Genomic DNA, 112417 nt, shown 5'->3' on the forward strand with positions numbered 1-112417 from the left:
CCCGGGCGGCGGCGAGCTGTGGAACCTCTCCATCCTCGACGCCAAGAACTACGCCGACTTCAGCTCGCGCTACATGGCCGAGCTGGTGCGCCTGCGCCTGCTCAAGGACGACTGGCGCTGCGAGATGCGCGAGCTGGTCAAGAGCCCGCTGTACGGCTCCGACCTGCTGGTGCTGTCGCAGCTGCAGACCAGCGTCACGCTCAAGGAACTGGCCAACACCGGCACCCACGGCCTGCTGACCAACGCCTTCTTCGCCTGCCTGGCCGACGGCGGCGGCACCAACGCGGCCAACCCGGCCTACGCCACCGACTACGCCGCGGCCGAAGCCCGCGCCCGCGCGCTGGCCCAGGCCAACGGCATGCGCCTCGAAGACTTCAACGACTGGAAGGCGATCGACCTGGCCGGCGACTTCGTGCGCCTGGCCAATGCCGGCGACCTGGCGTTCTCCGACATCCCCGAAGCGCGCGCCCGCCAGTACAAGCTGCTGGCCCAGGCGCTGCAGTCCACCTCGGCCACGCTCGCCATGACCGGCGACCAGGTCAAGGACAGCAACACCGCCGGGGCGCTGTTCCAGGCCCGCTTCAAGCCGCTGATGGCGATCCTGCTCAAGCTCGCCAACGGCGCGCCGACCAAGCACTTCGTCATCGACCTGAAGGCCAACAAGCTCACCGACCTGAGCACCGAGCCGTCCCTGTTCTGATGCCTGGCGTGGCGCGCAGGACCGGCCCGCCCGCGCGGGCGGGCCGGCTTGCCGCGCGCCTCCGACTCCCCATTCCTATCGTTGCGACTCCATGAGCCAATCACGCGAACATGCATTGCCCGACACCACGCGCCGCCAGCTGCTGCGCGGCGGCCTGGGCGCCACCACGCTCGCCATGCTGGGCGTGTCCACCTCCCTGCTGGCCGGCTGCGGCGGCGGCGACGATGCGCCGCCGGCCGCCGGCAGCGCGCCGGTGCCGCCGGCCACCAACCCGCCCGCGGTCACGCCCGAGGCCGAAGTCAAGGCGCCCACGCTGCTCGGCCGCGCCGTGCTGCCGGCCGACAGCTTCGTGGCCGGCCCCACCAGCGGCCAGTTCATCTCGGGCGGCGACTACGACCGCGCCACCAACGTCTACCGCTACGCGCTGCCGTTCAACGCCAGGCAGCCCATGCAAGGCTTCTCGGCCATCATCCCGGGCCCCAGGGCCGGCACGTTCTACGCGTTGCAGGACAACGGCTTCGGCGGCCGCGGCGCCTCGCCCGACGCGCTGCTGCACATCTACGCGGTGTCGTTCGACTGGGCCGCCGGCAGGGTGGTCCCGGTCCACTTCCAGACCGGCGCGCCGCTGGCCGCGTTCACTCCCGAGAGCTATATCCGCCTGAGCGACCCCGACCGCCGCATCGGCTACCCGATCGTGGCCGACATGGCCAACTATCCCGGCACCTCGGTCTCGCCGGCCGGCCAGACCATCCCGGTGGACAGCGCCATCGTCAACGGCCGCCTGCTTACCGGCTACGACATCGATCCCGAATCGATGCAGCTCGACGCTAGCGGCAACCTGTGGATTGGCGATGAATTCGGCCCGTTCCTGCTCAAGTTCGACAGGCAGGGCAGGCTGCTCGCGCGCGAAGTGCAGATGCCCAACCTGCGCCGGCTCGGCGCCAACCCGCTGGTGCAGACCCCGAACAATCCCTATCTCGTCGCCAACGGTACCACCGCGCAGGCCAACCTGGGCGGCTCCGGCGGCCTCGAAAGCCTGGCCATCAACGCCAGCCGCACGCGCCTGTACGGCATGTACGAGAAGGAAGTGGCCGGCGACGACGTGCGCAGCCGCATCATCAACGTCTTCAACCTGGGCACGCTCAACTTCGAGACCAGCTACCGCTACCGCGTCGGCAGCGGCCAGCGCCTCAACGGCGACGGCAACCTCGAGACCGAGTACTACTCGGTCAACGACATGGTCGCCGTCAACGACCGCGAGTTCCTGGTGGTGGAAAAGGACAGCGGCGCCGGCGACGTGCGCACCGGCAAGTTCGCCGCGTCGAACACCTGGCGCAACGCGGCGCGCTTCAAGCGCATCTTCAAGATCAGCCTCGACCGCGTCGACGCGGACGGCTTCCTGGTCAAGGAAGAAGTGGCCGACCTGATGCAGCTGCTCGACCCGACCAGGCTCGGCGCCAGCGACACCATCGACGGCGTGTTCGCCTACCCGATGGAGTGCATCGAAGCGATCGCCATCGTGGACGCGCGCACGCTGCTGCTGGTCAACGACAACAACTACCCGGGCGGCTCGCCCTCGCGCGTGCCCTCCGGCGTCGACGCCAACGAGTTCGTCATGATCCGCCTGCCCAAGCCGCTCGCCGTGGCCTGACGGGCGCGGGCGCTGCCGTGCCGCGGTATGGGCCGGCAGCGCCTGCGTGTCATGTGTGGCATGCGCGGCATGGCGCCGCCGCCGTCACGGCGTGATCGCCACCTTCAGCACGCCGTCGCGCTGATTCGCGAACAGTTCGTAGGCCTGCTCGATCTGGCCGAGCTTGTAGCGGTGAGTGACCAGCGGCCCGAGGTCGAGCCGGTCGGATTCGATGATGCGCATCAGCCTGCGCATGCGTTCCTTGCCGCCGGGGCACAGCGACGTGATGATGCGGTTGTCGCCGAGGCCGGCATGGAAGGCGTCGAGCGGGATGCGCAGGTCGCTGGAATACACGCCCAGGCTCGACAGCGTGCCGCCGGGCTTGAGCACGCGCAGCGCGGACTCGAACGTGCCTTGCGTGCCGAGCGCTTCGATGGCCGCGTCCACGCCGCGCCCGCCGGTGATGCGCAGCACTTCGTCCACCACGTCCACCTTGCGGAAATTGACGGTGGCGTCGGCGCCCATGCGGCGCGCGATCTCCAGGCGCTCGTCGATGCCGTCGATGGCGATGATCAGGCCGGCGCCGCGCAGCCGCGCGCCCGCCGTGGCGCACAGGCCGATCGGGCCCTGCGCGAACACGGCCACCATGTCGCCGATCTTGATGTTGGCGTTCTCCGCGCCGACGAAGCCGGTCGACATGATGTCGGGGCACATCAGAACCTGCTCGTCGGTGAGCGTGTCGGGGATCGGCGCGAGGTTGGCCTGGGCGTCGGGCACCAGCACGTATTCGGCCTGGGTGCCGTCGATGGTGTTGCCGAAGCGCCAGCCGCCCATCGGCTTGTAGCCGTGCCCGTGGCCCTGGCCGTCCTGCGAGGAGCAGCCGTCCTGGCATGCGTAGGAATGGAAGCTCGGGCAGATCGCGCCGGCGATCACGCGCTGGCCTTCGTGGTAGCCGGTGACGTTCTTGCCCAGCTTCTCGATGATGCCGACCGGCTCGTGCCCGATCGTGAGCCCCTGCGCCACCGGGTATTCGCCCTTGAGGATGTGGACGTCGGTGCCGCAGATGGTGGTGGTGGTGATGCGTATCAGGGCGTCGGAGGGGCCGACGTCGGGGATCGGCTTTTCCTGGAGCACGATACGGTTGGGTCCGAGGAATACCGCTGCTTGCATGGTTGGCATGGGATCTCCTTCGCTCGCGACCGTGTCCGGCCGCATGGTTGCCGCCGCCGGCCCGCCGGGCCGGCGGCGTTCAGTCGTCGCTTACCCTGCGCGATTTCCAGCTGCCGTCGCCCTGCTTGCAGAACCAGCTGGTCCAGTTGTCCTCCAGGCCGTCGCGCTGGAGCTGGGTGCGCAGCTGGCGGCAGGACTGGCCCTGGTCGGTCTTGGTGCGCAGCGGCGTGATCGAGCCCTCGATGGCGCGGCGCCCGCGCGTGGCGGGGTAGTTCCACGGCACGGCGGCGCCGTCGGCGCCGGTGTCGAGCACCTTGCGCACGTGCTGGGCCAGCGAGGCGGATTCCTTCTGGTTCATCTTGCCGACCACGGTCGAGTTGATGAAGTTGTCGAAGTACGCGAACGCGGGCGAGGCCGGAGCCAGCGCCAGCAGCGGGGCGCATGCCAGCGAGGCGCGGAACAACTGGCGCAGTGTCATGGACGGGTCCTTGTGCAGAGGTTACGAATCGGTTGTGACTTGATTGTGAATCGGACTGGCCGCGGCCTGGCGAGAGCCTCGGCATACCTCCCGCCGCCGCGTCCCGTCACGAAAGCATGCGCGCCGCTCCGGCCGCGGCGTGCCGGCCACGCGGGCGGCATTCACGCTACCGCCGCCGTTGCGGCGGTACCCGGTAATGATAGCCGCAGAAACTGGCGTCGGACCCACCTGAAAACTTGCGGCAGATCAAGGCCGCGCGCCACCAACCGGGCGGAGCGGGGCGCCGGCGCACGCACCTTGCGCGAGCCCGTGGCGGCGCGCTTTGCAGTTTCTTCGCCATCAAGTGCCGAAAAGTGTAAAAAAGACAAATATGACGGGATATGTCACCCGATCAGGTGATGGCGCACCCCGCTTCGCGCTCTATGATCCGGCCTTGGGCGGAACCCGCGACCCGCCTCTTGCCTTGAGCCCCTGACCACCCCGGCCAGGGGCTTTCTTTTTGCGCTTTTCTTCGCGACCGGTATTTTTTCCCTCGCGGCTTGCGGGGGCTGCGGCGGAAAACTGCAATGCTCGCCACCGGCCCATTCGCGGGCAGGATAGGGCAGCAGAACAATGGAATGTTCTCCTGATCTGGCTGGATTTGTGCTGCGCGGCGTGGAAGGCGGGCGAGGGGCCATCCGAAGGCACGTTATGTGGCGATAAAGGCGCATCTGAGCGGCAGGCGCTACGGGTACTGTCCGAGGGCTGTTGTACTAGCCAGCTTCGCTTTTCGGCACGGCTTGGGCTTCTTGCGGTCGTGTTGCCATGCCTCGCCGCAGGATCAATATCGTCGAAGCCACGATCATCCCGCCTCCGATGATGACCGGAGCCGTCAGCGCCTCGCCTAGGAAGGCAATTCCCCACACGATGCCGAAGAGCGGCGTCAGGAACGCGACCATCATGGCCCGCGCGGGGCCGATGTCGCGGATCAGCCGGAAATACAGGACAAAGCCCAGCGCGCTGCTCAGCAGTCCCAGGCAGAGCATGTTGAACACGATGACCGTGTCGACGGTCGCGTTTGGCGGTGCCGCGACCCAGAACGGAAGGAGTCCAACGGCGGCAACCAGTTGCGAGCAGCCTGCCGACCCGATGGGGTTGACGTCCGAGGCGAATTTCTTGATGTAGATACCGGCGCCGGCATAGGAAGCCGAAGCCAGCAGGCACGCCAGGATCGCCCAGGCAAACGCCGGCGAGGCGGCGGCTGTCATGCCGCCGCTGGTGAGGGTGCCCACGCCGGCCATGCCGAGCAGCAGTCCTGTCGCCTTGGTTCTCGTCAGGCGATCCTTCAGCCAGATCGCGGCAAACACCGCGCCGAACAATGGCGTGGTGGCATTGATGATGGCCGAGTAGGACGCCGGGATATGTTGCGCCGCATAGGAGAAGAGCAGAAAGGGCAAGCCGACGTTGAATGCCCCAATGACGAGATACTGACGCCGGTATGTCGTCCAGTTGGGATTGAAACGGATCACCGCGAAGTAGACCAGCAATGCCATGCCGCCGATGGCAACGCGCAGATCGGCGGTCGCCACCGGGCCAAGCACGGGAGCCAGAACGCGCATGAAGATGAACGAGGCTCCCCAGACAGCGCTGAGTACAAGCAGACGGAACCAATCTATGCTGCGCATCGGGCGGGGTCTCCTTGAGTCGGGTGCGCGGGCATGCCGATGTCAGACGATCCCGGCAAAGTCCAGGCGCGGTTTTCCGGCCTGCACCTGTCCCACGAATGCCTCGATGAACTGGCGCGCGGCCGGAACATCCGCCAGGCAACGCTCGATCTGAAGACTGAACAGGCTGCCCACGATCACGCCATTTGCCCCTGCCGCCCAGAAGTCGCGGACCTGATCGACCGTGCTGATGCCGAAACCGGCCACGATGGCTTTGTCTGCAAGCTTGCTGAGGTGTTCGATTCTGGCCAATGCCTGCTGTTCGAAGCTGGCGCTCGTGCCGGTTGTCCCGAAGCGGCTGATCACGTAGGTGAATGCCGATGAGCTATCGATGAGCTTTCGCGCCCGCTCGACCGGCGTATTCGGCGCCACCATCTGGATGCAGCCGATGCGGCTGTCGGCCAGTTGCCACATGTGCGTGGCACATTCCTCGAATGGCAGGTCGGAGCAGACCACCGCGTCGACGCCGATCGCGGCCAGCTCCTTGTATGCTCGCTCGCCGCGCATGAAGAGCAGGTTGTAGTAGAGCAGCAGCCCGATGGGAAGTGCCGGGTAGCGTTCCCTGAGCCTTTGGAGCATGTCGAGGCAGGTCGCATAGGTGGTGCCCGCTGCCAGGGCGCGTCGCATCGAGCGCTGATTGACCGGGCCGTCGGTGATGGGGTCGGAGAACGGGAATCCCAGTTCCACCGCGTCGGCGCCGGCGTCGACCGCGGCGCAGATCAGATCGAAGCTTGCTATGGCATTGGGATCGCCCAGCGTGAAGAAAGGGACGAACATCCGGCGATCCCGGCGAGTGAACAATCGTGCAAAACGATTCATGATCAGATCCCCCTGATGTTCCAGTATTGATCCAGGTCTTTGTCGCCGCGGCCGGACAGGCAGACCACAAATCGGCTGCCTGGCGAAAAGTCCTTGCAGCACTTCATGGCCAGCGCGAGGGCATGGGCCGATTCGAACGCCGGGATGATGCCTTCGAGAAGGGACAACTGTTCGAAGGCATCGAGCGCTTCCGCATCGCTGATCGCCACGAACGACGCGCGTCCCGTTTCCTGCAACGCTACGAGTTCAGGGCCGACGCCCGGGTAATCGAGTCCGGCCGCCACGGAATGGGTATTCGTGATCTGTCCTTCCTGATTCTGCAAGAACAGCGAGCGCATCCCGTGGAAGACACCTACCGATCCTTTGGTGAGCGTTGCGGCGTGCCTGTCCGTGCCGTCTGCGATACCGCCGGGTTCCGCGCCAAAAAGCGCCACCTCGGTATCGTGCTCGAATCCGGAGAACAGCCCGACCGCATTGCTGCCGCCACCGATGCAGGCGAAGACCGCCGAGGGGGGCCGGGGATCCAGGCACAACAGTTGATTACGTGCTTCCTTGCCGATCACAGATTGGAAATACTTGATCATCGAGGGATAGGGGTACGGTCCGGCTGCCGTTCCAAAGCAGTGATAGGTGCTTCCCACGTTGGTAATCCAATCCCGCATGGCCTCGTTGATCGCATCCTTCAGCGTTGCGCCGCCAGCTTCGACCGGATGTACCCTGGCGCCGAAGAGTTCCATGCGCTTGACGTTTTGCTGCTGGCGCTGGATGTCGAGCGCGCCTATGTATACCTCCACCGCCATGCCGAGCTTGGCGCCAGTCATCGCCGTTGCCACGCCATGTTGCCCGGCGCCCGTTTCCGCGATGATGCGGCTCTTCCCCATCCGCTTTGCCAGAAGCAATTGCCCTAGCGTGCTGTTCGTCTTGTGGGCGCCACCGTGAAGCAGATCTTCGCGCTTCAGGTAGAAATGCTGCCCAAATTTTTCGGATAGCCTTTCCGCATAGGTCAATGGCGTCTCCCGGCCAGCGAAGGTTGTCATTAACCGCCAGAGCTCGCCGAGAAACAAGGGGTCGCGACGCGCGCCGTCGAAGGCCTCTTGCACTTCCTGCAGGACGCTCACCAGGCTCTCGGAAATGAACGAGCCGCCGAACGCTCCGGGTCCAAAGTACTTGCGCAGTTCCACGTTGACAAACATCGTTCTCTCCCTGAAGAAGGCGTCCAACGCCGGTCAGAATTGGCTTCGACTCGCGCAAGACGAGCCATAGGCCCGAAACAGCTTTCACGGTCTTTTGGGGGAGAACGGGTGCCCCTGCTGCGTGCTGAATGACGCTTTCGCAGAGGGCCACGCGCGATCAGGTCGGGACATCCAACGCACGAGCACGAGGAGCCGGGACGGCGGCAACGTGCAATGAGTTCGGCGTGCCTTCGAAGTGCCGGGTGCAAGTGTCTGAAGCGTAGGCGATGAGTCGGCGTCGCCGTTATAGGACGAGTACCAAACTTGGGTGAGGAAATTTCCGCTTTTTCTCGTGGCACGTAACGGAAGGCAGGTGCTTGTCCTTCGGGGCGATGAACTCGTTGCCTTTGATCCGGAATGCTTGCTCTTGCGGTCCGGCCGGTTGCCTCGTTTGCGGTCGATGTGTCTCCCCTGCGGTTTCTTCCTTGACTTTATTACTTACGATATATATCTTAAGATATGTTTTCAGATACCAAGGAGCCGCTGCCATGCGTCACCACTTCTCGAAGGGCCTGATGGGCCACCACATGCTTGCCCGACTGTCTTCTCATTTCGCCTCGCATGCCGAGGGTTTCTTTGGCCACCACGCCATCGGCCGCCACCGCCACGGCGGCGGGCCCGGTGGTTTCTTCGGCGGCGGCGGGGACGGCTTCGACGGCGAGGGCGATACCTGGCGCCGCGGCCGCAAGTTCAGCGCCGACGACCTGCAACTGCTGCTGCTGTCGCTGCTGGAGGAAAAGCCCAGCCACGGTTACGAGCTCATCAAGGAACTGGAGACGCGCACCAACGGTTTCTACAAGCCCAGCCCGGGCATGGTGTATCCGGCGCTGACCTTCCTCGAGGAGGTCGGCTATGCCACCGTGGACAGCGAGGGCAACAAGAAGCGCTACCAGCTTGCCGGGCCGGGCCGCGCGCACCTGGATGCCAACCGCGAGCGGCTGGCGCTGATGCTCAACAAGCTCAAGCACGTGGCGCGCAAGATGGAGTGGGTGCGGCGCGCGCTGTCGGGCTCGGGAGACAACCCCGGCGACAACCCCGCCGACGATGCCGAGGCGCGCGGCGGCTGGCTGCCGGAGTTCGTCGAGGCGCGCATGGCGCTCAAGCGCGCGCTGCTGATGCGCACGGATGCCGCGCCGGACGAGCAGCGGCGCATCGCGGCCATCCTCGCGCGGGCCGCCGCGGAGATCGAGGCCGGTCCCGGCGCGGCGGGCGCGTAATGCTGATCGCGCGCATGACGCAAGTCAGCCAGCCGGACGCCAGCCAGCCGGGCGTGAACCAGCCAGACGTCAACCAACCGGACCCCATATCGATGACCACCCGAGACCTTACCGTTCAACGTGTCCGCCATGCCCTCAAGATGCGCCTGCTGCAGGTGGTGCGCACGCGGCAGGTGTCGCCGCAGCTGCTGCGCGTGACGCTGGCCGGCGACGACTTGAAGGACTTCGTTTCCGCTTCCTTCGACGATCACGTCAAGGTGTTCTTCCCCGCGCCCGGGCAGCCCAGGCCGGCGTTGCCGGAAGTCGGCCCCAACGGCCCGGTGTTCGCCGAAGGCGCGCCGCGGCCGGCCGCGCGCGACTACACGCCGCGCCGCCATGACCCCGTGGCCGGCGAGCTCGACCTGGAGTTCGTGCTGCACGGCGACGGCCCCGCCTCGACCTGGGCGGCGCAGGCCGCGCCGGGCCAGTACCTGGGCGTGGGCGGGCCGCGCGGCTCCTTCGTGATTCCCGACGGCTTCGACTGGCACCTGCTGGTGGGCGACGAAACCGCGCTGCCCGCCATCGGCCGGCGCCTGGAAGAACTGCCGGCCGGCGCGCAGGCGCTGGTGGTGGTGGCGGTGGACAACGCCGCGGCCGAGATCCCGCTGCCGAGCCGCGCCAGCGTCGAGGTCCGCTGGCAGCACCGCGACGGCGCGCCGGCCGGCGACGCCACGCTGCTCGAGCGGGCGCTGCGCGCCATCACGCTGCCGCGCGGCGAAGGCTACGTCTGGGCCGCCGGGGAGGGCGCGGCGATCCGCGCGGTGCGCCAGTACCTGGTGAGCGAGCGCGGCATCGACAAGAGCCGCATCCGCGCGTCGAGCTACTGGAAGGCGGGCGCGGCCGCCGTGCACGAGACGATCGACGACTGACGCGGCGGGTTGTCCGGGGCGCCGCGCGGTTTTACAATGCAACCGCTTCGCCGCGGGAGCCGCCATCGTCTGAGGCGGGCCACGCCGCGCGCCGCATCCCGCGGCGCGGCACCGGCGGCGTGTGAAAGGAGTGGCGCGATGGTGCGGCGAACCAGCCTGGAAGGTGCCGAGTGTCCGGTGGCGCGTTCGCTCGACGCGATCGGCGACTGGTGGTCGCTGCTGATCGTGCGCGACGCCTTCGACGGCCTGCGCCGCTTCAGCGAATTCCAGCGCAACCTCGGGCTGGCCAGGAACATCCTGGCCGACCGGCTGCGCACGCTGCTCGCGCACGGCATCCTGGAGCAGGCGCCGGCCTCCGACGGCAGCGCCTACCAGGAATACGTGCTGACGCCGCGCGGCCGCGCGCTGTTCCCGGTGGTGGTGGGGCTGCGCCAGTGGGGCGAGGCCTTTTTCTACGCGTCCGGCGAGGCGCATTCCGTGCTGGTGGATACCGCGGACGGCCAGCCGGTGCCGCCGCTCGAGGTGCGCGCCGCCGACGGCCGCCTGCTGGGGCCGGACGACGCGGTGGTGCGCAAGGTGCGCGAGGTGCGCGAGGTGCGCAAAGTCGACGAGCTGGCCGCGCGCTAGCCGCGGCATGCGCCGCATGCGGATGCGTGCTGCCGCGTTGCGAAAATCCTTGGACGCCGCGCGGGTTCGCCGCTAAGATCTTTCCCGTTCGGCCGCAAACAACGGCCGGCAGCGTCGCTCGGACGGTTCCGGGCGCTTACGTTCAAGGAAAAACATGTCCGCCTCCGCAGGCAAGCGCCGTTTCGCGCGCATCGATCGTCTCCCCCCGTACGTCTTCAATATCACCGCCGAGCTGAAAATGGCGGCGCGCCGCCGTGGCGAAGACATCATCGACATGAGCATGGGCAACCCGGACGGCGCCACGCCGCCGCACATCGTCGCCAAGCTCACGGAGGCCGCGCAGCGGCCCGACACCCACGGCTACTCGGCTTCCAAGGGCATTCCGCGCCTGCGCCGCGCCATCTCGCACTGGTATCGCGAGCGCTACGGCGTGGAGATCGACCCGGACACCGAGGCCATCGTCACCATCGGTTCCAAGGAAGGCCTGGCGCACCTGATGCTGGCCACGCTGGACCGCGGCGACACCGTGCTGGTGCCGGACCCGAGTTATCCCATCCACATCTATGGCGCGGTGATCGCCGGCGCCGACATCCGCTCGGTGCCGCTGGTGCCGGGCGTGGACTTCTTCGCCGAGCTGGAGCGCGCCATCCGCGGCAGTTACCCGAAGCCGAAGATGATCGTGCTGGGCTTCCCGTCGAACCCCACCGCGCAATGCGTGGAGCTGGACTTCTTCGAGCGCGTGATCGCGCTGGCGCGCAAGCACGACATCTTCGTGGTGCACGACCTGGCCTACGCCGACATCGTGTTCGACGGCTGGAAAGCGCCGTCGATCATGCAGGTGCCGGGCGCCAAGGACATCGCGGTGGAGTTCTTCACGCTGTCCAAGAGCTACAACATGGCGGGCTGGCGCATCGGCTTCATGGTCGGCAACCCGGAGTTGGTGGCGGCGCTCACGCGCATCAAGAGCTATCACGACTACGGCACCTTCACGCCGCTGCAGGTGGCGGCCATCGCCGCGCTCGAAGGCGACCAGCAGTGCGTGAAAGAAATCGCCGCGCACTACCAGGCGCGCCGCGACGTGCTGGCGCGCGGGCTGATCGAGTCCGGCTGGCCGGTGGAGATTCCCAAGGCGGCGATGTACATCTGGGCGCGCATTCCCGAGCCGTACCGCGCGCTCGGCTCGCTGGAGTTCTCCAAGCAGCTGCTGGCCAAGGCCAAGGTCTGCGTGTCGCCGGGCATCGGCTTCGGCGACTATGGCGACGAGTACGTGCGCTTCGCGCTGATCGAGAACGAAGGGCGCATCCGCCAGGCCGTGCGCGGCATCAAGGCGATGTTCCGCGCCGACGGGCTGGTCAAGGTACCCGTGGACGAGCACGCGGCGCACGGCCACGCGGCCAAGGCGCGCACTTAGGCCGGAGCGGGCCGGAACGGGCCGGGTCGGCAGTTGCCGGCTCCGGGCCGGCGGCAGAGTCAGCTTGCCGCTTGTGTTCGCCCCTCTCCCATTGCATGGGCGGGGGGCGCGAACCGTCGGCGCCGCAGGCGAATTCGGACTTGCCGGCGCCGGCCTCGGCTTCACTTTCCCTTTCCTCTTTCTCTTCTTCCTCCTCTTCTTCGCGCACGCTCCGGCACCATCGCCGTGCGCGCATGCCTTCTGGCGGTGCATTCCTGCCGGTCCGTCACACGCGGCCGGCAGCGCACGGCGGCGGCCCGCCGCCCGCGCAAAGCCCCGTCCTTCCTAGGTAAAAACGCCGATAGGCGTGCGTGCGCGCCGGGTGGCATAAATGTTGCGACTGAAACTGCAATCTAATCGTATCGCAGTGCGATATGAAGAGAGTGCAAGATTCGAGTGCAAGATCACAGGCCGCGCCGCACCGGGCGCCGGCCCCCACGCCTGAGAGGCCCGCATGCAAAGAGGTTCCCCGCTGTTCACCCCGGCCCTGCCGTTCATGAATGCACCCGCGGCGCGCGAGCGCCCGGCGCTGCCGCCGCTGGCCACGGTCATCGGCATTCCGTTCGATTGCGGCTCGCATGCGTTCCGCATCGGCGCGCGGCAGGGCCCGGACGCCATCCGCGAGCAGGCGCGCCTGCTGCGCCCCTACGACGTGGCGCCCGCCGGCGAGACCGACAACGCGTTCGACTTCCTGCGCCTGACCGACCTGGGCAACGTGGCGTGCACGCCGGGCGATGTCGAAGCCTCGTTCCCGCAGATCGAGGCGGCCATCGAGCAGGTGCAGCGCACCGGCGCGATGACGGTCACGATGGGCGGCGACGGCGCGGTCAGCCTGCCGCAGATGCGCGCCGTGGCGCGCCACCATCCGGACCTCGTGGTGCTGCATTTCGATTCGCACACCGACACCTACGACATCGGCGGCTACAACACTGCCACCACCTTCACGCGCGCGGCCGAGGAGAAGCTGGTCGACCCCGCCAACAGCTTCCACGTGGGCACGCGCGGCCTCACCTTCATGCCGGGCGTGATCCCGTTCGGCCGCTCGGTGGGCTACAACGTGGTGCCGTTCGGCGAGTTCGCGCCGCGCCAGGAAGAGGTGCTGGTGCGCATCCGCGAGCAGGTGGGCGACCGCCCGGTCTACCTGTGCTTCGACATGGACCTGTTCGACCCGTCCTGCGCGCCCGGCGTGTGCACGCCCGAGTGGGGCGGCCTGACCGCGCGCGAGGGGCTGAGCCTGCTGCGCGCGCTGCGCGGGCTGAACTTCGTCGCCTTCGACGTCAACACCGTCTCGCCGCCGCACGACGTGGGCGGCATGACGGCCTTCCTCGCCGCCACCGTGATGCAGGAGTTCCTCTGCCTCGCCGCGGAGACGGTGCGCGTGTTTCCGCAGCGCTTCGCGCACCTGATGCGCTGATTTTTTGCCGCTGATTTTTGCCGATCTGTTCCGCCATCCCCCATCGCACCACCCGGAGAAACGACATGAAACTGACCGCAGCCATCACCGCCGTCGCGCTGTGCGCCGCCGCCTGGTCGGGCCTCGCGCAGGCCCGCACGCTGGACGAGATCAAGGCCAGCAAGACCATCAACATCGTCACCACCGCGGCCAGCCCGCCGCACGGCTTCATGGACCCCGCCAGCGGCACGCTCAAGGGCGTGATGGTCGAGGTCGCGCAGGGCGTGGGCAAGCGCCTGGGCGTGGAAGTCAAGCTTAGCGACGTGCCGTTCGCCGGCCTGATTCCCACGCTGACCTCGGGCCGCGCCGACCTGATGTCCGCGCCGCTGTTCATCACCGAGGAACGCGCCAAGGCGGTGTCGTTCTCCACGCCGATCTACGGCTGGGGCGAGGGCGTGGTGGTCAGCGACAAGGCCGCCAGGAAGTACACCCGCTTCGACGACCTCAAGGGCGCCAAGGTCGGCGCGCTGGTCGACAGCGTGCAGTTCGCCATGATGAAGGACCTGCCGGGCACGCAGGTCTCGACCTACCAGGACTACCCCACGCTGCTGACCGACGTGCGCGTCGGCCGCGTCGACCTGGGCATCGTCGATCCGCCCAGCATCGCGTACCAGATCAAGTCCAAGGGCATTCCCGGCGTGCGTCTCGACGACAGCTACAAGCCGGTCAAGCGCTGGCTGGTCGGCATGGCGGTGCAGAAGGACAACGCCGCGCTGCTGGCCGCGGTCAACGCCGCGCTGCAGGACATGGAAAAGAGCGGCGAGATCGAAGCCATTCTCGGCCGCTGGGGCATCGGCGGGCTGTCCGGCAACGTCGCCGCCAAGTAGCAGGCATGCCGGGGCGCCCGCGCGCGGGCCGTCCCGGGTTTTTTGAATCGACTGGAGTTCGACCGTGGACCTGGCCACCCTGAAGATGTACCTGTTCCCGCTCGCCGAGGGTGCGAGCGCGACGATCGCCCTGTTTTTCCCCACCGCTTTCCTCGCGGTGGCGCTGGGCCTTGTCGTGTGTTTCTGCCGCATGTCCTCCAACGGGCTGGTGCGCGGCGTGGCCAAGGGCTACATCGAAATCATCCGCGGCACGCCGCTGCTGGTGCAACTGTTCTTCATCTACTACGGCATGCCCGAGATCGGCATCGTGCTGCCCGGCTTCGTGGCCGGCGTGATCGGGCTGACCATCAATCTGTCCGCCTACCTGGCGGAACTGTTCCGCGGCGGCATCCAGTCCGTCGACGCGGGCCAGTACGAGGCGGCGCGCGCGCTCGGCCTGACCCGGCTGCAGCGGCTGCGCGCGGTGATCCTGCCGCAGGCCGGCCGCATGATCTTCCCGGCGCTGGGCAACTATGCGCTGGTGCTGGTCAAGGAAAGCTCGCTGGTGGCCGTGATCAGCGTCTACGAGCTGATGCGCGCGGGCGAGATGCTGGCCGGCGCGACCTTCAAGTCGCTGCTGGTGTACAGCCTCGTGGGCGCGGTCTATTTCCTGCTGTGCAGCGTGGTGTCCGGCGCGTTCCGCTGGGGCGAGCGGCGCCTTGCGGTGCCCGGCTACTGGGACGGCGCGGCCGGCCACGATCATCTGTCCAAGGCATGAGGCGAACCGACATGAACACGACGCAGGCCGGCGCGGATGCCGGCAACGAGATCATCCGCATGACCAACGTCTCCAAGTGGTACGGCGACTTCAAGGTGCTCGACGACGTGTCGCTGCAGGTGCGCGCCGGCGAGAAGGTGATCCTGTGCGGGCCGTCGGGCTCGGGCAAGTCCACCACCATCCGCCTGATCAACCGGCTGGAGGAACACCAGGAAGGCGAGATCGTGGTCGACGGCATGGCCATGAGCGCGGGCATGGGCAACATCGAGCGCATCCGCGCCGAGGTCGGCATGGTGTTCCAGCATTTCAACCTGTTCCCGCACCTGAGCGTGCTGGAGAACTGCACGCTCGCGCCGATGATGGTGAGGAAGGTGCCCCGGCGCGAGGCCGAGGCGCGCGCGATGCGCTACCTGGAGCGCGTCAAGATTCCGCAGCACGCGGCCAAGTATCCGGGCCAGTTGTCCGGCGGGCAAAAGCAGCGCGTGGCGATCGCGCGCAGCCTGTGCATGGAACCGCGGATCATGCTGTTCGACGAGCCCACGTCGGCGCTCGACCCGGAGATGGTCAAGGAAGTGCTGGACACCATGATCTCGCTGGCCGACGACGGCATGACCATGATCTGCGTCACGCACGAGATGGGTTTCGCGCGGCAGGTCGGCGACCGCGTGATCTTCATGGACAAGGGGCGCGTGGTCGAATCGGCGGCGCCGGAGGACTTCTTCCGCGCGCCCGCCACGGCGCGCGCGCGCGAATTCCTCGGCCAGATCCTGCACGGCTAGCAGTCCGCCGGCGGCGTATCCATTAACATGCGGAGTTTTCCTTGTCAGCCAAGCCTGCCATGACAGACCCAAACAGCCCGGACGAGTCGCCCGAGGCATCGCGCCTGTTCGTCACCTCGCTCGCCCGCGGCCTGAACGTGCTGACCGCCTTCTGGGAAGGCAAGCCGTCGATGAACCTGGCGGAGCTGGCCGACGCCACCGGCATGACCAAGAGCGCGATCCAGCGCTTCACGCATACGCTGCTGGCGGTCGGCTACCTCAAGAAGGACCCGCTCACCAAGGAATACGCGCTGGCGCCGCGCACGCTCGAAGTGGGGCTGCGCTACCTGCAGACCAGCGCGCTGCTGAACTCGGCCACGCCGTATCTCCACGCGCTGGTGCGCACCTGCGAGGAAACCACCACGCTGTCCGAGCGCGACGGCCTGCACATGACGTACATCTCGCGCTTTCCCACGCACAAGGAGATGTTCGTCAACATGCCGCTCGGCATGCGCATCCCCATGTACTGCACGGCCGGCGGGCGCGCCATCATGTCGCACCTGGATCCGAAGGAAGTGACCGAGATCCTCGAGCAGAGCGAGCGGGTGGCCTACACGCCCACCACGCTGACGCGCATCGCCGAGATCCGCAGCGCGGTCGCGCAGGCGCGCGAGGACGGCTTCGCCTCGACCAACGGCGAGTACTACACCGGCGACATCACGGTCAGCGCGGCTATCCTCGGGCCGAGCGGGCAGCCGCTCGGCGCGGTGAACGTGTCGGCGCCGTCGAGCCGCTGGTCGTTCGAGGACGCGTGCGCCGGGCTGGGGCCGCAGGTGGTCGCCGCCGCGCGCGCGATCGGCTCCAGCAGCGCGGTCCGGCAGTTGCGCCGCCGCGGCAAAGCCGGCGGCGCGTAGGCGGCGGGGCGCTTTACCCCAGCGCCGCCAGCGGATGGGCCGCGGGCGGCCACGGGCTGTCGAAGAAGGACTGCACCGTGGCCTCGCCGACCGCCTCCGGCGCCTGCGCGCGCCAGCGCGGCGCGTTGTCCTTGTCCACGATCAGCGCGCGCACGCCCTCGATGAAATCGCCCTGCGTGAACGCGCGCGAGACCACGCCGAGCTCCATGCGGAAGCAGCTTGCCAGGTCGAGCTCCCGGCCGCGCAGCAGCAGCGCGCGCGTGACCGCCGTCATCAGCGGCGAGCGCTTGCGCAGGATGCCGAGCGTGTCGGCGGCCCACTGCGCGTAGCGCGGATCGGTTTCCGCCGCCAGCGAGGCGAACAGGCCGGCCACGCCGGCGTCGGCATGGAAGTGCCTGCGCACGGCGGGCAGCACCGGCTGCAACGGCGCCTGCCCGGCCGTGGCTGCCGCGGCATCGGCGGGCGGCTGCAAGGCCGCGCGCAGGTCGGCCAGCGGGTCGCCGCTCCAGCGGATGGCGGCCAGGGTCTGGTCCAGGTCGTCCAGGCGCGCGGCCGGCACGGCGATATCGGCCAGCCCGCACAGCAGCGCGTCGGCCGCGCCCAGCGTCGCGCCGGTCAGCCCCACGTAGAGCGACAGCGCCAGCGGCAGCCGGCCGAGGAAGAAGCTCGCCCCCACGTCCGGCACCAGGCCGATGCCGGTCTCGGGCATGGCCACGCGCGCGCGCTCCGTGACCACGCGCAAGCGCGCGGCCTGCGCCAGGCCCATGCCGCCGCCCATCACGATGCCGTCCATCAGCGCCACCACCGGCTTGGGATAGCGGTGCAGGCGGTAGTCCAGCCGGTATTCGTCGACGAAGAACTGGCGGTGCAGCGGCGTGCCGGCGTGGAAACTGTCGTACAGCGCGCGGATGTCGCCGCCGGCGCAGAAGGCCTTGCCGCCGGCGCCGCGCAGCAGCACCGCGCGGATGTCCGGCTGCGTGGCCCAGGCCGCCAGCCGCGCGTCGAGCGCGCCGATCATGGGGTAGGACAGGGCGTTGAGCTGGCGCGGGCGGTCCAGCGTGGCCACGCCCACGCCGTTGATCTCTTCGAAGCGCACTTCGGCCGCCGCTTGCGCGGCGCTGCCGGCGTCGTCCGGGTTCAGGCGCATGGCGTGTTCCTCAGGCATTGCGCCATTGCGGCGCGCGTTTTTGCAGGAAGGCGTTGACGCCCTCGCGCTGGTCCTCGCCGTCGAACAGGTCGACGAAGCGCTCGCGCTCCAGCGCCAGCGCGGGGCCGCGCGGCACGCCCTGGCGCGCCAGGTGGACCAGCTGCTTGCTGTAGGCGGCCGCGCGCGGGCTGACGTTGCAGGCGCGCCCGGCCAGCCTGAGCGCCGCGTCGAGCGCCTGCCCGGCGGGCACCACTTCCTCGACCAGGCCGATGCGCAGCGCGGTGGCGGCATCGACGCGCTCGCCGGTGAGAATCATGCGCTTGGCCCAGCCTTCGCCGACCAGCCACGGCAGCGTCTGCGTGCCGCAGCCGCACGGCAGCAGGCCCACGCCGGCTTCGGGCAGCGCCATCTGCGCCTGCTCCTCGACGATGCGCACGTCGCACGCCAGCGCGCATTCCAGCCCGCCGCCCATCGCATAGCCGTTGATGGCGGCGATCACCAGCGCCCGCGCGTTCTGCAGCGCCCCGAAGGCGGCGCCGAAGCGCTGCGCCATCATCCGTGCATGGGCGCGGTCGCCCTCGGCGAAGCCGTTGAGGTCGGCGCCGGCGCTGAAGAACTTGCCGCCGTCGCCGGTGATGACGATGGCGCGCACGCGCGCGTCGGCATCGAGCGCGCCGACCAGCGCGCGCAGCTGTTCCAGCCCCTCGGCGGTGAAGGCGTTGGCGGGCGGGCGCTTGAGGGTGAGGCGGGCCACGTGCCCGTCGATGACGTGCTCGATCATGCCGCGCGCTCCGTGTCCAGGTAGCGGCGGATCACGCCGGAGAAGTCGAGCTGGCCGTCGCCGGCCTGGCTCATGGCCTGGTAGACCTGCTGCGCCAGCGCGCCGAGGAACAGCGGCTGGCGCACGCCGCGCGCCGCGTCGGCGGCCAGGCCGAGGTCCTTGAGCATCAGGTCCGCGCCGAAGCCGCCGGTATAACCGCGCGAGGCCGGCGCGGTCTCGATCACGCCCGGGTACGGGTTGCAGGTATCGGCCGCCCAGCAGCGCCCGGTGGAGGTGTTGACGATGCCCGCCAGCACGTTGGCGTCGATGCCCAGCCGCACGCCCAGCGCCATCGCCTCCGACACGCCGATCATCGAGATGCCGAGGATCAGGTTGTTGCAGATCTTGGCGACCTGCCCGGTGCCGGTGTCGCCGCAGCTCACCACGTTGCGGCCCATGCCGGCCAGCACCGGCCGGATGCGCTCGAACAGGTCGGGCGGCGCGCCCACCATGAAGGTCAGCGTGCCGGCCTGCGCGCCGCCGGTGCCGCCCGAGACCGGCGCGTCGGCCATCGGGTTGCCGCGCTTGCCGGCTTCCACCGCCAGCGCCCAGATGGTGGCCGGGTCGATGGTGCTCGAATCCACCAGCGGCACGCCCGGCCGCACGCCGGCCAGCACGCCGTCCTGGTCCAGGTAGGCCGCGCGCACGTGGGCCGCGGCGGGCAGCATGGTGATGACGAAGTCCGCCGTGGCGGCGGCCTCGCGCGCCGACTGCGCCACCGTTGCGCCGTCGGCCCGCAGCGAGGCGAGCGCGGTGGGGTTGAGGTCGAACACGGTCAGGCCGTGGCCCGCCTTGAGCAGGTTGCGGGCCATCGGCGCGCCCATGTTGCCGAGGCCGATGAAGGCGATATGCATGTGTGCTCCTTGGTGGTGGCGCCGTTCAGCGCAGGCTGATGGTGGTATTCACCCCGTCGTTTACCGTCGCGTCGTCGAACCAGCGCGCCGTGACGGTCTTGGTCTGGGTGTAGAACTGCACCACCTGCTTGCCGTAGGGGCCGAGGTCGCCGAGCTTGGAGCCGCGCGAGCCGGTGAAGCTGAAATAAGGCACCGGCACCGGAATCGGGATGTTGATGCCGACCTGGCCCACGTCGATCTCGCTCTGGAACTTGCGCGCCGCGGCGCCGCTCTGCGTGAACACGCCGGTGCCGTTGCCGAACGGGTTGCGGTTGACCAGCGCGATGGCTTCGTCGAGCGTGTCCACGCCGATCACCACCAGCACCGGGCCGAAGATTTCCTGCGTGTAGATCGACATCTCCGTGGTCACGTCGGCGAACACGGTCGGGCCGACGAAGTTGCCGTCGGGATAGCCCGGCACCTGCACGCCGCGCCCGTCCAGCCGCAGGGTGGCGCCTTCGCGCACGCCGGCGTCGATCAGGCCGGTCACGCGCTGCTTCGCCGCCACCGAGACCACCGGGCAGACGTCGGTGCCGGGCTCGTGGCCGGCGCCGACCTTGAGCGTGGCGGCCTTGGCCACCAGTTCGGGCAGCCAGTCGCGCGCCGCGCCGACCAGCACCGCCACCGAGGTCGCCATGCAGCGCTGCCCGGCCGCGCCGAAGGCGGCGCCGGCCAGCGCGTTGAGGGTGTGCTCGCGGTGCGCGTCGGGCAGCACCACGGCGTGGTTCTTGGCGCCCATCATCGACTGCACGCGCTTGCCGTGCGCGCCGGCCAGCTCGTACACATGGGTGCCGACCGCGGTGGAGCCGACGAACGAGACCGCCTTGACGTCCGGGTGCGTGCACAGGGCGTCGACCACCTCGCGCGCGCCGTGCACCAGGTTCAGCACGCCCGCCGGCACGCCGGCTTCCAGCGCCAGCTTGACCAGCTCCACGGTGGACAGCGGGTCCTGCTCGGACGGCTTGAGCACGAAGGTGTTGCCGCACACGATGGCCATCGGGAACATCCACAGCGGGATCATGGCCGGGAAGTTGAACGGCGTGATGCCGGCGCATACGCCGATGGGCTGCTGCAGCGTGTAGGTGTCGACCGTGGCGGCCACGTTCTCGGCGAAGCCGCCTTGCTGCAGCGTGCCGATCGAGCAGGCGTGCTCCACCACTTCGAGGCCGCGGAAGATGTCGCCCTCGGCGTCGGCCAGGGTCTTGCCCTGCTCGGCGGTGAGGATGGCGGCGATGCGCTTGCTGTGCTCGCGGATCAGCGCCTGGTAGCGCAGCATGATGCGCAGGCGCGCGCCCAGTGGCGTGTGGCGCCAGGTGGCGAAGGCGCGCTGCGCGGCGCCGACCGCGGCATCGACCTCGGCCGGCGTGGCCAGCGGCACGCGCGCCAGCACCGCCTGCGTGGCCGGGTTGACCACGGTGCGGAACTCGGTGGCGGCGGATTCCACCCACTCGCCGTTGATCAGCAGCTTGACGGCGGGCGCTGCGGCGGCCGTGTTTGCGGATTGGGCACTCATCTTGTCTCCGTCGGTTCTGGTTTCTGGTTTCTGAATGCGGGATGCGGGATGCGGGTACTGCGCGGCTCAAAGGCTGCGCGCGATCAGCATGCGCTGGATCTCGCTGGTGCCTTCGTAGATCTGGGTGATGCGCGCGTCGCGGTAGTGGCGCTCGACCGGGTAGTCTTCCAGGTAGCCGTAGCCGCCGTGGATCTGCAGCGCCTTGGAGCACACGCGCTCGGCCAGCTCGGACGCATAGAGCTTGGCCTGCGAGGCCTCGGACAGGCACGGCAGGCCGGCGGTGCGCATGCGCGCGGCGCGGTGCACCAGCAGGCGCGCGGCGTTGAGCTCGGTGGCCATGTCGGCCAGCATGTTGGCGATGGGCGGATGCTCGCGCAGCGCGCGGCCGAACTGCACGCGCTCGGCGGCGTAGCGGCAGGCCGCCTCGAAGGCCGAGCGCGCGATGCCGAGCGCCTGCGCGGCGATGCCGATGCGCCCGCCCTCCAGGTTGGACAGCGCGATGCGCAGGCCCTCGCCGGGCTCGCCGAGCAGGGCATCGCGCGGCACGCGGCAGTCTTCCAGCGTGATGGCGCAGGTGTCGGAGGCGCGGATGCCGAGCTTGCGCTCGGGCGCGTGCACGATGAAGCCGGGCGTGTCGGTGGGCACCACGAAGGCCGACAGCCCGCGCTTGCCCTGCGCCGGCTCGGTGACGGCGAACACGATGGCCACGCCGGCGCGCTGGCCGTTGGTGACGAACTGCTTGCTGCCGTCGAGCACCCAGCCGTCCTCGGTTTCGCGCGCGCGGGTGCGCAGGTTGTGCGCCTCGGAGCCGGCCTGCGGCTCGGTCAGGCAGAACGCGCCGATGATCTCGCCGGCGGCCAGCGCGGGCAGGTAGCGCGTCTTCTGCGCCTCGCTGCCGTAGTGCAGGATCGGCCCGCAGCCGACCGAGTTGTGCACGCTCATCAGCGTGGCGCAGGCCGCGCAGCCCGCGGCGATCTCCTCGATGGCCAGCGCGTAGGCCACGTAGTCGGTATAGGTGCCGCCCCATTCCTCCGGCACGATCATGCCGAGCAGGCCGAGCGCGCCCATCTCCGCCACCACCTCGGGCGGCAGGTGGCCGGCGCGGTCCCAGGCCGCCGCGCGCGGCGCGAGGCGCTCGCTGGCGAAGGCGCGCGCGGTGTCGCGGATCATGGCTTGCTGTTCGGTGAATTCGTGTTGCATGGGCGGATCGCGGTGAGGATGGCGTGGCGCCGGCGGCGGGGAGGGGCGTGCCGGCAAGGGGCGTTGGCAGCAGTGTAGGAAGACGCCCGGGGCGGCGGTATGCCAGAATCCGCCAGATTTGCTGAACTCGTTTGCCAGTCTCCTGGTCCGTCCACGCCCGTCATGCCAATGGAAAAACACAGCGTCGCCATCTGCTTCGTCCATCACGCCATCGGCGGGCTGCGCGCGCGCGGCATCGCGCCGGAGCCGGTGCTGCAGGCCGCCGGCATCGCGCCGGCGCTGCTGTCGGTGCCGCAGGCGCGCGTGTCGGCGGCCAGCTACAGCGTCCTGTGGATGGAGGTGGCGGCCGCGCTCGACGATGAATTCTTCGGCCAGGATTCGCGCCGCATGAAGCGCGGCAGCTTCGCCATGCTGTGCCACGCGGTGGCGGGCAGCAAGACGCTGGCGCAGGGGCTGGAGCGGGTGGCGCGCTATTTCGGGCTGCTGCTCGACGACATCGGCGTGCGCCTGGTGCGCGAGGGCGAGGCGGCCGGCGCCGCGCTGGCCGCGCCGCGGGACGGGCATGAGCGGGTGCAAGAACGCGGGCACGAGCGCGCGGCGCTGGTGCTGACGGCGCCCTCGGGCCGCGCGCCGGGCGTGTTCGCGCAGGAGACCATGCTTATCATGCTGCATGGCCTGATGAGCTGGCTGCTGCGCCGCCGCGTGCCGGTGCTGCTGGCCGCGTTCAGCTATGCCGAGCCGCCCTACGCGGCCGAGTACCGCCGCATGTACTCGCGCCACCTCGCGTTCGGCCAGCCCGCCACGGCACTGGTATTCGACGCGCGCTGGCTGGCGCAGCCGGTGCACCAGGACGAGCGCAGCCTCAAGGCCTTCCTGCGCGAGGCGCCGCACAACGTGGTGGTCAAGTACAGCGACCGCGCCAGCGTCATGGCGCGCGTGCGGCGCCAGCTGCGGGCCCAGCCGCCGGAGCGCTGGCCGACCTTCGAGCAGCTCGCGCAGGGGCTGCACATGTCGGCGTCGTCGCTGCGGCGGCGGCTGATGGAGGAGGGCGGCACCTACCAGCAGATCAAGGACGAGATGCGGCGCGACCTCGCCATCGAGGCGCTCAGCCATTCCAGCCGCTCGCTGGCGGAGATCGCGGCCGGGCTCGGCTTTGCCGAGCCGGGCGCGTTCCACCGCGCGTTCCGGCGCTGGACCGGGCTGCGCCCCGGTGCTTACCGCGCCACCAGCGCCGCCGGCCACGCCGGCGCGCGCGCGTAGCCGCGCGCATGCCGGCGGGCGAAGTCGGCTACAATCGCGCCATGCTTCGCGCAGAACGCCCATCCTTCTTCCGGGGAGCGCTGCTGCTGCTGCTTTTCGCACTGCAACTGCTCGCCCCGCTGCTGCATGGCCACGTCGGAACCCCCAAGCTCCACGGCCTGCACGTACACACAGCGCTGCAAGGTGAGGTTGGTTCTTATTCTCCCTCCGATTCTCATCCCGCCGCCGGGCCGTCCGGCGCGCATGCCGACGGCGCGCTGAGCGCGGTCGAGCCGCTCGAGGTCGACGTCCAGACCGCCATCGGGCCGGTTGCCTTTTCCCTCCACGTGCAGGCCGCCGACATGATCGTCGGCATGGTCTTCGCGTTCCTGCTGTGCGCCGCGCCGCCACGGCAGGCACCGCGGCGCATGCGGTGGCGCGAACGCGCGCCGCAGCGCTGGCGCGGCGGCGACAGCCGGCCGCCGCCCGCGCACGCCCCTCCCTTCGCCAACTGATTCCCCGCCGGCCACGCCGGCGGAGCATGTCCCCGCGCGCGCGGCCGAGCCCGGCCGCGCGCGGGGCGTCTTATCCTGCTTCGGAGTCAGGCATGTTTTCCCATCGTTTCCTTTGCGCCGGCGCGCTGATCGCCTCGGCGCTGCTTCCCGTCGGCATGGCGCGCGCGCAGGCGCTGGCCTTGTCGGCCTCCCAGGCGCAGTCGCTCGGCGTGCGCTTCGCCCCGGTCGCCGGCGCGGCCGAGATCGAGCTCGGCGCCAGCGGGCGCGTGGTGCTGCGGCCCGACGCGCAGTACGTGGTGGCCGCGCCCTACGCGGGCATGGTCTCGCGCGTGCTGGTCGCGATCGGCCAGCCGGTGCGCGCCGGCCAGCCGCTGGCGGCCTTCGCCAGCCCGCAACTGTTCGAGGCCGGGCGCGCGCTGGCCGAGGCGCGCTCGCAGGCCAGCCTGGCGCGGCAGGCGCTGGCGCGCGACCGCGGCCTGCACGACGACGGCATCATCGCGGGCAGCCGCTGGCAGGCCACGCAGGCGCGCGCCGGCGAGGCCGCCGCCACGGTGCGCGCGCGCGAGGCCGAGATGGCCGCCGCGGGCATCGTGTTCGCGGGCGGCGCGGGCGAGCCGCAGCTGGTGGCCGGCCGCGCCGGGCTGATCGCCGAGGTGAATGCCGTGCCGGGCCAGCGCGTGGACGGCGCGGCGCCGCTGTTCCGCATCGTCGATCCGGCCGCGCTGGAACTGGACCTGCTGGTCGGCCGCGACCTGCCGGCGCCCGCCGGCGGCGAGCGCGTGGAGGTGCGCGAGCGCGGCGCGGCCGGGCGCGTGGCCGGGGTGGTGCCGGTCGCCGACGGCACCGCCGCGGTGCGCGTGCGGGCCGTGCTCGACCGGCGCGGCAGCCTGCAGGCCGGCGAGAGCGTGAACGTGGTCGTGTACCTGCGCGGCGCGCCCGGCGGCGACGCCCGCGTGCGCGTGCCGGCCGGCGCGCTGACCTACTGGCGCGGCGCGCCCGGCGTGTTCGTGGCGACCGCGGCCGGCGTGCGCTACCAGCGCGTGGCGGTCGAGGCCGCCGACGACACCACGGCCACCGTGCGCGGCGCGCTGCCGGCCGGCGCCCGGGTGGCGGTCGCCGGCGTGGCCGCGCTCAAGGGCATGCTGGCGGGAGGCGAATGATGCTGGCCGGCCTGATCGAATTTTCCCTGCGCCAGCGGGTGCTGGTGCTGATTGCCGCGTGCGCGCTGGCCGCCGCCGGGGTATGGGCCTACCTGCAGTTGCCGATCGATGCGTTTCCCGACATCTCGCCGACCCAGGTCAAGGTCATCCTGAAGATCCCCGGCATGACGCCGGAGGAGGTCGAGCAGCGCGTCTCCACGCCGGTCGAGCAGGAACTGCTGGGCATTCCGCACAAGACCATCGTGCGCTCGGTGTCGAAGTACGGCATCAGCGACGTGACGGTCGACTTCGAGGAAGGCGTGGACAGCTACTGGGCGCGCCAGCAGGTCTCGGAGCGGCTCGCCGGCCTGGCGCGCGACCTGCCGCCCAGCGCCATCGGCGGGCTGGCGCCGATCACCACGCCGCTGGGCGAGATGTTCATGTTCACGGTGGAGGGCGACGCCTTCTCGCTGGCCGAGCGCCGCCGCGTGCTGGACTGGGTGATCCGCCCGGCCCTGCGCACGGTGCCCGGCGTGGCCGACGTCAACGCGCTCGGCGGCGAGGTGCGCAGCTACGAAGTGATTCCCGATCCGGCGCGCCTGCGCGCCCGCGCGGCCACGCTGGACCAGTTGCGCCAGGCGCTCGACGCCAACAACCGCAACGACGGCGCGGGCCGCGTGGAGCAGGGCGACGAGAACTGGGTGGTGCGCGTGGAGGGCGGCGCGCGCGGCGTGGCGGACCTGCGGCAGATCGTGGTGGCCGCGCCGGGCGGCGGCGACGCCGGCGGCGGCATGCCGCTCGTGACCGTGGGCGACGTGGCCACCGTGCAGCTCGGCGTGGCCACGCGCAACGGCGCGGTCAGCAAGGACGGCCGCGGCGAGGTGGTGGAAGGGCTGGTGCTGGCCCTGCGCGGCGCCGACGCGCGCCGGCTGGTCGCCGCCGTGCAGGCCCGGCTCGACGAGCTGGCGCCGCAATTGCCGAAGGGCATGTCGACCCGCGTGTTCTACAACCGCGGCGAGCTGGTCACGCGCGCGGCCGGCACCGTGGTGCGCGCGCTGGTCGAGGCCAGCCTGCTGGTGGTGGTGACGCTGTACCTGTTTCTCGGCGGCCTGCGCGCGGCGCTGGTGGTGGCGGTCACGCTGCCGCTGTCGATGCTGGCGACCTTCCTGCTGATGCGCTACGTCGGCCTGACCGCCAACCTGATGAGCCTGGGCGGCCTGGCGATCGCGCTGGGCATGCTGGTGGACGCGGCGGTGGTGGTGGTGGAGAACATCGAGTCGGCGCTGGCGCGCTCGCACGACCACAAGAGCGATCCCGCGCTGCGCGGCGCGGTGATCCGCCACGCCGTGGCCAGCGTGGCGGCGCCGGTGCTGGCCGGAGTGTCGATCATCGCCATCGTGTTCCTGCCGCTGCTGTCGCTGCAGGGGCTGGAGGGCAAGCTGTTCGGGCCGGTGGCGCTGACCATCGTGCTGGCGCTGGCGTCCTCGGTGGTGATCGCCTTCACGGTGGTGCCGGCGCTGGCCTCGCTGCTGCTGCGCCCGCACGCGGGCACGATGCCGTACCTGATGCGCAAGGTGGCGGCCGGCTTCGCGCGCCTGCAGGACGGCAGCGCGCGCCATCCGCGCGCGGTGTTCGCCGCGGCCGGCGTGGCGCTGGCGCTGGCCGTCGCGCTCTATGTGTCGGTGGGCAAGACCTTCATGCCGACGATGGACGAGGGCGACCTGATCGTGCAGCTGCAGAAGGCGCCGTCGGTCTCGCTGACCGCCGCGGTGGACCTGGACCTGCGCGTGCAGCGGGCGCTGCTGGCCGAGGTGCCGGAGATCCGCTCGATCGTCGCGCGCTCCGGCTCCGACGACCTGGGCCTCGACCCGATGGGGCTCAACGAGACCGACACCTTCCTCGTGCTGCGGCCCAAGAGCGAGTGGCGCGGCAGCAAGGACGACATCGCCGCAGCCATCCGCGCCGTGATGGCGCGCTTTCCGGGCGTGGTCTATGGCTTCACCCAGCCCATCGAGATGCGCGTCTCGGAGATGCTGACCGGCACGCGCGGCGACGTGGCGATCAAGGTCTTCGGCAACGAGCTCGGCGCGATCGACGCCGCCGCGCAGGCGATCGCCGCGCGCGTGCGCAAGATCCCCGGCGCCGCCGAGGTGATCGCGCCGGGCAACGAGGGCGTGCAGTACCTCACGCTGGCGCTGGACCGCGCCGCCGTGGGCCGCGCCGGGTTCTCGGGCGATGCGCTGCAGGCGCTGCTGCGCGCGCAGGTGGAGGGCGAGCGCGTCGGCATCGTGCCCGAGGGCACCATCCGCACGCCGCTGATCCTGCGCGGCGGCGAGAGCCTGCGGCAGACGCCCGAGCGCTTCACCGCCCTGCAGGTGACGGCGCCGGACGGCAAGCCCTGGCCGCTCACCTCGCTGGCGCGGGTGCGGCGGGTGGACGGGCCGGTGCGCATCAACCACGAGGACGGCGGCCGCTTCGCCGTGATCCAGGTCAGCGTGGAAGGGCGCGACCTGACCGGCTTCGTGCAGGAGGCGCGCGCCGCGGTGGCCGGCCTGCCCGCTCTGCAAGGCATGTCCAAAGGGCTGCGGGTGGTGTGGGGCGGGCAGTTCGAGAACCAGCAGCGCGCCGCCGCGCGGCTCGCGGTGGTGGTGCCGCTCGCGCTCGGCGCGATCTTCCTGCTGCTGATGCTGACCTTCCGCTCGGTGCGCCAGGCGGCGCTGGTCATCGTCAATATCCCGTTCGCGCTGGTGGGCGGCATCGCCGCGCTGCGGGCGGCGGGCGAGTACCTCTCGGTGCCGGCCTCGGTCGGCTTCATCGCGCTGCTCGGCATCGCCGTGCTCAACGGCGTGGTGCTGGTCTCGCATTTCAACACGCTGCTCGAAGCCGGGCATCCCGTGGACGAGACCGTGCGCACCGGCGTGCGCGACCGCCTGCGGCCGGTGCTGATGACCGCCTGCATCACCGCGCTGGGGATGATCCCGCTGCTGCTGGCCAGCGGCCCCGGCTCGGAGATCCAGCGCCCGCTGGCCATCGTGGTCTCGGGCGGGCTGGTCAGTTCCACGGCATTGACGCTGCTGTTGCTGCCGCTGCTGTTCAAGCGCTTTGGCGTGACGCGCCAGCGCCGCGGGCGGCATGACCCCATGACACAAGGAGAGGCGCAATGAACCGCGCAGGCAAGAGGGCCATGAGCGCGGCGCTGGCCGCCGCCGTGGCCGGCATGATCGGCGCCGCGAGGGCGCAGGCCGTGCCGCAGGCGGAGGCGGGCGTGCTGCCCGCCGAGGCGGCGGTGCGCGACACGGTGGGCCAGTCGCCCGAGGTGCGCATGGCCGAGGCCGGCCGCGATGCGGCGCAGGCGCGCGCCGCCGGCATCCGCGCTGGCACCGCCGAGGCCGTGGTGCGCGCCACCGGGCAGGGCCGGCAGGCGCGCGCGCCGTCCGAGCGGCATGCCGAGGGGCAACTGACGCTGGAGCGGCCGCTGCGGCTGTGGGGCAAGTCCGAGGCCGACGGCGCGCTGGCGGACGCCACCGTGCAGTCCGGCCAGCTCGCGCTCATGGATGCGCGCCACGAGGTCTCGCGGCAGATCCTGGCGCTGTGGTTCGGCGCGCTGCGCGCGCAGCAGGCCAGGCTGGCGGCCCAGGGCAACGACGACCTCGCCGCGGAGCTGGCCGCCGTGACCGCGCGGCGCGTGCAGGCCGGCGACGCCGCGCGCATGGACCACGAGCTCTCGCTGGCCGAGCGCGCCCGCACCGCCGCCATGCTGGCCAGCGCCCGCGCGGCGGAAGCGGTGGCGCAGGCGGCGCTGCGCGCGCGCTTTCCGGGGCTGGGCGTGCCCGGCGGCCTGCCGGCCGGCATCGGCCCGCAAGGCTTGCCGGATGAACCGGCCGAGGCGCTGCGCACGCACTACGTGGAGGACAGCCATGAGTTCCGGCTGGCCCTGTCCGAGGAAGCGCAGGCCCAGCGGCAGGCGTACCGCGCCGACCTGGAGCGCAAGCCTGATCCGACCGTGGGCGTGTTCGTCGCGGTCGAGCGCGGCGGCGCCGAGCGCATCGCCGGGGTGAGCGTGAGCATGCCGCTGGGCTCCGCGCACCGGCGCTCGGCGGCGCTGGCCGCGGCGGCGGACGCGCAGGCCGCGGCGCAGCGCCGGCTGGTGGCGGAGCGCCGCATCGGCGCCGAGTTCGACGCGCTGTACCAGGGCCTGGCCGGCAAGCGCGCCGCTGCCGTGGCGCTGGCGCAGGCGCTGGCGCTGCAGCGCAGCGCCGCCGAGCGCACCGGGCGCGCGTACAAGGCGGGCGAGTCGGGCCTGGGCGAGCTGCTGATGGTCCGGCGCACGCTGGCCGACACCACGCTGGCCGAGCGCACGGCGCTGGTCGACGCGCTCGAGGCCGACAGCCGGCTGCGGCTGGACCTGCACCGCATGTGGGATTTCGACGAGTAGCCGGCGGGCGGCGCTAGCCCGCCGCCGCGCGGCTGCGCCCGTCGCGCCCGTTGCGCCCGCCCGCGGCCATCTGCGCGCGGTGGCCGGCCGTGTACGGCAGCATGCGGTTGCGCCCGGACAGCTTGGCCATGTAGAGCGCGGTGTCGGCGCGCGCGGTCAGCTGCGCCAGCGTTTCGCCGGGCTGCCACGCCGCGTAGCCGCCGCTCACGGTATAGCGCACCACGCCGGCCTGCCCGCCGGCGTGGCCCACGCGGCTGGCCTCGGCCTGCGCGCGGATGCGCTCGGCGGCGTGGCCGGCCTCGTCCAGCGAACTGCCCGGCAGCAGCACCACAAACTCCTCGCCGCCGATGCGGCCGATGCGGTCGGTGGCGCGCAGCGATGCCGCCGCCAGCCGCGCGAAGCCGGCCAGCACGGCGTCGCCGGTGGCGTGGCCGAAGGTGTCGTTGACCAGCTTGAAGTGGTCGATGTCGACGATCAGCAGCACCGGCGGGCCGTCCCCGCGCGCGGCGCGCGCCAGCTCGCGCGCGGCTTCGTCCTCGAAGGCCTTGCGCGACAGCACGCCGGTCAGGAAGTCGGTGTTGGCGATGGCCTCCAGCCGGCGCACCATCGCGTCGTGGATCATCAGCACCGCGCCCATCGTGAGCGCCGGGCAGGCGATCGCGCCCAGCACCAGGAAGATCGCGTTGAGCCCCGGCGACACCAGCGTGGCAGGATCGTCCATCACCGACAGCGCGGACAGGATGCCGCGCAGCACGTGCGCCGCCGCCAGGAAGAAGGCGAAGCCGGCGGTGGCCAGGTGGTGGCTGGCGGCATGCGCGCGCGGGCGCCCGCGCACCAGCGCCACGCCGGTGGCGGCGCAGAACCACGCATGGAAGGCCGACACGATCACCACGCGTGTGTTGAAGTCGGGGAACACGTAGCGCCACATCACGATGCCGGCCACCACGGCCAGCGTGCAGGCCGCCAGCAGCCGCCACGGCGGCGCGCGCCCGCAAAAGCGCAGCGTGCCGGCGTAGAACAGCGCCAGCGCCCAGGCGAGGGCGCCGTTGGCCACCACGATCCCGAGCACGTCGGGAATGGTGCCGCGCAGCGTAAACAGCATCAGCGCGCCCATCGCGGTCAGGTTGCTGTACAGCCACAGCGTCACTCCCGGCTGGCCGCAGCGGCGCAGCGACCAGACGATGCCCAGCATCATGACGCTGAGCAGCGTCGTGACGGCCAGCAGGGCGATCGGGTCGGACATCGGCCGGGTTCCTCCGGGGTGGCGTGGGCGCGCCGGCCGCGGGCGCGGCGGGCAGGCGAAGCCACGGAGAATACCGCATGCCGGGCCCCCCATTTCACCCACGCAGGTGGGGTGTGGGACGGCCGGCGGCGCGTGGAGGCGGGATATTAGATGGGATGCGGCCCGGACGCGGGCGCCGGATAGGGGCGATGGCGGGCCGGCGCATGGCCCCGCCACCACCGCCGGCTAGGCGGCCTGGGCCTCGGGCCGGGCCGCCAGCCCGAGTTCCTGCGCCAGCCGCGCCGACACCGCCGCGGCCTGGTTGCGCACGTCGATGATGGTGCCGGACTCCCACAGCGCGCCGCGCAGCGGCGCGCCCAGGGCGCTCAGGCCGGGCACGGCGCGCCCGCCGCGGTCGAACACCGTGCCGCGCGCGTCGCCGTCGAGGCCGGAGCCGGCCGCGGCGGGGCGCACGATGCCGCGAGCGAGCAGGTTGCGCACCAGCGGCCGCGCGTTGCCGGCGTGCCAGCCGTATTCCGCGCCGGTGCAGTTGACCAGCGCGTCGACCGCGGGCACCGCCGGCAGCGCGCGCGACAGGCGCAGCGCCAGCCGGCCGCCGGCGTTTTCCACGCCCGTGTCTTCCACCCCCGTCACCCGCGCCGCATGGACCTGCAGCCGGCCCTGCGCGCGCACCGCGGCGAGCACGGCATGGGTGGGCGGCGCCGCGCGGTGCAGCAGGTTGTCCCAGAACGGGCGCGCGTGGCGCAGGAAGCGCTGGCGCTCCGGCACGCTGGCGGCGGCCCACAGCGGGCCGATGTGCTCGCGCAGCGCGGGCGGCACGCTCTGCCAGTCCAGCCCCTGCGCGCTCAGCGCGCGGCACTGGTCGCGCACGCGGCGCACCACGCCGCGCGCGGTGGGGCTGACCAGCGCCGGCCCGGCGGCGCCGAGGAAGTCGTCGCACGGGCCCACGCCGTGGCGCAGCCACGGCAGCAGCGCGCGCCGCGAGAACGCATGGTAGGTGCCGGTGAAGCCGAGCCGCTCCAGCGTGGCCACCACGTCGAGCATGGTCAGGCTGGTGCCGGCCAGCGCGACGGCGCGCGCGCCGGCCAGCGCGGCCAACGCCTCGGGCTGCCACGGATCGGGCACGTAGCGGCCCTCGGCTTCCAGTGCCGGGTCCTGCGCCAGCGCCGGGCGGGCCGACTGCACGCCGGTGGCCAGCACGATGTGGTCGGCCTCCCACGCGCGGCCGTCGGCGCCGCGCACGCGGTGCGGCACGCCGATGGTCAGGTCGGTGATCTCGGTGCGGATGTGTTCCAGCGTGGCGCGCCCGGCGGCGCCGGCCAGCGCGCGCGCCAGCGTGTCCTGCAGGTAGTCGCCGTAGACGCGGCGCGGCGCGAAGGTATTGCCGGCATCGGCGGCGAGGCCGTGGCGCGCCAGCCAGTGCGTGAAGTCGTCCAGCGCTTCCGGGAACAGGCTGAAGTTGAGCGCGGGGCCGTTCAGGTAGTGGGCCGGGTCGGGCGTGCTGTAGGCCAGCCCGCGGCCGACCTCGGCGCGCGGCTCGAAAAGCTGGATGGCCAGCGGCGCGCTGGTGTCGCGCAGCAGGCGGATGGCGGTCAGGGTGCCGGCCATGCCGCCGCCGACGATGGCGATGCGGCGCGGCCCGGGTTCGGTGGCGGGGCGGAATCGGGTCATGGTGGTCTCAGGCTGCGGCGGGCGCCTCGGCGGCGGCCCGCAGGGCCTGCGCGCCCGCGCCCGCCAGGATGGCGTCGTTCTGCGGGGTGTGGATGCGGCTGCACAGCACGTTGCGGTAGTGGCGCTCGAGCGGGTTGCCGCGCGACAGCGCCGGGTTGCCGGCCAGCTTGAGCGCCAGTTCCACCGCGGCGATGGCGTTGTCGGTGACGTTGAGCTTGAGCAGGTTGCTGTCGGTGACGCTGGCCGGCGTGCCCGCGTCGGCGTCGGCGCTGAAGCGGTCGAGCAGCACGCGGTTGGCCAGCAGCCAGGCGTCGATGCGGCCCACCGCTTCCTGGAAGCGCGGCAGCGTGGCCAGCGGCGCGCCCAGGCTGCCCGGCGCGCGCAGGTTGAGCCAGCCGGCGAACCAGTCGCGCGCGGCGCGTGCCACGGCGTCGTAGAGCGTGCCGAGCAGCGTCGAGGACCACGCGGCCCAGGCCGGGTCGACGCGGTCGGCCCAGGCGGCGGGCAGGCGCAGGTCCACGGCGTGGTCGGCCGGCAGCGGGGTGTTGTCGAAGATCACCTCGTGGCTGCTGGTGGCGCGCATGCCGAGATGGTCCCAGGTGGGCAGCACGGTGATGCCGGGCGCGTCGCGCGGCACCAGGAACACGCCAGTGCGCGGGCTGGGCTCGTCGGTGCGGCCCCACACCGCCAGCCAGCCCAGCGCGGGGATGCCGGTGGCGTAGATCTTGTGGCCGGACAGCGCCCAGCCGTCGCCGTGGCGGCGCGCCACCGTGCCCGGCAGGCCGCCGCGCGCGGGCGAGCCCAGCTCCGGCTCCACGCGCAGCGAGTTGATCAGCGCGCCTTGCGCCACGGCGCTGCGCTGCACGGCCTCGCGCACGGCCCGCGGCCATTGCGTGTCGTTGGCCAGGCTGCGGTGGGTGAGCGTCTGCATGACCAGCACCAGCGCGGTGGACGGATCGCCGATGGCCACGTGGTGGATCACGCGGCGCGCCTCGGCCAGCCCGGCGCCGGCGCCGCCCAGCGCGCGCGGCACGGTGAGCGCGAGCAGGCCGAGCGCGTGCAGTTCGGCGATGTTCTCGTGGGCGAAGCTGGCGTCGCGGTCGTGCGCGGCGGCGCGCGCGGCGAAGCGGGCGGACAGCGCGCGCAGGGTGTCGTCGGTGGGCAGGGGGCGCGGCGTGGCGGCGGCATCCGTCTCGGGGCCGGCGGCGGCGAAGCCGCTGGCGCGATGCCACTCGGAGATCCGCTGGCGGCTGCTGGCGCCGCTCGATGACAAACTCATTGTTGCTCCTGGATGGTGTGGTGCTGCATGTGTGTCGTGTGTGCGCCGGCGCGGTTCAGTGGCAGATCAGCCCGCTTTCGACCAGCATCATGTTGAAGGCCGCGTCGCCGGCGGCGGCGTCGCGCCAGCGCGCCAGCAGGCCGTCGCGCCGCCGGCCGGCCAGCCATTGTTCGAGCCAGCGCGCGGACTGCGCGTCGGCGCGGGGCAGCGCGAGCAGCGCCCCGGCGCCGTCCACCAGCAGCGGCGCGGCGACGAAGAAGCGCCATTCGGGCAGGCGCATGACGCGCGCGGCCAGCGCGGCGTCTTCCGCCACCGCCGCGCAATCGCCGCGGCGGAAGGCCAGCAGCGTCTGCAATGGCGACGGATAGCGCCGCAGCGTGGCGCCGGCGCGGGCCAGCGCGGCCTGGTAGGGGCTGTCCTGGCTGACGCAGGCGGTCTTGCCGGCCAGCGCGCCGAGCCGGTCCACCGGCGTGAAGCGCAGCGTCAGCAGCGTGCCGGGCGCGATGGCGGGCGCGCGGACCTGGGCCGCGCGCGGTTGTGTGTGCGGTTGTGTGCGCGGTTGCGTAAAACCGCCGTTGCCGAAGGCGAGGTCGAGGCCGGCCGGCGGCGCGCCGTTGCCGTCGGCGGGCAGGTGGCGCAGCCTGACCGGCACGCCCAGCGCGCGGCCGAGTCCGGCGGCGAGCGCGGCCTCGGCGGGATCGGGTTCGGGCACCAGCGGCCGGCCCGGCGGCGTGGCGCGCGGATAGGCGTGCACGCCGACCACCAGCTCGCCGCGGGCCTGCGCCTGTTGCAGCAGCGGGCCGGGCGCCGGCTGGCCGCGCCACGGCAGGCCGGCCAGCAGCCACCACAGCGGCACGAGAAAGAGGAGGGCAAAGCCGGCAAGCCGGAGCGCGGCGCTTGCCGGACGTGCCGCCGCGGCGCGCCCCGGCAGCACGTCCGCGCCCAGCCACCAGGCGCCGTGCAGGTGCCAGAGCTCATCCGGCATGGCGGCTCCGCGCGCTTGCCGGCAGCAGTCGCGTGGGCGCGCCTACCATCCTTCGCCCAGCCCGAGCAGGCCGAGGATCTCGCGGCGCAGGCGGATCAGTTCGGGGTCGTCGCGGTGGCGCGGGTAGGCGCGGTCGATCTTGAGTTCGGCGGTGATGCGCGCGGGGCGCTCGCTGAACACGATCACGCGCGTGGCCAGCAGCAGCGCTTCTTCCACGTCGTGCGTGACCAGCAGCGCGGTGAAGCCCGAACGCTGCCACAGCGAGACCAGCTCGCCCTGCATGCTCAGGCGCGTGAGCGAATCGAGCTTGCCGAGCGGCTCGTCCAGGATCAGCAGGCGCGGCTCGTTGACCAGCGCGCGCGCCAGCGCGGCGCGCTGCGCCATGCCGCCGGAGAGCTGGCGCGGGTAGGCGCGCGCGAAATCGCTCAGGCCCACGCGCGCGAGCGCGTCGTCCACGCGCTGGCGCTGGGTGGAGAGCAGGCCGCGCGCTTCCAGCCCGAGTGCGGCGTTGTCCCACACGGTGCGCCACGGGTACAGCGTGGGGTCCTGGAACACCACCACGCGGCTCGGGTCGGGGCCGGTGATCGGCACGCCGTCCACGGCCAGCGTGCCGCGCCGCGGCGGCTCCAGCCCGGCCACCAGCCGCAGCAGCGTGGACTTGCCGCAGCCGCTGGGGCCGAGCAGGGCCACGAACTCGCCCGGCTCGGCGGTCAGGCTGACGCGGTTGAGCACCGGCAGGACCTGGTCGCGCAGGCTGAAATGATGACTGACCTGATCGATGGTCAGGCGCACGCCATTGCTGGCGGCGGCCGGTTCGGTGACGATGGCGGGAGCGGCGGCGCTTACCATTTGACGACTCCTTTCTGCCACGCCAGCAGGCGGTCGCGCGAGCGGAACAGCAGCGTGATGAGGCCCGAGAACAGGATCGCCATGACCAGCAGCGCGCCGTACATGCTGGCGTAGGCGGCCCAGCCCTGCGCCCATTGCAGATACCAGCCCAGGCCCGACTTGACGCCCAGCATCTCGGCCACCACCAGCACCGAGAACGAGGCGCCCAGGCCCATGAACAGGCCCACGAACACGCTCGGCAGCGCGGCCGGCACGGCCACCTTGAGCACCAGGAAGCGCTCGCGGGCGCCGAGCGTGCGCGCCACGTCGTAGTAGGCCGGGTCCACCGCGGCCACGCCGGACCACGTCAGCACCGTGACCGGGAACCACGTGGCCAGCGCCACCAGGAAGGTGGCCGCGCTGGCGCTGCTGGGAAAGGCGAAGAACACGATCGGCAGCCAGGCCGTGGCCGGCAGCGGCCCGAGCAGACGCAGCACCGGGTGGACCCAGTAGCCGGCGCGGCTGGACCAGCCGATCGCCACGCCGGTGAGAAAGCCCGCCAGCGCGCCGAGCAGGTAGCCGGTGGCCAGCAGGCGCAGCGAGTGCGCCACGGCGTCGGCCAGCTTGGCGTAGTCGTCCAGGAACACTTCGAGCAGCGCCTGCGGCGGCGCGAAGAACGGCCTTGGCAGCAGGCCGAGCTTGGCGGTCACCACCTCCCACACGAAGGTCAGCAGCGCCAGCACCACCAGCCACGGCCCGGAGCGGCGCAGCGCGGCGCCGGCGCGGCCCAGGCGGTGCTGCACGAAGGCCAGCACCAGCAGCAGCCCGGCGAACGCGGCGAACAGTTGCGCGGTCTCCTGCGTGAGCGGCCAGTCCTCGGCCTCGGGCCAGAACCGGACGGTGGCGGCCACCGCCAGCCAGCCGGCCGCGGCCAGCGCGCCGCCCAGCCACACGCGCGGCACCGCCGGCGCGGGCAGGGCGAGGAAGTCGTCGTGGGCGTCGAACGCCTCCGGCGTGCCTTGCTGCCCGTCAGCTGAGTACGTTGGCATAGATGCGGTCCGCGAACTTGGTGGAATCGGTGCCGGGTCGGATCACCGACACCAGCTTGAGCTCGTCCGTGTATTGCGCCAGTTCCTTTTTCAGGTCGCCGCCGGTGGGGTGGTGGCCGTGGGTGTGGCTCTTGAGCATGGCCACCACGTCGGCCTGCGGCACCTTGGCGAACTCGGCGAAGTGGCGCGCGGTTTCCTCGGGGTGCGCCACGGTCCATTCCTGCGCCTGCAGCACCGAATGCGTGAGCGCGGCCGCGGTGGCCTTGTCCTCGCGGATCAGGCTGCCGCGAATGCCCAGCACGCAGCAGGCGCGGTTGGCGTATTCGTCGGACAGGTTGGTGGCCACCTCGATCAGGCTGCGCTCCTTGCGCAGCAGGTAGGTGCGCGGGTCGCCGTCGGCGGCGGCCTGGGCCTCGCCTTTCTCCAGCGCGATGCCGAGCAGGTCGGCCGGGTACTGGCGCCATTCCACGTCGCGCACCGGGTCGATGCCGCGCTTGGCCAACAGGATGGAGAAGAAATTCTTGGCCGGGCTGGCCATGTCGCTGACCGCCACGGTCTTGCCCTTGAGGCTCTTGAGGTCGGTCACGCCGGAGTTGCGCGTGGTCAGCAGGCGCATGCAGCCGCCGTGGGTGGCGGCGGTGAGCTTGACGTCGAAGCCCTGCTCGAGCGGCTTGAGCCAGCGCAGCGCCATGCCCACGCCGGCATCGGCCTTGCGCGTGGCGATGGCTTCGAGCAACTGGTCGGTGGAGCCGCCGAAGTTGATCAGCTCCACGTCGAGGCCGTGGTTGCGGAAGATGTCTTCCTTGATCGCCGCGGCCACCGGCGCGAAGCACACCGAGCTGGCGTTCCAGGCCAGCTTGATCGGCTTGAGCTGCCCCGCGGCGCGGGCGCGCGGCGCCCAGACGAAGGGCGCCACGCCGCCGGCCACGGCCAGCGTGCCGGCGGCTTTCAGCCAGCCGCGGCGGCTCAGGGTGCCGCCGCCCGGTGGTGTCGCGGCGGGACGGTTGATGGCGGACGGCTGCTCGGGCTGGTGATGCATGGCGCTCCTCGGTTGGGCTGCCCGCTGGCGTGGTCGCGCGGGCGGCGGAATGGGGACGGATGGCGGAAGTCGGGTGGCCAGATCGGTGGTCAAACCGGTGGCCGGACCGCGACGGCATGCACCATGCTAAGAAATGGTTCAGCGCAACAGAACGAATTTGTTGGCGCAAGCTTGCACGCGCAGCGCTTTAGGCGGTGGGCGCATAACCTTCGAAGGCGGGTGCGCGCCGGGTTAAGATCGGCGCTTTGATTGCGGACGAGGCCGATGCAAGCGCAGCCGAACACCGCCCCGCGGCGGGTGGACATCGTGGTGTACCCGGGATTCAAGGCGATGGAGGCGGTCGGCCCGATGACCGTGTTCGACTACGCCAACGTGCGGCTGGCCCAGCGCGGCCAGCCGCCGGCCTACGCCACGCGCGTGGTGGCGCTGGAGACCGGCCCGGTGCGCTCGGACACGCTGATGACGCTGGAGGCCACCGCCCGGCTCGACACCGTGCTGCTGCCGGACATCGCGCTGATCGTGGGCGCGCGCGACATCGAGCGCGCGATGGGCGAGGCGCACGGCATCGTGCCGTGGGCGCGCGCGGTGGCGCCGCGCATCGGCCGGCTGATCGCGCTGTGCTCGGGCACCTTCTTCCTGGCCGCGGCGGGCCTGCTCGACGGGCGCCGCGCCACCACGCACTGGAGCGTGGCGGCGCTGCTGCGCCAGCGCTTCCCGGCGGTGGAGGTCGATGCCGACGCCATCTTCATCCGCCAGGGCAACCTGTGGACCTCGGCCGGCGTGACGGCGGGCATCGACCTGGCGCTGGCGGTGGTGGAGGAAGACCTGGGCCGCGAGCTGGCGCTGGACCTGGCGCGCGAGCTGGTGGTCTATCTCAAGCGCCCGGGCGGGCAGTCGCAATACAGCCTGCACCTGGCCAGCCAGGCCACCAGCCACGCCGGCATCCGCGGGCTGCAGGACTGGATCCTGTCCGACCTCGCGCGCGACTTCACGCTGGCCGAGATGGCGGCGCGCGTGGCCATGAGCGAGCGCAATTTCCGGCGCGTGTTCGCGAAGGAGACGGGCGCGAGCCCGATGGCGTTCATCGAGTCGGCCCGCATCGAAGGCGCGCGCCGCCTGCTGGAGCAGGGCGACCTGCCGCTCAAGGCGATCGCCGCGCGCACCGGCTTCGGCTCGGACGAGGGGCTGCGGCGCGCGTTCCTGCGGCAGATGGGCATCACGCCGCGCGACTACCGCGAGCGCTTCGGGCCGGGCGGGCGCTAGGCCGGCCGGCGGCTAGTGCGGGCGCGTGGCGGCGCGCTGCGGGAACAGCAGCAGGCAGGCGGCCATGAAGGCCAGCAGCGCGGCCGAGGCGGAGAAGCGGCTCAGCGCGAGGCCGCCCGCGTGCAGCGGCTTGTCGAGAAAATCGCCCACCACGGCGCCGAGCGGGCGGGTCAGGATGAAGGCGGCCCAGAACAGCGCGGTGCGCGAGACCGAAGTCCGGTAGTACGCCGCCGCCAGCGCCGCCAGCAGCGCGCCGAACACCGCCATGCCGCCCAGGTAGCCCAGCCCGGCGCTGTCCGCGGTCCAGTCGCCCAGCGCCGTGCCCAGCGTCTGCGAGAACATGATGGTCACCCAGTAGTACATCTCGGCATGCGGCGATTGCACGGCATGCACGGAGACCGAGCCCAGCCGCCAGTGCCACAGCGCCAGCGAGGTGGCCAGCAGCAGCGCCAGCATGGTGGTGCCGCCGGCGTAGCCGACGCCGAGCGAGCGGTCGGCGAAATCCGCCAGCGTGGTGCCGACCGTGGTGGTGGCGATGATGGTGGTCCAGTACAGCAGTGGATGGAAGCGCCGCGCCGAGACCTGCGCCGAGACGGCCAGCAGGAACAGCCCGGCGAAGATCGCCGTGCTCAGCAGGTAGCCCAGGCCGAGCGACATCGACAGCGCGTCGCCGCCGGTCTCGCCCAGCGTGGTGGCGGCGATCTTGGTGATCCAGAAGGCCAGCGTGACGGCCGGCACCTTGCTGGCCGCCGCGTCCGGCGGCGTCGGGGATGCGTTCACGGTGTGCTCCTGCGTGCCATCGGCGCGGGCCTCAGTTGGCCGAGTCGACCAGGGTGCGGGCCTCGACGACCTTGCCGCGGTAGGCCTCGAAGATGGCGCGCAGCGCGTCTTCCATGCTGACGGCGGGTTTCCAGCCCAGTTCTTCGACGGTGTTGTCGATCTTGGGCACGCGGTTCTGCACGTCCTGGTAGCCCTTGCCGTAGAAGTCGCCCGAGGACGTCTCGACGATCTGGGTCTGGCGGGCGAGTTCGGCGTATTCCGGGTAGTCGGCGGCCATCTTGAGCATCATCTCGGCAAGTTCGCGCACCGAGTGGATGTTGGCGGGGTTGCCGATGTTGTAGATCTTGCCGGTGGCGACGCCTTGCGGGTTCTCGATGATGCGCATGAGGGCGCTGATGCCGTCGGTGATGTCGGCGAAGGCGCGCTTCTGGGCGCCGCCGTCGACCAGCTTGATCGGCTCGCCGCGCACGATGTGGCCGAGGAACTGGGTGACGACGCGGGAGGAGCCTTCCTTCGATTCGAAGATGGAGTCGAGGCCGGCGCCGATCCAGTTGAACGGGCGGAACAGGGTGTAGTTGAGGCCCTGCTCCATGCCGTAGGCGTGGATGACGCGGTCCATCAGCTGCTTGGAGCAGGCGTAGATCCAGCGGGGCTTGTTGATGGGGCCGCAGATCAGCTCGGAGGTCTCGGGGTCGAACTCGTCGTCGTGGCACATGCCGTAGACCTCGGAGGTCGAGGGGAAGACGAGGTGCTTGCCGTACTTGGCGGCGGCGCGGACGATGGGGAGGTTGGCCTCGAAGTCGAGCTCGAACACGCGCAGGGGCTGGCGCACGTAGGTGGCCGGGGTGGCGATGGCGACGAGGGGGAGGACGACATCGCACTTGCGGATGTTGTACTCGATCCACTCCTTGTTGATGGTGATGTCGCCCTCGAAGAAGTGCATGCGGGGGTGGTCGATCAGGTCGCCGAGGCGGTCGCTGGCCATGTCCATGCCGTAGACCTCCCACGGCGTGGTTTCGAGAATGCGGCGCGTCAGGTGGTGGCCGATGAAGCCGTTGACGCCGAGGATCAGGACTCGCTTCATGTGATGATTCGGATGCTGGGCGGCGCGAGCCGCGCGGTGGGCGGGCAAAGGCGGCCAGTGTAGGGGCCGCTGCCTTAAGGAAGTCTTAAGCAGGAAGTCTTAAGCGGGAAGTCCCGGGCCGGAAGCCTGGGCCGCCGGCGCCGCGAACAGCACCGACACAGTCAGCCCGCGGCCGCCGGGGCCGTCCTCCAGCACCACCGTGGCGCCGTGGCGCACGGCGATGTTGCGCACGATGGCCAGGCCCAGCCCGCTGCCGTGCGCGTCGCCGGACTCGCCGCGGTGGAAGCGCCGGAACACGTTCTCGCGCTCGGCCGGAGGGATGCCCGGGCCGGTGTCGCTCACGCCCAGCGTGGGCACGCCGTCGCGCCGCTCGATGCGCAGGTCCACGCGCCCGCCCGGGCCGGTGTAGCGCACCGCGTTGTCGGCCAGGTTGCGCAGCAGGATGAACAGGTCGGCCGCCACCGCGCGCACGCGGCAGTCCGCCTCGCGCGCGTCCAGGCCCAGGTCCACGCCCTTGGCCTCGGCCATCGGCAGCAGCTCGCGCACCACCTGCACCGCCACCTCGCGCAGCGATACGTCGGCAAGGGCGGCGGTGGCGGCCGGGGTGCCGTCCTCGCTGCGCGCCAGCGTCAGCAACTGGGCCACCAGGTGGGTGGTGCGGTCGAGGCGCTCGCCGAGCTTGACCAGCGCCTGGCGCTGCTTGTCCTCGCTGTCGGCGCGCAGCGCCAGCTGCAGTTGCAGCTTGAGCGCGGCCAGCGGCGTGCGCAGTTCGTGGGCGGCGTCGGCGACGAAGGCGCGCTGCGTGTCCATCGCCTGGCGCAGGCGCGCCAGCAGGTCGTTGAGCGCCGCCACCACCGGCACCAGCTCGGGCGGCCAGCCGTGCGCGGGCAGCGGCTCCAGGGCCTCGGCCGAGCGCTGGCTCATGGCGCGCGCGATGTCGTCGACCGGGCGCAGCGAGCGCCTGACCACCAGGTGGATCAGCAGCCCCAGCACCGGCACCAGCGCCAGCACGGGCAGCAGCGCGCCCAGCGCCAGCGAGGCCGCCAGCTTGCTGCGGAACGCCGCCGACTGCGCCGCCTGCACGTAGCGCCCGTCTTCCAGCAGCCCGTACACGCGCCATTCGTGCCCGGCCACGCGCATGTCGTGAAAGCCGGCCAGCCTGGCGCGCGGCAGCGTGAGCGGATGGGAAGCGAAGGTCAGCCGGCCGTTGTCGTCCCAGGACTGCACCACGATCTCCTCGTCGAGCTCGTGGCTGCCCAGCGGCGGCGTGGCCTGCGGCGCGATCTCGCGCGGCAGCATGCGCGCGGCCTGCTGCAGCTGGCCGTCGAAGACCTCGCTGGCTTCGTGGCGCACCTTGAAGTAAGCCGCGGCGCCGGCGACCAGCGCGCACGCCAGCATGGTGACGAGCAGGCCGGCGAGCAGCTTGGCGCGGATGGTCCTCATGCGGCGTTCCCGGCCGCGTTTCCGGCTACATTCCCGGCTACATTCCCGAGCTTGTAGCCGATGCCGCGCACGTTGCGGATGAACTCGGCGCCGAGCTTCTTGCGCAGCGCGTGGATGTGCACTTCCACGGTGTTGCTGCTGATTTCCTCGTTCATGTTGTAGACCGCCTCGCGCAGGCGCTCGTGCGTGACCACGTGGCCGGGCTGCTCCATGAGCGCCTGCAGCACCATGAACTCGCGCATCGACAGCGCCACGATGTCGCCGCCGCAGCGCACTTCGCGCGTGGCGGGGTCGAGCCGCACGCGGCCATGCGCCAGTTCCGTGCCGACCCGGCCCGCGCTGCGCCGGATCAGCGCGCGGATGCGGGCGAACAGTTCGTCGAGGTCGAACGGCTTGACGAGATAGTCGTCGGCGCCGGCGTCGAGGCCGCGCACGCGGTCGGCGGTGGCGTCGCGCGCGGTCAGGATCAGCACCGGCATCGCCATGCCGCGCCCGCGCAGCAGGCGCAGCACGTCCTCGCCCGAGCGGCCGGGCAGGCCCAGGTCGAGCAGCACGGCGTCATAGGTGTCGGGCACGTTGGCCGTGAGCGCGGCCGCGGCGAGGCGGCCGTCGTTGACCCAGTCGACGGCGTAGCCTTCGCCGCGCAGGCCTTCTTCCACGCTTTCCCCGATCATCGGGTCGTCTTCCACCAGCAGCAGGCGCATGGTCCGGGTTCCTCGGGTTGGGGCATCAGCGCCGCCGCAGCCGGTCCAGGCGCAGGCGGTGCCGCTCGTCGGTCAGGCGCCGCGCCGCCAGCGTGGCGGCCAGGACCGCGCCCAGCATGCTGCCGCCGGCGAGCAGGAACATCAGCAGGATCTGGTAGCGCGCGGCGGCGAGCGGGTCCATGCCGGCGAGTATCTGCCCGGTCATGATGCCGGGCATGGTGATGATGCCGGCCGCGGCCATCGTATTCAAGGTGGGCAGCAGGCCGCTTTTCACCGCCTGGCGCACGATGGGTCCCAGCGCGGCGCGGCGGTCGTCGCCCAGCGCCAGGCGCGCGTCGATGGCGGCGCGCTGGTGCCAGGCCGCGGTGAAGGCGCCGTCGAGCGCCAGGCTGGCCGCGTTCATCGCGTTGCCGAGCACGATGCCGGCCAGCGGGATGGCGTGGCGGGCATCGTACCAGGGCGACGGGCGCAGCGCGGTGGTCAGCGCCAGCACCGTCACCGCCAGGGTGGGCACGCTGACCGCCGCGGTGCCGATCAGCGCCTGCCACGGGCCGGCCAGGCGCCGCTCCTGGCGGCTGCCGGCCTCGCGCGCGGCGGCTGCGATCATGGCGGCCACCACCAGCGCGGTGACGAGCGGCGACGACCATGCGAACACCGCGCGCAGCGCCAGGCCGACCAGCAGCAGCTGCACGATCATGCGCGCGGCCGTCCACAGCAGCGCGCGGTGCACGCCGAGCGAGAGCGCCAGCGAGGCGCCGGCGCCGGCCAGCACCAGCAGGCTGGCGATGGCGAGGTCGTAGAGCGACAGCGGAATCGGCGTCATGCGGGCAGCGCCTCCAGGCCGGCGGCGCCCAAGAGGTAGTGGCGGTTGCCCAGGCGCGCGGCCTGCTCCGGGTTGTGCGAGACCACCAGCAGGCCGAGCCCCAGCTGCTGGCGCGTGCGCAGCAGCGCCTCCACCGCCAGCGTGCTGTCGCGGTCCAGCGCCGAGGTCGGCTCGTCGAGCAGCAGGAAGCGCGGGCGGCGCACCAGCGCGCGCACCAGCGCCAGGCGCTGGCGCTCGCCGGTGGACAACTGGCCGACCGGCGCGCGCAGGATGTCGGCCGGCAGCCGCAGCGGGGCCAGCATCGCCGTGGCGGCGGGCACGTCCTCCATGTGTTCCAGCACGTGGTCGCTCCACCAGCCGGACTCGGCCGCCACGTACATGACCTGGCGGCGCCAGGCCGGGCCGCCGAAGCGCTCGCGCGGCATGTCGCCGAGGCTCACCTGGCCCTGGCTGGGGTCGAGGTCGGCGATCATGCGCAACAACAGGCTCTTGCCCGTGCCGGAGGCGCCGGAGACGATCGCGCACGTGCCCGGCGCCACGCACAGGCTGAACGGGCCGCGGCCCGCGCCGCTCACGGCGCGCACGCGCAGGCTGGCCGGGCCGGCGAGGTCGGAGAGGCCGGCGAGCGGGGCGCGGGCGGGCATGGGCGTCAGCGTGGGAGCGGCGTCGGTGTCTGTCATCGGTAGGGCCATCCGCGCGCGGGTGGCGCGCGGTCGCGCCGCCGGCGGGCGGCCGGGATGGTGGCGGGCAACGCCGCAAGGATAGGGCATGGCGGCTTAAGGAAGAATTAAGAGGCGCCGGCGCGGTGGCGGCACCGGGTTCGGGCGCGCCGGCGGCGGTATCGGTGTTTTTAGTAGTTGACTAGATTTTTCATGGGGATAAAATTTAATTCACAAACATGAAAAACAGCATGCCGGACCCGGCCCGCCCGCCAAGCGCGCGGCGGCGGCCCGGCCGGCAAGGAGACCATCGATGGCCGCAGCACCGGCGCCCGCCTATTTCGTCCGCACCGAGGAGGTCGCGGGCTATCACCCCGCCAACCACGTCGGCACCCTGAACCGCCGCATCATCGGCCGCGAGAACGTGGGCGCCACGCAGCTGGAGGTCATCCACGGCACCATCGAGCGCGGCAAGGGCGCCTTGCCGCACGCGCACCCGGGCATCGAGCAGGTCTGCTACGTGCTGGAGGGGCGGGCGCGCGCCGAGGTCAACGGCCAGTCGCGCGAGCTGGGCCCGGGCGACTGCTGCTTCTTCCCGGCCGACGCCATGCACGTGTTCACCGTGATCAGCGACGAGCCGGTCAAGCTGCTGGTGATCTATGCCCCGCCGTACGAGGAATCGCCGCAACGCGTGATCCGTCCGGCGTGAGCCCCGGCGCACGCCGCGGGCGTGCCCTTGCGACGTTCGTAGTCCAAGCCTGGAGGAGATGCAGATGATCTTGTGTTCCCGACGCCGCTGGCTGTTGTGCGCCGCGCTCTCGGCCGGCCTGCCGGTTACCGCGTGGAGCGACGCCTATCCCAGCAAGTCGATCCGCATGGTGGTGCCCTACGCGCCCGGCGGCGCCACCGACGTGGTGGCGCGGCTGGTCTCGCAGAAGCTGTCGGAGGCCCTGAAGCAGCCGGTGGTGGTGGAAAACCGCCCGGGCGCCAACGGCATTATCGGCACCGACGCGGTGGCGCGCGCCGCACCCGACGGCTACACCATCCTGCTCAACACGGCCGGCGCGCAGACGCTCAGCCCGGTGCTCTACAAGGCGGGCTACGACCCGCTCAAGAGCTTCGCGCCGGTCAGCCTGATCAGCAGCATCGGTTTCGTGATGGTGGTGCATCCGTCGGTGCCGGCCAAGACCGTGCAGGAATTCGTGGCATTGGCGCGCAGCAAGAGCCGGCCGCTGAGCCTGTCGGCCGGCAGCAGCATGATCGAGCTGATCGGCGAGACCTTCAAGGCCACCGCCGGCACGCCGGACATGGTCAGCGTGTCCTACCGCGGCACCGGGCCGCAGATGCAGGCGGTGGTGGCCGGCGAGGTGGACATGACCATCGACCCGTTCAACGGGATGGCGATGATCCGCGCCGGCCGGCTGCGGCCGCTGGCGGTGCTGTCGCCGAAGCGCTCGCCGGCGCTGCCCGAGGTGCCGACCATGCAGGAAGCGGGCATCCAGGGGCTGAACTTCAATTCGTGGGCGGGCCTGCTGGCGCCGGCCGGTACGCCGAAGGAGATCGTGGAGCGGCTGAACCAGGAAATCGTGCGCATCGTCGCCGAGCCCGAGATCAAGGCGCGGCTGGCGGCGATCGACTACGAAGCGGTCGGCAGCACGCCCGAGCAGTTCGCCGCCGTCATCGCCGACGACGCGGCGCGCTGGGCCAGGCTGGTCAAGGACACCAACTACAAGGACAAGACCGCGCCGTGAGCGCGGCGGCCCATCATCAACAGCCGGCGCGACCAGGACAGCCGGCGGCAACAGGAGACAAGACACATGGCAATGCTTACCACGCTGCGGCGCGCGGCGCTTTCCTTCCCATCGCTGGTGCTGGCGTCGCTGGCGCTGGCCGCGCCGCTCGCCACCGCCGCGGATGCCTATCCCAGCAAGCCGATCCGGATGGTGGTGCCGTTCGCGGCCGGCAGCGGCACCGACGCGGTGGCGCGCATCACCGCCAAGGAGCTCGGCGACGCGCTCCGGCAGAACGTGGTGGTGGACAACCGCCCGGGCGCCAACGGCGCGATCGCCGCCGAGATCGTGGCGCAGGCGGCGCCGGACGGCTACACGCTGTTCATGACCACCAACACCACGCATTCGGCCAATCCGTCGCTGATGAAGAAGCTGCCGTACGACCCGATCCGCGACTTCACGCCGGTGGCGCGCATGGGCAACCTGCCGTTCATGCTGGTCATCAACCCGAAGCTGCCGGTGAAGACGGTGCCGGAGTTGATCGCCTATGCGCGCACGCACCCGGGCATGTCCTACGCCAGCGGCAACAGCACCGGCATCGTCTCGGGCGCCACCTTCGCGCGGCTGACCGGGCTGGACCTGCTGCACGTGCCGTACAAGAGCACGCCGCCGGCCATGACCGACGTGATCGCCGGGCAGGTGCCGATGATGTTCGTCGACGTGGCCGCCGGCATCGCCAACGTCAAGGCCGGCAAGCTGCGCGCGCTGGCGGTGACCACCGCGCAGCGCAGCCGCCTGCTGCCGGACCTGCCGCCGCTGGCGGACGCGCCGGAACTCAAGGGATTCGACATCACCTCGTGGAACGGCGTGTTCGCGCCCGCGCACGCGCCGGCCGAGGTGGTGGACAAGCTCAACCAGGCGCTGTCGCGCATCGCCGCGAGCAAGGAGGTGGCGCCGCGCTTCGAGGCGCTGGGCTTCGAGGCATTCGGGCAGTCGCCCAGGCAGTTCTCCGGCTTCGTCGCGGGAGAGCTGGTCAAGTGGACCAAGCTGGTCAAGGACGCCGGCATCCAGCCGGAATGAGGCAGGCATGAACTTTGAAAGAACCCCGGAGCAGCGCGCCATCGTCGAGGCGGTGACGCAATTGTGCGGCGACTTCGGCGCCGACTACTGGTCGGCGCTGGACGAGCGGGGCCGGTTTCCCGAGGCCTTCCACCAGGCGATGGCCAGGGCCGGCTGGCTCGGCATCGCCATGCCGGAGGCCTATGGCGGCGCCGGACTCGGCATCACCGAGGCGGCGCTGATCATGCAGGCGGTGTCGCGGTCGGGCGCCGGTTTCTCGGGCGCCTCGGCCATCCACATGAACGTGTTCGGGCTCAACCCGGTGGTGGTGTTCGGCAGCGCGCGCCAGCAGCAGGCCGCCTTGCCGCCGCTGATCGCCGGCGCCGAGAAGGCGTGCTTCGCCGTGACCGAGCCGGACGCCGGGCTCGACACCACGCACCTCAAGACCCAGGCCGTGCCGTCGGCCGACGGCACGCACTACCGCGTCGACGGCCGCAAGATCTGGATCTCCACCGCGCAGGTGGCCGACCGCATGCTGCTGCTGGCGCGCACCACGCCGCTGGACCAGGTGGCCAAGCCCACCCAGGGCCTGAGCCTGTTCTACACGGCGCTGGACCGCCAGCACGTCGAAGTGCGCGAGATCCACAAGATGGGCCGCGCCGCGGTGGACTCCAACATGCTGTTCATCGACGGGCTGCGGGCGCCGGTCGAAGACCGCATCGGCGAGGAAGGGCGCGGCTTCGAGTACATCCTGCACGGCCTCAACCCCGAGCGCATCCTGATCGCGGCCGAGGCCGTCGGGCTGGGCCGCGCGGCGCTGGAGGCGGCCACGCGCTACGCGAAGGAGCGCACCGTGTTCGGCCGCCCGATCGGGCAGAACCAGGGCATCCAGCATCCGCTCGCGCAGGCGTGGATGGCGCTGGAAGCGGCGGACATGATGGTGTGGAAGGCCGCGTGGCTATACGACCAGGGCAAGCCGTGCGGCGCCGAGGCCAATACCGCCAAGTACCTCGCCGCCGAAGCCGCGCACCAGGCCTGCCAGACTGCGGTGCTCACGCTGGGCGGCATGGGCTACGCGCGCGAGTACCAGGTGGAGCGCTACCTGCGCGAGTCGTATATTCCGCGTATCGCGCCGGTCAGCGCCCAACTGATCATGTGCCATATCGCCGAGCGCGTGCTGGGGCTGCCCAAGTCGTACTGACCGCGCCGGGCAGGGCGACTCTTTAGCGGTTGCCTCGCAATCCCGTCTCCGGGGCCGCCATTCTTTCAGCGATGAAAATAATGAAAAACGCGCCGCCGTCGCCGGCGGCGCGTTGCGTGTCGTGTCCTGCGTTGGGTTCCAGGTCCCGCTAGCTACAGGCGGCCCATCAGCACGAGGATCACCACGATCAGCACGACCAGGCCGAGACCGCCGCTGGGGTAATAACCCCAGCCGGTGCTGTACGGCCACGCCGGCAGCGCGCCGATCAGCAGCAGGATGAGAATGATGAGCAGGATCGTGCCGATCGCCATGATGGGCTCCTTTCCGGTTGGATGTCTGCGCCGGGCGGGCTTACTTGCCCAGCTCGTGGCCGATGACGGCGCCGCCCACGGCACCGCCGATGGTGGCCGCCGTATTGCCGTGGGAGAGTTCATGCCCCGCCACGCCGCCGGCCACCGCGCCCGTGGCGGTGCAGCCGTTCAGGCCGATCAGCAGGGCCGCGCCCGCGGCGAGCGCGCTTGCGAGTCTCAACATGGTGGTCTCCTACATGCCTGGTTGGTGCCTTCCTGGTGATGGGCGTGGCGCGCAGGACGCGCCCGCCATGCTTCGAGGATAGCCGGGCAGGGCGCCGCGCCCTGCGGGGCGGGCGCTGATATGGCTGTAGGAATCGGACGACGCCGCGGGTGCGGCGCCGCCGGCGCGGGAGGCGCGCGAAGGAGGGAGGGGGCTGAGGGGGCTTAGCGCAGCCGCTTGATCAGCGACGAGGTGTCGGCGCGGCCGCAGCCGTCCTGCTGCAGGTCGGCGTAGAACTGGTCGATCACGGCCGTGACCGGCAGGCTGGCGCCGTTGCGGCGCGCCTCGTCCAGGCACAGGCCGAGGTCCTTGCGCATCCAGTCCACCGCGAAGCCGAAATCGAACTTGTTCTCGATCATGGTCGGGCCGCGGTTTTCCAGTTGCCACGAGCCGGCGGCGCCCTTGCTGATGACGTCCAGCACCACCTTCATGTCCAGCCCGGCGCGCTCGCCGAAGGCGATGGCTTCGGACAGCCCCTGCAGCAGGCCGGCGATGCAGATCTGGTTGACCATCTTGGCCAACTGGCCGGCGCCGCTGTCGCCGATGCGGGTGACGGCGCGCGCGTAGGCACCCAGCACGGGTTCGACGCGCTCGTACACGGCTGGGTCGGCGCCGCACATGATGGTGAGGATGCCCTTCTGCGCGCCCACTTCGCCGCCGGAGACCGGCGCGTCGACGAAATGCAGGCCGCGCTGCGCGGCGGCGGTGGCGAGTTCGCGCGCCACGTTGGCGCTGGCGGTGGTGTGGTCGACGAACACGCAGCCGGCCGGCGCTTCGGTGAAGGCGCCGTCGGCGCCGGTCATCACCGCGCGCAGGTCGTCGTCATTGCCCACGCAGGCGCAGACCACTTCGGCATCGCGCGCGGCCAGCGCCGGCGTCGCGGCCGACTTTCCGCCGAACTCGGCGACCCAGCGCTCGGCCTTGCTGGCCGTGCGGTTGTAGACCGTGACCTGATGGCCCTTGGCGGCGAGATGGCCCGCCATGTGATAGCCCATGACGCCGAGGCCGATAAATGCAACACGCATGACTGGAAAGCTCCGAGACCGGCAGGCCGACGTTGCGCGCCTGCGCGTGGTGCGGTGCGGCCGTGGCGGCCCGCACGCGCATGAAGAACCGGGCGGCAAGCCCGCCGAAGCAGCGAATGCTGCCATTCTTGCACTGCAACGTCAACCGCGCCGGCGCAGGCGTGCCGCTGACGGTCCGCCCGGCTTCGCGGGGCGCCGCGCCGGTCTCGATGAACGTGCGCGCGCGCATGCCGCCGCGGCGCCGATGCCGATGGTGGGACGGCGCTCACAGGCCCGCGCGGCGAGGTTCCCCGCGCGCGGCGCCGGTGCCTATGCTTAAGGCGTAGTAAGGCAAGCCGCGCCCGCACCGACGCGGCGGCGGCATGCCGATGCCTGGCGCGGGCATTGCGCGCTGGCGGTTGTGCAGGAGGGTGTATGAGAACGCTGGGCTTGCTGTTGGCCACCTCGGTGGCGATGGCGTTGCCGCTGCGCGCGGGCGCGGCGGGTTGTCAATATGACATGCAGTGCAAGGGCGAGCGGATCTGTCAGCAGGGACAGTGCGTCGCGCCCGACGACGACACGGACGGGGACCAGGCCCGCCCGCCAGCGTCCCGATCCGCCCAGGTGCCACCCGCCACCGCGACCCCCGCCTCGGCCCGCGCTAGCCGGAGCGCGCCGCCGGCCGCCGACGATCCGCTGTTCTGCTGCACCGTGGCCGGCAAGCTCCGCCCATACGGTAGCCTGCCCGCCGACACCGCCGTGGGCGGCGCCTGCCAGGGCGCGACCAACTCGGGCAAGCCGGTGCCGGGGACCGCCTGCCATTGAGCGCCATCGGGAAGGAAGCATGTTTCGCGCGGCCGCCGGCGGTACAAGTCAGGTGGCATCTGCCGCGCCGCGCAGCGACACCGGCATCGTCCTCTCGGCAGCGCTAATCAGGCCGGCGCCGCGCCGTCGCCGGCAGGGGCCGGCAGCAGCGGCGCGGCGCCGGGCAGGCAGGCGGTGACCCATTGCGTCATCGCCTCGCCCACGGCCGGCAGCGAGGTGCCTTCGGGCAGGAAGTCGCGGCCCATCACGCAGAACTGGAAGGGGTCGCCGCCGGTCATGAAGGCGAACTGCTGCTGCACGCCTTGCGCCCATTGCTGGTGGGCCGCATGGAGGATCTCGTTGAGGCTGGTGACATAGGCGGCAATGCGCTGCCCGATCACGTCGGTCATCTCCGGCCGGAACATGCCGAACGAGAATGGCCGCGCCGCGGTTTCGGCCGCGTACTCCGCGCCTTCGGCGAACAGCGCCGCCGCCGTCTGCGCGTTCAGCGCGCCGATCTTCTCCGCCGCCTGCGCCCACATGTCCGAGAGGCCCAGCAGCGGGCCGCGGTACGACAGTTCCGCCTCGACGGCAGCGGAGCGAGAGGGTTGCGCCATGAATGTCTCCGGGAATGCGACAAGCGGCGCCCGGAAGGATTCCCGGGGCGGCATGGTGGCCTGCTGCGCCGCAGCATCGCTGCTAGTCAGCATAGGCGGATTCGACCCGGAGTCAAGACGTGAAACGCGCCGGCGCGCGCGCAGCGGCCGTCACACGGGGTGGCGCCAGCGGGACGGCTGGCGATGCCGCGGAGGTTGCCGGCGCCAGCGCTAGTAAGGCTCGCGCGTTTCCGGCACGGGCTGCTGCTGGGGCCGCGGCGACGGCGCCTGCGGCGCGCTGGTGCCCGCCGGCGCCGCCGCGGGCGCGGCGTCCCATGCGCTGCGCAGCGGCGGGCGCGCCAGGTTGGCCTGCCAGGCGCGCCGGATGACCTGCGCGATCTGGTTGTAGGCCTCCTTGGAAATCACGTTCTCCTCGCGCATGGCTTCCAGCGAGCGTTCGCCCTTGCGCAGCGCGAACAGCATCAGCAGGCGTTTTTCCAGCGCCAGCGTGTAGCCGCCGAACTGCGTGCGCATCTCGTCCAGGCCGGCCAGCACCGCCTTGTTCCGTTCGGCCAGCACGCCGTCCAGCACCGTCGCCAGGCGCACGCCGAACACCGGCGTGAGCAGCGAGCGGTTGTACTGGCGCAGGCGCTCGAGCACGGTCTGGCGGCATACCAGCAGCTCGAAGCGGTCGGCCAGCGCGCGCGCCAGCGGGCGGTCGACCGACAGGCGGCGGTGCAGGAACAACGCGATGCGGTAGCCCAGCTGGTAGTCGAGGATATGGCGGGCGGCGCGGTTGTAGCCGAGGCGGCCCTGCTCGCGCGCGGCGTCGATCATGCGCGTGGTGTTGCGCACCATCGCGTCGAGGTTGGCGACCGAGATCACGCCGTCGCCGTATTCGGGGATCAGCTCGCGCTCGCGCGTGGCCAGCGTGACCAGGCCGATGCTGAGGCGGTCGCGCTCGGACAGCGCGGTGTCGAAGTCGAACTCCACCGAGCCGAGCTCGATCTCGCGCCGGTAGTGCAGCGCCACCTCGCGCGCCGCCGCGGGCGGCAGCACGAAGGTCTCGGCGATGTGGTTGAGCGTGGTCTCCACCTCCTCGGTGGAGAGCTGGATGGCCTGGCGCTGCAGCGCCAGGTCCTGCGGCGAGAGCCGGTCGAGGCCGAGCTGGTGGATCAGCCAGCGCAGCGTGGTGCCGTTGAGCAGCAGGCTGACCAGCACGAAGCCGGTGGCCAGGATGGCGATGAAATGGCGCGATGCGTAGGGCAGCGACGCATTCTCGGCGATGTCCAGCGCCAGCACCAGCGTGACGGCGCCGCGCAGCCCGCCCCAGGCGATGGCCAGCTTGTAGGCGCCGTTGATGGGCGTGCTGAGATTGAGCCAGGACAGCAGCGGCAGCAGGCCGAACAGCGTCAGCAGGCGCGCGGCCAGCGCCGCCAGCACCAGCACGGCCAGCATCAGGCCGTGGTGCGGCGTCACGCCGGCCAGCAGCGACGGCACCCGCACCGCCGCCAGCAGGAAGACGATGGCCCCGGCGATGCCGGCGAACTGCTCCCAGATCATGCGCAGGTGGCCCCAGTTGCGCGGGCTCAGGCGGGTCGGCCCGAGCGCGCTGACCATCAGGCCGGCGCATACCACCGCCACCACGCCGGACACGCCCAGCATCTGCTCGGCCAGCAGGTAGAGCGGGTAGGGCAGCGCCAGCGTGAGCGCGCCCTCGGCCATCGCCAGCCCGGCCAGGCGCGGCAGCAGGTCGGCCACCAGCCGCCCGGCCACGGCGCCGCACAGTACGCCGCCGGCGAAGGACCAGCCGAGCTGGCGCAGGCCGGCGGCGAGCGTGGCCTCGGTGCCGTGGCCGGTCAGCATGGCCACCAGCACGCCGGCGATGGCGATGGCGGCCGCGTCGTTGAGCAGGCTCTCGCCCTCGACCAGCCGGATCAGCCGGGCCGGCGCGCCCACGTCGCGGAAGATGGCGATCACCGCGGCCGGGTCGGTGGTGGCGACCACCGCGCCGAGCAGCAGGCACACTACCAGGCTGGTGCCGCTGGCCAGCGAAGTGACCAGCCCGATCACGCCGGTGGCCACGATCACCGCGACGATGGCCAGCAGCAGCACGGGCGCGGCGTCCGGCAGCATGTTGCGCACGTCGGCCGTCAGCGCGGCGTGGAACAGCAGCGGCGGCAGGAAGATCCACAGGTAGGCCTCGGGCGGCAGCGCCGGGTCGATCAGCGGATGGAGGAAATGCTGGGCGAACTGCGGCGCGGCGGCGTCGATGGCCACGTAGCCCGCGCCGATGGCGATGCCGATGGCCGAGAGCAGCGTGGACTCCGGCAGCGTCAGCCTGGCCGCGGCGACCTGCACCACGGCCACGATGGCCAGCAGCGCGCCGGCCAGGATCAGCACGTCGACGACGATGTTCAAGCGCGCCTCCGTGCCGCGGCGGGAAGGGCGGCGAGAATGGCGGTGGAGATGGCGGCGGCAATGGAGGCAGGCATGGCGGCGGGCATGGCGACGGACATGGCCGCGCCGGCGGCACAGACAAGGGGTACGGCGGGGATTGTGGCTGGAGATGTCACTGCGGGTTCCTCGGGCGGCTGCCGGTTCAGACCATACCGCGAATTGCCGCGCACATTCAAGCGCCGCGCGGCCCCGGCGCGCGTCAGTTCGCCTCGCGCACGCCGCCGCCGGCCTGCGCCAGGTGCTCGCGCAGCACGGCCACCAGCGCGGCCGCGGCCGGCGACAGGCTGCGGTTGCGCGGCGTCACCAGGCCGATCGAGCGCTCGGTGACGGGCTCGGTCAGCAGCCGCTCGACGATGCCGGGCTGGCGCACCGTGCCCGCGGCGATCTCCGGCAGCGCGGCCACGCCGAAGCCGCACTCGACCATCGCCGCGATGGTGGCCAGGTGCTCGGCCTCGAAGCCGGGCTGGAAGCGGATGCGGTTCTGCAGGAAGGCCCACTCGGCGTACTGGCGCACGCTGCTGGGATGGGTCATCGAGACATGCTCGGCGTCGAGCGTGTCGGCCCAGCGCAGCGGCCCGGCGCCTTGCGCCAGCGCGTGGCCGGCCGGGATCAGCAGCACGAAGCGGTCGGACATCATCGGCTCGTAGTGCAGGTCGGCCTGCTGCGGGTCGGCGGCGGTCAGCGCGAAGTCCACCTCGCCCGCGCGCACCAGGTCGAAGGCGGGGCCGGACAGCGTGTCGCAGACCTTGAGCGCCACCGCCGGGTGGCCGCGCCGGAAGGCCATCAGCACGCGCGGCAGCAGGCGCGCCGCGAGCGAGGGCAGGGCCGCCACGGCAACCTGGCCGCGCTCGGCGCTGGCGATGCCGCCGACCGCGTCGATGGCATCGCGGAAAGCGGCCTGCAGCACGGCGGCCTGCTGCTGGAAGACCTCGCCCGCGGCGGTGAGCCGCACCGTGCGGGTGGTGCGGTCGAACAGTCGCACGCCGAGCGCTTCCTCGATGCGCAGGATCTGCGTGGACAGCGCCGACTGCGACAGATACAACTGGGCCGCAGCCTGGCGGAAGTTGAGGGTGCGGCCGAGCACCAGCGTGGTCTCGATGTCGCGCATCGACAGGTTGATTTTCATGCGATTGATCTCGTTTGTAGATCAGTTTATCCGTAAATACTGATTCATCAATCAAAGCGCCTTGTCTACACTTGGCGGTCCGATTCGGAACGCCGGCGGACAACCCCAGCGGATACCGCCAGCCACAAAACGCCAGCCACGACAGACAAGGATTCCCTCCCATGCCGGACACCCCCGCAACTTCCCCGCTCGCCGCACCCGGCAAGGCCCACGCCGTGGTGGCCGGCGGCGGCACGATGGGTGCCGACGTGGCCGTGGTGCTGGCGCGCGCGCATTGCCGCGTCACCGTAGTGGAGCCCGACGCCGGGCGTGCCGCGGCGGTGTCGGCCCGGGTCGGCGCCAACCTGGCCGCGATCGGGCCGCATGCCGAGGCCGGCATGGCCGGGCTGGCCGTGGCGGCGTCGCCCGAGGCCATCGACTGGCGCGCGGTGGACCTGGTGATCGAGTGCATTCCCGAGCGCCTCGACCTCAAGCGCGCGCTGTTCGCCGACCTCGTGCGGCGGGCGCGCCCGGATGCCGTGCTGGCCAGCAACAGCTCCAGCTTTCCGATCAGCGCCATCGGTGAGGGACTGGCCACGCGCGAGCGCATGTTCGGCCTGCATTTCTTCATGCCGGCGCACCTGGTGCCGCTGGTGGAAGTGGTGATGGGCGACGACAGCGACGAAGCCGGCGCCGACGCGCTGATCGCCTTCATGCGCCGCTGCGGCATGGTGCCGGTCAAGGTCAGGAAGGACCTGCCCGGCTTCCTGGCCAACCGGCTCCAGCACGCGCTGTCGCGCGAGGCCTTCGACCTGATCGACCGCGGCATTGCTTCGCCCGAGGACGTGGACGCGGCGGTGCGCTTCGGTTTCGGCTTCCGTTTCCTGGCCGCGGGCCCGGTCCTGCAGCGCGACCATGCCGGCATCGACGTGCACGCCGCCGCGGGCGCCACCATGTACCCCACGTTCTGCAACGCCGCCGAGCCGGCGCGCTGCCTGAGCGAGCGCGCCGCGGACGGTCGCCACGGCATGAAGGCCGGCGAAGGTTTCTACCCGTGGACGCCGCAGTCGATCGCGGCCGAGCGGCAGCGCTATGACCGGCTGCTGCGCGCGGGGCTGGACCTGATCGCGCCCGAACTGCCGAAGATCGAACCCTGAGCCGCAGCCACGTTCCCCACGCTCCCCACACCATCCCTACCGAAGCCACATGACCGGACAAGCCCTGCTGGCGGATTCGCCGCTGATCATCACCGTCGCGCCCAACGGCGCCTACAAGACCGCCGCCGACCACCCGGCCGTGCCGCTGACCGCCGCGGCCCTGGCGGCCGAGGCGCGCGCCTGCCTGGATGCGGGCGCCGCCATGATGCACATGCACGTGCGCCAGCCCGATGGCCGCCACTCGCTCGACGCGCAGCTTTACCGCGAGGCGCTCGCCGCGGTGAAGCAGGCGGTGGGAGACCGGTTGCTGGTGCAGGTGACGAGCGAGGCCGCCGGCATCTACCGCGCCGCCGAGCAGATCGCGATGGTGCGCGAACTGCGGCCCGAGGCGGTGTCCATCGGCCTGCGCGAGATCGCCGTGCCGGACATCCCCGAGGCCGAGCTGGCCGCCTTCCTGGCGTGGCTCGCGCGCGAGCGCGTGATGACGCAGATCATCCTGTACGACGCCGCCGACGTGGCGCGCTGGCAAGCGCTGCGCGCCCGGGGGCTGGTGCCGCCGGGCGCGTGGTCGGTGCTGTTCGTGCTGGGCCGGTACGCGGCCGGGCAGGTCTCGTCGCCGCGCGACCTGCTGCCGTTCCTGCAGGTGTTCGATGGCTCGCTGCCGTGGGCGATCTGCGCCTTCGGGCAGGAGGAGCATGCCTGCGTGACTACCGCGGCGGCGTTCGGCGGGCATGTGCGCGTGGGTTTCGAGAACAACCTGAAATTGCGCGACGGCAGCATCGCGTCGGGCAACGCGGCGCTGGTCCGGCAGGCCGCGGAAGGGGCGCGGGCGCTGGGCCGCCCGCTGGCCTCGGCCGCCGAGGCGCGCGGCCTCTACGGCGCGATCCGCTGAGCCGGGCCGCACGCCCCGCGTGGGCGCCGGCTTCAGGCGCCGTCGGTGAACGGATCGCGCGGGCCGTTGCGGGAAGCGTCGACGTAGACGTCGCGCGGGCTGATGTTGCCGCCGCCGTCGGTGTACGGGTCGCGCGGGCCGTGCCGGTTGGCGCCCTGCGAGAAAACGTCGATGCCCTGCGCGGTGGCGGCGCCGTCGAGGTAAGGGTCCGCGCTGCGCGGCGCGGCGCTGGCGAGGCCGGCGGCGCCGGCCAGCGTGGCGGCAGTGGCGGTGAGCAGAAGGGCTTGCCTGAGCTTGAGAGTACGCATCGTTGTTCTCCTTGGGATTTGCCGATCGCCATCGATCGACCACGGAAGCGAGTCTAGGAACGGCGCGCCCACGACAACATGACTCCGGCATGACAATGCTGTCATGCATCAATGGCCGCCCGCGATACGCATCGCGTTTTTCCCGCAGCTTCGCGCAACGCCCGTCTTCCGGCATTCCGGATTCGCGTACTGGCCGGCATCTTCGCTCAAGGGGGCGGCAAGGCGGCCGGGCCTCCGCGCAACTGTGTCGAAAATGTGCCAAAAATCTCGTAAGTTCTTAATGATTGGCGGAAACGCACAATCCGGCTATGCTTGGCCGATTGTCGGGCTTTGCGCACCCCCGCAAGGCGCCCCGGGAGGCAGGGCGCTGGCATGGCGGTAGCCAAACCATGCTGGTGATCGTGACGGACAGACCAAGAACCATAAGGCCCCGGCGGACGCCGGAAAGGCCCCGAACATGACGCTTTATCAGATCAAACCTAAATTCCAGGCGCTGCTGCGGCCGCTGGTGAAGCGCCTTGCCGCGCGCGGCGTGACCGCCAACCAGGTCACGCTCGCGGCCGCCGGCGGCTCGCTGGTGGCGGGCGCGCTGACGGCGGCGCTGGCGTGGCTGCCGGCGGTGTTCCTGCTGATGCCGCTGTGGCTGTTCCTGCGCATGGGCCTCAATGCCATCGACGGCATGCTGGCGCGCGAGCATGGCCAGCAAAGCGTGCTCGGCGCCTATCTCAACGAACTCGGCGACATCGTTTCCGATCTGGCGCTGATCCTGCCGTTCGCTGCCGTGGCGCCCTTCGGCGCCGGCGAGGTGGTCGGCTTCGCGCTGCTGGCGGTGGTGGTCGAATGCGCGGGGCTGATCGGGCCGCTGGCCGGCGCCAGCCGCCGCTACGACGGCCCGCTCGGCAAGAGCGACCGCGCGCTGGTGCTCGGCGCGCTCGGCCTGTGGATCGGGCTGGGCCTGGGCGTGGCGCCGGCGGCCCACTGGCTGTGGGGGCTGCTTTCGCTGCTGTCCGTCGCGACCATCGTCAACCGGGTGCGCCACGGCGTGGAGGAGGCCGGGCAGGCCCGCCGCGCCGCCACGCCGCCGCCCGCGGAACCGTCTTCGCAACCCGTGGAGTAAAGCTACGTGGACAGTCTGGATAGTCAAACCGGGCGCACCGCCGTCGAGGCGCAGTTCGAGACGCATGATGGCCAGTCGCTGTTCTACCGCCACTGGCCGGCCAGCGGCGGCGCGGCGCAGGGCGCCGTGGTGCTGTTCCACCGCGGACACGAGCATTCGGGCCGCATCGCCCATCTGGTCGACGAGCTCGACCTGCCCGGCCACGCCTTCTTCGCGTGGGACGCGCGCGGCCACGGCCGCTCGCCCGGCGAGCGCGGCTACAGCCCGGGCCTGGCCACCTCGGTGCGCGACATCCAGACCTTCGTCGACCACATCGCCGCCGCGCACGGCATCCCGGCCAGCCGCATCGCGGTGGTGGCGCAGAGCGTGGGCGCGGTGCTCGCGGCCACCTGGGTGCATGACTACGCGCCGCCGATCCGCGCGCTGGTGCTGGCCTCGCCGGCGTTCAAGGTCAAGCTCTACGTGCCGCTGGCGCGCCCGGGTCTGAAGCTGCTGCACAAGCTGCGCGGCAAGTTCTTCGTCAACAGCTACGTCAAGGCGAAATTCCTCACGCACGATCCCGCGCGCATCGCCAGCTTCGAGCAGGACCCGCTGATCACGCGCCCGATCGCCGTCAACGTGCTGCTGGACCTGTACGAGACCGCCGAGCGCATCGTGGCCGATGCCGCCGCCATCACGGTGCCCACGCAGCTGCTGATCTCGGGCGCCGACTGGGTGGTGCACCGCGCGCCGCAGGACGCCTTCTTCGAGCGGCTCGGCTCGGCCGTGAAGGAACGCATCGTGCTGGACGGCTTCTACCACGACACCCTCGGCGAGCGCGACCGCGCGCAGGCGGTGGCGGCGGCGCGGCGCTTCATCGCGCGCGAGTTCGCCTCGCCGACGGCGCCGGTCTCGCTGCTCGACGCGGACCGCCGCGGCGCGTTCAAGGAGGAGTCCGAGCGCCTGGCCCGGCCGCTGGCGGCGGCCAGCCCCGCCGGCCTGTACTGGGCGCTGACGCGGGCCGGCCTGAAGTTCGGCGGCCTGCTGTCCGAGGGCGTGCGGCTCGGCCACCGGACCGGCTTCGATTCCGGCTCCACGCTGGACTATGTGTACTGCAACCAGGCGCGGGGCCGCTTCGGCATCGGCGCGCTGGTCGACCGCGGCTACCTGGACGCCATCGGCTGGCGCGGCATCCGCCAGCGCAAGGTGCATGTCGAGGAACTGCTCGGCCAGGCCATCGGCGCGCTGCATGGCGCGGGCGTGCCGGTGCGCATCGTCGACATCGCCGCGGGCCACGGCCGCTACGTGCTGGAGGCGCTCGCCGCCCGGACGTTCAACGGCTCGGCCGCGCAGCACGTGCAGAGCATCCTGCTGCGCGACTACAGCGACATCAACGTCGCGCAGGGCCGCGCGCTGATCCGCGCCAAGGGGCTGGCGGACATCGCCCGCTTCGAGAAGGGCGACGCCTTCGACGGCGACGGCCTCGCCGCGCTGGACCCCGCGCCCACGCTGGCCATCGTCTCCGGCCTGTACGAGCTGTTCGGCGACAACGCGCTGGTGGCGCGCTCGCTGGGCGGGCTGGCGCGCGCGGTGGCGCCGGGCGGCTACCTGGTCTATACCGGGCAGCCCTGGCATCCGCAACTGGAGTTCATCGCGCGCGCGCTGACCAGCCACCGCGCGGGCTCGGCCTGGGTCATGCGGCGGCGCCCGCAGGCGGAGATGGACGAGCTGGTGCGCCAGGCCGGTTTCGAGAAGATCGCGCAGCGCATCGATCCGTGGGGCATCTTCACGGTCAGCCTGGCGCGCCGGGTCGCGTGATGCGGCAGGCAGCCGAAGGCGGCCGCGCGCGCGGAGCGAGTGCGGCATCGGCCGGCGCCGTCGCTCCGGCCGATGCCGCCGAGGGCCGTCCCTGGGCGCTGGCGCTGGTACTGCTCGCCGGCATGGGCGCGCTGTTCTTCTCGTCCTACGGGCTGGCCAACTGGCTGGCGAGCCAGCGCGCGGCGGTGCCGTACTTCCATTTCGCGTGGGAGCGCCATATTCCGTTCGTGCCGTGGAGCATCGTGCCGTACTGGTCCATCGACCTGCTCTACGGGCTGTCCTTCTTCCTGTGGCGCACGCGCGCGGCGCTCCTCACGCACGCGAAGCGGCTGCTGGCGGCGCAGCTGATCTCGGTGGCGTGCTTCATCGCGTTCCCGCTGCGCTTCGCCTTCGAGCGCCCGGCCGCCGACGGCCTGCCGGGGCAGCTGTTCACGCTGCTGGGCGGCTTCGACAAGCCGTTCAACCAGGCGCCGTCGCTGCACATCAGCCTGCTGGTGATCCTGTGGGTGGCCTATGCCATGCACGCGCGCGGCGCCTGGCGCTGGCTGCTGCATGGCTGGTTCGCGCTGATCGGCGTCTCGGTGCTGACCACCTACCAGCATCACGCCATCGACGTGCCGACCGGCTGGCTGGTGGGCTGGCTGTGCGTCTTCCTGTTTCCATTCGGCGCGCGCCACGCCGCGGCCGAACCGGCGGCGCGCACGCGCCGGCTTGCGCTGCGCTACGCCGCCGGCGCGCTGGCGGCCGCCGCGCTGGCCTGGCTGGCGCTGCCGGGCTCGGTGCCGGCGGCGCTGCTGCTGGGCTGGCTGGCGCTGGCGCTCGGCTGCGTCGCGGCGATCTACCGGCAGGGCCTGCCGGCGCTGTTCCAGAAGCAGGCGGACGGCAGCATGCCGATGGCCGCGCGCTGGGTGCTGGCGCCGTACCAGCTCGGCGCCTTCGCCAATTCGCGCTGGTGGACGCGCCGCCGGCCGCAGGCCAGCGAGATCGCGCCGGGCGTGTGGGTGGGCCGCTTCCCCAATGCGGCGGAACTGCGCCGGCTCGGCGCCGACGCCGTGCTCGACCTGACCGCGGAGCTGCCGCGGCTGGCGCCCGCCGCCGTGGCCTACCGCTGCGTGCCGGTGCTGGACCTGACCGTGCCGCCACCCGCGCAACTGGACGAAGCGGTGGCCATACTGGAGGCATGGCACGGCCAGGGCCGCAAGGTGCTGGTCTGCTGCGCGCTCGGTTATTCGCGCAGCGCGCTGGTGGCCGCCGCGTGGCTGGCCGCGCGCGCCACGGGCGAGCCGCTGGCGCTGCTGCGCGAGCGCCGCCCGCAGGTGGTGCTGGGAGCGGACAGCGTGGCGGCGCTGGCGGCATTCATCGGCCGCAGGCAGGCCGCGCAGTTTTCGGGAGAGGCAAGCGATGCCGGACGCATTGAATAACGAGGACGACGACAGCCGGCGCGACGCCGAGGCCGCGCGCTGGGTGGCGCTGGCCGCGGTGGGCGGCCTCGACGCCGCGGTCCGGCTGACCTGGGCCGGGCTGGTGCTGGCGCTGATCAACGTGCTGCTGGCCGGCACGCTGTCGCCGGCGGGCACGGTCTACCTGGCGCTGGGCATCGTCGCCGCGCTGGCCGGCGCGCTGCAACTGTGGCTGCTGGTGCGCGTCACCATCGACCGGCCTTTGTTCGCGGCGCTGGCGGCGGACCCCGCGCCCGGCGCGCCGCTGGCGGCGCTGGATCATGCGCTGCGGCAGCTGGGCTGGCTGCGGCGCGCCGCGCCGGGCGAGCCCGGCCGCAGTCTCGCGCAGCGCGCCCGCGGCGCGCTGCGCTTCCTTCCGTGGGCCGCGGCGCTGGCCGCGCTGCAATTGCTGGCGGCCCTGCTGTTGCTTCTGCTGAGATAACGAGCCATGTGGTTTTCCAAGCTGGTGGCGCGCGCCATCATCCTGTTCGCGCGCCTGCTCACGGGCATGCAGGCACGCTGGAACGGCTGCCTGCCGGCGGCCGTGCAGCGCGTCTATTTCGCCAACCACAGCAGCCACGGCGACTTCGTGCTGATCTGGGGCTGCCTGCCGCCGGACCTGCGCCGGCTGACGCGGCCGGTGGCGGGCGCGGACTACTGGAACCGGTCGGCCGTGCGCCGCTTCATCGGGCGGGACGTGTTCAACGCCCTGCTGATCGACCGCAGCGGTGGCGGTCACGAGGGCGGCGGCGCCGACCCGGTGGCGCTGATGAAGGCGGCGGTGCTGCGGGGCGACTCGCTGATCCTGTTTCCCGAGGGCACGCGCAACACCACCGACGCGCGGCTGCTGCCGTTCAAGAGCGGCATCTATCACCTGGCGCGCGTGTGCGGCAACGTGGAGTTCGTGCCGGTGTGGATCGACAACCTCAACCGCGTGATGCCCAAGGGCGAGGTGGTGCCGGTGCCGCTGCTGTGCACGGTGACGTTCGGCAAGCCGCTGACCCTCGGCGCGGAAGAAGCCAAGGACGATTTCCTGGCGCGTTGCCGCGCGGGCCTGCTGGCGCTGGCGCCGGCGCTGGAGTAAGGACCATGATGCATTCGTATCCGGCTGTGCTGCGCGAGACCTGGCTGCTGTTCGCGGCGGTGTTCGGCGTGCTGGTGCTGGCTTCCGCGGTGACGGCGCTGCTGCGCTGGCGCGTCGCCGGCGGCCGCCCGCACGCGGTGATCGACAACCTCGGCGCGCGCGTGTCGGCGTGGTGGTGGATGATCGGCGTGTTGGGCGTGGCCTTCGTGCTGGGGCGCACCGCCATCATCGTGCTGTTCTACCTGCTGTCGTTCTTCGCGCTGCGCGAGTTCGTCACCATCACCACCACGCGGCGCGGCGACCACCGCGCCATCGTGGCGGCGTTCTTCGTGTTCCTGCCGCTGCAATACGTGCTGGTCTACATCGGCTGGTACGGGCTGTTCTCGATCCTGATCCCGGTCTACGCCTTCCTGATCCTGCCGATCCTGTCGGCGCTCTCCGAGGAAACCACGCGCTTCCTGGAGCGCTGCGCGGGCGTGCAGTGGGCGGTGATGGTGTGCGTGTTCTGCGTCTCGCACGTGCCCGCGCTGCTGACGCTGCCGATTCCCGGCTTCGAGGACCGCAACCTGCTGCTGATCGCCTTCCTGGTGATCGTGGTGCAGGGCAGCGACGTGCTCCAGTACGTGTGGGGCAAGCTGTGCGGCCGGCGCAAGATCGCGCCGCTGCTGTCGCCGTCCAAGACCGTGGAAGGGTTTGTCGGCGGCGTGGCCAGCGCCACCGCGCTGGGCGCCTCGCTGTGGTGGATCACGCCCTACGGCTCGCCGTGGAAGGCCGGCCTGATCGCGCTGGTGATCGCGCTGATGGGCTTTCTCGGCGGGCTGGTGATGTCGGCCATCAAGCGCGACCGCGGCATCAAGGACTGGGGCCACATGATCCAGGGCCACGGCGGCATGCTTGACCGGCTCGACTCGGTGGTGTTCGCCGCGCCGGTGTTCTTCCACATCACGCGCTACTGGTGGGTGCCCTGAGGCGCCGCCGGGATTTTGCCGGCCTGATGTCTCGCGGGGCAATTCCCTGCCGGCGTCAGGGAAATCAAGGGCAACTGGCGCCATTGTGGTGCAACCACCGGCGCGCCTTGGCCCGGCCATGCGGGCGCGGAACCTGTCGTGAAATAATCCGTAGGAATTGTCTCTGCCAGCATTGGCGCAAGACCCTGTAAAATCTCGGGCGACAGGCGGCACGACCCGCCGGATTACCCCCCTTCCTTCGCTTTGCCGGCCCATCCTTGCCGGCAAGGTCAATTACGAAAGTCCATGTCAGAGTCTGATGAAGCCAGAATAGCCGCGGCGGCGTGGGTCCGTGAGCAGATGGATCGCCACGGCCTCACGTTCGACGATTTGGTTGAAGCCGGCTGTTTTGCCGAAGCGCAGCCGGACGAGGGCGACGAGCCCGATGCGCCGAGTGCGCCGGCGGCCGGCGCGGCGGAAGCGGCCACGCTCCCGGCAGCCCCGAAGCCGGCCAAGCCCCTCTACCGCAACGCCCTCGGGCAGAGCTGGGACGGCACCGGCGAGCGCCCGGAATGGCTGCAGCGCGCGGTAAACGCCGGCCAGTCGGTGGAGTTCTTCCGGGTCGAATAGCCGCCGGCAGCCACGCGCCGCCAGATAATCGGCGGACAATCGCCGGACAGCCGCCGGTTCGCGCGCGGCAAGGCGCGCCTATTGCGCCGGCGCCACCTCCAGCGCCGTGACCGTCAGCGCGCCGTCGACGCGCTCCACGGTGAATCTCACGCGGTCGCCTTCCTTGACCCGCCCGATCATGGCGGGGTCCCGCACGCGGAAGATCATGGTCATGGCCGGCATGTCGAGGTTGACGATGGGGCCATGCCTGATGGTCAGCTTGCCCGCCGCGGCATCCACCTTGCGGATTTCGCCTTCGGTCAGCGGGGTTTGCGCCTGCGCGGCGGCGGTGGCGTCAGCGCCGGTGTTGCCGGCTGCGACGGCGGGCAGCGCGGCGGCGGCGCCGAGCAGCGCCAGCAGGGCGATCAGGTATCGACTGGTCTTCATGTCGTGTTTTCCTTGTGTGTTGATATTCAGCAGGCGCGGCCCGATTCAGCGCACGCGCACTTCGCCGCGCATGCCGGCGTCGTAGTGGCCGGGCTGCAGGCACGCGAACGGCACGCGGCCGCCCCGCGGGAAGCGCCAGACCAGCTCGCCGCTCTGGCCGGCATCGAGCGTGACGGCGCCGGGATCGGCATGCTCCATCTCCGGCATCTTCAGCATGGCGGCGTAATGGGCCTTGAGGTCGGCCTCGTCGGCGATCACCATCTCATGGCGCAGCCGGCCGGCATTGCGCACCACGAAACGGATCGTTTCGCCGGCGCGGACCTCGACGTGCGGCGGCGAGAAACGCATGTCGTCGCCCATGTCGATGGCGATGGTGCGCGTGACCCGGGCGGCGTCGCCGGGCTGGCCGGCGGTGCCGGCATCGTCATGGCGGCCGGCATGGTTGCCGGCGGCCAGCGCAGAAGACAGCGTGGAAGACAGCGCGAGCGCGCCGGCCAGCGCCAGCAGTGCGCGGGCCGCGCGGGATTTCGGTCGGTTCATGTCGGGTCTCCTGGTCAGGGGCGTCGCGCCGGCTTGCCGGCGGACTCGGTGTATTCGAAGGCAACCGTGCCCTTGGGATGGCGGTACCAGCCCGGGTCGCGGTAGTCGTTGCGGCCCAGGCCGGCGCGCACCTTGAGCACGCTGAACATGCCGCCCATCTCGATCGGCCCGAACGGGCCTTGCCCGCTCATCATCGGCAGGGTGTTGTCGGGCAGCGGCATCTCCATGCTGCCCATGTCCGCCATGCCGGCCTCGCCCATCGACATGTAGTCCGGCACCAGCGCGCTCATGCGCTTGGTGAGCTCTTTTTGCCGGACGCCGATCATGGTGGGAACCTGGTGGCCCATCGCGTTCATGGTGTGGTGCGACTTGTGGCAGTGGAAGGCCCAGTCGCCCGGGTTGTCGGCCACGAACTCGATGGCGCGCATCTGGCCCACGGCCACGTCGGCGGTGACTTCGGGCCAGCGCGCCGACGGCGGCACCCAGCCGCCGTCGGTGCCGGCCACCTCGAAGCGGTGGCCGTGCAGGTGGATCGGGTGGTTGGTCATGGTCAGGTTGCCGAAGCGGATGCGCACGCGGTCGCCGAGCCGCGCGGGCAGGCTGTCGATGCCGGGGAACACGCGGCTGTTCCAGGTCCACATGTTGAAGTTGGTCATCTCGGCCACGCGCGGCGTGTAGGAGCCCGGATCGATGTCGTAGGCGGCGATCAGGAAGACGAAGTCGCGGTCGACCTGCATCTGCGCCGGGTCTTTCGGATGCACCACGATGAAACCCATCATGCCCATCGCCATCTGCACCATCTCGTCGGAATGCGGGTGGTACATGAAGGTGCCGGCGTGCTTCATCTCGAACTCGTAGACGAAGGTCTTGCCCGGCGGGATGTGCGGCTGCGACAGGCCGCCCACGCCGTCCATGCCGGCCGGCAGGATGACGCCGTGCCAGTGCACGGTGGTGTGCTCGGGCAGCTTGTTGGTGACGAAGATGCGGACCTTGTCGCCTTCCACGCATTCGATGGTGGGGCCCGGGCTCTGGCCGTTGTAGCCCCACAGGTGCGCCTTCATGCCGGGCGCGAACTCGCGCTCGACCGGCTCGGCCACCAGGTGGAATTCCTTCCAGCCTTGCCGCATGCGCCACGGCAGGCTCCAGCCGTTGAGCGTGACCACGGGGTTGTAGGGCCGGCCGGAGGCGGGCTGGAGCGGTGCCTGCGTGGCGGGGCTCGATTGCAGCGCGGCTTCGGGCAGCGCGGCGGCGCCGGCGCGCGACACCAGCGCCGCGCCGAGCATGGCGGCGCCGGAGCCATGCAGGAATTGTCTTCGGGTGACCATGTTCAGTTTCCTTTGGGCTGGGCGGCGGCCGGGGCGGACCCGGCGGGCGGCGGGGAGGGCGGGGGCGCATCGGCGCCGGGCAGGCGTCCGCCCAGCGTGGCCTGCAGGTCGGTCTCGGCCAGCCAATATTCGCGCAGCGCGTCGAGATAGCCGTTGACCGCGTTGACCTGCTCGCGCGCGTCGGCCAGCAGTTCGAACACGCTGACCAGCATGCCGTTGTAGCGCAGCAGGTCTTCGTCGGTGATGCGCTTGCGCAGCGGCACCACCTCGTCGCGGTAGTGCCGCGCGATGTCGTAGCGCGCCTGGTAGCCGGCATAGTTCTCGCGCACTTCCGAGCGCGCGTCGACCGCGCTTTCCGCCAGGCGCGCGGCGGCCTGCATGTAGACGGCCTCGGCCCGCGCCACGCGCGCGCCGCCCCAGTCGAACAGCGGGATCTCGATATTGATGCCGTAGCCGCTCTCGGTGGGCTTGGCCGTCTCCGAGTTGCGCAGGTAGGCCACGTCGATCACGCTGACGAAGCGCGTGGCGCGCGTGAGGCCGAGCGAGCGCGCCAGGCTTTCCAGCTGCACGCGGCCGGCCTGCAGGTCGAGCCGGTTGCCGATGGCATAACCCTCCAGGTCGGTGAGCGCGGGACGGGCCTTGGGCAGGTCCGGCAGGCGTTCGGGCAGGCGGTATTGCGCGCCGGTGCCCCACAGGCCGAGGCGGCGCGTGAGCTGCTCGCGCGCGGCCAGCGCCTGCTGGCGCGCGCGCGCCAGCTGCGCGGCGGCGTCCGCATAGAAGGCCTGCTCGCGCGCGTGGTCCAGCGCGCTGACGTTGCCGGCGCGCGCGAGGTCGCGCGCGAACAACGCGCCGGTCTCGGCGGCGTGCCTGACCTGCTCGGCGTAGCGCGCCGCCTGTTCCGCCGCGACCGCGTTGACGAAGGCGCGGCGGGTGGCGAACGCCTGCCGCAGCAGCGTATCGGCCACCGCCAGCCGGGCCTGCGCGAAGCGGTCCTGCTCGATGCGCGCCACCAGCGGCAGCGTCAGCAGGTTGACCAGGCCCACGGCGATGGCGCGGTCGATCTTGAGGTCGTCGCCCTGGCGCGTGCGGCTGAAGGAAAAGCCGGGGTTGGGCAGGCGCGTGGCCTGCACGTATTCGGCTTCCGAGATGCCGAGCTCGGCGAAGGCGGCCTGCAGGCCGGCGTTGTTGAGCAGCGCGATCTGCACCGCGCTGTCGGCATCGAGCGGCTCGGCCAGCAGCGCCTGGGTGCGGCGGTAGGCCTCGGCGCGGTCCTGGTCGGAGCGCACCCAGAGCGCGTCCTGGCCGAGCCGCTGGCGCGCGGCCTCGGCGGCGGTGCCGAAGCCGCCGTCATCGGTGAAGCTGGCGCAGCCGGCCAGCAGCAGCGCGCAGGCGGCCGCGGCCAGCCCCGCCCTGGATGCCGCCGGGCGCCCGGGAAATGGAAAAGACATGCGGCTTCCTCAGTGATGGTGGGTGTGCCCGCCGGGCGCCGGGGCAGCCGCGCCGGCATTGCCCGGCGCGGCCGGCATCGGCATGGCGCCGGTGTCGGGCGCCGCGTTCCCGGCCGCGCCGGGCGTGACCTGCGCATTGGTCTGGCGCCACGGCGCGACCGGCTGCGCCTGGAACGGCAGATAGCCGGCCAGCACGTCCGGTGACGGCAGCGGCGGCACCGCGGCGCCGGGATCGAGCGGATCGCCGGGCGTGGCGGCGGGGCTGGCGGACGGATCGACCGGCTTGTTGGCGGATTGACCGGCGGACGGACCGGCAGGCGTCGCGGCGGGCGCGCCGCCGGACTGCGCCGACGCCAGGGCCGGCCCGAGCAACAGGCAGGCCGCCGCCAGGATGCGGACGTATTGCATGACAACCTCAGTGTTCGTGGGGTGCGCCGCGGTCGGCGCGGGAAGGGCCGACCCGGAAGATCAACCCTGGAACGGACTTCGGCGAGCGTGCGATGGACGCACCTCGGGTGTCAGCAGCGTGCGGCGGGCGGACGGTCGGAGGGGGCGGGGAGGAAACCCGCGAAGGCGGCGAGCGCCGCCTGCGGCGCGGCATGGCCGTGGCTGGCCAGCGCGAGTTCGGGGAGGATGGTGGGGATCACCGCGCCGGCGGCGCAGGCCGCGCAGGCGCTGCACGTGCCGCCGGCGCCGTGACCGGCGTGGTGGTGGCCGGCGTGCGGGTCGGCGGGATGCAGCGCGAGCGGCCCGGCGGCGGCCATATCGTCGTCGTCGGCAGCGGCGGGCATCTCGTGCGCCGCCGCGTCGTCATGGCAATGCTCGCCGGCGAGCGCCGCTTCCGCCGCCGACTTCATGGCGGCGTGGCGCAGCATCATCGACTCGATGGCCGGCGAATCGACCGAGATCGCGGCCATCGCCGCCGCCGGCATGGCGTGGTGGTGCGGCGCCCGGATCGACTGCGCGGTGCTGCATACCATCATGACCGCCGCCGCGATGCTCTGTGCGGGCAGCGCGATCATGGCAAGGCACAACAGGAAGCAGCGGAGGGCGCGTTTCATCGAAACCGGGCAAAAATGGATGCGGTATTGTACCCGCATTGAAAGCCGCCTGAGCGTGACGCGAACATGACAATGTTGACATGTTCGGCCGCGGCCGTGCTTCCTCGTATAGCGTGTCGGCTTGGCGGGGCCGGGCCGATGGCGGCAAACGGCCGCACGCCGGCCCGGAGTGAACGGAAATGCGCATACTGATCGTGGAAGACGAGCCCAAGGCGGGGGACTACCTGCGCAAGGGCCTGAGTGAATCCGGTTTCGTGGCGGATCTGGCGCGCGACGGCGTGGACGGCCTCGCCCACGCGCGCGGGCAGGAATACGACCTGATCGTGCTCGACGTCATGCTGCCCGGCATGGACGGCTGGACCGTGCTGCAGGAACTGCGCCGCGAGCGCGACACGCCGGTGCTGTTCCTGACCGCGCGCGACGAATTGTCCGACCGCCTGAAGGGCCTCGGGCTCGGCGCCGACGACTACATGGTCAAGCCCTTCGCCTTCGCCGAGCTGGTCATGCGCATCCGCACCATCCTGCGGCGCGGGCCGCTGCGCGAGAGCGAGCTGATGGAGGTGGCGGACCTGCAGATCGACACCGTCAAGCGCCGCGTGACGCGCGGCGGGCAGAAGCTCGAGCTGACCTCCAAGGAATTCGCGCTGCTGCAACTGCTGGCGCGCCGCCGTGGCGAGGTGCTGTCGCGCTCGCTGATCGCCTCGCAGGTCTGGGACATGAACTTCGACAGCAACACCAACGTGGTCGACGTCTCCATCCGCCGCCTGCGCGCGAAGGTCGACGACCCGTTTCCGGCCAAGCTGATCCATACCCGCCGCGGCATGGGCTACGTGCTCGACGAAGAGGACGCCCGATGAACGGGGCGCCAGCGCAGGACGGCGGCCTGGCGCGCGCCGTGATGCGCCTGCCGGCCTCGCTGACCGCGCGCATGGCGCTGGCCTACGGCGCGGCCACCGTGGCGATCCTGGTGGCGGTCAGCACCTACCTGGCCGGCGCGCTGGCCACCCAGCTGCAGGACCGCGACGAGGGCGAGTTGGTCAGCGAGGTGCTGCTGGTGCGCCACCTGCTGCGCGAGGTCAGGTCGGAGGCCGAGATCCGCGCCGACACCCATCGCTTCGCCGACCTCGCGCTCGGGCACGAAGGCCTGATCCTGCTGGTGCGCGACAGCCTGGGCGAGCCGCTGGTCACGCTCAACCCGCGCCACGAGCCGGTGCCGGCGCTGCCGGTGCTGCCCGCGGCCACCACGCCGGACAAGTCGCGGCTGCATACCTGGTATCCCCGCAACGGCGTGGCCTCGCGCGGCATCGCCGCGCTCGGCCAGCTGGGCGACAGCGAGCGCACCGTCGAGATCGTGGTGCTGCGCGACGCCGGCTACCGCGCCGCCCTGATGAAGGCCTACCAGTCGCAGATGCTGTGGGCCACGCTGTGCGGCGCCGCGGCCGCCGCCGGCCTCGGCTGCGTGCTGGCGCGGCGCGGCCTGCGCCCGCTGCGGCGCATGGCCGAGGACGCCTCGGCCGTGACCGTGAGCCGGCTCGCCACCCGGCTCGATGCCGGGCAGGCGCCGTCCGAGCTGCGCGTGCTGGTGGACGCGCTCAACGACATGCTGGCCCGTCTCGAAGACGGCTTCCAGCGCCTGTCCGACTTCTCCGCCGACCTCGCGCACGATTTCCGCACGCCCATCAGCAACCTCATCGGCCAGACCCAGGTCACGCTCGGGCAGAACCGCACGGTGCAGGAGTACGAGAGCCTGCTCGAATCCAATCTCGAGGAATACGAGCGCCTGGCCCGCATGATCGAGAACATGCTGTTCCTGGCGCGCGCCGACCATGCCCAGGTCGCCATGAACGTGCGCGAGCTCGACGCGCGCGCCGAGCTCGACAAGGTCGCCGAATACTTCGAGGCCGTGGCCGCCGACCGCGACATCAAGCTGCGGCTGAGCGGGCAGGGCACGGTGCGCGCCGACCAGACCCTGCTGCGCCGCGCCGTGACCAACCTGGTCGACAACGCGCTGCGCCACGCGCCGGCCGGCAGCGCCGTCGACATCCGCGTGGCGGCTGGCAGCGCCGCCACCACCATCCGCGTCGGCAACGGCGGCGCCGGCATCCCGCCCGAAGCGCTGCCGCACGTGTTCGGCCGCTTCTACCGCGGCGATCCCGCGCGCAGCAATTCCTCGTCCTCCGCCGGCCTGGGGCTGGCGATCGTCGACACCATCATGCGCCTGCACGGCGGCAGCGTCAGCGTGCGCAGCCTGCCCGGCGAAACGGTGCTGGAACTGTCGTTCCCGGTCGTGAACGTGCTGGCGCAGCGCGTGGGCGGGTAGGGCGGGGTTGAAACGAAGGCGAGGCGTCGCTTTGGCTCGGCGCTGTCGACAAGACCGGCCCACCGGCTGTGTTCTCCCCTCTCCCATTGCATGGGAGAGGGGAGCAAACCTTCGGCATGCGGAGCGCTGCTGGCAGTCGGGAGCCGCCTTGCGCGGCCCCCCACGCCGTCACGCCGTCACGCTGGCAACCGCGCCGCGCCGGTTTCCGCCTCGCCGCCGCCGTCCTGCTGTCCCACATCCTGTTCTCCCTCCTGCTCCGCCTCGCGCCGGTGCGCCAGCCGGTACAGCACCGGCAGCACCAGCAGCGTGAGCGCGGTGGACGACAGGATGCCGCCGATCACCACCGTGGCCAGCGGCCGCTGCACTTCCGCGCCGGTGCCGGTGGCGATGGCCATCGGGATGAAACCGAGTGAGGCCACCAGCGCGGTCATCAGCACCGGGCGCAGCCGCGTGAGGGCGCCGGTGTGGATGGCTTCGTCGAGCGGCTTGCCTTCCTCGCGCAGGCTGCGGATGAACGACAGCATCACCAGCCCGTTGAGCACGGCCACGCCGGACAGGGCGATGAAGCCGACCGCGGCCGAGATCGACAGCGGGATGCCGCGCAGCCACAGCGCGAGGATACCGCCGGTCAGCGCGAACGGGATGCCGGTGAAGACCAGCAGGCCGTCGCGCACGTTGCCGAACATCGCGAACAGCAGCACGAACACCATCAGCAGCGCCACCGGCACCACGATCTGCAGGCGCGTGGTGGCGGACTGCAGCTGCTCGAAGGTGCCGCCCCAGGTGATCCAGTAGCCGGCCGGGACCTTGACCTGGCGGTCGAGCGCGCTCATGGCCGCGGGGACGAAGCTGCCCACGTCGCTGCCGCGCACGTTGGCGCTGACCACGATGCGGCGCTTGCCGTTCTCGCGCGAGACCTGGTTGGGGCCGGGCGCGAGCGTGAGCGTGGCGATCTCGCCGAGCGGGATGTAGCTGGCCGGCGCGGCCTCGCCGTTGCGCGCGGCGCCGCCGCGCGGCAGCGGGATGGGCAGGCGGCGCAGCGCCTCGACGTCGGCGCGGATGCCTTCGGGCAGGCGCACGCCGATGTTGAAGCGGCGGTCGCCCTGGAAGAAGATGCCCGCGTCGCGCCCGCCCACGGCGATGGCCACGGTGTCCTGCACGTCGGTCATGTTGAGGCCGTAGCGCGCCGCGCGGGCGCGGTCCACGTCCACCGTGAGCACCGGCAGGCCGCTGGTCTGCTCGACCTTGACCTCGGCCGCGCCGGGGATGCCGCGCAGCACGCCAGCGACCTTCTGCGCGGTGTCTTCCAGCACCTGGTTGTCGTCGCCGAAGATCTTGACGGCGACGTCGCTGCGCACGCCGGAGATCAGTTCGTTGAAGCGCAACTGGATCGGCTGCGAGAACTCGTACTTGTTGCCGGGGATCGTTTCCAGTTCGGCCTCCATCTGCGCCAGCAGCTGCTCGCGCGTCTTGCCCGGATCGGGCCACTGCGCGCGCGGCCTGAGCATGATGTAGCCGTCGGACGCATTGGGCGGCATCGGGTCCGAGGCGATCTCGGCGGTGCCGGTGCGGGCGAAGACGCGCTCGATCTCGGGGAATTTCTCCTTGAGCCGGGTCTCGATCTGCTGCTGCATGGCGAGCGACTGCGTCAGGCTGGTGCCCGGGATGCGCAGCGCCTGCACGGCGAAGTCGCCTTCGTTGAGGTTGGGGATGAACTCGCTGCCCAGGCGCGTGGCCACCAGCCCGCTGAGCAGCACGGCCACCGCGGCGAAGGCCAGCACCACCGGCGTGTTGGCCAGGGTCTTGCCGAGCAGCGGCGCGTAGGCGCGCCGGGCCCACAGCATCAGGCGGTTTTCCTTCTCGGCCACCTTGTCGCCGATGAACAGCGCCACCGCCGCCGGCACGAACGTCACCGACAGGATCATCGCGCCGGCCAGCGCCAGCACCACGGTCATGGCCATCGGGTGGAACATCTTGCCCTCCACGCCGGTGAGCGCGAAGATCGGGATGTAGACGATCATGATGATGAACTGGCCGAACACCAGCGCCCGACGCGCCTCCTGCGAGGCCGCGAACACTTCGTGGAAGCGCTCGCCGCGCGTGAGCGGCCTGCCGTGGCGCTGGCGCGCGTGGGCGAGGCGGCGCACGCAGTTCTCGACGATGACCACCGCGCCGTCGATGATGATGCCGAAGTCCAGCGCGCCCAGGCTCATCAGGTTGGCGCTGATCTTGTACGTCACCATGCCGGTGAAGGTAAACAGCATCGACAGCGGGATCACCAGCGCGGTGATCACCGCCGCGCGCAGGTTGCCGAGGAACAGGAACAGGATCACCACGACCAGCGCCGCGCCCTCGATCAGGTTCTTCTTGACGGTGGCGATGGCGCGGTCCACCAGCAGGGTGCGGTCATACACGGTGACGGCCTTGACGCCCGCCGGCAGCGAGCGGTTGATGGCCGCCATGCGCTTGTCCACCGCCTGCGACACGGCCCGGCTGTTCTCGCCGATCAGCATGAAGACGGTGCCCAGCACCACCTCGCGCCCGTTGTCGGTGGCCGCGCCCGTGCGCAGCTCGCGGCCGATGCCGACCTCGGCCAGGTCGCGGATGCGGATCGGCTGGCCCTGCGCGCTGCCGACGATGATCTCGCGGATGTCGTCGACCGACCTGACCTGTCCCGGCGCGCGCACCAGGTACTGCTCGCCGCGCCGCTCGATGTAGCCGGCGCCCACGTTGGCGTTGTTCTTCTCCAGCGCGGCCACCACGTCCTGCAGGCTCAGGCCGTAGGAGGCCAGGCGCTCGGGGCTGGGCGCCACCAGGTATTCCTTGGCGAAGCCGCCGATGGAGTTGATCTCGGTCACGCCGGGCACGGTGCGCAGCTGCGGCTTGATGACCCAGTCCTGGATCTCGCGCAGGTCGGTCGGCGTGTAGGCGCCGCCGTCGGGCTTCCTGGCGCCGTCCTCGGCTTCCACGGTCCACAGGTAGATCTCGCCGAGGCCGGTGGAGATCGGGCCCATCTGCGGCGCCACGCCCGGCGGCAGGTTGCGCGCGGCCTCCTGGATGCGCTGGTTGACCAGCTGGCGCGCGAAGTAGATGTCGGTGCCGTCCTTGAAGATCACCGTGACCTGCGACAGCCCGTAGCGCGACAGCGAGCGGGTCTGCTCCAGCCCGGGCAGGCCGGACATGGCGGTCTCGATCGGGTAGGTCACGCGCTGCTCGGCCTCCAGCGGCGAATAGCCGGGCGCGGCGGTGTTGATCTGCACCTGCACGTTGGTGATGTCGGGCACGGCGTCGATCGGCAGCCGGCTGTAGTTGTACGCGCCGAGCGCGGCGATGGCCAGCACGGCCAGCAGCACCAGCCAGCGCTGCGCGATGGCGAAGCGGATCAGTCGTTCGAACATATCGGTCTCCGCTTAGTGGCTGTGTTCGGCGCCGGCCTTGCCGAGTTCCGCCTTGACCATGAAGCTGTTGCCGGCCACGTACTGCCAGCCGGCCCGCATGCCCTCGGTGATCTCGACCAGCCTGCCGTCGCCGCGCCCGGTCTTGACCGGCTGCGCCAGGAAGCCGCCCGGCACGGCGACGAACACCACCTGCTGGTCGCCGTGGCTCTGCAGCGCCTGCGCGTCGATGGCGACCGGCACCTCGGCGCTGGAATCCGTCACGCCCACGGTGACGAACAGCCCCGGGCGCCAGGCCATCTTGGGGTTGGCCAGGGTCACGCGCGCGGTGGCCGTGCGGGTCTGCTGGCCCAGCAGCGAGCCGACGTAGGAGACCGTGCCTTCGGCCTTGCCGTCGAACGCGGTCGAGGCGATGCGCACCTTCTCGCCCACGCGCACGCGGTCGAGGTCCTTGGGCGCGATCACGAACTCGGCCCACACGGTGCTCAGGTCGGAGATGGTGAAGACGTTGGCGTCGGCGGCCACGGCTTCGCCGAGCGCGAGATGCTTTTCCACCACGGTGCCGTCGAACGGCGCGCGCAGCTCGAAGCGGTTGAGCGCGCGCGCGTTGTCCGTGCTGCCACCCGCGCCGCCGCCCGCGCTGCCGGACGCGCCGATGGCGGTGAGCTTCTGCGCGGCATTCTGCGTGGCGATGCGGGCTTCCTGCAGCGCGGTGCGCGCGGCCAGGTAGTCCTGCTCGGCGGAGATCCTGTCCTCCCACAGCTTCTTCTCGCGCCGGAAGGTCGTCTCGGCCAGTTCCAGGCGCTTCTGCGCGGCCAGCAGCTCGCTGCGCTGGTCCGACAGCGTGGTGCTGGCCAGCACCGCCAGCAGGTCGCCCTTGCGCACCTGCTGGCCCAGGTTGGCGGACACGCCTTCGACCACGCCGGCCACGCGCGGCACCACGTGCGCGGTGCGGTCTTCGTTGAAGCGGATCTCGCCGGGGAAGGACACGGTGCCTTCGATGCGGGCCGGGCCGGCGCCTTGCAGCGTCAGGCCCGCGCCCTGGATCTGCGCGGGCGTCATCTCGACCAGGCCTTCCTCCTTGCGCAGCTTGATGGCAAGCGGGGCGCTCGCGCCGGGCAGGGTCACGTCGAGGCTGGCTTCGAAAGCGTGCGGCTCGCCGATGGCCGCCGCGCTTTGCAGGTAGGCCTGGGCCGGCGCGAAGGCGAGGCGCTCGCGCTCTCCGGTCAGCCGCCGCAGTTCGCCGGCGGCCTTGACGCCGGCGGGCGCGAGCGGCTGGCCCGCGCGCGAGGCCCAGAGCCGCAGGCGCGAGCCGCCTTCGCCGGGGCCGGCTTCGGCCACCAGCACTTCGACGGCGGCGTCGCCCTGCCGGAACAGCTGGCCGCCGTTGGGGCCGGCGGTGCTGTCGTGGTTTTCGCCGTTGCCGTCGCTGTCGCCGTGGGCGGCGGCTTCCGCGTGGGTGTCGCCGCCGTGCGCGCCGGTATCGCTGCCGCGCCCGGCGAAGATCAGCGCCGCGCCGGCCAGCGCGCCGCCGGCGAGGATGACGGCGACGGCGGTTTTCTGCTTTGTGTTGATTGCCATGATGGGGTTCCTTTGGCGCTAGCGGCCGAGAATGCGGTCGATGGTGGTGGCGGCCTGGTAGGCGCTGGCGACCACGCCGAGATAGCGCACGCGCGCCTGGAACCAGGTGCGCTGCGCATCGAGCACGTCGAGGAAATTGAACTTGCCGGCCTCGAAGCCGCGCGTGGCGGCCTCGTAGGCCTGCTGCGCGGCGGGCAGCACGGTGCCGCGCAGCGCCTGCGCCGAGGCGCGCGACACCGTCAGCTGCTGCGCGGCCTGCTGCAGTTCGCCGGACAGGCGCACCTGGGTGGCGCGGTATTCGTCGGCGGCCTTGTCGGCCTGGCGCGTGGCGGCGTAGAGATTGCCCTGGTTGCGGTCGAACAGCGGCAGCGGCAGGGCCACGCCGACCACCGGCATGGTGCCGCGCTGCGCGCCGTTGTCGCGCTTGCTGCCCAGGCTCAGGGTCAGGTCGGGGTACTGGCGGCTGCGCTCCACGCCGATCACGGCCTGGCGCCGCTCGAGTTCGAGCCGGCTGCTGAGCAGTTCGGGCGCGCTGTCGAGCGCCTGCATCAGGCTGGCGGTGTCGGGGCGCGCGGGCAGCGCGTCGAGGTTGCCGGCGGCCTCGCTGAAGCGGGCCTCGCCGCTGCCCCACAGGTTGGCCAGCGACAGGCGCACGGCGGCCAGCCCGGCCTCGGCGTCGGCCACCTCCAGTTCGGCGTTGGCCTGCTCGACGCGCGCCTTGCTTTCCTCCAGCGGGGCGATCTTGCCGGCCGCCACGCGGCGCGCCGCGGCCTGCGCGCCCTTGGCGGCGATCTCGGCGGCGCCGCGCGCCAGCTTGAGGCGCTCCTGCGCGACGACCACGCCGAAAAAGCCGCCGACCACGGCCGCGCGCAGGCCGGCATGCGCCGCGCCGAGCCGGGACTGCGCCAGCTCGCGCGCCTTCTGCGCCGCGCCGATGCGCGCCGCGCGCTTGCCGCCGAGCTCGATGGGCAGGTTGATCTGCGCGGTGGTGGTGCGGGTGTCGCGGCGGTTGTCCTCGAGCAGGACGGCGACTTCGGGGTTGGGCAGGACGCGGGCCTGCATGATGCCGCCCTCGGCGGCATCGAGCTCATGGCCGGCGGCCGACAGCGTGAAGCTGCGCGCGCTTGCCAGCGCGAGGGCGTCGTCCAGCGTCAGCGGGCCGGCGGCTTCCTCGGCCTGCGGCGCCGGCAGCATGGCGGGCATGGCGGCGGGCGCCGCGCCCTGGGCGGGCACGGCGGGACTGAGCAAAGCTGCCGCCAGCCCGAGCGGCATTACAAGTGTTCTCATCGAATTTCACCGGAAAAAGACCAGGGAAGCTCGGCGAGACGGGAGTCTGGAAAGGAGTGGGGTCGTCTCGCCGGTCAGGCGGACGGCCACTGGGGGCGGTCGGGCGTGGTGCCCGGCGCGGAGAGGAAGGACGGGGCCAGCGCGTGGTAGCTGATCGCTACCCCGAAGTGCGCGCCGGCGCCGGAGAAGTCGGGCAGCACGAGCTGCGCGCCGGCGAAATGGCAGACCGCGCAGTCGAGGTCGGGCAGCTTGGTCTTGCCGCTGCCGTCCTGGCTGTCCTTGTCGCCGGCGGCGCGGTGGTCGGCGGCTTCGCCGTGGTGGGCATGGCTGTGATGGCCGAAATGCCACTTCGCGCCGATCGCGTCGGCGCGGTCCTGCTGGCCGTCATGGCTGCAATAGGCCGCGGCGCCCGCCCAGGCGAACTGGAGCGGCAGCAGGAGCACGAACAGCAGGATCAGGAAACGGCGCATGCGGCGGATTATATAGGCAGCGGCTTTGACCGGGATACGGCCAGGATATGACCAAGATGCGGCCGGGGTCTTGTCCCCTGGCTGGCGGGAATGGCGGGTTTGAGCGGGAAACGTGGCGAGGGTTCCCCGGCAGGCCATGCGGCAGGCAATTCACTTCCGGCGCTTGACCCTGTAGCCGCTCCAGGGTCTTAAATGGACGGCAAGCACAACAAAGCAGGGAGCACCGCCATGTCCAACGCCACGCCAGACCACGCCGCCGTCCGCGAGCGGGAGGGCGACAGCCATGACCATGCGCACGATCAGACGGAAAACCGCGCGCATGGCCATGCGCATTGCTGCGACCACGACCACGACAGTAACCACGGCCAGGACCATCAGCACGCGCACGACCACGCGCACGACCACGCGCACGACCACGCGCACGACCACGCGCACGACCACGCACACGACCACGCACACGACCACGCACACGATCACGCGCAAGGCCAGCCGCACGGCCATGCCAGCGCGTCCGCCTGCTGCGGCGGCGGATGCGCCTCGGCCGGCATGGCGCCCGCGCCCGCCGCCAACGTGCCGGCCGGCGCCGCGATGGCCACCTATCGCATCGACGCGATGGACTGCCCGACCGAGGAAACCCTGATCCGCAACAAGCTCGGCAGCATGGCGGGCGTGGCGGGGCTGCAGTTCAACCTGATGCAGCGCGTGCTGACGGTGCACCACACGCTGGATTCGCTGGACCCGGTGGTGCGCGCCATCGAAAGCCTCGGCATGAAGGCCGAGCCGCTCTCGGAACAGGCCGCCGAGCTCGCCCCGCAGGCCGCCAGGCCGTGGTGGCCGCTGGCGCTGGCCGGCGCGGCGGCGCTGGGCGCGGAAGCGGTGGGCTGGCTGCAGGTGCCGGGGCAGGACTGGCTGGCGCCGGTGCTGGCGCTGGCGGCGGTCGCCATCGCCGGCCTCGGCGTGTACAAGAAGGGCTGGATCGCGCTGTCCAACGGCAACCTGAACATCAACGCGCTGATGAGCATCGCCGTGACCGGCGCGATGCTGATCCGCCAGTGGCCGGAAGCGGCGATGGTGATGGTGCTGTTCGCGCTGGCCGAGCGCATCGAGGCCGCCTCGCTGGACCGCGCGCGCAACGCCGTGCGCGGCCTGATGGCGATGGCGCCCGAGCAGGCCACGGTGCGGCAGGCGGACGGCAACTGGCAGGCGGTCGACGCGCGCGCGGTGGCCGTCGGCGCGCTGGTGCGGCTGCGCCCGGGCGAGCGCGTGGCGCTCGACGGCCGCGTGCTGCGCGGCCAGTCCACGCTGGACCAGGCGCCCATCACCGGCGAGAGCGTGCCGGTGGACAAGGGCGTGGGCGACGCGCTGTTCGCCGGCACCATCAACCAGGCCGGCGAACTGGAATACGAAGTGACCGCCGCCGCCAGCGGCTCCACGCTCGCGCGCATCATCCACGCGGTCGAGGCCGCGCAGGGCAGCCGCGCGCCCACGCAGCGCTTCGTCGACCGCTTCGCGCGCGTGTACACGCCGCTGGTCTTCCTCGGCGCGGTGCTGGTGGCGGTGGTGCCGCCGCTGGCGCTGGACGGCGACTGGAGCGCGTGGATCTACAAGGCGCTGGTGCTGCTGGTGATCGCCTGCCCGTGCGCGCTGGTGATCTCCACGCCGGTGACGATCGTCAGCGGCCTGGCCGCGGCGGCGCGGCGCGGCATCCTGATCAAGGGCGGGATCTATCTCGAGCAGGGCAAGGACCTGGCCTGGCTGGCGCTGGACAAGACCGGCACCATCACGCACGGCAAGCCCGCGCAGACCGACTTCCAGCCGCTTGGCGAGATCGCCGCGGGCGGCGCCGCGGCAAGCGCGGCGGCGCGCGCGGTGGCGGCCAGCCTGGCCGGCCGCTCGGACCATCCGGTGTCGATGGCGGTGGCCAGCGCGGCGCGCGCCGAAGGCATCGCGCCGCTGGACGTGCGGGACTTCGCGGCGCTGCCCGGCTACGGCGTGAGCGGCACCGTCAACGGCCGCGCGTATTACCTCGGCAACCACCGCCTGATCCATGACCGCGGGCTGTGCTCGCCCGAGTTGGAGGCCACGCTGGAAGCGCTGGAGCGGCAAGGCAAGACGGTGGTGGTGCTGGGCGCCGACCACGGTGTCGAGGCTCTGTTCGGCGTGGCCGACACGGTCAAGGACCACAGCCGCCAGGCCGTGGCCGAGCTGCACGCGCTGGGCGTGCGCACGCTGATGCTGTCGGGCGACAACCCGCACACGGCGCAGGCCATCGCCGCGCAGGTGCAGATCGACGAGGCGCGCGGCAATCAGTTGCCGCAGGACAAGGCCGATGCCATCGCCGCGCTGAGCGTGAAGGGCGGCGAAGGCGCCGCGGGCGGCGCCGGGCGCGTGGTGGTGGGCATGGTCGGCGACGGCGTCAACGATGCGCCCGCGCTGGCGCGCGCGGACATCGGCTTCGCGATGGGCGCGGCCGGCACCGACACCGCCATCGAGACCGCGGACGTGGCGCTGATGGACGACGACCTGCGCAAGATCCCCGCGTTCATCCGGCTGTCGCGGCGCACCTCGGCCATCCTGAAGCAGAACATCGCGCTGGCGCTCGGCATCAAGGTGATTTTCCTCGCGCTGACCGCGGCGGGCCTGGGCACCATGTGGATGGCCGTGTTCGCCGACATGGGCGCGAGTCTGCTGGTGGTGTTCAACGGGCTGCGGCTGGCGAAGGCGGGGCGGGGGTGAGGGATTAGCCAGCCGGGGAATTCGCTTTGCCGCACGGAGTTTCCCCTCTCCCATGAAACGGGAGAGGGGAGCAAACCGATGGCAATGCGGATGCGTTGCCGGTATTCAGGGCTGCACGATCAATTCGCCGCTGCGGCCTTCGATGGCGCCCCACGTGACCGGCGCCAGCGGCAAGGCGGTCCGGTCGAGATGCCGGTAGAGCGTGGCCATCGACACCAGTTCGTGGCCTTGCGCGCGCCAGCCGTCCAGCAGCCGGTTGAACACCGGCGCCAGCTTGCCGCCTTCGAGTTCGGTATGGAGCGTGAAGACGTGGTCGCGGCCGTCGCTGCTCAGGCGCAGCACGGCTTCGTGGACGTTGTCCTCGGTCAGGCCGTCCACGCCGATGAGTTCATCGAGTGTGGGCAGCGTGGTGGGCATCTGCACGTGGCGCAGCGCCACGCCGTCCACGGTGGGGATATACGGCGCGGTGCCGCGCCCGTCGGAGGCGTAGGCCATGCCCCAGTCGTCGATCTGGCGGAACGCTTCGTCGTTCATCTGCCAGCCGGCCGCGCCGTGCGTGGGCGGGGCTTCGCCGAAGATGTCGACGTAGCGGTCGAACGCGCTCTGCATCTGGCGCCGGGTCCAGGCCGCGTCGCGCGCGCGCACGTTGTCCTGCCAGTACACGTGGTCCCAGGTATGGATGCCGCACTCGTGGCCGGCCGCGCGCGCGGCGCGCATCTCGGCCGCGGCCTTGCGGCCGATGTCGGGGCCGGGCAGCAGCACGCCATACATCAGCGTGCGCAGGCCGTAGTTGGACACCACCGAGGTGCGCGAGACTTTCTGCAGGAAGCCGGGCCGGAACACGCGCCGCAGCGCCCAGCCGGTGTGGTCCGGGCCGAGGCTGAACAGGAAGGTGGCCTCGGCCCGCACGCGGGCCAGCATGGCGAGCAGCGCCGGCACGCCTTCGCGGGTGCCGCGCAACGTGTCGACGTCGACCTTGAGGGCGATGCGTGCCATCGGCGCGGGCCTCAGTTGGCCGAGTCGACCAGGGTGCGGGCCTCGACGACCTTGCCGCGGTAGGCCTCGAAGATGGCGCGCAGCGCGTCTTCCATGCTGACGGCGGGCTTCCAGCCGAGCTCTTCGATGGTGTTGTCGATCTTGGGCACGCGGTTCTGCACGTCCTGGTAGCCCTTGCCGTAGAAGTCGCCGGAGGACGTCTCGACGATCTGGGTCTGGCGGGCGAGCTCGGCGTATTCCGGGTAGTCGGCGGCCATCTTGAGCATCATCTCGGCGAGTTCGCGCACCGAGTGGATGTTGGCGGGGTTGCCGATGTTGTAGATCTTGCCGGTGGCGATGCCTTGCGGGTTCTCGATGATGCGCATAAGGGCGCTGATGCCGTCGGTGATGTCGGCGAAGGCGCGCTTCTGGGCGCCGCCGTCGACCAGCTTGATCGGCTCGCCGCGCACGATGTGGCCGAGGAACTGGGTGACGACGCGGGAGGAGCCTTCCTTCGACTCGAAGATGGAATCGAGGCCGGCGCCGATCCAGTTGAACGGGCGGAACAGGGTGTAGTTGAGGCCCTGCTCCATGCCGTAGGCGTGGATGACGCGGTCCATCAGCTGCTTGGAGCAGGCGTAGATCCAGCGGGGCTTGTTGATGGGGCCGCAGATGAGTTCGGAGGTATCGGGGTCGAACTCGTCGTCGTGGCACATGCCGTAGACCTCGGAGGTCGAGGGGAAGACGAGGTGCTTGCCGTACTTGACGGCGGCGCGGACGATGGGGAGGTTGGCCTCGAAGTCGAGCTCGAACACGCGCAGGGGCTGGCGCACGTAGGTGGCTGGGGTGGCGATGGCGACGAGGGGGAGGACGACATCGCACTTGCGGATGTTGTACTCGATCCACTCCTTGTTGATGGTGATGTCGCCCTCGAAGAAGTGCATGCGGGGGTGGTCGATCAGGTCGCCGAGGCGGTCGCTGGCCATGTCCATGCCGTAGACCTCCCACGGCGTGGTTTCGAGAATGCGGCGCGTCAGGTGGTGGCCGATGAAGCCGTTGACGCCAAGAATCAGGACCTTTTTCATCGGTGTTCCTCTTTGGACGATGCGGTAAGAAATGTAGAAAGTGCGTCGGGCGAAACGGCCTGTGCCGGCGCGCCCGCGTCGAGTAATTCGCGGATCAGGATCACTTCGCCGTCGCCGCACAGGCCGACGATCTGCCCGCCGGCCACGTGCAGGCCGGGCCGGGCGCTCGCCGGCAGGGCGGGCGCGGCGCCGTGCGGGCGGCGCGCCTGCGCCACCACGAAGCGGCGCGCGCCGACGTCGGTGAAGGCGCCGGGGTAGGGCGGCGCCACCGCGCGCACCAGGTCGTAGACCCGGGCGGCGCCTTGCTGCCAGTCGATGCGGCCGTCTTCCGGCTTGCGGCCGGAGAAGTAGCTGCCTTCGGCAAGGCGGTTGGGCAGCGGCACGATGTTGCCGGCCATCATGGCGGGCAGCGCGCGCCACAGCGTCTGCTCGGCGGCCACCGTGACCTTCTCGAAGACTTCGCCCGCGGTGTCGTCCGGCAGGATCGGCACGGCGGTCTGGTCGACGATGTAGCCGGCGTCCGGCTTGGCTTCCATCGCGTGCAGCGTGGCGCCGGTCTCGGTCTCGCCGTGCAGCACGGCCCAGTTCACCGGCACGCGGCCGCGGTACTTCGGCAGCAGCGAGCCGTGCATGTTGAACGCGCCGCGCGGCGCCAGCGCCAGCACGGCGGTGGGGATCATCGCGCGGTAGTAGAACGAGAAGATCATGTCCGGGCGCGCCGCGGCCACCGCCTCGGCCAGCGCCGGGTCGGCGGGGTCTTCACCGTAGATGAAGGGCACGCCGAGTTCGGCGGCGGTATCGGCGACGCGGCGGAACCAGATGTTCTCGTCCGGGCGATCGCGGTGAGTGACGACCAGCGCCACCTCGATGCCACGCGCGTGCAGCACGCGCAGGCAGCGGTCGCCGACGTTGTGGTAGGCGAAGACTACTGCGCGCACGATGGCTCCGTGGCCGGCTGGCCTTTCTGTGTTTCGGGGTTGCCCTCTAGCACCGCCTGGATGCGGTAGCGCGGGCGGTTGCGCACTTCCTGGTAGATGCGGCCGATGTACTCGCCCAGCAGGCCGATGCCGAACAGCATGATGCCGACCAGGAAGAAGTTGAAGGCCAGCAGGGTGAACACGCCCTGCACTTCCGCGCCGAGCAGGAAGCGGCGCACCAGCAGCACCGCCACCAGCCCGCCCGAGGCCAGCGACAGCAGCGTGCCGATGGCCGAGAACCATTGCAGCGGCACGATCGAGAAGCCCGTCACCAGGTCGAAGTTCAGCCGGATGAGCTGGAACAACGAGTACTTGGATTCGCCGGCGTGGCGCTGCTCGTGCTCGACCACGATCTCGACCGGGTTGGAGGAGAAGGTGTAGGCCAGCGCGGGAATGAAGGTGTTGACCTCGCGGCACGCGTTGATGGTGTCGATCACGTTGCGGTCGTAGGCGCGCAGCATGCAGCCCTGGTCGGTCATCTTGATGCGCGTGATGCGCTCGCGCAGCCGGTTCATGGCGCGCGACGCCACGCGGCGGAAGGCCGTGTCGTTGCGCTCGCGGCGGATGGTGCCGACGTAGTCGTGCCCTTCGCGCATGGTCGCCACCAGGCGCGGGATTTCTTCCGGCGGATTCTGCAGGTCGGCGTCCAGCGTGATGACGATCTGGCCGCGGGTCTGCTCGAAGCCGGCCAGGATGGCCATGTGCTGGCCGAAGTTGCCGTTGAACAACACCACGCGCGTGACGTCCGGGCGCAGCCGGTACTGGCTGGCCAGGATCTGCGCGGAGCGGTCGCGGCTGCCGTCGTTGACGAAGATGATCTCGTAGCTGCAGGCGAGGGCGTCGAGCGCCGGGTAGAGGCGGTCGAACAGGGCCTGCAGGCCGTCTTCCTCGTTATAGACGGGAATGACGACGGAGACCTCGACGGGGCTCATTTGAGGAGGCGTTTGCATGTTTCGCTGAGGGTTGCGCAGACCCGCTCCACGTCGGCGGCCTGCATCGCAGGGAACATCGGCAGGGTGAGGATGCCCTGTCCGATGCGCTCGGCATGGGGCAGCATGCCTTCGCGCCAGCCAAGGGAGCGGTAGTAGGTAAACAGGTGCAGGGCGGGATAGTGCACGCCGGTGCCGATGCCGCGCTCGCGCATGGCGTCCATCACGGCGGTGCGCCCGCCCGCGATGCGCGCGGCCGGCAGCACCACCTGGAACATGTGCCAGTTGGTGGTGGCCAGCTCGCCGTCGCGCGGCAGCGGCAGCTCGATGCCGAGTCCGGCCAGGCCGTGGTCGGCGGCACTGCGGAAATACGCCTCGGCCAGCTCGGCGCGGCGCGCGGTGACGTGATCCAGGTGCGCCAGTTGCGACAGGCCGATGGCGGCGTTGACGTCGGTCAGGTTGAACTTGCCGCCGGGCTCCTCCACGTCCATGCCGTCCGGGCCGCTGCGGATCACGCCCTGCAGGCGCAGGCGCTCGGCGCGCAGCGCTTCTTCCGGCGAGTTCATCACCAGGCAGCCGCCTTCGACGCTGGTGATGTTCTTGTTGGCCTGGAAGCTGAAGCTCACCAGGTCGCCGAAGGCGCCGATGCGCTGGCCGCGCCAGCGCGAGTCGATGGCCTGGGCGGCGTCCTCGATCACGCGCAGGCCGTGCTTGCGCGCGATGGCGTAGAGGCGGTCCATGTCGACCGGCAGGCCCGACAGGTAGACCGGCATGATGGCGCGCGTGCGCGGCGTGATGGCGGCTTCCACGGCGTCGAGGTCGAGGTTGCGCGTGCGCGGGTCGACGTCGACGAAGACCGGCTTGGCGCCCACGGTGACGACCACGTTGGCGGTGGCCACCCAGGTGATCGGCGTGGTGATGACCTCGTCGCCGGGGCCGATGTCGGCGATGCGCAGGGCGATTTCCATCGTCGCCGAGCCGTTGGCGAAGGTGCGCACCGGGCGGCCGCCGAACAGCGCGGACAGCGCGTCCTCGAACGCGTGCATCCTGGGGCCGGACGTGATCCAGCCCGAGGCCAGCACCTTGCCGACCTCGGCGATGGCGTCGGCGTCGATCGACGGCTTGACGAAGGGCAGGAAGGCTTGGGCAGCGGGTGCGGTCATGACGGTCGGGCCTTGCGGTACGTTGGGATGGCGCTCACGAGCGGGCGATCAGGAACACGCCGGCCAGGATGAGCAGGATGCCGGCCACGCGCAGCGGGCCGATCATCTCGCCGAACAGCCACCAGGCCGCCAGCGCGTTCACCACGTAGCCGAGCGACAGCATCGGGTAGGCGATCGAGACGTCCACGCGCGACAGTCCGACGATCCACACGCCCACGCTCACCACGTAGAGCGTCAGCCCGGCCAGCACCGGCCACTGCGTCAGCACGCGCAGCGCGGTGGCAAGCAGCGTGGCGCGCTCCAGCGTGATGGCGCCGATGGCGTTGGTGCCGGCCTTGAGCAGCAGTTGCGCGCAGGCATTGAGCAGCACGCCGGTGAAGATGAATGCGAAGGTGGAAAGCGTCATGGGGCGCGGTTCGGTTCTGGCTGTGCGGAGGGCTGTGCGGCCGCCGGCGCCTGGCCCGGCAGCGGGAAATTGGCCACCGCCACGCGGCGCTTGTCCTGCGCGATCTTGTACATCGGCACGTTGCGCTCCTGCAGCAGGCGGTAGGTCGCGGCGGACATGATCCCCACGGCGCGCTGGCCATCCTGCCATTTTGCAATAAAGGCATCCAGCGTGGGCAGCCATTTCTGCGGCTCCTGCTGGGTGCCGAACTCCAGCTCGTCGGGCCATTCCACCATGATGGTGGTGCGGCGCAGGTAGTACGGCAGGGTGTGGTCCAGCATGCGCACGCCGTAGATCGGCATGTCGTCGGTCAACACCGCCTCGATGGCGGGCACCATGTCCACGCCGGAGGTCGGCCGGCCCATCACTTCGTGGCCGAGCAGCGCCACCGTGAAGCTGCCGAACAGGCCCACCGCGTAGACCGTGATGCTGACCATCAGGCCCTTGCGGGCCAGCAGCCAGCGCGCGGCGAAGATGGTGACGATCATCAGCGCGAAGGCCGCGCCGACCCACACCGCGAACAGGCGGTACAGCTCGTTGGGGGTGTTGTCGGAATTCAGCGTGGCCACGTACGGGCTGGCCAGCAGGCCGGCCACCGCGATCGCCAGCATGCCGTTCATCTGGCGGCGCCAGCTGCGGTCGTCGATATGCTGCAGCGCCACGCCGGCGAGCATGCCCAGCGCGGGGAAGATCGGCACGATGTAGCCCGGCAGCTTGGAGCCCGACAGGCTGAAGAACACGAAGATGGCGATGGCCCACACCGCCAGCAGCAGCGACGGCTGGAACGGCCGGGTGCCGGTGGCGCGCGCCGCCGCGGCGCCGCCGCGCACCACCTGCCACATGCGCGGCGCCAGTCCCAGCCACGGCAGGAAGCCGGCCACCAGCAGCGGCACGAAATACCAGAGCGGGCCCTTGCGCGAGTGCACCGTGGAGGTGTAGCGCTGCCAGTGCTCGTGGATGAAGAAGAAATGGAGGAATTCGGGGTTGCGCTCCGACACCAGCCAGAACCACGGTACCGTGACGATCAGCATCAGCGCGATGCCGCTGACCAGATGCAGCCGCTTCCACAGGCCGAAGTCGCGTGCGATCAGCGTGTAGATCACCAGCACCAGCCCCGGCAGGGCGATGCCCACCAGGCCCTTGGTCAGGATCGCCACGCCCATCGCCACCCAGCACGCCCACATCCAGTAGCGGCGCGCGGCCGGAGTGGCGGCCGGGTGCTGGGCCAGCAGCATGAACGCCAGCACGCAGGCCATCGCGCCGGACAGCGTCATGTCGAGCGAGTTGAAGTGCGAGGCCACGCTCCACATCGGCGCGGTCACCAGGACCAGGCCGGTCAGCAGGGCGGCGCGGGTGCCGTACCAGCGCGCCGCGGCCTTCATCGACACCACCAGGCCGAGCATGCCGGACAGCGCCACGCACAGCCGCGCCTGCCAGTCGCCCACGCCGAACAGGGTGTACGACAGCGCCGTCACCCACATGTGGAAGGGCGGTTTCTCGAAATACTTGAGCGCGTTGTAGCGGATCGTGACCCAGTCGCCGCTGGCGAACATCTCGCGGGCGATTTCCGCGTAGCGGCCTTCGTCCGAGCGCAGCAGGTGGCGCGCCTCGAGCGTGCCGAACCAGACCAGGAGAATAAGCAGGCTGACCAGGATAATCGCGCCCAGCGGCAGGCCGGCGGATTGCGAAACACCCTGCGCGGTGTTTCGCGAAGCATCTCGCGAGGTCACGGAACTACGCATACATCTCCTGGAAACGGTCGGATGGGCGTCATGGCAATGATGACGGGCGATCCCCGGCGGGGCACGGCATGGCGCCGTGCCGCCGGGTGCGCCGGATCGGCCGTGGGTGTGCCAGTGCATCGCGTGCCGGTGGCCAGCCCGGATCGGGCGGATTCGGGGGCGGCTCGCGTGCAGGAAACACATCACAACGCTGCAGCGGCCGCTTCGGTGGACAACAAGCCGAAGCCATGCCGGCGCAGGCCGCCCGGGCGGTACTCGCCAACGGCAAACCGCGCCCTCTTGTGGCGCGGCGCGCAATGTTAGCACGACCGCCGGGGTTCCCCGCCTGCGGCGGGGGCGGGCGGCGCCCGCGAGGCCCGTCGCGCGCGGCCCGTCAGCCCGGAAGTGGCGCCGCCGGCCCGTTGCGGGCGCCGCGCAGGCGCAGCGCCACGCCGATCAGGAGCACGCCCCAGACCAGCGCCCAGGCCCCGATCAGCCACAGCAGCGCGAGCGCGCCGGCCAGCGGCTGCCACAGCAGCAGGAACGCAAAGACGATGCTGGCCACGCCGGCCAGCACCAGCCACCATTCGTTCGGCATGTCCTTGCGCAGGCGGATGGCGGCCACGATCTGCAGCACGCCGGTGGCCAGCGTCCAGGCCGCGATATACAACAGCAGCGAAAATGCCGTGACCACCGGGCTGAACCACGTCAGCAGCCCCACGCCGAGGCCGAGCAGGCCCTGCAGCGCCAGGATGCCGCGGTCGCTGGCCTCGCGCTGGCTACCCGAGATGGCCATTGCCAGCGCGGTCACGCCGTCGGCCGCGGCAAAGGCGCCGAACACCAGCACCAGCGCGGCCAGCGTGGCAATGGGCGCGAACAGCGCGCAGATGCCGAACAGCAGCGCGAACGCGCCGCGCAGGCCGACGACCCACCAGAGCTTGGCGTAGTAGTGAAGCATGGAAACTCCCTGACGAACGGCAGGCTGCCGCGGCGGGCATGTGGCCTGCATCGACGAAGACCGACAAGACAAGCCAGCGAAAAAGCGCTACTTTCTAGTGTCCCGATGCCGGAGCCCGCCGAACCGGCGGACGCGGGATTCAGGGCACTTGCCAGTACATTGGTCCAGCGCGGGCGCACACGCCTGCCCGCCCTGGCGCGCGGTGCCTTGCCGGGACCAGCGGGGGCGTGAAATCATTCTAGACAGGAATCATGTGAGGACAAAGGCGCAACTGGCCGGGGTGGCCGCCCTGGCGGCGGGACTGCTGGCGCACGGCGGCCCCGCGCTCGCCCAGGCCGCGCCGCAGGGCCAGGCCGCGGCGCAGATGCCGATGGAAGCCGTGGCGCGCTCCGCGGCGTTCCTGTGCGACGCGCCGTGGTTCCGCTCCGGCGCGCGCGTGCAGATGGAAGGCGACGGCGACATGCCCACTTCCATCACCATGACGCTGCGCCACGCCACCAAGAGCGCTGACGGCTGCCGGGCGCAGCTCGAAGTGCGCTCCAAGTCGGCGCTCTCCGCGCTGATGGGGCCGCCGGTCATCATGGACCAGATCCACATGGTCAACATCGAGCGCCGCGCCAGCACGGCCCGGACCAGCATCGAAAGCGAGCATGCCGTGATCAACGCGCAGGGGCGCTATGCCCGCATGTACGGCGAGGCGGCGTTCCGCGGGCAGGGCGTGTTCAACTACGCCGGGCAGGACATTCGCGAAGGCGGCACGCTCGACGGCGAGACCTTCGAGTCCAGCGTCTCGCTGCAGATCTATCCGCTGGGCCGGGACGAAGCCATCGGCAACATGCGCGCGCTCTATGCGTCGATCAACGTCGGCACGCGCCACGTCGGCAAGCGCCAGATGATCGACACCGTGCTGGGCCGCAAGGAATGCATGCCCATCACCTACGAGAAGCGGACCTCGCTGGGGCCGCTGATGGTGGACGAGGAAGTGGTGCAGGTGGAGCCCGCGGTGTTGAACGTCACCGACTGGTACTGCCCGGCGGAGGCCTTCGTCTTGCGCACCGAGGTCCGGCAGCGGGACAAGCAGGACAACAAGGAAAGCAAGGTCGAGCGCATCGACGTGACCGCGCTGGAACTGGGCGCGCCCTGAGCGCTGCCGCACGGTCCGCCATGACCCCGCGCACGAATGCCTGAAAGCATGAAGCCCGCCGGCTGGCGGGCTTCATGCGGTGCGGCCGGCTGCCGCCGGTCAGCTTGCGGCGGCTGCCGAAGCGGCTTTCTTGGTCTTCTTGCCCTTCTTGTGCGATTTCTTGGCGGCCGGTGCCGAGGCGTCGCCGGTCAGGTCGGCGCGCGTGCTCTTGTTCGCGCCCTGGGTGTACGGGTCGAACTTGTCGCCGGACTTGGCGCCCTGGGTATACGGGTCGAACTTCTCGCCCGACTTGGCGCCCTGGCTGTACGGGTCGAACTTCTTCCCGCCGGTCTGGGCCTGGGCAGCCACGGAAACGGCGCCGATGCAAAGCGCGATGGCTGTCGCGACGAACTTGTTCATGGTTTCTCCTGGAAAATGCCGCCTCGCGGCGGTTCGAGTGCGCGGAAAAATCGCCGTGGGGAGATGCGCCTTGCCTGAGCCTGGCCGCCCCTGCCGGTTTGTCCGCTCGGGCCCAGTGTCGCCAACATTTCGCCGGCTTGTCAACTTGCGGCGGTCGGCGTTGTATTGCCGGGAACACGGTTGATGCCGGCCTATGGAAACCCGCTATTGCCGTAGCCGCCGGCTCTTGCTTGCCGGCCGCCGCGAATGTGCGTCGTGCTCCATGCGGAGGGCGCGGCATTGCGGAATTGTGCGTCGCCAGGCGCAAAAAAAATCCCGCGAGCCTGCCGGCTGCGGGATTCCTCGGGGGCGGGACGGACGGGCGCGCTTATTCGGTGGCGACGTCGGAAGGGTGCTTCCACGCCTCGCGCACCTGCGCGCTCGGCGCCAGCGCGAGATTGATGCCGCGCGCCCCGATCGGCTGCTGGAACCACTGCTTCTGCAGCGCCACCACCTGCGGGCCGGCAAACACCGAGGCCAGGGTCTGGTCCACCAGCTGTTTCCATTCCGGGTCGGCGCGCGACATCATCAGCGCGTTCTGCTCGGTCGACAGCGCCGGGCCGACGATCACGTACTGCGACGGATCCTTGGCGCGGGCGCGCAGGCCGGCCAGCAGCACGTCGTCCATCACGAAGGCCTGGGCGCGGCCGGATTCGAGCAGCAGGAAGGACTCGCCGTGGTCCTTGGCGTAGACGTCGTGGAAGCCGTACTGGCCCTTGAGGCGGCGCACGTGGCGGTCGCCGGTGGAGCCGGCGCTGGTCACCACGGTCTTGCCGCGCAGGTCGTCGAACGACTGGATGCCCGAATCCGCGCGCACCAGCATGCGCACCGTCGAGATGTAGTGCGACACGCTGAACGCCACCTGCTTCTGGCGCTCCAGCGAATTCGTGTTGGGCGCGCAGTCCAGGTCGACCAGGCCGTTGACCACGGCCGGGATGCGGTTCTGCGGGGTGAGCGGCATCCAGCGCACCTTGATGGCGTTCAGGCCCAGCTTGACGCGCGCGGCCTCGGCGGCGCGCAGGCACAGGTCCACGGCGTAACCGGCGGGCTGGCCCTTGTCGTCGGCGAAGGAAAACGGCAGCGCCGATTCGCGGTAGCCGAGCACGATGGTGCCGGTGCTGCGGATCTTGTCGAGCACCGGGCTCGCGCCCTGGGCCAAGGCGGCGTGGGGAGCGGCGGCGACGGCGCCGGCGGCAAGCGCGAGCCCGGCCAGCAGGCGGGAAGCGCGCGCCGCGCCGGCGCGGCGGAGGGTGGCAAACGGCAGCATCGTGGCGAAATTCTCAAAAAAACGAAGGCTACGCGCGTTGCCGCAGTGCACAAAGTACATCTTGGTCATAAGCAAATTCGCCGCCGTGAAGGCCAGGCCGGGCTTGGACTGTCTGGCAGGAATGAGCCGGTCGGCTCGATTTCGGCCCGCTTCGCGACACGCGCATCACGGTAGGTGGCAGTCATGGGCGTTCCGGGCGATCACGTTGCCGGAACTGCTGGGCGCTCGGCGGCCTGCCGATCTTGAGAGGGCTGTGCCGAGGCTGCTAAGATCGCCGCCGTGGATGCCAGAGATGATATTACCAAGGCACATTTCAACGGGAAGGTCGATGTTTCATATGACCCGTCCGTCTCTGAAGATACCCGTGCCGCCATGCAGCCTGCCCAGATAGCCCGGCTCGCGGGTGCTATGGACGATTCCCGCATCCAGGTTGCCGAATCCGCAAAGGCCATCTTCCTCACGGTCAGGCACAGGATGCTCACCGAGATGATTCGCGAGATCCGAACGGGAGAAGACGGGCTGGTATTGATCGTCAATGAGTCCTTCTTGTTGAAGACGGAATATCAGAACCAGGGGCTTGGGGTCAGGAGTTTCGCAATCGAGGCCACCGAGGCGTCGGCGCAAGACTTCTCGAAGATCGTCACCGAAGCTGTCGGCAGCCGCGACAGCGCCCACTTCAATGGCTACTACACGTGGCCGCGGCTCGGCTACGATGCCGAACTGGAACCTGGCGAGCGGGCAAGGTTGCCCGAGCCTCTGCAATACGCCACGACGGTCCTCGATCTGATGGACTCCGAGGAGGGACGCGCCTGGTGGTATGAGAACGGGGCCGGCAGATTGATGGAGTTCGACCTGAAGCCTGACAGCCGGTCGTGGGCTATACTCAACCGATACATGCAGGAAAACGGAATTCGGTTATGACGGCGCTTGCCAGCATGCTAGCGAAGAAATTGCGCCCTTCGACGCGCCAGGAGATTGAACGTGCCGCAAAGGGCACGGGAAGGCGTTCGGACCTTAGCTTTGAAGAGGCCGGATTGGCGGGGGAGGTCGAATCCTTGCGAAAGGGCGCGGTGCTTGCCCGCAAAGCAGCCGGGAAGGACAAGACCGTCGTGGTCGTCAGGAAAGGCAAGGCAGCGTAAACGCCAGCAAGAATCGAAGGGGCCGCGCCACAGCGCGGCCCCTTTTCATTTGGACGATCTCATTTGGACGATTCGACACCAAGGTGCGAATCGCCAACGCCCGCCCGGCTCTGCCGCGCGGGCATTTTCTTGCCCGCGGGCGGCATCATCGTGCCGACTGTGTGACAGACAGAGCCGGATCTATCACAAATTTTCACAGCGCCCCGCTTGCGAGGGGATCGATGTGCACGGTACGCTACCGGGCGCGCCGCGTTCGTGACGTAGGGCGACCAAGAGTAGGGCGACCAAGAAAACGGGAAGGGGACCATGAAGATGTCGCGCAGGAAAATCGCGCTTGGCGTGGCCGCGCTGGCGGTTGCCGCGGGCGTGGCGGTGCAGCTTGTCTGGCATCCTTTCGGCCGGCCGTGGAAGGGCCAGCCGCGGCAGGTCGAGCTCGATTTCGGCCGCCCGGACGCGCTGGTCGACAGCGAGAGCCTGTCCAGCCTGCCGCGCGACATGCTGCGCGTGCCGCTGCTGCGCGATGTCCTCACCGAGGACTTCGTCAACTATTACGAGGACAACGAGGGCCGCTTGTCGGTGGCCGGCGCGCTGCGCCGCATCGCCTTCGAGCATGACCTCGACTGGTCCGACAGCCTGCTCAAGCGCGTGTTCGACGAGCCCGGCCGCCTGATGGCGTGGCGCGGCGCCGACGGCACGCTGCGCTACTGGGCGCTGGCGATGGAGCGCAACGGGCTGGCCAAGGTGCTGCAGGCACTGGCCACCGTGGCGCCGGTCGATGCCCAGCTCACGCGCGCCGGCGAGATCGACGGCACGCCGCTCTACACGCTGCGCATCGGCGCCGCGCGCAGCCTGCTGATCGCCGGCAAGGGCGACCGCCTGGTGGTGCTGTCGGAGGCGGGCATGCTGCTCGATGCCGAGAGCAAGCCCATCGGCGCGCGCGCCAAGGCGGTGGCGGCGTGGCTGTCCGACGATGCCGCCGCGCGCGAGGCGCCGCTGCGGTCGTTCGCGCTCGAGCCCGCCAAGGGCGCGCCGAAGGGGCACCGCGCGGTGGTCGGGGTGAACTATCTCTCGTTCGGCTACCAGGCTTTCTTCCCCGGCATCGAAGCGCTGCGCTTCGATTTCGCCGGCGCCGATACCAAGGCCGCCGGCGGCGGCGCCGACTGGAGCAGCGCGGTGCTGGTCGACGGCGCCCGCCTGCCGGACCAGTGGAATGCCGCCGCGCTCTGGCAGGCCCTGCCGGCCGATCCGGCCGCCTGCGCCACCTTGCCGGTCAACTGGCAGGCCGCCGGCAAGATGCTGCAGAAGGTCAGCGGCGCCCAGGACGAACTGGCCGCGCAGGTCGGCCAGGCGTTCGAAGGACCGGCCGCGGTGTGCTGGTACAGCAAGTCCGCGCTGGTCGCGCCGCTGTTCATGGCGCGGCTCAAGTCGGCGGCGGCGGCGGCCGCGCTGCGGCCGCTGCTGGCCAGCCTGTTCGCGCAGGTCATCGGCGCCTACGAGCCCAAGGCCGCCGCCGAGCAGGGCGGCTACGCGCGGCTGCCCGTGCAGGCCAGCAAGGGCGCCGGCGGCGCGGACCTGTGGTCGCGCCCGGTCAGCTCGCCCTACGGCACGCGCGAAGCCAAGGGCGCGCCGTTCGCCGAGCAGTTGTCCGCGGGCGCCTATTTCCCCGTCACGCTGGCGCTGGCCGGCGATACCGTGCTGTTCTCGCCGGACGCCACGCTGGTCGACGACGCGCTGGCGGTGCGCGGCAAGCGCTTCCCGGCGGCGGCCGACACCATGCCGCGCGAGCAGCAGGCCCGCACGGTGCTGAGCTTCACCCCGTCCACGCTGGCGCCGCTGGTGCGGCGCGAGGCCACCAAGGCGCTGCCGGCCGAGCAGGAAGCGCTGTTCCTGAACGCGGCGCGCGCCCATCTGTTCCCCAAGCTCAAGGCGCTCGGCGCCTATCCGGCGATGTCGCTGGTGCTGGCCGACAGCCTGCCCTCGGGCCGCGCCTGGGTGCCGGTGACGTGGCGGCAGTCCGGCGCGCCGCGCGGCGTGCTGGCCAGCGCGGCGCAGCCGCGGGCGGCGGAGGCCGCGCAGTGACGGCAGCGTTGCGCGGCCGGCGCGCCGCGCTGGCGGTGCTGGCCGCCGCCGGCCTGCCGCTGGCCGGCATCGGCCGCGCGCTGGCGCTGTCGGGCCTGGCGCCCGACGTGCCCGCGGCCGATCTGCTCGATCCCGCGCAGTCGGCGGTATTCCGCGCGTGGTTCGTGCGCATCGTCGGCGAGCAGTTGCGGCAGGGCCCGACCCCGCGCTGGTACCAGCGCGACTGCGCCGGCCTGGTCCGCTTTGCCGTGGGCGAGGCGCTGCGCGTGCACGACGCGCGCTGGCTGCGCGCCAACGGCATGCAGGGCGCGGCCTCCGCGCGCCAGCTTCCGCCCGAGCTGAATCTCACCGCGGCCCAGCGCACGCTCGGCCAGCGCTGGACGCGCGCCGACGGCAGCACCGGTGCCTATGCCTCGGCGCTCGCGCTGGTGCAGGGCAACAGCCGCTTCGTCGCGCGCAACGTCAATCTGGCGCTGCCCGGCGACCTGCTGTTCTACGACCAGGGCGACGAGCAGCACCTGATGATCTGGATGGGCCAGTCCCTGGCCTACCACACCGGCACCGTGACCCGCACCGACAACGGTCTGCGTGCCGTCACCCTTTCCCGCTTGATGCAATGGAACGATTCGCGCTGGCAGCCGCAGGACGGCAATCCCAATTTCATCGGCGTATTCCGTTTCGCTTTTTTGTCGAGGTAAAGACGATGCCTGTCGTCATGACGCGCACCCGCGCGCTCCTGCGTTCCGTGACCGCCCGCCTGCTGCTGGCGCTTGCCCTGCTGGGCGCGGCCCACGCCGCCAGCGCCGAAGGGCAGCCGGGCGCCACGCTCGACACGGTGCCGCCCAGCGGCTACGCCGCGTTCCAGGGCCAGCCGTTCTTCCTGCTCTCGGACGCCAGCTTCGGCAGCGACCAGACCGCGCAGGTGCGGCTCGAAGCGCCGGGCCGCGAGTACAAGGCGGAACTACAGCGCTACGGCGGCGCCGACATCCTGGTCTACCGCGTGGCCGATCCGCTTGCTTTCCTGCGCGCGCAGAAGAACCTGCACCGCATCGACGTCAAGGCCAGCTACCGCGGCGAAGGGCTGGCAAACACGCTGTCCTACCTGTGGGACAGCTGGTACAAGCAGGCGCGCCGCGCGTGGCAGCGCGTGCTGTCGTTCGCCACGCGCAGCAAGGCGGTGGAGGACGCGCCGCAGTTCAGCATGGGCGACCAGATTGCCCAGCCCACGCGCTTCGAGAACAACCCGCAATATGAGCCGCTCAAGGGCTATGACGTGGTGGCGCGCTTCCGCTACCCGATCTGGGACGCCAAGGAGATCGCGCCGCCCAAGGACGTCAAGCTCGAAGGCAGCAGCAGCGAATTCCTGCCGCGCGACGCCGGCAACGTGATGGTGCCGCTGGGCAGGCTCAAGCCGGGCCTGTACATCGTCGAAGGCATCATCGGCACCTACCGCGCGCATACGCTGCTGTTCGTCTCGGACACCGTGGCCATCACCAAGAGCACCGCCGACGGCATGCTGGTGTGGGCCGCGCAGCGCAAGAGCGGCCGCCCCGTGAGCGGCGCCAGCCTGGCGTGGACCGACGGCCTCGGCGTGCTGCAAAGCGCCACCACCGGCGCCGACGGCGCGGCGGAACTCGCGCACGCCAGCCCCGAGCGCAGCTACCTGCTCGGCGTGGACCCGGCGGGCGGCGCCTTCATCTCGGAAAACTTCTACTACGACAGCGAGATCTACAACACCAAGCTGTTCGCCTTCACCGACCGGCCGCTGTACCGCCCCGGCGACGAGGTGCGCGTCAAGTTCATCGGCCGCAATTTCCGCAGTGCCACCGAGTCGGCGCCCGCCGCCGCCGGCGACATCAAGCTCGAGGTGCTCGACCCCAACGGCGCGCCGCTGGCCTCGCTCGGCACCGTGCTCAACGCCGACAACGGCGCCGACGCGCGCTTCACGCTGCCGGCCAACGCGCTGGCCGGCGGCTACACGCTGCGCTTCGACTACGGCGGCAACACCTATGGCGGCGCTTTCCGCGTGGCCGAATACATCAAGCCGCATTTCGACGTCAACCTCGCGCTCGATAAGGCCGACTACGCCACCGGCGAGGCCGTCAAGGGCAAGATCCAGCTGCGCTATCCCGACGGCAAGCCGGTCAAGGACGCCAGGCTGTCGGTCAGCCTGCGCGCGCAGCAGGTGACGATGGTCGAGGGCGAGCTGCGCTACGCCGGCCTGTTCCCGGTCAAGCTGGAGCAGCAGGAACTGACCACCGACGGCAGCGGCAACGCCACGCTCGCGCTGCCGGCGGCCAGGGAGCCGAGCCGCTACGTGGTCACGGTGTTCGCCAACGACGGCGCGGCCTACCGCGTCAAGGTCACGCGCGAACTGCTGATCGCGCGCGGCGCCACGCCGTACAAGCTGACCGGCCCGGCCAACTTCACCAACGCCGGGCAGAGCGTGACCTTCACGCTGCAGGCGCTGGCCGCCCAGGCGCCGGCGCCGGCGCAGGCGCCCGCCAGCTGGGAACTGGTGCGGCTCGAATCGCGCGCGCGCACCGAGGGCAAGCTGGGCGCGGCCGCCAATGGCGCGCTGTCGTTCCCGGTGAAGTTCGACCAGCCGGGCTCGTACACGCTGTCGGTCAAGGACGCCGCGGGCAACCTGCTGGCGGCGGCCAGCCACTGGGTCGCGGGCGAGGGCCTGCAGACCGTGCCCGGCAATATCGAGATCGTGTTCGACCGCGACCGCTACCACCTCGGCGACACCGCCGAGGCGCTGGTGACGTTCCCGCTGGCGGTGGAGGACGCGCTGCTCACGCTGGAGCGCGACCGCGTCGAGCGCCGCGGCCTGCTGTCCAGGGGCGGCGACTGGCTCTCGCTGGAAAAGGTCACGGACCGGCAGTGGCGCGCGCGCATCAAGGTCGGCAACGGCTTCAGCCCCAACATGACGTTTTCGGTGCTGTACGTGAAGGACGGCGACTACGTGTTCCAGAACGCCGGCATCGCCGTGGTGCAGCCGACCATCGACCTGGCGGTCAAGAGCGACAAGCCGGTCTACGCGCCCGGCGAGACCGTCACGCTGGACCTGAGCAGCGCCTTCGGCGGCAAGCCGGTGCCGGCCAACCTCACGGTCAGCGTGGTCGACGAAATGGTCTACGTGCTGCAGCCCGAGATCGCGCCGAGCATCGTCGACTTCTTCTACCATCCACGCCGCAACAGCGTGCGCACCACCTCCAGCCTGAACTTCATCGGCTACGACCTGGCCGTCTCCGGCCAGCAGGGCGGCGCCGGCCCCGAGCGCGGCCGCTACAACGAGCGCGGCGTCAAGGTGCTGGAGCGCCCGCGCCGCGACGAGAAGGACACCGCCGCGTGGGAAGCCAGCCTGCGCACCGGCGCCGACGGGCGCGCGCGCATGACCTTCACCATGCCGGACTCGCTCACCCGCTGGCGCATCACCGTGCGCGCCATCGCCGCGGATGGCACGGTCGGCCAGCGCACCGCCAACATCCGCTCGGACAAGGCGCTGTACCTCAAGTGGACCGGCCCGCAGCGCTACCGCGCCGAGGATGCGCCGCGCATCGACATGGTCGCCTTCAACCAGGGCGAGCAGGACGTCGCCGCCGACCTCGTGGCCACAGGAGCGGGCCTGAACGTCAGCCAGAGCGTCACGCTCAAGCGCGGCGCCAACTACGTGCGCCTGCCGGTGGCGCCGGGCGCGCTGCGCAGCGGCACGGTCAGCGCCGAGATCCGGCAGCAGGGCAAGGCGGTGGACCGCCTGCAGACCACGCTCACGGTGGAGCCCACCGGCTGGCTGTCGCAGCGCGAGCTGACGCTGCCGCTGTCGGGCGCCAACGCCGCGTTCAAGCTGCCGGCCGACGCGCAGGACGTGCGCCTGCGTTTCGTCGACAGCGCCGCCAGCCAGTTCGCCCGCGTGGCCGACGACCTGCTGGCCTATCCCTACGGCTGCACCGAGCAGACCGCCAGCCGCCTGATTCCGCTGGCGCTGGCCCAGCGCAGCCTGGCCGCGAGCGGTGCCAATACCGGTGGCGACACGCAGGGCCTGGACGCGCTGGTGCGCACCCAGCGCCAGCGCCTGGCGCTGCTGGCCGGCGTCAACGGCCAGTTCGGCTGGTGGGGCGACACGCTCGGCAACAGCGCGCTGCTGACCGCCTACGCTTACTACGCCGACTGGCTGGCCGCGCGCGCGGTCGGCGTCAGCCTGCCGCCCGACCACTGGAAGCGCACGCTGGACGCCTACAAGCAGAGCATGAAGGAGCCGCCGCTGCACCGCGTGCTGGCGCTGTGGTTCATCAACGAAATGGGCCTGCCGGTGGCGACGCAGCTGGGCGGCGTGTCCGCCGAGCTGGGCCGGCCCGGCGGCGATGCAAGCGCCGCCGTGGGGGCCGGCGACAGCCTGGTCTTCGCCGCGCCCGATTCGCCGCAGGGTCGCCGCGTGGCCACCGTGCTGGCCGCGCAGCTCTACAAGCAGATCGGCCAGCCCATGCCCGAAGGGCTGGCAAGCGCGGCCGACGCCGCGCGCCAGGCGCTGGCCGCCGATCCTTCGCCGCTGGTGCAGAGCCTGCTGCTGATGGCCGGCAAGGGCGCCGCCGCCTCGGACGTGCAGGCGCTGCTGTCGCGCGCCGGCGCCGCCAGCCCGACCATCGATCGCGCCGTGACCCTGGTGTGGCTCGACAAGGCGCTCGGCGGCGGCCTTGGCCGCGGCCTGTCCGGCGAGGCCGGCGCCGCGCCGCGCGCGCCGCAAGGCAACTGGCAGGCCGCGCGCGGCCCGCTCGGCCTGCCCGAATGGCGCTGGGCCGGCGCGCAGTTGCCGGAGGCGCTGACGCTGGCCGCGCCGCCGAACATGGACGCGGCCTCGCAGTCGTACAACACCAATGCGGTGGTGTCGTACCGCAGCCGCGCGCAGGAGGCGCCGGGCCTGCCGGTGGGCATCGAGCGCAAGCTCTACCGGCTGGTGCCGGGCGGGGACGAGGGCAAGACCGACAAGGCCGACAAGGGCGGCAAGCCGGCCGATCCCGCCGCCGCCGGCACCGCGGGCCTGGCGTTCTCGGCCAGGCCGGTCAAGCCGGGCGACAAGCTCGACAGCAATACGCTCTACGTCGACGAGATCGTGCTGAGCCCGCGCCAGGGCACCTACCGCTACGGACTGGTCGAGGCGCCGCTGCCGCCGGGCGGCGAAGTCGAGGGCACCACCTGGGGCCTGCGCATCGAAGGCCTGCCCGACCCCGACAACAAGGCCACCGGCCTGCAGCCGTTCCAGCGCGCCGTGACCTACGAGATGGGCATGCTGTCGTACCACCAGCCGGTGGTCGCGCTGGAGCGGCCCGTGGTGCTGCGCCAACTGGTGCGGTTCTCGCTGCCGGGCAAGTTCAGCCTGCCGCCGGTGCGCTACTTCCGCATGTACCAGCCGGAGGCCAAGGCCCTGCAGGGCGACGGCAAGACCGCGGCCTTCCCGCTGACGGTGGAGTGAGGCCGGCATGCGCGCGGCCGTGACGGCAGGCAGGGCGGGGCGCCGCGGGGCGCGCCGCTTGGTGCATTGTCTTGCGCTGCTGATTTCCTTGTCCTGCGTCGCGCCCGCGTTCGCCGCGGCGCAGGCGCAGGGCGGCGAGCCGCTGCGCTTCGCGCGGCTGGCCGGCGGCGAGGCGCGGCTCTACCGCCTCGGCGGCGGCGGCGAGAGCGCGCCCGCGCCGTTGCCCGCCGGCCTGCGCACGCCGCTGGGCAGCGTGTGGAAGCTGTTCGTCTACAGCTACCTCGTGGGCCGCGACCAGCGCACCGAGGACTACACCTGCCGCGGCGGCGACCCCGAGGAAGTCTATTGCTGCACGGCCGGCCAGGGCATCGACCGCGAGCATGCGCTGGTGCGGTCGTGCGGGCGCTATTTCGAGCCGCGCCGGCTGGGTCTGTCGGGCGCCGACTGGCGCCGCTTCTGGCAGGACGCCGGCGCGCCCGCCTGGCTGCAGGACATGCAGGCGATGCGCCCGGAGCATGCGGTGCCGGTGGCCGAGCTGCTGGCGGCGCTGCACGCGGTGCCGCCCGCCGCGCAGCAGGCCGCCTCGGCCACGCTGGTGTCGGTGCTGACCGTGGGGCGCGGCGAGGGCACGCTGGCCGACTACGGCAGCCTGCTGCGCGCCAAGACCTGGACCATGCCCGATCCGGCGCGGCCGGGCGCGTCCATCGGCGGCGCGGCCGGCTGGCTGGCCGACGGCAGCCCGGCGTGGCTGGGCGGGCAGGGCGCCAGCGCCAGTGTGCTGCGGCGCGCGGCGCCGCTGCTGCGGCTGCTGCTGGCCGCGGTGCCGGTGCCCGACGACGGCGCCTGCGTGCTGGTCGACCTGTTCGAGCGCTACCCGCTGCGCGATGTGCGCGGCGCCGATGGCAAGGCCGCGCCGGCCGGCCCGCTCGACGGCAGCTTCCGCGCCGAGTTCGCCAACGGCAACAGCGCGCGCGTGGCAAGCCGCGGCGAGCTCAGCCTGCTGCGCCCGGCCGGCGCCGCGCCGCGCGTGGTCGGGCGCTTCGGCCTCAACGACTACGTGGCGCGCGTGGTGGAGCGCGAAGGCGACACCGCCGAGCCCGAGGCGGCCCGCGCGCTGGCCGTGGCCGCGCGCAGCTACCTGGTCCAGCAGGCCGCGCGCGAGCAGGGCTGCTTCCGCATCGCCGACAGCAGCCGCACCCAGCGCGTGCTGCCGCGTCCCGCAGGCGCCGCCGCGCGGCGCGCGGCCGACCAGACCGACGCGCTGGTGCTGTCCGGCGTGGCCGTGCGCTACCACCACGATGCCGGCGGCCAGGGCCGCATGGCATGGACCGAGGCCCGGCGCGCGGCCGCGCAGGGGCAGGCGTTCGACGCCATCCTCGCGCGCTGGTGGCCGCAGGCCACGCTGACCTCGTTCCAGAGCCCGGTGGCCGGCGACTGCCTGGCGGTGGCCGGCGCGCGCCAATGGCTGGCGCAGCGCGCGCCGCAATGGCAGCGCCGGCTCGGCGCCGAGCCCGGCTTCGAGGCGCCGCCGCTGCCCGCCGTGTGCGAGGTGCGCGAAGGCCGGCCCTATGCCGACGCGCGCCGCAACCGGCTCTACATCCACCGGCTCGCCAGCGAGGACGACCGCATCGCGCTGGCGCACGAATACCTGCATCTCGCATTCGCGCGCCATCCGCGCGGCCAGGACGAGTCGTTCGTCGAAAGCCTCGCGCGCCGGCTGGTGCGCACGGAAGATCCCTCATGACCCGCCACTCTCTTTTTTCGCGTTGCTGGCGCCGCGTGGCGCTGGCTTGCGCGCTGGCGCCGCTGGCGGCCACGGCCGGTCCGGTGGCCGACCTCGACGGCCCCGCCGGCGGCTGGCGCCACAGCGGCCTGTCCAGCGAGCTGGAGCGCTACACGGCGGCCTATCCCAAGCCGCCGGTGGACCGCGGCGCGCAGAAATACCGCACGCTGATCGAAGGCCGCCTGCGCCAGGCCGGCAGCGCAGGCCGCAAGCCGCCCACGCTGGTGGTCAACGGCAACGCCATGCCGCTCTATGCCGACGAGCAGGGCCGCTTTGCGCGGCCGTGGGCGTTCGGGCGCGGCTCCAACAGCGTGGAGATCATTTCCGCCGACGGCGCCGCGCGCCAGCGCCTGCAGTTCTACGAGGCCGACGCCACCAAGGTCCAGGCCAGGCTGCGCGCGGTGCTGACGTGGGACGATCCCAAGGCGGAAGTCGACCTCCATGTGATCTCGCCCGAAGGCGGGCACGCTTTCTGGGCCAGCCCGCTGCTGGCCGAGGGTGGCGGGCTCGACGTGGACAGCGTGGACGGCGCCGGCCCCGAGATTTTCTCCAGTGCCGCGCCACGCCCCGGCGTGTGGCTGTTCTACGTGAACTACTGGGGCAACTTCGGCGCGAGCGGCTACAACTTCCAGTCCGGCGCGAACGCGCGCGACCTGATCACCGCCAAGCTCACGCTGATCTACAACGAAAACACCCTCAACGAAAAGCGCGAGACGCTGGTGATGCCGCTGCGCAAGCTGGGCGAACTGGCGCTGATGAAGTCGGTGCGCTTCTGAAGCCCGCCGCCGGGAAAGACAATGCCCGCAAGGGCGATGGGACCGTGGATATGCATCGCAAGCCGAACCTCGTTCTAGCCAGCCTGATCCTGCCGCTGCTGGCCACCGCCGCGCACGCCGGCGACGCCATCGAGTTCACCACGCCGCGCAACGGCTGGCGCAACGCCGCCGGCGACACGGCTGCCTACACGCAGGAGGTCCACTATCCGGCGGTGTCGGTGTCCACGCCGGCGGGGCAGCCCGCCAGCGCGATGATCGCCGGGCGCATCCGTGCCTCGCCCAAGGCCGACGCGGGCGATGCTGGCGATGCGGCCGGCGCCGCCGCGCCGGCAGCCCGCGGGCGGCGCGGCGCCGGCCAGGTCGCCACGCTGGTGGTCAACGGCGTCGCCATGCCGCAGCGGGTGGAAGAAGACGGCAGCTTCTCGCGGCCCTACGCCTTCTCCGGCGGCAGCAACAGCGTGGAGATGCGCACCGCGCAGGGCGCCGGCAAGCGCGTGCAGTTCTACGACGGCTACCAGGGCCGGACCCGCCCGCGCCTGCGCGTGGTACTGTCCTGGGACAGCGACGCGACCGATCTCGACCTGCACGTGGTGGCGCCCGACGGCCAGCATACCTTCTACGCCAACCGCGTGGCCGGCAACGGCGGCGCGCTCGACGTGGACGTGACCACCGGCTACGGGCCGGAGATCTACTCGATCGCCGCGCCGCCGCCCGGCACCTACCTCGTCTACGTGAACTACTACGGCAGCGGCGCGGGGCCCGAGGCGATCACCGTGGCGCAGGTGGCGGTCATCACGGACGAGAACACGCCCAACGAAAAGCAGCAGGTCTTCCGCGTGCCGATGCGCAAGCCCGGCGAGCTGACCCTGATCAAGTCCTTTGTCATGAAGTGACCCGGAACCGATGCCCCCGATGCCGCCCCCGCCGCCGCACAAGATCCTGTTTCTCAGCGTTTCCGCCGGCGCCGGCCACATGCGCGCGGCCGAGGCGCTGCGCCTGACCGCGCAGGCCGAATTCCCCGAGGTGCGGACCCTGCATCTCGACGTGATGGGCTACGTGCCCGCCACCTTCCGCAAGCTCTACACGGATTTCTACATCAAGCTGGTCAACAGCTATCCGGCCCTGTGGGGCATGCTTTACGCTCACACTTCCGAGGCCGATCCGGCCGCGCCCATGCAGAAGCTGCGGCGCGCCGCCGAGCGCCTGAGCACGCGCGCGCTGCGCCGCGCGATCGACGAGTTCGCGCCGGACGCCATCGTCTGCACGCATTTCCTGCCGGCCGAGATCCTGATGCACGAGGTGCGCCGCCAGCGCCTGGCGGTGCCGGTGTGGGTGCAGGTGACTGATTTCGACCTGCACGGCATGTGGGTGATCCCGCATATGACCGGCTACTTCGCCGCCAGCGAGGAGATCGCCTTCCGCATGCGCGCGAGCCGCATCGAGCCGGACCGCGTCCATGCCACCGGCATCCCCGTGGTGCCGGCCTTCACCGCGCCGCAGGACCGGCAGGCCTGCGCCGCGCACTTCGGGCTGGACCCGGCGCGGCGCACCATCATGCTGATGGGCGGCGGCGCCGGCCTCGGCGGCCTGGACGAGGTGGCCGGCGCGCTGCTGGGGCTGGACCACGACTTCCAGCTGATCGTCATGGCCGGGCGCAACGAGGCCGCGCTGGCGCGCCTCGGGGCGCTCGCCGCCGCCCGGCCGGGCCGGCTGTTCCCGTTCGGCTTCACCGACGAGGTGGCGCGGCTGATGGCCTGCTCCGACCTCGTCATCACCAAGCCGGGCGGCCTCACCACCTCCGAGTGCCTGGCGATGGGCGTGCCGATGATCGTCAACGCGCCGATCCCCGGGCAGGAAGAGCGCAATGCCGACTACCTGCTGGAGCAGGGCGCGGCGCTCAAGTCGGTGGACCTGGTCTCGCTCGAATACCGCGTGCGCCTGCTGCTGGCCGAGCCGGCGCGGCTGGCGCAGATGCGCGAGCGCGCCCGCGCGCTGGGCCGACCGGCGGCGGCGCGGCGCGTGCTGCAGACCGTGCTGGCGCAACTGCCCGGCCGGCCGCAGCCGGCGCCGGCGCTGGCGGGGGCGCACTGATGCGCTCCCTGAACCTCTCGGCCCTGCCGCGGCAGGCGCAGGCCTGGCCGCCGCGCCATCCGCTGGCGCTGGTGCTGACGGTCGGCTGGACCCTGCTGATGGCGTACTTCTTCGCCAACGTCGAGATCCAGATCGAAGGCGCCGCCGGCTGGGCCGCCAACCTGCCGACCTGGCGCATCGAGCGCCACTGGCTGCTGGACATCTTCTGGGGCGGGCGCCCCATGACCGGCTATCACGCCTGGGTGTTTCCGTGCGTGGCGCTGTTCTTCCATTTCCCGCTGCTGTTCGCCGGGCGCTGGAACTGGCGCGCCGAGGCCCGGGTGCTCGCCTGCATCATGCTGTTCTGGATCACGGAGGACTTTCTCTGGTTCGTGCTCAACCCGGCCTACGGCGTGGCGCGCTTCGCGCCGGCGTTCGTGCCGTGGCATGTCCACTGGCTGGGCGGCGCGCCGACCGACTACTGGGTCGGCCTCGGCGCGGCGGCGGCGCTGCTGTGGTTTTCGTGCCGGCGGCCGGGCTGAACCGGGCTGAGCCGGGGGAGCGCACGAGAACGGGGAATCGGGCAGTGGCGGGAAAGTGACGCGGCGGGCGGGTACCGCACCGCGGCGGTGCGCCATGCACACATAGGAGTAGAATCACGCCTCCTGCACTTTGTCGCATTCTTATAACAAATAACGATGAGCCCCCGTCCTTCGCGCATGGCGTGCATTGACGCACTCAAGGCGATCAGCTCGCAGCTGATCGTGCTGCATCACCTTGCTTTCTACGGCCCGATGTCGGATGTGGCCCACGTGCTGGCCCCCGACCTGCTCGACTGGTTCTCGCAGTACGCGCGCATCGCGGTGCAGGCCTTCCTCGTCATCAGCGGCTTCCTGGCGGCGCGCAGTCTCGCGCCCGGCGGCCACCTGATGGTGCCGCATCCGCTGCTGGCGATCTGGCGGCGCTACCAGAAGCTGGTGGTGCCCTACACCGTGGCCATCCTGATCGCCATCGCCGGCGCCGCGATCGCGCGCACCTGGATGCATCACGATTCCATTCCCGGCGCGCCGGGCCTGCACCAGTTCCTGGCGCACGTGCTGCTGCTGCACAACGTGCTCGATTTCGACGCGCTCTCGGCGGGCGTCTGGTACGTGGCCATCGACCTGCAGCTGTTCGCGCTGCTGATCGTGGCGCTGTGGGCGGCGCGCCTGTGCGCGCGCCGGCTGGAAGCGGGCGGCGCGGCGCTGGGCATGCTGGCGGTGTCGGCGCTGGCGCTGGCGTCGCTGTTCTGGTTCAACCGCGATGCCGCCTGGGACATGTGGGCGATCTATTTCTTCGGCGCCTACGGCATGGGCACGCTGGCGTACTGGGCCTCCGCGCCCGAGCGCTCGCCGGTGGCGCTGCTGGTGCTGGGCGCGGCGGTGGCGGCCGCGCTGATCGTGGATTTCCGCCTGCGCATCGCGGTGGCGCTGGCGGTGGCGCTGCTGCTGGGCATGGCGCGCCGCGGCGGCTGGCTGGAGCACTGGCCGCGCGCCAGCGCGCTGGCATTTTTCGGGCGCATTTCCTACTCGGTGTTCCTGGTCCACTTCCCGGTCTGCCTGGTGGTCAACGCGGTGGTGTTCCATCTTGCGCCACAGCAGCCGGTGCTCAATGCGCTCGGCATGGTCGCGGCATGGCTGCTGAGCAACGTGGCCGGCACGCTGTTCCATCGTTATGTGGAAAGCGGGGCGCCGCTGGGCGCGATGCGCCAGGCGCTGTGGCCGGCCCGCGCCGGGTCCGCGGCGCGGCGCCAGCCGGTGGGGCGCGAGCGCTCCACCTGAGCTGCCGGCCGGCAGGCCCGGCTTCCTGCGCGGCGCGTTCCAGGCGGCGCCCGGCCCACCCAGGCCGGGCGCCGCTTTCACATGGTGCCGCTGCACCACAAGCCGGCGGCGGGCCGCACGCGCACGGTGCGCCCGGGCGCCGCGCGGCAGGGTTGGCCGCGCAACATACGGTAAAAACGAGCATTGGGATATGGCATGAAGGTTGCCTACTATGGAATCGCAAACCTGACCGTTTGGTCAGGATTCCTGTTCCGAGGCTGCCATGTCCGATCATATCGTCCTGACCTCGCACGCACGCCGCGACAAGCCGGCGGAGCCCATCCACTGGGGTGCGGCCACCGCCGCGGAGCGCGGTCCCGTGATCGCCAGCCTCACCAATCCCGCGCAGCGCAACGTGATCGGCACCCACTCGGGCGCCTACGCGGTCTATCGCGCGCTGGCGGTGGCCTCGGGCAAGCTGCAGCGCGACCACCGCGCCGACCTGACCGACACCGCGCCGGCCGAGGTGATCGGCCCGCATCCGCAGTGGGCCGACCCGGACAAGATCGTCTCGCTGGACCCGTGGGGCCACCTGGTTTCCACCGCGTTTGCCGACCGCATCGCGGCGGGCATCGACATCCGCCCGTCGATCGCCATCACGCGCGCCCACATCAACATGCCGGAGCTGGCCGGCGCCATCGCCGCCGGGCGGCTGGTGCCGGACGGCCAGATCCTGCACGCCAACGGCGACGTGCGCGTCACCAAGGCCGCGATCGACCCGGTGTGGTACCTGCCGGGGCTGGCGCGGCGCTTCGACATCAAGGAAAGCGTGCTGCGCCGCGCGCTGTTCGAGCAGACCAGCGGCATGTTCCCGGAACTGGTGACGCGGCCCGACCTGAAGGTGTTCCTGCCGCCCATCGGCGGCATGACGCTGTATTTCTTCGGCGACGTCGGCAAGCTCGGCAAGCCCGAGACCCGCGTGGCATGCCGCGTGCATGACGAATGCAACGGCTCCGACGTGTTCGGCTCCGACATCTGCACCTGCCGGCCCTATCTCGCGCATGGCATCGAAGTCTGCATCGAGATGGCGCAGCAGGGCGGCGTGGGCCTGGTGGTCTACAACCGCAAGGAAGGCCGGGCGCTGGGCGAAGTCACCAAGTTCCTGGTCTACAACGCGCGCAAGCGCCAGGTCGGCGGCGACCGCGCCGAGACCTATTTCGCGCGCACCGAATGCGTGGCCGGCGTGCAGGACATGCGCTTCCAGGAACTCATGCCCGACGTCTTCCACTGGCTCGGCATCAAGCGCATCGACCGCTGGGCCTCGATGAGCAACATGAAGCATGGGGCGCTGACCGCGCAGGGCATCGAAGTGGTCGAGCAGGTGGCGATTCCCGATGCGCTGATCCCGGCCGACGCCCGCGTGGAAATCGACGCCAAGGTAGCGGCTGGCTACTTCACGAGCTATACCCCGCCCGACGCGGAAGAACTGGCGCTGGCAAAGGGTAGAGGACTGGACGAATGAACGAGACACCTGAAGCGGGCGCGCCGGGCGGCGCGTCCGGCGGCTTCACCGATGCGCCCGGCTGGGCCAGCCCGGTGCCGCCGGGGCATCCGGCCGCGGCGCTGCTGACCGGCCAGGCCGTGCGCACGCGTTGCGCGGCCGTGACCGGGCACGTGGCGGCGGGCGCGTCCGAGCTGTTTACCTGGCACCCGGACCGCATCCCGGCGGTGGCCGACTACGTGGCGGCCACCATCCGCCAGCGCTATCCGGACCTGAACGTGCCGTATCACAGCCGCTGGCGCCATTTCGAGAGCGGCCAGGGTGGCGAGCGGCTGGACCGCTGGCAGATCCTGTGCGAGCGCGGCGGCTTGTCCGGCGAGGCGGACCGCGAGGAACGGGCCCGCATCGGCATCGACCTGGTGATCCCCAGCGTGCTGCTCGACGCCGGCGCCGGCCCCGACTGGCGCTACCGCGATCCGGCCAGCGACCTGCTGCTCACGCGCTCGGAAGGGCTCGGCGTGGCCAGCTTCGACCTGTTCGCGCGCGGCGGCTTTTCCGCGCAGCTCGGCCAGCCGCTGCGCGCCGATGCCGAGCGGCTGATGCGCATCGATGCATCCTCCATCGCCACCGCGTTCCAGGTGGCGCAGCACAACCCGCTGGTCGGCCTGGAAGGCCGCGCCGGGCTGCTGCGCCGGCTGGGCGAGGTGGCGCAGGCCACGCCCGCCGTGTTCGGCACGCCGGCGCGGCTGGGCAACCTGTACGACTACCTCAAGGCGCACGCCGTCGACGGCCGCATCGAAGCCGGCTTCGTGCTGACCACGCTGCTGGTGGCGCTGGGGCCGGTGTGGCCCGGCCGCGTCAAGCTGGAGGGCGTCTCGCTGGGCGACTGCTGGCATCACCCGGCCTGCGCCGACGGCCTGGTGCCGTTCCACAAGCTCACGCAATGGCTGACGTACTCGCTGCTGGAGCCGCTCGAGGACGCCGGCCTGACCGTGACGGGGCTGGAAGTCCTCACCGGCCTGCCCGAATACCGCAACGGCGGCCTGCTGTTCGACTTCGAGCTGATGGTGCCGCGCGATCCCGCCTTCGCCAGCGTCACGCATACGGTGGACGAGCCGGTCATCGTGGAGTGGCGCGCGCTCACCGTCACCGGGCTGGACCTGGTGGCGGCGTCGGTGCGCGAGGCGCTCGGGCTGTCGGCCGAGGCCTTTCCGCTGGCGCGCGTGCTGGAGGGCGGCACCTGGGCGGCGGGACGGCGCATTGCCGCCAAGCGCAGGCCGGGCGGCGCGCCGCCCTTCGCCATCGACAGCGACGGCACGGTGTTCTAGCCGCCGCGCCGCGCGCTTTCCCGCCGCGCGCGGCACGACCTTTTCGCGATTCGCCTCCCGAGGAGCGCAACATGACCGACCTTTCCGCCGTACCGCCCGTCACGCCTTCGGTGATGGTGGTGGACCATCCGCTCGTGCAGCACAAGGTCACGCTGGTCCGCAGCGAGGACACCACCACCGACAATTTCCGGCGGCTGGTGCGCGAGATCAGCCAGTTGCTGACCTACGAGGCCACGCGCGACCTGGCGATGGAGACCATCGCCATCAAGACGCCGATCGCGCCGATGGAGTCGCCGGTGCTGTCCGGCAAGAAGCTGTGCCTGGTGTCGATCCTGCGCGCCGGCAACGGCTTCCTGGACGGCATGCTGGACCTGCTGCCGGCCGCGCGCGTGGGCCACATCGGCCTGTACCGCGACCCGGAGACGCTGGAGCCGATCGAGTACTACTTCAAGATGCCGGAGGACATCCACGAGCGGCTGGTGATCGTGGTGGACCCGATGCTGGCCACCGGCAATTCCGCCATTGCCGCGCTCAACCGCCTCAAGGAAGCCGGCGTGAGCACGCTCAAGTACGTGTGCCTGATCGCCTCGCGCCAGGGCTTGCGCGCGCTGCAGGCGGCGCATCCGGACGTGGCCATCGTCACCGCGGCCATCGACGAGGAGCTCAACGAGCACGGCTACATCGTGCCCGGCCTGGGCGACGCGGGCGACAGGCTCTACGGCACCAAGTGATGGGCGCGCCGGCCACGGCGCAGCCGCCATGCTTCCCGCCGCGGCGGGAGGCGGCTGGCGGGCGCATCCGCCAGGAGAACGAGGCGCTGATCCTGCGCGCGGCCGAATACGTGTTCGCGCGCGCCGGGTTCGCCGGCGCCACGATGGCGGAGATCGCCACGCGCGCGGGCGTGCCCAAGTCCAACCTGCATTATTACTTCCGCACCAAGCAGGCGCTGTACCGCGCGGTGCTGGCGCACACGCTGGCGCTGTGGCTGTCCGAGACCGACATCATCGACGCCGGGCAGCGCCCGCAGGTGGCGCTGGAGCAGTACATCCGCGCCAAGATGCGGCTGTCGGCCAGCCACCCGGACGCCTCGCGCGTGTTCGCCAACGAGCTGCTGCACGGCGCGCCGGAGATCCGCGACGTGCTCAGCGGCGCGCTGCGCGCGCTGGTGCTGCGCAAGGCCGGCGTCATCAAGGAGTGGATCGCGCGCGGCGAGATGGCCAGCGTGGATCCGCGGCACCTGTTCTTCACGATCTGGGCCGCCACCCAGACCTATGCCGATTTTGAGTCGCAGGTATGCGCCGTGCTCGGGGTGAGCCACCTGGGCCAGCGCGATTTCGAACAGGCCACCGACCACCTGGTGCGGCTGCTGCTGCGCGGTTGCGGGCTGGAACCGGCCGGCCTGGCCGTGGAGTTATCGTCAACAAGGGGAGAAAACCATGAGGTTTGAGGGCAAGCGCAGGACCTGGTTGAAACTGGCGGCCGCCGCCGCCGGCGCAAGCGCGCTGGCCGGCGTGCAGCCGGCATGGGCGCAGGCCAGGGTGAAGGTCGCGGCCGTGTACACGGTGCCGGTCGAGCAGCAGTGGGTGTCGCGCATCCACAAGGCGCTCAACGAGGCCAAGGCGCGTGGCGAGATCGACTACGTGTTCTCGGAAAGCGTGTCCAACGCCGACTACGAGCGCGTGCTGCGCCAGTATGCCGAGCAGGGCTCGGCGCTGATCCTGGGCGAATCCTTCGCGGTCGAGGCGGCCGCGCGCAAGGTGGCCAGGGACTATCCCAAGACCGCCTTCCTGATGGGCTCGTCCGGCAAGCCCCAGGCGCCCAACTTCTCGGTGTTCGACAACTACATCCAGGAGCCTTCCTACCTGACCGGGATGATCGCCGGCGGCATCACCAAGACCAACCATATCGGCATGGTCGGCGGCTATGCCATCCCCGAGGTCAACCGGCTGATGCACGCCTTCATGGAAGGCGCGCGCGAGGTCAATCCCAAGGTGAAGTTCACGGTCAGCTTCATCGGCTCGTGGTTCGATCCGCCCAAGGCCAAGGAAGCCGCCTTCGCCATGATCGACAAGGGCGCGGACGTGCTCTACGCCGAGCGCTTCGGCGTCTCCGACGCGGCCAAGGAGAAGGGCCGGCTGGCCATCGGCAACGTCATCAACACCCAGCCGCAGTATCCGGCCACGGTGGTGGCCTCGGCGCTGTGGAACATGGAGCCCACGGTGGCCGCGGCGCTGGCCAAGGTCAAGTCGGGCCAGTTCAAGAACGAGGACTACGGCTCGTATTCGCTGATGAAGTACAAGGGCGCCGAGCTGGCGCCGCTGGGCACCTTCGAAGGCAAGGTGCCGGCCGACGTGATGGCCAAGGTCAAGGCGAAGGAGAAGGCCATTCTCGACGGCAAGTTCGTGGTGAAGGTGGTGGAGACGGAGCCGAAGTCGACGCAGTGAGGCTGGCGTTGGTAGCGCCGGCCCCGTCTTTCTCCCC

Annotated in this window: 101 protein-coding genes (1 of these 101 only partly in view); 51 read left to right on the forward strand and 50 right to left on the reverse strand. The window is 71.1% G+C overall.

The genetic code is table 11. From position 1 onward, the window contains the following. Together ACWTPI_RS25980 and ACWTPI_RS25985 are read left to right on the forward strand one after the other, a co-directional pair. On the forward strand, positions 1-700 hold the end of the coding sequence (locus ACWTPI_RS25980) for a metallophosphoesterase (RefSeq protein WP_454733148.1). 1526 nt of this gene lie to the left of the window's left edge; the window shows 700 of its 2226 coding nt (coding positions 1527-2226); its start codon lies off the left edge, out of view; it ends in the stop codon at positions 698-700. 91 nt (positions 701-791) lie between these two features. Next, positions 792-2351 carry an esterase-like activity of phytase family protein gene (locus ACWTPI_RS25985; RefSeq protein WP_454733149.1) on the forward strand — a complete coding sequence of 520 codons (1560 nt, stop codon included), beginning with the start codon at positions 792-794 and terminating at the stop codon, positions 2349-2351. 84 nt (positions 2352-2435) lie between these two features. Here the strand turns inward: ACWTPI_RS25985 and ACWTPI_RS25990 are convergent, their stop codons facing one another. The 5 genes from ACWTPI_RS25990 to trpB form a co-directional block, all read right to left on the reverse strand. Continuing rightward, positions 2436-3509, reverse strand: coding sequence for an NAD(P)-dependent alcohol dehydrogenase (locus ACWTPI_RS25990; RefSeq protein WP_020204969.1), 1074 nt, complete (start codon positions 3507-3509; stop codon positions 2436-2438). Between the two features lie 70 nt (positions 3510-3579). After that, on the reverse strand, positions 3580-3978 hold the full coding sequence (locus ACWTPI_RS25995; RefSeq protein WP_020204968.1) for an RT0821/Lpp0805 family surface protein: 399 nt from the start codon (positions 3976-3978) through the stop codon (positions 3580-3582). Positions 3979-4730: 752 nt separating this feature from the next. Beyond that, a complete protein-coding gene (locus ACWTPI_RS26000; RefSeq protein WP_454733150.1) occupies positions 4731-5642 on the reverse strand; it encodes a DMT family transporter in 912 nt (303 codons plus the stop codon). 42 nt (positions 5643-5684) lie between these two features. After that, positions 5685-6500 carry a tryptophan synthase subunit alpha gene (trpA, locus tag ACWTPI_RS26005; protein ID WP_454733151.1) on the reverse strand — a complete coding sequence of 272 codons (816 nt, stop codon included), beginning with the start codon at positions 6498-6500 and terminating at the stop codon, positions 5685-5687. Between the two features lie 2 nt (positions 6501-6502). Beyond that, complete coding sequence (gene trpB, locus ACWTPI_RS26010; RefSeq protein ID WP_454733152.1) at positions 6503-7693, reverse strand: tryptophan synthase subunit beta; 1191 nt, start codon at positions 7691-7693, stop codon at positions 6503-6505. 527 nt (positions 7694-8220) lie between these two features. Between trpB and ACWTPI_RS26015 the strand changes: the two genes are divergently transcribed. The 9 genes from ACWTPI_RS26015 (at position 8221) to ACWTPI_RS26055 (ending at position 16643) form a co-directional block, all read left to right on the forward strand. Then, positions 8221-8949 carry a PadR family transcriptional regulator gene (locus tag ACWTPI_RS26015; RefSeq protein ID WP_020204964.1) on the forward strand — a complete coding sequence of 243 codons (729 nt, stop codon included), beginning with the start codon at positions 8221-8223 and terminating at the stop codon, positions 8947-8949. A gap of 92 nt (positions 8950-9041) precedes the next feature. Continuing rightward, positions 9042-9857, forward strand: coding sequence for a siderophore-interacting protein (locus tag ACWTPI_RS26020; protein ID WP_059411892.1), 816 nt, complete (start codon positions 9042-9044; stop codon positions 9855-9857). 138 nt (positions 9858-9995) lie between these two features. After that, positions 9996-10484: a winged helix-turn-helix transcriptional regulator gene (locus ACWTPI_RS26025; RefSeq protein WP_454733153.1), complete on the forward strand. Its 489-nt coding sequence runs from the start codon at positions 9996-9998 to the stop codon at positions 10482-10484. Between the two features lie 154 nt (positions 10485-10638). After that, positions 10639-11895: an alanine transaminase gene (alaC, locus tag ACWTPI_RS26030; RefSeq protein WP_020204961.1), complete on the forward strand. Its 1257-nt coding sequence runs from the start codon at positions 10639-10641 to the stop codon at positions 11893-11895. A gap of 535 nt (positions 11896-12430) precedes the next feature. After that, positions 12431-13348, forward strand: a complete 918-nt coding sequence (locus ACWTPI_RS26035) for an arginase family protein (RefSeq protein ID WP_020204960.1) — start codon at positions 12431-12433, stop codon at positions 13346-13348. A gap of 65 nt (positions 13349-13413) precedes the next feature. Further along, on the forward strand, positions 13414-14214 hold the full coding sequence (locus tag ACWTPI_RS26040; protein ID WP_020204959.1) for an ABC transporter substrate-binding protein: 801 nt from the start codon (positions 13414-13416) through the stop codon (positions 14212-14214). 64 nt (positions 14215-14278) lie between these two features. Next, positions 14279-14971, forward strand: coding sequence for an amino acid ABC transporter permease (locus ACWTPI_RS26045; RefSeq protein ID WP_020204958.1), 693 nt, complete (start codon positions 14279-14281; stop codon positions 14969-14971). An 11-nt stretch (positions 14972-14982) separates the two neighbouring features. Continuing rightward, positions 14983-15750 carry an amino acid ABC transporter ATP-binding protein gene (locus tag ACWTPI_RS26050; RefSeq protein WP_197090342.1) on the forward strand — a complete coding sequence of 256 codons (768 nt, stop codon included), beginning with the start codon at positions 14983-14985 and terminating at the stop codon, positions 15748-15750. A gap of 59 nt (positions 15751-15809) precedes the next feature. Further along, a complete protein-coding gene (locus tag ACWTPI_RS26055; protein WP_454733154.1) occupies positions 15810-16643 on the forward strand; it encodes an IclR family transcriptional regulator in 834 nt (277 codons plus the stop codon). A 13-nt stretch (positions 16644-16656) separates the two neighbouring features. Here ACWTPI_RS26055 and ACWTPI_RS26060 read toward each other — a convergent pair whose 3' ends face one another. The 5 genes from ACWTPI_RS26060 to ACWTPI_RS26080 form a co-directional block, all read right to left on the reverse strand. Next, entirely contained in the window at positions 16657-17790 is a 1134-nt protein-coding gene (locus tag ACWTPI_RS26060; RefSeq protein ID WP_454734020.1) for an enoyl-CoA hydratase/isomerase family protein, read from the reverse strand. Positions 17791-17800: 10 nt separating this feature from the next. Further along, the gene (locus ACWTPI_RS26065) at positions 17801-18571 is read right to left on the reverse strand and encodes an enoyl-CoA hydratase (RefSeq protein WP_020204953.1); all 771 of its coding nucleotides are present in this window, start codon (positions 18569-18571) and stop codon (positions 17801-17803) included. Further along, entirely contained in the window at positions 18568-19464 is an 897-nt protein-coding gene (gene mmsB / locus ACWTPI_RS26070) for a 3-hydroxyisobutyrate dehydrogenase (RefSeq protein ID WP_454733155.1), read from the reverse strand. The genes ACWTPI_RS26065 and mmsB overlap by 4 nt, the downstream gene beginning before the upstream one ends. 25 nt (positions 19465-19489) lie before the next feature. Next, complete coding sequence (locus ACWTPI_RS26075) at positions 19490-21016, reverse strand: CoA-acylating methylmalonate-semialdehyde dehydrogenase (protein ID WP_454733156.1); 1527 nt, start codon at positions 21014-21016, stop codon at positions 19490-19492. A gap of 66 nt (positions 21017-21082) precedes the next feature. Further along, positions 21083-22216 carry an acyl-CoA dehydrogenase family protein gene (locus ACWTPI_RS26080; RefSeq protein WP_020204950.1) on the reverse strand — a complete coding sequence of 378 codons (1134 nt, stop codon included), beginning with the start codon at positions 22214-22216 and terminating at the stop codon, positions 21083-21085. Between the two features lie 168 nt (positions 22217-22384). Between ACWTPI_RS26080 and ACWTPI_RS26085 the strand changes: the two genes are divergently transcribed. The 5 genes from ACWTPI_RS26085 to ACWTPI_RS26105 all read left to right on the forward strand — a co-directional run bounded on the left by ACWTPI_RS26085 (position 22385) and on the right by ACWTPI_RS26105 (position 29544). Next, positions 22385-23476 carry an AraC family transcriptional regulator gene (locus tag ACWTPI_RS26085; protein WP_454733157.1) on the forward strand — a complete coding sequence of 364 codons (1092 nt, stop codon included), beginning with the start codon at positions 22385-22387 and terminating at the stop codon, positions 23474-23476. A gap of 8 nt (positions 23477-23484) precedes the next feature. Next, a complete protein-coding gene (locus tag ACWTPI_RS26090) occupies positions 23485-23970 on the forward strand; it encodes a hypothetical protein (protein WP_052165978.1) in 486 nt (161 codons plus the stop codon). 92 nt (positions 23971-24062) lie between these two features. Beyond that, the gene (locus ACWTPI_RS26095; RefSeq protein WP_454733158.1) at positions 24063-25130 is read left to right on the forward strand and encodes an efflux RND transporter periplasmic adaptor subunit; all 1068 of its coding nucleotides are present in this window, start codon (positions 24063-24065) and stop codon (positions 25128-25130) included. Then, on the forward strand, positions 25130-28273 hold the full coding sequence (locus ACWTPI_RS26100; protein ID WP_454734021.1) for an efflux RND transporter permease subunit: 3144 nt from the start codon (positions 25130-25132) through the stop codon (positions 28271-28273). Before ACWTPI_RS26095 ends, ACWTPI_RS26100 begins: the two co-directional genes overlap by 1 nt. Next, entirely contained in the window at positions 28270-29544 is a 1275-nt protein-coding gene (locus tag ACWTPI_RS26105) for a TolC family protein (RefSeq protein WP_454733159.1), read from the forward strand. Before ACWTPI_RS26100 ends, ACWTPI_RS26105 begins: the two co-directional genes overlap by 4 nt. A 13-nt stretch (positions 29545-29557) precedes the next feature. Here the strand turns inward: ACWTPI_RS26105 and ACWTPI_RS26110 are convergent, their stop codons facing one another. The 7 genes from ACWTPI_RS26110 to ACWTPI_RS26140 form a co-directional block, all read right to left on the reverse strand. After that, on the reverse strand, positions 29558-30787 hold the full coding sequence (locus ACWTPI_RS26110; RefSeq protein WP_454733160.1) for a GGDEF domain-containing protein: 1230 nt from the start codon (positions 30785-30787) through the stop codon (positions 29558-29560). Positions 30788-31012: 225 nt separating this feature from the next. After that, positions 31013-32458: an FAD/NAD(P)-binding protein gene (locus ACWTPI_RS26115; protein WP_454733161.1), complete on the reverse strand. Its 1446-nt coding sequence runs from the start codon at positions 32456-32458 to the stop codon at positions 31013-31015. A 7-nt stretch (positions 32459-32465) separates the two neighbouring features. Next, complete coding sequence (locus tag ACWTPI_RS26120; protein WP_454733162.1) at positions 32466-33737, reverse strand: acyl-CoA dehydrogenase family protein; 1272 nt, start codon at positions 33735-33737, stop codon at positions 32466-32468. Positions 33738-33792: 55 nt separating this feature from the next. Then, a complete protein-coding gene (locus ACWTPI_RS26125) occupies positions 33793-34722 on the reverse strand; it encodes an ABC transporter substrate-binding protein (RefSeq protein WP_454733163.1) in 930 nt (309 codons plus the stop codon). 42 nt (positions 34723-34764) lie between these two features. After that, positions 34765-35571 carry an ABC transporter ATP-binding protein gene (locus ACWTPI_RS26130; protein WP_020204940.1) on the reverse strand — a complete coding sequence of 269 codons (807 nt, stop codon included), beginning with the start codon at positions 35569-35571 and terminating at the stop codon, positions 34765-34767. Further along, the gene (locus tag ACWTPI_RS26135; protein ID WP_020204939.1) at positions 35565-36599 is read right to left on the reverse strand and encodes an ABC transporter permease; all 1035 of its coding nucleotides are present in this window, start codon (positions 36597-36599) and stop codon (positions 35565-35567) included. Before ACWTPI_RS26135 ends, ACWTPI_RS26130 begins: the two co-directional genes overlap by 7 nt. Further along, complete coding sequence (locus tag ACWTPI_RS26140) at positions 36580-37638, reverse strand: ABC transporter substrate-binding protein (RefSeq protein WP_197090341.1); 1059 nt, start codon at positions 37636-37638, stop codon at positions 36580-36582. Before ACWTPI_RS26140 ends, ACWTPI_RS26135 begins: the two co-directional genes overlap by 20 nt. 264 nt (positions 37639-37902) lie before the next feature. Between ACWTPI_RS26140 and ACWTPI_RS26145 the strand changes: the two genes are divergently transcribed. After that, positions 37903-38901 (forward strand): GlxA family transcriptional regulator, encoded by a 999-nt coding sequence (locus tag ACWTPI_RS26145; RefSeq protein WP_020204937.1) that lies wholly within the window; start codon positions 37903-37905, stop codon positions 38899-38901. Positions 38902-38913: 12 nt separating this feature from the next. On the opposite strand, the gene ACWTPI_RS26150 is transcribed toward ACWTPI_RS26145, so the two are convergent. The 6 genes from ACWTPI_RS26150 to ACWTPI_RS26175 all read right to left on the reverse strand — a co-directional run bounded on the left by ACWTPI_RS26150 (position 38914) and on the right by ACWTPI_RS26175 (position 44415). Further along, positions 38914-39681, reverse strand: a complete 768-nt coding sequence (locus ACWTPI_RS26150) for a COG4705 family protein (RefSeq protein ID WP_454733164.1) — start codon at positions 39679-39681, stop codon at positions 38914-38916. A gap of 31 nt (positions 39682-39712) precedes the next feature. Further along, entirely contained in the window at positions 39713-40765 is a 1053-nt protein-coding gene (locus ACWTPI_RS26155; protein WP_454733165.1) for a bifunctional UDP-4-keto-pentose/UDP-xylose synthase, read from the reverse strand. 99 nt (positions 40766-40864) lie between these two features. Then, a complete protein-coding gene (locus ACWTPI_RS26160; protein ID WP_454733166.1) occupies positions 40865-42208 on the reverse strand; it encodes an ATP-binding protein in 1344 nt (447 codons plus the stop codon). Further along, positions 42205-42912, reverse strand: a complete 708-nt coding sequence (locus tag ACWTPI_RS26165) for a response regulator (RefSeq protein WP_454733167.1) — start codon at positions 42910-42912, stop codon at positions 42205-42207. The genes ACWTPI_RS26160 and ACWTPI_RS26165 overlap by 4 nt, the downstream gene beginning before the upstream one ends. A 25-nt stretch (positions 42913-42937) precedes the next feature. Beyond that, positions 42938-43735 (reverse strand): ABC transporter permease, encoded by a 798-nt coding sequence (locus ACWTPI_RS26170; protein WP_454733168.1) that lies wholly within the window; start codon positions 43733-43735, stop codon positions 42938-42940. Then, positions 43732-44415, reverse strand: a complete 684-nt coding sequence (locus ACWTPI_RS26175) for an ABC transporter ATP-binding protein (RefSeq protein ID WP_020204835.1) — start codon at positions 44413-44415, stop codon at positions 43732-43734. Before ACWTPI_RS26175 ends, ACWTPI_RS26170 begins: the two co-directional genes overlap by 4 nt. Positions 44416-44707: 292 nt before the next feature. Here ACWTPI_RS26175 and ACWTPI_RS26180 point away from each other — a divergent pair, with 292 nt between their 5' ends. From ACWTPI_RS26180 to ACWTPI_RS26195, 4 genes are all read left to right on the forward strand, one after another. After that, positions 44708-45103: a cupin domain-containing protein gene (locus ACWTPI_RS26180; RefSeq protein ID WP_020204836.1), complete on the forward strand. Its 396-nt coding sequence runs from the start codon at positions 44708-44710 to the stop codon at positions 45101-45103. Between the two features lie 64 nt (positions 45104-45167). Next, positions 45168-46145, forward strand: coding sequence for a Bug family tripartite tricarboxylate transporter substrate binding protein (locus ACWTPI_RS26185; protein ID WP_454733169.1), 978 nt, complete (start codon positions 45168-45170; stop codon positions 46143-46145). A gap of 66 nt (positions 46146-46211) precedes the next feature. Then, positions 46212-47204: a tripartite tricarboxylate transporter substrate binding protein gene (locus ACWTPI_RS26190; protein ID WP_369796921.1), complete on the forward strand. Its 993-nt coding sequence runs from the start codon at positions 46212-46214 to the stop codon at positions 47202-47204. 7 nt (positions 47205-47211) lie between these two features. Next, positions 47212-48384, forward strand: a complete 1173-nt coding sequence (locus tag ACWTPI_RS26195) for an acyl-CoA dehydrogenase family protein (RefSeq protein ID WP_454733170.1) — start codon at positions 47212-47214, stop codon at positions 48382-48384. Positions 48385-48536: 152 nt separating this feature from the next. Here the strand turns inward: ACWTPI_RS26195 and ACWTPI_RS26200 are convergent, their stop codons facing one another. The 3 genes from ACWTPI_RS26200 to ACWTPI_RS26210 all read right to left on the reverse strand — a co-directional run bounded on the left by ACWTPI_RS26200 (position 48537) and on the right by ACWTPI_RS26210 (position 49982). Then, complete coding sequence (locus ACWTPI_RS26200) at positions 48537-48695, reverse strand: DUF3309 family protein (protein WP_020204840.1); 159 nt, start codon at positions 48693-48695, stop codon at positions 48537-48539. Between the two features lie 40 nt (positions 48696-48735). After that, positions 48736-48918: a glycine zipper 2TM domain-containing protein gene (locus ACWTPI_RS26205; RefSeq protein WP_020204841.1), complete on the reverse strand. Its 183-nt coding sequence runs from the start codon at positions 48916-48918 to the stop codon at positions 48736-48738. Positions 48919-49121: 203 nt separating this feature from the next. Further along, the gene (locus ACWTPI_RS26210) at positions 49122-49982 is read right to left on the reverse strand and encodes an NAD(P)-dependent oxidoreductase (RefSeq protein WP_454733171.1); all 861 of its coding nucleotides are present in this window, start codon (positions 49980-49982) and stop codon (positions 49122-49124) included. Between the two features lie 414 nt (positions 49983-50396). On the opposite strand from ACWTPI_RS26210, the gene ACWTPI_RS26215 reads away from it, so the two are divergent. Beyond that, positions 50397-50786: a hypothetical protein gene (locus ACWTPI_RS26215; protein WP_020204843.1), complete on the forward strand. Its 390-nt coding sequence runs from the start codon at positions 50397-50399 to the stop codon at positions 50784-50786. 107 nt (positions 50787-50893) lie between these two features. Here the strand turns inward: ACWTPI_RS26215 and ACWTPI_RS26220 are convergent, their stop codons facing one another. From ACWTPI_RS26220 to ACWTPI_RS26230, 3 genes are all read right to left on the reverse strand, one after another. Then, positions 50894-51382 (reverse strand): hypothetical protein, encoded by a 489-nt coding sequence (locus tag ACWTPI_RS26220; RefSeq protein ID WP_020204844.1) that lies wholly within the window; start codon positions 51380-51382, stop codon positions 50894-50896. A 210-nt stretch (positions 51383-51592) separates the two neighbouring features. Continuing rightward, positions 51593-53782 (reverse strand): cation:proton antiporter, encoded by a 2190-nt coding sequence (locus ACWTPI_RS26225; protein ID WP_454733172.1) that lies wholly within the window; start codon positions 53780-53782, stop codon positions 51593-51595. Between the two features lie 238 nt (positions 53783-54020). Then, positions 54021-54947: a LysR family transcriptional regulator gene (locus tag ACWTPI_RS26230; protein WP_020204846.1), complete on the reverse strand. Its 927-nt coding sequence runs from the start codon at positions 54945-54947 to the stop codon at positions 54021-54023. A 161-nt stretch (positions 54948-55108) separates the two neighbouring features. Between ACWTPI_RS26230 and ACWTPI_RS26235 the strand changes: the two genes are divergently transcribed. Both ACWTPI_RS26235 and ACWTPI_RS26240 read left to right on the forward strand, forming a co-directional pair. Then, a complete protein-coding gene (locus ACWTPI_RS26235; RefSeq protein ID WP_454733173.1) occupies positions 55109-56083 on the forward strand; it encodes a 3-hydroxyacyl-CoA dehydrogenase family protein in 975 nt (324 codons plus the stop codon). Between the two features lie 49 nt (positions 56084-56132). Continuing rightward, positions 56133-56975: a 3-keto-5-aminohexanoate cleavage protein gene (locus ACWTPI_RS26240; RefSeq protein ID WP_454733174.1), complete on the forward strand. Its 843-nt coding sequence runs from the start codon at positions 56133-56135 to the stop codon at positions 56973-56975. 32 nt (positions 56976-57007) lie between these two features. Here ACWTPI_RS26240 and ACWTPI_RS26245 read toward each other — a convergent pair whose 3' ends face one another. Next, on the reverse strand, positions 57008-57283 hold the full coding sequence (locus ACWTPI_RS26245; protein WP_020204849.1) for a hypothetical protein: 276 nt from the start codon (positions 57281-57283) through the stop codon (positions 57008-57010). Between the two features lie 457 nt (positions 57284-57740). On the opposite strand from ACWTPI_RS26245, the gene ACWTPI_RS26250 reads away from it, so the two are divergent. The 7 genes from ACWTPI_RS26250 (at position 57741) to ACWTPI_RS26280 (ending at position 64297) form a co-directional block, all read left to right on the forward strand. Next, entirely contained in the window at positions 57741-58400 is a 660-nt protein-coding gene (locus tag ACWTPI_RS26250) for a CDP-alcohol phosphatidyltransferase family protein (protein WP_020204850.1), read from the forward strand. 6 nt (positions 58401-58406) lie between these two features. After that, positions 58407-60197, forward strand: a complete 1791-nt coding sequence (locus tag ACWTPI_RS26255) for a bifunctional alpha/beta hydrolase/class I SAM-dependent methyltransferase (RefSeq protein ID WP_454733175.1) — start codon at positions 58407-58409, stop codon at positions 60195-60197. After that, entirely contained in the window at positions 60197-61618 is a 1422-nt protein-coding gene (locus tag ACWTPI_RS26260; RefSeq protein ID WP_454733176.1) for a phosphatase PAP2/dual specificity phosphatase family protein, read from the forward strand. Before ACWTPI_RS26255 ends, ACWTPI_RS26260 begins: the two co-directional genes overlap by 1 nt. After that, on the forward strand, positions 61599-62078 hold the full coding sequence (locus ACWTPI_RS26265) for a hypothetical protein (protein WP_454733177.1): 480 nt from the start codon (positions 61599-61601) through the stop codon (positions 62076-62078). Before ACWTPI_RS26260 ends, ACWTPI_RS26265 begins: the two co-directional genes overlap by 20 nt. A 6-nt stretch (positions 62079-62084) precedes the next feature. Continuing rightward, positions 62085-62720: a lysophospholipid acyltransferase family protein gene (locus ACWTPI_RS26270; protein WP_454733178.1), complete on the forward strand. Its 636-nt coding sequence runs from the start codon at positions 62085-62087 to the stop codon at positions 62718-62720. A 5-nt stretch (positions 62721-62725) separates the two neighbouring features. Continuing rightward, the gene (locus ACWTPI_RS26275; RefSeq protein ID WP_020204855.1) at positions 62726-63688 is read left to right on the forward strand and encodes a phosphatidate cytidylyltransferase; all 963 of its coding nucleotides are present in this window, start codon (positions 62726-62728) and stop codon (positions 63686-63688) included. Positions 63689-63973: 285 nt separating this feature from the next. Next, entirely contained in the window at positions 63974-64297 is a 324-nt protein-coding gene (locus tag ACWTPI_RS26280; RefSeq protein ID WP_029044000.1) for an H-NS family nucleoid-associated regulatory protein, read from the forward strand. 78 nt (positions 64298-64375) lie between these two features. Here ACWTPI_RS26280 and ACWTPI_RS26285 read toward each other — a convergent pair whose 3' ends face one another. The 6 genes from ACWTPI_RS26285 to ACWTPI_RS26310 all read right to left on the reverse strand — a co-directional run bounded on the left by ACWTPI_RS26285 (position 64376) and on the right by ACWTPI_RS26310 (position 69097). Next, positions 64376-64723: a copper-binding protein gene (locus ACWTPI_RS26285; RefSeq protein WP_020204857.1), complete on the reverse strand. Its 348-nt coding sequence runs from the start codon at positions 64721-64723 to the stop codon at positions 64376-64378. Between the two features lie 45 nt (positions 64724-64768). After that, complete coding sequence (locus tag ACWTPI_RS26290) at positions 64769-65263, reverse strand: cupredoxin domain-containing protein (RefSeq protein WP_020204858.1); 495 nt, start codon at positions 65261-65263, stop codon at positions 64769-64771. 14 nt (positions 65264-65277) lie between these two features. Beyond that, positions 65278-66588 (reverse strand): multicopper oxidase family protein, encoded by a 1311-nt coding sequence (locus ACWTPI_RS26295; RefSeq protein WP_020204859.1) that lies wholly within the window; start codon positions 66586-66588, stop codon positions 65278-65280. Positions 66589-66590: 2 nt separating this feature from the next. Further along, positions 66591-68036: a TolC family protein gene (locus ACWTPI_RS26300; RefSeq protein WP_059411786.1), complete on the reverse strand. Its 1446-nt coding sequence runs from the start codon at positions 68034-68036 to the stop codon at positions 66591-66593. Between the two features lie 9 nt (positions 68037-68045). Further along, positions 68046-68444, reverse strand: a complete 399-nt coding sequence (locus tag ACWTPI_RS26305) for a hypothetical protein (protein ID WP_020204862.1) — start codon at positions 68442-68444, stop codon at positions 68046-68048. Between the two features lie 110 nt (positions 68445-68554). Continuing rightward, a complete protein-coding gene (locus tag ACWTPI_RS26310; RefSeq protein ID WP_454733179.1) occupies positions 68555-69097 on the reverse strand; it encodes a hypothetical protein in 543 nt (180 codons plus the stop codon). A gap of 179 nt (positions 69098-69276) precedes the next feature. Here ACWTPI_RS26310 and ACWTPI_RS26315 point away from each other — a divergent pair, with 179 nt between their 5' ends. Both ACWTPI_RS26315 and ACWTPI_RS26320 read left to right on the forward strand, forming a co-directional pair. Next, positions 69277-69954 (forward strand): heavy metal response regulator transcription factor, encoded by a 678-nt coding sequence (locus ACWTPI_RS26315; protein ID WP_020204864.1) that lies wholly within the window; start codon positions 69277-69279, stop codon positions 69952-69954. After that, the gene (locus ACWTPI_RS26320) at positions 69951-71417 is read left to right on the forward strand and encodes a heavy metal sensor histidine kinase (protein ID WP_454733180.1); all 1467 of its coding nucleotides are present in this window, start codon (positions 69951-69953) and stop codon (positions 71415-71417) included. The genes ACWTPI_RS26315 and ACWTPI_RS26320 overlap by 4 nt, the downstream gene beginning before the upstream one ends. Positions 71418-71593: 176 nt before the next feature. Here ACWTPI_RS26320 and ACWTPI_RS26325 read toward each other — a convergent pair whose 3' ends face one another. The 4 genes from ACWTPI_RS26325 to czcI form a co-directional block, all read right to left on the reverse strand. Beyond that, positions 71594-74815 carry a CusA/CzcA family heavy metal efflux RND transporter gene (locus ACWTPI_RS26325; RefSeq protein ID WP_454733181.1) on the reverse strand — a complete coding sequence of 1074 codons (3222 nt, stop codon included), beginning with the start codon at positions 74813-74815 and terminating at the stop codon, positions 71594-71596. Between the two features lie 12 nt (positions 74816-74827). Beyond that, positions 74828-76393, reverse strand: coding sequence for an efflux RND transporter periplasmic adaptor subunit (locus ACWTPI_RS26330; RefSeq protein WP_454733182.1), 1566 nt, complete (start codon positions 76391-76393; stop codon positions 74828-74830). 18 nt (positions 76394-76411) lie between these two features. Then, the gene (locus ACWTPI_RS26335; protein ID WP_454733183.1) at positions 76412-77680 is read right to left on the reverse strand and encodes a TolC family protein; all 1269 of its coding nucleotides are present in this window, start codon (positions 77678-77680) and stop codon (positions 76412-76414) included. 74 nt (positions 77681-77754) lie between these two features. Continuing rightward, positions 77755-78150, reverse strand: coding sequence for a cation efflux protein, CzcI family (gene czcI / locus ACWTPI_RS26340; protein ID WP_020204869.1), 396 nt, complete (start codon positions 78148-78150; stop codon positions 77755-77757). 228 nt (positions 78151-78378) lie between these two features. Between czcI and ACWTPI_RS26345 the strand changes: the two genes are divergently transcribed. Then, positions 78379-80886 (forward strand): heavy metal translocating P-type ATPase, encoded by a 2508-nt coding sequence (locus ACWTPI_RS26345; RefSeq protein ID WP_454740574.1) that lies wholly within the window; start codon positions 78379-78381, stop codon positions 80884-80886. A gap of 105 nt (positions 80887-80991) precedes the next feature. Here the strand turns inward: ACWTPI_RS26345 and ACWTPI_RS26350 are convergent, their stop codons facing one another. The 8 genes from ACWTPI_RS26350 to ACWTPI_RS26385 form a co-directional block, all read right to left on the reverse strand. Further along, on the reverse strand, positions 80992-81882 hold the full coding sequence (locus tag ACWTPI_RS26350; RefSeq protein ID WP_454733186.1) for a polysaccharide deacetylase family protein: 891 nt from the start codon (positions 81880-81882) through the stop codon (positions 80992-80994). Positions 81883-81893: 11 nt separating this feature from the next. Further along, positions 81894-82946 carry a bifunctional UDP-4-keto-pentose/UDP-xylose synthase gene (locus ACWTPI_RS26355; protein ID WP_454733187.1) on the reverse strand — a complete coding sequence of 351 codons (1053 nt, stop codon included), beginning with the start codon at positions 82944-82946 and terminating at the stop codon, positions 81894-81896. Then, positions 82943-83884, reverse strand: a complete 942-nt coding sequence (locus ACWTPI_RS26360; RefSeq protein ID WP_454733188.1) for a formyltransferase — start codon at positions 83882-83884, stop codon at positions 82943-82945. The genes ACWTPI_RS26355 and ACWTPI_RS26360 overlap by 4 nt, the downstream gene beginning before the upstream one ends. Beyond that, positions 83872-84873, reverse strand: a complete 1002-nt coding sequence (locus ACWTPI_RS26365; protein ID WP_029044451.1) for a glycosyltransferase — start codon at positions 84871-84873, stop codon at positions 83872-83874. Before ACWTPI_RS26365 ends, ACWTPI_RS26360 begins: the two co-directional genes overlap by 13 nt. After that, complete coding sequence (locus ACWTPI_RS26370) at positions 84852-86015, reverse strand: DegT/DnrJ/EryC1/StrS family aminotransferase (RefSeq protein ID WP_059411775.1); 1164 nt, start codon at positions 86013-86015, stop codon at positions 84852-84854. The genes ACWTPI_RS26365 and ACWTPI_RS26370 overlap by 22 nt, the downstream gene beginning before the upstream one ends. Positions 86016-86049: 34 nt before the next feature. Continuing rightward, on the reverse strand, positions 86050-86421 hold the full coding sequence (locus ACWTPI_RS26375) for a DMT family transporter (protein ID WP_454733189.1): 372 nt from the start codon (positions 86419-86421) through the stop codon (positions 86050-86052). After that, a complete protein-coding gene (locus tag ACWTPI_RS26380; RefSeq protein ID WP_454733190.1) occupies positions 86418-88202 on the reverse strand; it encodes a glycosyltransferase family 39 protein in 1785 nt (594 codons plus the stop codon). Before ACWTPI_RS26380 ends, ACWTPI_RS26375 begins: the two co-directional genes overlap by 4 nt. Positions 88203-88575: 373 nt before the next feature. Further along, on the reverse strand, positions 88576-89139 hold the full coding sequence (locus tag ACWTPI_RS26385; protein WP_020203327.1) for an HdeD family acid-resistance protein: 564 nt from the start codon (positions 89137-89139) through the stop codon (positions 88576-88578). Between the two features lie 253 nt (positions 89140-89392). Here ACWTPI_RS26385 and ACWTPI_RS26390 point away from each other — a divergent pair, with 253 nt between their 5' ends. After that, positions 89393-90283 (forward strand): hypothetical protein, encoded by an 891-nt coding sequence (locus tag ACWTPI_RS26390; RefSeq protein WP_454733191.1) that lies wholly within the window; start codon positions 89393-89395, stop codon positions 90281-90283. Positions 90284-90382: 99 nt separating this feature from the next. On the opposite strand, the gene ACWTPI_RS26395 is transcribed toward ACWTPI_RS26390, so the two are convergent. After that, positions 90383-90682 carry a hypothetical protein gene (locus ACWTPI_RS26395; protein WP_020203329.1) on the reverse strand — a complete coding sequence of 100 codons (300 nt, stop codon included), beginning with the start codon at positions 90680-90682 and terminating at the stop codon, positions 90383-90385. A gap of 367 nt (positions 90683-91049) precedes the next feature. Continuing rightward, a complete protein-coding gene (locus tag ACWTPI_RS26400) occupies positions 91050-91988 on the reverse strand; it encodes an amino acid ABC transporter substrate-binding protein (RefSeq protein WP_454733192.1) in 939 nt (312 codons plus the stop codon). Positions 91989-92267: 279 nt separating this feature from the next. On the opposite strand from ACWTPI_RS26400, the gene ACWTPI_RS26405 reads away from it, so the two are divergent. From ACWTPI_RS26405 to ACWTPI_RS26480, 16 genes are all read left to right on the forward strand, one after another. After that, positions 92268-92909 (forward strand): hypothetical protein, encoded by a 642-nt coding sequence (locus ACWTPI_RS26405; protein ID WP_155888090.1) that lies wholly within the window; start codon positions 92268-92270, stop codon positions 92907-92909. Continuing rightward, positions 92906-93127, forward strand: a complete 222-nt coding sequence (locus ACWTPI_RS26410) for a hypothetical protein (protein ID WP_020203332.1) — start codon at positions 92906-92908, stop codon at positions 93125-93127. The genes ACWTPI_RS26405 and ACWTPI_RS26410 overlap by 4 nt, the downstream gene beginning before the upstream one ends. 306 nt (positions 93128-93433) lie before the next feature. Next, positions 93434-95206, forward strand: a complete 1773-nt coding sequence (locus ACWTPI_RS26415; protein ID WP_454733193.1) for a DUF2138 family protein — start codon at positions 93434-93436, stop codon at positions 95204-95206. Continuing rightward, positions 95203-95904 (forward strand): DUF1175 domain-containing protein, encoded by a 702-nt coding sequence (locus tag ACWTPI_RS26420; protein ID WP_155888091.1) that lies wholly within the window; start codon positions 95203-95205, stop codon positions 95902-95904. Before ACWTPI_RS26415 ends, ACWTPI_RS26420 begins: the two co-directional genes overlap by 4 nt. A gap of 5 nt (positions 95905-95909) precedes the next feature. Then, positions 95910-100679, forward strand: a complete 4770-nt coding sequence (locus tag ACWTPI_RS26425; RefSeq protein ID WP_454733194.1) for an alpha-2-macroglobulin family protein — start codon at positions 95910-95912, stop codon at positions 100677-100679. 7 nt (positions 100680-100686) lie between these two features. Further along, positions 100687-102423 carry a DUF2300 domain-containing protein gene (locus ACWTPI_RS26430; protein ID WP_454733195.1) on the forward strand — a complete coding sequence of 579 codons (1737 nt, stop codon included), beginning with the start codon at positions 100687-100689 and terminating at the stop codon, positions 102421-102423. Further along, a complete protein-coding gene (locus tag ACWTPI_RS26435) occupies positions 102420-103238 on the forward strand; it encodes a YfaP family protein (protein ID WP_454733196.1) in 819 nt (272 codons plus the stop codon). Before ACWTPI_RS26430 ends, ACWTPI_RS26435 begins: the two co-directional genes overlap by 4 nt. A 50-nt stretch (positions 103239-103288) precedes the next feature. Further along, positions 103289-104131, forward strand: a complete 843-nt coding sequence (locus ACWTPI_RS26440; RefSeq protein WP_454733197.1) for a YfaP family protein — start codon at positions 103289-103291, stop codon at positions 104129-104131. Positions 104132-104150: 19 nt separating this feature from the next. Continuing rightward, entirely contained in the window at positions 104151-105329 is a 1179-nt protein-coding gene (locus ACWTPI_RS26445) for an MGDG synthase family glycosyltransferase (RefSeq protein ID WP_454733198.1), read from the forward strand. Continuing rightward, positions 105329-105850 (forward strand): hypothetical protein, encoded by a 522-nt coding sequence (locus ACWTPI_RS26450; RefSeq protein ID WP_020203340.1) that lies wholly within the window; start codon positions 105329-105331, stop codon positions 105848-105850. Before ACWTPI_RS26445 ends, ACWTPI_RS26450 begins: the two co-directional genes overlap by 1 nt. Positions 105851-106006: 156 nt before the next feature. Further along, complete coding sequence (locus tag ACWTPI_RS26455; protein ID WP_454733199.1) at positions 106007-107128, forward strand: acyltransferase family protein; 1122 nt, start codon at positions 106007-106009, stop codon at positions 107126-107128. Between the two features lie 262 nt (positions 107129-107390). Beyond that, positions 107391-108629: a GTP cyclohydrolase II gene (locus ACWTPI_RS26460; RefSeq protein ID WP_020203342.1), complete on the forward strand. Its 1239-nt coding sequence runs from the start codon at positions 107391-107393 to the stop codon at positions 108627-108629. After that, on the forward strand, positions 108626-109936 hold the full coding sequence (locus ACWTPI_RS26465; protein ID WP_454733200.1) for a URC4/urg3 family protein: 1311 nt from the start codon (positions 108626-108628) through the stop codon (positions 109934-109936). The genes ACWTPI_RS26460 and ACWTPI_RS26465 overlap by 4 nt, the downstream gene beginning before the upstream one ends. A 71-nt stretch (positions 109937-110007) precedes the next feature. Next, complete coding sequence (gene upp / locus ACWTPI_RS26470) at positions 110008-110667, forward strand: uracil phosphoribosyltransferase (RefSeq protein ID WP_020203344.1); 660 nt, start codon at positions 110008-110010, stop codon at positions 110665-110667. Continuing rightward, on the forward strand, positions 110667-111383 hold the full coding sequence (locus ACWTPI_RS26475) for a TetR/AcrR family transcriptional regulator (RefSeq protein WP_020203345.1): 717 nt from the start codon (positions 110667-110669) through the stop codon (positions 111381-111383). Before upp ends, ACWTPI_RS26475 begins: the two co-directional genes overlap by 1 nt. Continuing rightward, positions 111373-112380: a BMP family protein gene (locus ACWTPI_RS26480; protein WP_029043691.1), complete on the forward strand. Its 1008-nt coding sequence runs from the start codon at positions 111373-111375 to the stop codon at positions 112378-112380. Before ACWTPI_RS26475 ends, ACWTPI_RS26480 begins: the two co-directional genes overlap by 11 nt. Positions 112381-112417: the final 37 nt, after the last annotated feature.

This window comes from Cupriavidus ulmosensis (assembly GCF_977008105.1).

Coding starts and splice junctions, on each gene's coding strand:
- ACWTPI_RS26410 (WP_020203332.1), top strand. CDS start 92,906: ATGACGGCGCTTGCCAGCATGCTAGCGAAGAAATTGCGCCCTTCGACG.
- ACWTPI_RS26205 (WP_020204841.1), bottom strand. CDS start 48,918: ATGTTGAGACTCGCAAGCGCGCTCGCCGCGGGCGCGGCCCTGCTGATC.
- ACWTPI_RS26115 (WP_454733161.1), bottom strand. CDS start 32,458: ATGACCCGATTCCGCCCCGCCACCGAACCCGGGCCGCGCCGCATCGCC.
- ACWTPI_RS26295 (WP_020204859.1), bottom strand. CDS start 66,588: ATGGTCACCCGAAGACAATTCCTGCATGGCTCCGGCGCCGCCATGCTC.
- ACWTPI_RS26425 (WP_454733194.1), top strand. CDS start 95,910: ATGCCTGTCGTCATGACGCGCACCCGCGCGCTCCTGCGTTCCGTGACC.
- ACWTPI_RS26275 (WP_020204855.1), top strand. CDS start 62,726: ATGATGCATTCGTATCCGGCTGTGCTGCGCGAGACCTGGCTGCTGTTC.
- ACWTPI_RS26120 (WP_454733162.1), bottom strand. CDS start 33,737: ATGAGTTTGTCATCGAGCGGCGCCAGCAGCCGCCAGCGGATCTCCGAG.
- ACWTPI_RS26375 (WP_454733189.1), bottom strand. CDS start 86,421: ATGACGCTTTCCACCTTCGCATTCATCTTCACCGGCGTGCTGCTCAAT.
- ACWTPI_RS26200 (WP_020204840.1), bottom strand. CDS start 48,695: ATGGCGATCGGCACGATCCTGCTCATCATTCTCATCCTGCTGCTGATC.
- ACWTPI_RS26445 (WP_454733198.1), top strand. CDS start 104,151: ATGCCGCCCCCGCCGCCGCACAAGATCCTGTTTCTCAGCGTTTCCGCC.
- ACWTPI_RS26260 (WP_454733176.1), top strand. CDS start 60,197: ATGCGGCAGGCAGCCGAAGGCGGCCGCGCGCGCGGAGCGAGTGCGGCA.
- ACWTPI_RS26170 (WP_454733168.1), bottom strand. CDS start 43,735: ATGACGCCGATTCCGCTGTCGCTCTACGACCTCGCCATCGCCAGCCTG.
- ACWTPI_RS26245 (WP_020204849.1), bottom strand. CDS start 57,283: ATGCGTACTCTCAAGCTCAGGCAAGCCCTTCTGCTCACCGCCACTGCC.
- ACWTPI_RS26210 (WP_454733171.1), bottom strand. CDS start 49,982: ATGCGTGTTGCATTTATCGGCCTCGGCGTCATGGGCTATCACATGGCG.
- ACWTPI_RS26430 (WP_454733195.1), top strand. CDS start 100,687: ATGCGCGCGGCCGTGACGGCAGGCAGGGCGGGGCGCCGCGGGGCGCGC.
- ACWTPI_RS26135 (WP_020204939.1), bottom strand. CDS start 36,599: ATGCCAACGTACTCAGCTGACGGGCAGCAAGGCACGCCGGAGGCGTTC.
- ACWTPI_RS26095 (WP_454733158.1), top strand. CDS start 24,063: ATGTTTTCCCATCGTTTCCTTTGCGCCGGCGCGCTGATCGCCTCGGCG.
- ACWTPI_RS25995 (WP_020204968.1), bottom strand. CDS start 3,978: ATGACACTGCGCCAGTTGTTCCGCGCCTCGCTGGCATGCGCCCCGCTG.
- ACWTPI_RS26195 (WP_454733170.1), top strand. CDS start 47,212: ATGAACTTTGAAAGAACCCCGGAGCAGCGCGCCATCGTCGAGGCGGTG.
- ACWTPI_RS26065 (WP_020204953.1), bottom strand. CDS start 18,571: ATGATCGAGCACGTCATCGACGGGCACGTGGCCCGCCTCACCCTCAAG.
- czcI (WP_020204869.1), bottom strand. CDS start 78,150: ATGCGCCGTTTCCTGATCCTGCTGTTCGTGCTCCTGCTGCCGCTCCAG.
- ACWTPI_RS26450 (WP_020203340.1), top strand. CDS start 105,329: ATGCGCTCCCTGAACCTCTCGGCCCTGCCGCGGCAGGCGCAGGCCTGG.
- ACWTPI_RS26235 (WP_454733173.1), top strand. CDS start 55,109: ATGCCGGACACCCCCGCAACTTCCCCGCTCGCCGCACCCGGCAAGGCC.
- ACWTPI_RS26140 (WP_197090341.1), bottom strand. CDS start 37,638: ATGCATCACCAGCCCGAGCAGCCGTCCGCCATCAACCGTCCCGCCGCG.
- ACWTPI_RS26040 (WP_020204959.1), top strand. CDS start 13,414: ATGAAACTGACCGCAGCCATCACCGCCGTCGCGCTGTGCGCCGCCGCC.
- ACWTPI_RS26075 (WP_454733156.1), bottom strand. CDS start 21,016: ATGAGTGCCCAATCCGCAAACACGGCCGCCGCAGCGCCCGCCGTCAAG.
- ACWTPI_RS26240 (WP_454733174.1), top strand. CDS start 56,133: ATGACCGGACAAGCCCTGCTGGCGGATTCGCCGCTGATCATCACCGTC.
- ACWTPI_RS26305 (WP_020204862.1), bottom strand. CDS start 68,444: ATGCAATACGTCCGCATCCTGGCGGCGGCCTGCCTGTTGCTCGGGCCG.
- ACWTPI_RS26415 (WP_454733193.1), top strand. CDS start 93,434: ATGAAGATGTCGCGCAGGAAAATCGCGCTTGGCGTGGCCGCGCTGGCG.
- ACWTPI_RS26435 (WP_454733196.1), top strand. CDS start 102,420: ATGACCCGCCACTCTCTTTTTTCGCGTTGCTGGCGCCGCGTGGCGCTG.
- ACWTPI_RS26125 (WP_454733163.1), bottom strand. CDS start 34,722: ATGCCGGATGAGCTCTGGCACCTGCACGGCGCCTGGTGGCTGGGCGCG.
- mmsB (WP_454733155.1), bottom strand. CDS start 19,464: ATGCATATCGCCTTCATCGGCCTCGGCAACATGGGCGCGCCGATGGCC.
- ACWTPI_RS26180 (WP_020204836.1), top strand. CDS start 44,708: ATGGCCGCAGCACCGGCGCCCGCCTATTTCGTCCGCACCGAGGAGGTC.
- ACWTPI_RS26345 (WP_454740574.1), top strand. CDS start 78,379: ATGTCCAACGCCACGCCAGACCACGCCGCCGTCCGCGAGCGGGAGGGC.
- ACWTPI_RS26165 (WP_454733167.1), bottom strand. CDS start 42,912: ATGCGCCTGCTGCTGGTGGAAGACGACCCGATGATCGGGGAAAGCGTG.
- ACWTPI_RS26085 (WP_454733157.1), top strand. CDS start 22,385: ATGGAAAAACACAGCGTCGCCATCTGCTTCGTCCATCACGCCATCGGC.
- ACWTPI_RS26280 (WP_029044000.1), top strand. CDS start 63,974: ATGTCAGAGTCTGATGAAGCCAGAATAGCCGCGGCGGCGTGGGTCCGT.
- ACWTPI_RS26145 (WP_020204937.1), top strand. CDS start 37,903: ATGCAAGCGCAGCCGAACACCGCCCCGCGGCGGGTGGACATCGTGGTG.
- ACWTPI_RS26460 (WP_020203342.1), top strand. CDS start 107,391: ATGTCCGATCATATCGTCCTGACCTCGCACGCACGCCGCGACAAGCCG.
- ACWTPI_RS26330 (WP_454733182.1), bottom strand. CDS start 76,393: ATGGCAATCAACACAAAGCAGAAAACCGCCGTCGCCGTCATCCTCGCC.
- ACWTPI_RS26020 (WP_059411892.1), top strand. CDS start 9,042: ATGACCACCCGAGACCTTACCGTTCAACGTGTCCGCCATGCCCTCAAG.
- ACWTPI_RS26325 (WP_454733181.1), bottom strand. CDS start 74,815: ATGTTCGAACGACTGATCCGCTTCGCCATCGCGCAGCGCTGGCTGGTG.
- trpB (WP_454733152.1), bottom strand. CDS start 7,693: ATGTTTGTCAACGTGGAACTGCGCAAGTACTTTGGACCCGGAGCGTTC.
- ACWTPI_RS26000 (WP_454733150.1), bottom strand. CDS start 5,642: ATGCGCAGCATAGATTGGTTCCGTCTGCTTGTACTCAGCGCTGTCTGG.
- ACWTPI_RS26080 (WP_020204950.1), bottom strand. CDS start 22,216: ATGCAACACGAATTCACCGAACAGCAAGCCATGATCCGCGACACCGCG.
- ACWTPI_RS26310 (WP_454733179.1), bottom strand. CDS start 69,097: ATGAAACGCGCCCTCCGCTGCTTCCTGTTGTGCCTTGCCATGATCGCG.
- ACWTPI_RS26230 (WP_020204846.1), bottom strand. CDS start 54,947: ATGAAAATCAACCTGTCGATGCGCGACATCGAGACCACGCTGGTGCTC.
- ACWTPI_RS26055 (WP_454733154.1), top strand. CDS start 15,810: ATGACAGACCCAAACAGCCCGGACGAGTCGCCCGAGGCATCGCGCCTG.
- ACWTPI_RS26350 (WP_454733186.1), bottom strand. CDS start 81,882: ATGGCACGCATCGCCCTCAAGGTCGACGTCGACACGTTGCGCGGCACC.
- ACWTPI_RS26050 (WP_197090342.1), top strand. CDS start 14,983: ATGAACACGACGCAGGCCGGCGCGGATGCCGGCAACGAGATCATCCGC.
- ACWTPI_RS26440 (WP_454733197.1), top strand. CDS start 103,289: ATGCATCGCAAGCCGAACCTCGTTCTAGCCAGCCTGATCCTGCCGCTG.
- ACWTPI_RS26455 (WP_454733199.1), top strand. CDS start 106,007: ATGAGCCCCCGTCCTTCGCGCATGGCGTGCATTGACGCACTCAAGGCG.
- ACWTPI_RS26015 (WP_020204964.1), top strand. CDS start 8,221: ATGCGTCACCACTTCTCGAAGGGCCTGATGGGCCACCACATGCTTGCC.
- ACWTPI_RS26215 (WP_020204843.1), top strand. CDS start 50,397: ATGAGAACGCTGGGCTTGCTGTTGGCCACCTCGGTGGCGATGGCGTTG.
- ACWTPI_RS26300 (WP_059411786.1), bottom strand. CDS start 68,036: ATGTCTTTTCCATTTCCCGGGCGCCCGGCGGCATCCAGGGCGGGGCTG.
- ACWTPI_RS25990 (WP_020204969.1), bottom strand. CDS start 3,509: ATGCCAACCATGCAAGCAGCGGTATTCCTCGGACCCAACCGTATCGTG.
- ACWTPI_RS26395 (WP_020203329.1), bottom strand. CDS start 90,682: ATGAACAAGTTCGTCGCGACAGCCATCGCGCTTTGCATCGGCGCCGTT.
- ACWTPI_RS26175 (WP_020204835.1), bottom strand. CDS start 44,415: ATGACAGACACCGACGCCGCTCCCACGCTGACGCCCATGCCCGCCCGC.
- ACWTPI_RS26035 (WP_020204960.1), top strand. CDS start 12,431: ATGAATGCACCCGCGGCGCGCGAGCGCCCGGCGCTGCCGCCGCTGGCC.
- ACWTPI_RS26475 (WP_020203345.1), top strand. CDS start 110,667: ATGGGCGCGCCGGCCACGGCGCAGCCGCCATGCTTCCCGCCGCGGCGG.
- ACWTPI_RS26220 (WP_020204844.1), bottom strand. CDS start 51,382: ATGGCGCAACCCTCTCGCTCCGCTGCCGTCGAGGCGGAACTGTCGTAC.
- ACWTPI_RS26365 (WP_029044451.1), bottom strand. CDS start 84,873: ATGCAAACGCCTCCTCAAATGAGCCCCGTCGAGGTCTCCGTCGTCATT.
- ACWTPI_RS26285 (WP_020204857.1), bottom strand. CDS start 64,723: ATGAAGACCAGTCGATACCTGATCGCCCTGCTGGCGCTGCTCGGCGCC.
- ACWTPI_RS26250 (WP_020204850.1), top strand. CDS start 57,741: ATGACGCTTTATCAGATCAAACCTAAATTCCAGGCGCTGCTGCGGCCG.
- ACWTPI_RS25985 (WP_454733149.1), top strand. CDS start 792: ATGAGCCAATCACGCGAACATGCATTGCCCGACACCACGCGCCGCCAG.
- ACWTPI_RS26380 (WP_454733190.1), bottom strand. CDS start 88,202: ATGCGTAGTTCCGTGACCTCGCGAGATGCTTCGCGAAACACCGCGCAG.
- ACWTPI_RS26060 (WP_454734020.1), bottom strand. CDS start 17,790: ATGCGCCTGAACCCGGACGACGCCGGCAGCGCCGCGCAAGCGGCGGCC.
- ACWTPI_RS26110 (WP_454733160.1), bottom strand. CDS start 30,787: ATGTCCGACCCGATCGCCCTGCTGGCCGTCACGACGCTGCTCAGCGTC.
- ACWTPI_RS26335 (WP_454733183.1), bottom strand. CDS start 77,680: ATGAGAACACTTGTAATGCCGCTCGGGCTGGCGGCAGCTTTGCTCAGT.
- ACWTPI_RS26185 (WP_454733169.1), top strand. CDS start 45,168: ATGATCTTGTGTTCCCGACGCCGCTGGCTGTTGTGCGCCGCGCTCTCG.
- ACWTPI_RS26090 (WP_052165978.1), top strand. CDS start 23,485: ATGCCGGCGGGCGAAGTCGGCTACAATCGCGCCATGCTTCGCGCAGAA.
- ACWTPI_RS26465 (WP_454733200.1), top strand. CDS start 108,626: ATGAACGAGACACCTGAAGCGGGCGCGCCGGGCGGCGCGTCCGGCGGC.
- ACWTPI_RS26315 (WP_020204864.1), top strand. CDS start 69,277: ATGCGCATACTGATCGTGGAAGACGAGCCCAAGGCGGGGGACTACCTG.
- upp (WP_020203344.1), top strand. CDS start 110,008: ATGACCGACCTTTCCGCCGTACCGCCCGTCACGCCTTCGGTGATGGTG.
- ACWTPI_RS26270 (WP_454733178.1), top strand. CDS start 62,085: ATGTGGTTTTCCAAGCTGGTGGCGCGCGCCATCATCCTGTTCGCGCGC.
- ACWTPI_RS26130 (WP_020204940.1), bottom strand. CDS start 35,571: ATGGTAAGCGCCGCCGCTCCCGCCATCGTCACCGAACCGGCCGCCGCC.
- ACWTPI_RS26160 (WP_454733166.1), bottom strand. CDS start 42,208: ATGAGGACCATCCGCGCCAAGCTGCTCGCCGGCCTGCTCGTCACCATG.
- ACWTPI_RS26025 (WP_454733153.1), top strand. CDS start 9,996: ATGGTGCGGCGAACCAGCCTGGAAGGTGCCGAGTGTCCGGTGGCGCGT.
- ACWTPI_RS26290 (WP_020204858.1), bottom strand. CDS start 65,263: ATGAACCGACCGAAATCCCGCGCGGCCCGCGCACTGCTGGCGCTGGCC.
- ACWTPI_RS26100 (WP_454734021.1), top strand. CDS start 25,130: ATGCTGGCCGGCCTGATCGAATTTTCCCTGCGCCAGCGGGTGCTGGTG.
- ACWTPI_RS26265 (WP_454733177.1), top strand. CDS start 61,599: ATGCCGGACGCATTGAATAACGAGGACGACGACAGCCGGCGCGACGCC.
- ACWTPI_RS26355 (WP_454733187.1), bottom strand. CDS start 82,946: ATGAAAAAGGTCCTGATTCTTGGCGTCAACGGCTTCATCGGCCACCAC.
- ACWTPI_RS26105 (WP_454733159.1), top strand. CDS start 28,270: ATGAACCGCGCAGGCAAGAGGGCCATGAGCGCGGCGCTGGCCGCCGCC.
- ACWTPI_RS26320 (WP_454733180.1), top strand. CDS start 69,951: ATGAACGGGGCGCCAGCGCAGGACGGCGGCCTGGCGCGCGCCGTGATG.
- ACWTPI_RS26385 (WP_020203327.1), bottom strand. CDS start 89,139: ATGCTTCACTACTACGCCAAGCTCTGGTGGGTCGTCGGCCTGCGCGGC.
- ACWTPI_RS26190 (WP_369796921.1), top strand. CDS start 46,212: ATGGCAATGCTTACCACGCTGCGGCGCGCGGCGCTTTCCTTCCCATCG.
- ACWTPI_RS26400 (WP_454733192.1), bottom strand. CDS start 91,988: ATGCTGCCGTTTGCCACCCTCCGCCGCGCCGGCGCGGCGCGCGCTTCC.
- ACWTPI_RS26480 (WP_029043691.1), top strand. CDS start 111,373: ATGAGGTTTGAGGGCAAGCGCAGGACCTGGTTGAAACTGGCGGCCGCC.
- alaC (WP_020204961.1), top strand. CDS start 10,639: ATGTCCGCCTCCGCAGGCAAGCGCCGTTTCGCGCGCATCGATCGTCTC.
- trpA (WP_454733151.1), bottom strand. CDS start 6,500: ATGAATCGTTTTGCACGATTGTTCACTCGCCGGGATCGCCGGATGTTC.
- ACWTPI_RS26370 (WP_059411775.1), bottom strand. CDS start 86,015: ATGACCGCACCCGCTGCCCAAGCCTTCCTGCCCTTCGTCAAGCCGTCG.
- ACWTPI_RS26155 (WP_454733165.1), bottom strand. CDS start 40,765: ATGAAGCGAGTCCTGATCCTCGGCGTCAACGGCTTCATCGGCCACCAC.